At 54.2% G+C, this 114,446-nt stretch carries 109 protein-coding genes, 1 other RNA gene and 1 pseudogene (1 of these 111 cut by a window edge); 53 read left to right on the top strand and 58 right to left on the bottom strand.

What is annotated here, in order from left to right:
- Nucleotides 1-381 carry the final stretch of a primosomal protein N' gene (locus tag H142_RS0107930; RefSeq protein ID WP_017931585.1) on the top strand. 1,791 nt of this gene lie to the left of the window's left edge, so the window shows 381 of its 2,172 coding nt (coding positions 1,792-2,172); its start codon lies beyond the left edge, outside the window; it ends in the stop codon at nt 379-381.
- Here H142_RS0107930 and H142_RS0107935 read toward each other — a convergent pair.
- From H142_RS0107935 to sdhC, 6 genes are all read right to left on the bottom strand, one after another.
- Nucleotides 374-1,702, bottom strand: a complete 1,329-nt coding sequence (locus H142_RS0107935; RefSeq protein WP_017931586.1) for a type II toxin-antitoxin system HipA family toxin — start codon at nt 1,700-1,702, stop codon at nt 374-376. The two genes, H142_RS0107930 and H142_RS0107935, sit on opposite strands and share 8 nt — an antisense overlap.
- Nucleotides 1,695-1,952, bottom strand: a complete 258-nt coding sequence (locus H142_RS0107940; RefSeq protein WP_026147890.1) for a helix-turn-helix transcriptional regulator — start codon at nt 1,950-1,952, stop codon at nt 1,695-1,697. Before H142_RS0107940 ends, H142_RS0107935 begins: the two co-directional genes overlap by 8 nt.
- Before the next feature lie 134 nt (nt 1,953-2,086).
- On the bottom strand, nt 2,087-2,608 hold the full coding sequence (locus H142_RS0107945; protein ID WP_017931588.1) for a hypothetical protein: 522 nt from the start codon (nt 2,606-2,608) through the stop codon (nt 2,087-2,089).
- 202 nt (nt 2,609-2,810) lie between these two features.
- Nucleotides 2,811-4,610 (bottom strand): succinate dehydrogenase flavoprotein subunit, encoded by a 1,800-nt coding sequence (gene sdhA / locus H142_RS0107955; protein ID WP_017931590.1) that lies wholly within the window; start codon nt 4,608-4,610, stop codon nt 2,811-2,813.
- Nucleotide 4,611: 1 nt separating this feature from the next.
- Nucleotides 4,612-4,995: a succinate dehydrogenase, hydrophobic membrane anchor protein gene (gene sdhD / locus H142_RS0107960; RefSeq protein ID WP_017931591.1), complete on the bottom strand. Its 384-nt coding sequence runs from the start codon at nt 4,993-4,995 to the stop codon at nt 4,612-4,614.
- Entirely contained in the window at nt 4,995-5,399 is a 405-nt protein-coding gene (gene sdhC / locus H142_RS0107965; protein ID WP_017931592.1) for a succinate dehydrogenase, cytochrome b556 subunit, read from the bottom strand. Before sdhC ends, sdhD begins: the two co-directional genes overlap by 1 nt.
- Nucleotides 5,400-5,619: 220 nt before the next feature.
- On the opposite strand from sdhC, the gene H142_RS0107970 reads away from it, so the two are divergent.
- Entirely contained in the window at nt 5,620-6,987 is a 1,368-nt protein-coding gene (locus H142_RS0107970) for a glutamate--cysteine ligase (RefSeq protein WP_017931593.1), read from the top strand.
- Between the two features lie 9 nt (nt 6,988-6,996).
- Here H142_RS0107970 and H142_RS0107975 read toward each other — a convergent pair whose 3' ends face one another.
- Nucleotides 6,997-9,087, bottom strand: coding sequence for a TonB-dependent receptor (locus H142_RS0107975; RefSeq protein WP_017931594.1), 2,091 nt, complete (start codon nt 9,085-9,087; stop codon nt 6,997-6,999).
- A 269-nt stretch (nt 9,088-9,356) separates the two neighbouring features.
- Here H142_RS0107975 and H142_RS0107980 point away from each other — a divergent pair, with 269 nt between their 5' ends.
- Nucleotides 9,357-10,994 (top strand): peptide MFS transporter, encoded by a 1,638-nt coding sequence (locus H142_RS0107980; protein ID WP_017931595.1) that lies wholly within the window; start codon nt 9,357-9,359, stop codon nt 10,992-10,994.
- A gap of 78 nt (nt 10,995-11,072) precedes the next feature.
- Here H142_RS0107980 and H142_RS0107985 read toward each other — a convergent pair whose 3' ends face one another.
- The 3 genes from H142_RS0107985 to tldD all read right to left on the bottom strand — a co-directional run bounded on the left by H142_RS0107985 (nt 11,073) and on the right by tldD (nt 14,191).
- Complete coding sequence (locus H142_RS0107985; protein WP_017931596.1) at nt 11,073-11,753, bottom strand: DUF937 domain-containing protein; 681 nt, start codon at nt 11,751-11,753, stop codon at nt 11,073-11,075.
- A gap of 54 nt (nt 11,754-11,807) precedes the next feature.
- On the bottom strand, nt 11,808-12,668 hold the full coding sequence (locus tag H142_RS0107990) for a DUF805 domain-containing protein (RefSeq protein WP_026147891.1): 861 nt from the start codon (nt 12,666-12,668) through the stop codon (nt 11,808-11,810).
- Between the two features lie 104 nt (nt 12,669-12,772).
- Entirely contained in the window at nt 12,773-14,191 is a 1,419-nt protein-coding gene (tldD, locus tag H142_RS0107995) for a metalloprotease TldD (RefSeq protein WP_017931598.1), read from the bottom strand.
- A gap of 132 nt (nt 14,192-14,323) precedes the next feature.
- Here tldD and H142_RS14925 point away from each other — a divergent pair, with 132 nt between their 5' ends.
- Genes H142_RS14925 through H142_RS0108010 form a run of 3 tightly spaced genes read left to right on the top strand, consistent with a single transcriptional unit; the run spans nt 14,324 to nt 16,821 of the window.
- A complete protein-coding gene (locus tag H142_RS14925) occupies nt 14,324-14,620 on the top strand; it encodes a DUF6958 family protein (protein ID WP_017931599.1) in 297 nt (98 codons plus the stop codon).
- Nucleotides 14,617-15,840 (top strand): formate-dependent phosphoribosylglycinamide formyltransferase, encoded by a 1,224-nt coding sequence (purT, locus tag H142_RS0108005; protein WP_017931600.1) that lies wholly within the window; start codon nt 14,617-14,619, stop codon nt 15,838-15,840. Before H142_RS14925 ends, purT begins: the two co-directional genes overlap by 4 nt.
- Before the next feature lie 39 nt (nt 15,841-15,879).
- A complete protein-coding gene (locus tag H142_RS0108010) occupies nt 15,880-16,821 on the top strand; it encodes a carbon-nitrogen hydrolase family protein (RefSeq protein ID WP_017931601.1) in 942 nt (313 codons plus the stop codon).
- Here H142_RS0108010 and H142_RS0108015 read toward each other — a convergent pair.
- Nucleotides 16,775-18,532, bottom strand: a complete 1,758-nt coding sequence (locus tag H142_RS0108015) for a carboxylesterase/lipase family protein (RefSeq protein ID WP_169331827.1) — start codon at nt 18,530-18,532, stop codon at nt 16,775-16,777. The genes H142_RS0108010 and H142_RS0108015 overlap by 47 nt on opposite strands.
- A gap of 95 nt (nt 18,533-18,627) precedes the next feature.
- Here H142_RS0108015 and H142_RS0108020 point away from each other — a divergent pair, with 95 nt between their 5' ends.
- Nucleotides 18,628-19,728 (top strand): NAD(P)/FAD-dependent oxidoreductase, encoded by a 1,101-nt coding sequence (locus H142_RS0108020; protein WP_017931603.1) that lies wholly within the window; start codon nt 18,628-18,630, stop codon nt 19,726-19,728.
- Here the strand turns inward: H142_RS0108020 and H142_RS0108025 are convergent.
- A complete protein-coding gene (locus H142_RS0108025; protein WP_233341644.1) occupies nt 19,725-19,868 on the bottom strand; it encodes a hypothetical protein in 144 nt (47 codons plus the stop codon). The genes H142_RS0108020 and H142_RS0108025 overlap by 4 nt on opposite strands.
- A 278-nt stretch (nt 19,869-20,146) precedes the next feature.
- On the opposite strand from H142_RS0108025, the gene H142_RS0108030 reads away from it, so the two are divergent.
- Genes H142_RS0108030 through pstB form a run of 5 tightly spaced genes read left to right on the top strand, consistent with a single transcriptional unit; the run spans nt 20,147 to nt 25,845 of the window.
- Nucleotides 20,147-21,328 carry an OprO/OprP family phosphate-selective porin gene (locus H142_RS0108030; protein WP_017931605.1) on the top strand — a complete coding sequence of 394 codons (1,182 nt, stop codon included), beginning with the start codon at nt 20,147-20,149 and terminating at the stop codon, nt 21,326-21,328.
- Between the two features lie 36 nt (nt 21,329-21,364).
- The gene (locus H142_RS0108035; protein WP_017931606.1) at nt 21,365-22,456 is read left to right on the top strand and encodes a substrate-binding domain-containing protein; all 1,092 of its coding nucleotides are present in this window, start codon (nt 21,365-21,367) and stop codon (nt 22,454-22,456) included.
- A 28-nt stretch (nt 22,457-22,484) separates the two neighbouring features.
- On the top strand, nt 22,485-23,744 hold the full coding sequence (gene pstC / locus H142_RS14930) for a phosphate ABC transporter permease subunit PstC (RefSeq protein WP_017931607.1): 1,260 nt from the start codon (nt 22,485-22,487) through the stop codon (nt 23,742-23,744).
- Nucleotides 23,744-25,057 (top strand): phosphate ABC transporter permease PstA, encoded by a 1,314-nt coding sequence (gene pstA, locus H142_RS0108045; protein ID WP_017931608.1) that lies wholly within the window; start codon nt 23,744-23,746, stop codon nt 25,055-25,057. Before pstC ends, pstA begins: the two co-directional genes overlap by 1 nt.
- 11 nt (nt 25,058-25,068) lie before the next feature.
- Nucleotides 25,069-25,845 carry a phosphate ABC transporter ATP-binding protein PstB gene (pstB, locus tag H142_RS0108050; RefSeq protein ID WP_017931609.1) on the top strand — a complete coding sequence of 259 codons (777 nt, stop codon included), beginning with the start codon at nt 25,069-25,071 and terminating at the stop codon, nt 25,843-25,845.
- A 145-nt stretch (nt 25,846-25,990) separates the two neighbouring features.
- Here the strand turns inward: pstB and H142_RS14935 are convergent, their stop codons facing one another.
- From H142_RS14935 to xseA, 3 genes are read right to left on the bottom strand one after another with little or no spacing between them, the layout of a single operon-like run.
- Entirely contained in the window at nt 25,991-26,989 is a 999-nt protein-coding gene (locus H142_RS14935) for a M23 family metallopeptidase (RefSeq protein ID WP_017931610.1), read from the bottom strand.
- The gene (locus tag H142_RS0108060; protein WP_017931611.1) at nt 26,986-27,207 is read right to left on the bottom strand and encodes a DUF2093 domain-containing protein; all 222 of its coding nucleotides are present in this window, start codon (nt 27,205-27,207) and stop codon (nt 26,986-26,988) included. The genes H142_RS14935 and H142_RS0108060 overlap by 4 nt, the downstream gene beginning before the upstream one ends.
- 29 nt (nt 27,208-27,236) lie before the next feature.
- On the bottom strand, nt 27,237-28,778 hold the full coding sequence (gene xseA / locus H142_RS0108065; RefSeq protein ID WP_017931612.1) for an exodeoxyribonuclease VII large subunit: 1,542 nt from the start codon (nt 28,776-28,778) through the stop codon (nt 27,237-27,239).
- A gap of 580 nt (nt 28,779-29,358) precedes the next feature.
- Between xseA and purD the strand changes: the two genes are divergently transcribed.
- The 3 genes from purD to H142_RS0108080 all read left to right on the top strand — a co-directional run bounded on the left by purD (nt 29,359) and on the right by H142_RS0108080 (nt 32,958).
- On the top strand, nt 29,359-30,630 hold the full coding sequence (purD, locus tag H142_RS0108070) for a phosphoribosylamine--glycine ligase (RefSeq protein WP_017931613.1): 1,272 nt from the start codon (nt 29,359-29,361) through the stop codon (nt 30,628-30,630).
- Between the two features lie 40 nt (nt 30,631-30,670).
- A complete protein-coding gene (locus H142_RS0108075; protein WP_017931614.1) occupies nt 30,671-31,996 on the top strand; it encodes a metal-dependent hydrolase family protein in 1,326 nt (441 codons plus the stop codon).
- A gap of 62 nt (nt 31,997-32,058) precedes the next feature.
- On the top strand, nt 32,059-32,958 hold the full coding sequence (locus tag H142_RS0108080; RefSeq protein ID WP_017931615.1) for an META domain-containing protein: 900 nt from the start codon (nt 32,059-32,061) through the stop codon (nt 32,956-32,958).
- Here H142_RS0108080 and H142_RS0108085 read toward each other — a convergent pair whose 3' ends face one another.
- Nucleotides 32,959-33,921, bottom strand: a complete 963-nt coding sequence (locus H142_RS0108085; RefSeq protein ID WP_017931616.1) for a pseudouridine synthase — start codon at nt 33,919-33,921, stop codon at nt 32,959-32,961.
- 35 nt (nt 33,922-33,956) lie between these two features.
- Between H142_RS0108085 and tadA the strand changes: the two genes are divergently transcribed.
- Together tadA and H142_RS14940 are read left to right on the top strand one after the other, a co-directional pair.
- A complete protein-coding gene (tadA, locus tag H142_RS0108090; RefSeq protein ID WP_017931617.1) occupies nt 33,957-34,448 on the top strand; it encodes a tRNA adenosine(34) deaminase TadA in 492 nt (163 codons plus the stop codon).
- Nucleotides 34,429-35,469, top strand: coding sequence for a DMT family transporter (locus H142_RS14940; RefSeq protein WP_017931618.1), 1,041 nt, complete (start codon nt 34,429-34,431; stop codon nt 35,467-35,469). The genes tadA and H142_RS14940 overlap by 20 nt, the downstream gene beginning before the upstream one ends.
- Here the strand turns inward: H142_RS14940 and H142_RS0108100 are convergent.
- The gene (locus H142_RS0108100) at nt 35,461-36,216 is read right to left on the bottom strand and encodes a TSUP family transporter (RefSeq protein WP_017931619.1); all 756 of its coding nucleotides are present in this window, start codon (nt 36,214-36,216) and stop codon (nt 35,461-35,463) included. The genes H142_RS14940 and H142_RS0108100 overlap by 9 nt on opposite strands.
- 143 nt (nt 36,217-36,359) lie before the next feature.
- Here H142_RS0108100 and H142_RS0108105 point away from each other — a divergent pair, with 143 nt between their 5' ends.
- From H142_RS0108105 to mmsB, 4 genes are read left to right on the top strand one after another with little or no spacing between them, the layout of a single operon-like run.
- Nucleotides 36,360-37,853 (top strand): CoA-acylating methylmalonate-semialdehyde dehydrogenase, encoded by a 1,494-nt coding sequence (locus tag H142_RS0108105; RefSeq protein WP_017931620.1) that lies wholly within the window; start codon nt 36,360-36,362, stop codon nt 37,851-37,853.
- A gap of 33 nt (nt 37,854-37,886) precedes the next feature.
- A complete protein-coding gene (locus H142_RS0108110; RefSeq protein ID WP_017931621.1) occupies nt 37,887-38,381 on the top strand; it encodes a DUF2937 family protein in 495 nt (164 codons plus the stop codon).
- A gap of 17 nt (nt 38,382-38,398) precedes the next feature.
- Nucleotides 38,399-39,538 carry an acyl-CoA dehydrogenase family protein gene (locus tag H142_RS0108115; protein WP_017931622.1) on the top strand — a complete coding sequence of 380 codons (1,140 nt, stop codon included), beginning with the start codon at nt 38,399-38,401 and terminating at the stop codon, nt 39,536-39,538.
- 9 nt (nt 39,539-39,547) lie between these two features.
- On the top strand, nt 39,548-40,441 hold the full coding sequence (gene mmsB / locus H142_RS0108120) for a 3-hydroxyisobutyrate dehydrogenase (protein ID WP_017931623.1): 894 nt from the start codon (nt 39,548-39,550) through the stop codon (nt 40,439-40,441).
- On the opposite strand, the gene H142_RS14945 is transcribed toward mmsB, so the two are convergent.
- Nucleotides 40,335-41,771 (bottom strand): glycosyltransferase family 2 protein, encoded by a 1,437-nt coding sequence (locus tag H142_RS14945; RefSeq protein WP_169331828.1) that lies wholly within the window; start codon nt 41,769-41,771, stop codon nt 40,335-40,337. The two genes, mmsB and H142_RS14945, sit on opposite strands and share 107 nt — an antisense overlap.
- Nucleotides 41,772-42,149: 378 nt before the next feature.
- Here H142_RS14945 and H142_RS0108130 point away from each other — a divergent pair, with 378 nt between their 5' ends.
- A complete protein-coding gene (locus tag H142_RS0108130; protein WP_017931625.1) occupies nt 42,150-42,329 on the top strand; it encodes a hypothetical protein in 180 nt (59 codons plus the stop codon).
- 207 nt (nt 42,330-42,536) lie between these two features.
- Complete coding sequence (locus H142_RS0108135; protein WP_017931626.1) at nt 42,537-44,147, top strand: lysine--tRNA ligase; 1,611 nt, start codon at nt 42,537-42,539, stop codon at nt 44,145-44,147.
- On the opposite strand, the gene H142_RS0108140 is transcribed toward H142_RS0108135, so the two are convergent.
- Nucleotides 44,148-44,780 carry a S24 family peptidase gene (locus H142_RS0108140; protein ID WP_017931627.1) on the bottom strand — a complete coding sequence of 211 codons (633 nt, stop codon included), beginning with the start codon at nt 44,778-44,780 and terminating at the stop codon, nt 44,148-44,150.
- Nucleotides 44,781-44,929: 149 nt separating this feature from the next.
- Between H142_RS0108140 and H142_RS16285 the strand changes: the two genes are divergently transcribed.
- Nucleotides 44,930-47,041, top strand: a complete 2,112-nt coding sequence (locus H142_RS16285) for an autotransporter outer membrane beta-barrel domain-containing protein (protein ID WP_017931628.1) — start codon at nt 44,930-44,932, stop codon at nt 47,039-47,041.
- Between the two features lie 90 nt (nt 47,042-47,131).
- Here H142_RS16285 and amt read toward each other — a convergent pair whose 3' ends face one another.
- Entirely contained in the window at nt 47,132-48,478 is a 1,347-nt protein-coding gene (gene amt, locus H142_RS0108150; protein ID WP_017931629.1) for an ammonium transporter, read from the bottom strand.
- Between the two features lie 155 nt (nt 48,479-48,633).
- On the opposite strand from amt, the gene H142_RS14955 reads away from it, so the two are divergent.
- A complete protein-coding gene (locus H142_RS14955; protein WP_233341648.1) occupies nt 48,634-49,035 on the top strand; it encodes a DUF952 domain-containing protein in 402 nt (133 codons plus the stop codon).
- An 8-nt stretch (nt 49,036-49,043) separates the two neighbouring features.
- Nucleotides 49,044-50,102 carry a quinone-dependent dihydroorotate dehydrogenase gene (locus tag H142_RS0108160; protein ID WP_017931631.1) on the top strand — a complete coding sequence of 353 codons (1,059 nt, stop codon included), beginning with the start codon at nt 49,044-49,046 and terminating at the stop codon, nt 50,100-50,102.
- Here the strand turns inward: H142_RS0108160 and H142_RS0108165 are convergent.
- The 10 genes from H142_RS0108165 to H142_RS16290 all read right to left on the bottom strand — a co-directional run bounded on the left by H142_RS0108165 (nt 50,068) and on the right by H142_RS16290 (nt 59,665).
- On the bottom strand, nt 50,068-51,429 hold the full coding sequence (locus H142_RS0108165) for an MATE family efflux transporter (RefSeq protein WP_017931632.1): 1,362 nt from the start codon (nt 51,427-51,429) through the stop codon (nt 50,068-50,070). The two genes, H142_RS0108160 and H142_RS0108165, sit on opposite strands and share 35 nt — an antisense overlap.
- Before the next feature lie 8 nt (nt 51,430-51,437).
- On the bottom strand, nt 51,438-51,866 hold the full coding sequence (locus H142_RS0108170) for a PaaI family thioesterase (RefSeq protein WP_017931633.1): 429 nt from the start codon (nt 51,864-51,866) through the stop codon (nt 51,438-51,440).
- Nucleotides 51,867-51,868: 2 nt separating this feature from the next.
- Nucleotides 51,869-52,402: a PaaI family thioesterase gene (locus H142_RS0108175; RefSeq protein ID WP_017931634.1), complete on the bottom strand. Its 534-nt coding sequence runs from the start codon at nt 52,400-52,402 to the stop codon at nt 51,869-51,871.
- 38 nt (nt 52,403-52,440) lie between these two features.
- On the bottom strand, nt 52,441-54,228 hold the full coding sequence (locus tag H142_RS0108180; protein ID WP_017931635.1) for an ABC transporter ATP-binding protein: 1,788 nt from the start codon (nt 54,226-54,228) through the stop codon (nt 52,441-52,443).
- Between the two features lie 24 nt (nt 54,229-54,252).
- Complete coding sequence (locus H142_RS0108185; RefSeq protein ID WP_017931636.1) at nt 54,253-54,501, bottom strand: DUF4170 domain-containing protein; 249 nt, start codon at nt 54,499-54,501, stop codon at nt 54,253-54,255.
- 90 nt (nt 54,502-54,591) lie between these two features.
- Nucleotides 54,592-55,398: a 3'(2'),5'-bisphosphate nucleotidase CysQ gene (locus tag H142_RS0108190; RefSeq protein ID WP_017931637.1), complete on the bottom strand. Its 807-nt coding sequence runs from the start codon at nt 55,396-55,398 to the stop codon at nt 54,592-54,594.
- Nucleotides 55,399-55,400: 2 nt separating this feature from the next.
- Entirely contained in the window at nt 55,401-56,768 is a 1,368-nt protein-coding gene (locus H142_RS0108195; protein ID WP_017931638.1) for a TldD/PmbA family protein, read from the bottom strand.
- A 24-nt stretch (nt 56,769-56,792) separates the two neighbouring features.
- On the bottom strand, nt 56,793-57,206 hold the full coding sequence (locus H142_RS0108200) for an MAPEG family protein (protein WP_017931639.1): 414 nt from the start codon (nt 57,204-57,206) through the stop codon (nt 56,793-56,795).
- A 24-nt stretch (nt 57,207-57,230) separates the two neighbouring features.
- A complete protein-coding gene (locus H142_RS0108205; protein WP_017931640.1) occupies nt 57,231-57,923 on the bottom strand; it encodes a DsbA family oxidoreductase in 693 nt (230 codons plus the stop codon).
- On the bottom strand, nt 57,923-59,665 hold the full coding sequence (locus H142_RS16290; RefSeq protein ID WP_017931641.1) for an alanine/glycine:cation symporter family protein: 1,743 nt from the start codon (nt 59,663-59,665) through the stop codon (nt 57,923-57,925). The genes H142_RS0108205 and H142_RS16290 overlap by 1 nt, the downstream gene beginning before the upstream one ends.
- A 186-nt stretch (nt 59,666-59,851) precedes the next feature.
- Here H142_RS16290 and H142_RS0108220 point away from each other — a divergent pair, with 186 nt between their 5' ends.
- Nucleotides 59,852-61,033 (top strand): amino acid aminotransferase, encoded by a 1,182-nt coding sequence (locus H142_RS0108220; protein WP_017931643.1) that lies wholly within the window; start codon nt 59,852-59,854, stop codon nt 61,031-61,033.
- A 15-nt stretch (nt 61,034-61,048) separates the two neighbouring features.
- Here H142_RS0108220 and mtgA read toward each other — a convergent pair whose 3' ends face one another.
- On the bottom strand, nt 61,049-62,089 hold the full coding sequence (mtgA, locus tag H142_RS14965; RefSeq protein ID WP_017931644.1) for a monofunctional biosynthetic peptidoglycan transglycosylase: 1,041 nt from the start codon (nt 62,087-62,089) through the stop codon (nt 61,049-61,051).
- A gap of 4 nt (nt 62,090-62,093) precedes the next feature.
- The gene (locus tag H142_RS0108230) at nt 62,094-62,903 is read right to left on the bottom strand and encodes a PPK2 family polyphosphate kinase (protein ID WP_017931645.1); all 810 of its coding nucleotides are present in this window, start codon (nt 62,901-62,903) and stop codon (nt 62,094-62,096) included.
- A 91-nt stretch (nt 62,904-62,994) separates the two neighbouring features.
- On the opposite strand from H142_RS0108230, the gene H142_RS0108235 reads away from it, so the two are divergent.
- Genes H142_RS0108235 through H142_RS0108245 form a run of 3 tightly spaced genes read left to right on the top strand, consistent with a single transcriptional unit; the run spans nt 62,995 to nt 64,898 of the window.
- Nucleotides 62,995-63,693, top strand: coding sequence for a YceI family protein (locus H142_RS0108235; RefSeq protein WP_017931646.1), 699 nt, complete (start codon nt 62,995-62,997; stop codon nt 63,691-63,693).
- Nucleotides 63,693-64,271: a cytochrome b gene (locus H142_RS0108240; protein ID WP_017931647.1), complete on the top strand. Its 579-nt coding sequence runs from the start codon at nt 63,693-63,695 to the stop codon at nt 64,269-64,271. Before H142_RS0108235 ends, H142_RS0108240 begins: the two co-directional genes overlap by 1 nt.
- A 3-nt stretch (nt 64,272-64,274) precedes the next feature.
- Complete coding sequence (locus tag H142_RS0108245) at nt 64,275-64,898, top strand: YceI family protein (protein ID WP_017931648.1); 624 nt, start codon at nt 64,275-64,277, stop codon at nt 64,896-64,898.
- 26 nt (nt 64,899-64,924) lie between these two features.
- Here H142_RS0108245 and H142_RS0108250 read toward each other — a convergent pair whose 3' ends face one another.
- The 4 genes from H142_RS0108250 to H142_RS0108265 form a co-directional block, all read right to left on the bottom strand.
- Nucleotides 64,925-65,311 (bottom strand): hypothetical protein, encoded by a 387-nt coding sequence (locus H142_RS0108250; RefSeq protein ID WP_017931649.1) that lies wholly within the window; start codon nt 65,309-65,311, stop codon nt 64,925-64,927.
- Between the two features lies 1 nt (nt 65,312).
- Nucleotides 65,313-65,816, bottom strand: coding sequence for an RNA polymerase sigma factor (locus H142_RS0108255; protein ID WP_017931650.1), 504 nt, complete (start codon nt 65,814-65,816; stop codon nt 65,313-65,315).
- A gap of 48 nt (nt 65,817-65,864) precedes the next feature.
- Nucleotides 65,865-66,233: a DUF6249 domain-containing protein gene (locus H142_RS0108260; RefSeq protein ID WP_017931651.1), complete on the bottom strand. Its 369-nt coding sequence runs from the start codon at nt 66,231-66,233 to the stop codon at nt 65,865-65,867.
- A gap of 93 nt (nt 66,234-66,326) precedes the next feature.
- On the bottom strand, nt 66,327-68,144 hold the full coding sequence (locus H142_RS0108265; protein ID WP_017931652.1) for an ABC-F family ATP-binding cassette domain-containing protein: 1,818 nt from the start codon (nt 68,142-68,144) through the stop codon (nt 66,327-66,329).
- Nucleotides 68,145-68,750: 606 nt separating this feature from the next.
- On the opposite strand from H142_RS0108265, the gene H142_RS0108270 reads away from it, so the two are divergent.
- A complete protein-coding gene (locus tag H142_RS0108270; RefSeq protein WP_017931653.1) occupies nt 68,751-69,332 on the top strand; it encodes a hypothetical protein in 582 nt (193 codons plus the stop codon).
- A gap of 195 nt (nt 69,333-69,527) precedes the next feature.
- Here the strand turns inward: H142_RS0108270 and H142_RS0108275 are convergent, their stop codons facing one another.
- Nucleotides 69,528-69,932, bottom strand: coding sequence for a hypothetical protein (locus H142_RS0108275; protein WP_017931654.1), 405 nt, complete (start codon nt 69,930-69,932; stop codon nt 69,528-69,530).
- Nucleotides 69,933-70,075: 143 nt separating this feature from the next.
- On the opposite strand from H142_RS0108275, the gene H142_RS0108280 reads away from it, so the two are divergent.
- Genes H142_RS0108280 through H142_RS0108320 form a run of 9 tightly spaced genes read left to right on the top strand, consistent with a single transcriptional unit; the run spans nt 70,076 to nt 77,661 of the window.
- The gene (locus tag H142_RS0108280) at nt 70,076-70,705 is read left to right on the top strand and encodes a F0F1 ATP synthase subunit delta (RefSeq protein WP_156811960.1); all 630 of its coding nucleotides are present in this window, start codon (nt 70,076-70,078) and stop codon (nt 70,703-70,705) included.
- Between the two features lie 3 nt (nt 70,706-70,708).
- Nucleotides 70,709-72,244: a F0F1 ATP synthase subunit alpha gene (atpA, locus tag H142_RS0108285; protein WP_017931656.1), complete on the top strand. Its 1,536-nt coding sequence runs from the start codon at nt 70,709-70,711 to the stop codon at nt 72,242-72,244.
- 21 nt (nt 72,245-72,265) lie between these two features.
- Nucleotides 72,266-73,165 (top strand): F0F1 ATP synthase subunit gamma, encoded by a 900-nt coding sequence (locus H142_RS0108290; protein WP_017931657.1) that lies wholly within the window; start codon nt 72,266-72,268, stop codon nt 73,163-73,165.
- A 25-nt stretch (nt 73,166-73,190) separates the two neighbouring features.
- On the top strand, nt 73,191-74,723 hold the full coding sequence (gene atpD / locus H142_RS0108295) for a F0F1 ATP synthase subunit beta (protein WP_017931658.1): 1,533 nt from the start codon (nt 73,191-73,193) through the stop codon (nt 74,721-74,723).
- A gap of 29 nt (nt 74,724-74,752) precedes the next feature.
- A complete protein-coding gene (locus H142_RS0108300) occupies nt 74,753-74,923 on the top strand; it encodes a glutathione S-transferase (protein WP_233341649.1) in 171 nt (56 codons plus the stop codon).
- Nucleotides 74,916-75,308, top strand: coding sequence for an ATP synthase F1 subunit epsilon (locus H142_RS0108305; protein WP_017931660.1), 393 nt, complete (start codon nt 74,916-74,918; stop codon nt 75,306-75,308). The genes H142_RS0108300 and H142_RS0108305 overlap by 8 nt, the downstream gene beginning before the upstream one ends.
- 1 nt (nt 75,309) lies before the next feature.
- Nucleotides 75,310-75,852 (top strand): MOSC domain-containing protein, encoded by a 543-nt coding sequence (locus H142_RS0108310; RefSeq protein ID WP_017931661.1) that lies wholly within the window; start codon nt 75,310-75,312, stop codon nt 75,850-75,852.
- Between the two features lie 48 nt (nt 75,853-75,900).
- Entirely contained in the window at nt 75,901-76,731 is an 831-nt protein-coding gene (locus tag H142_RS0108315; RefSeq protein WP_169331829.1) for a metallophosphoesterase, read from the top strand.
- Between the two features lie 57 nt (nt 76,732-76,788).
- Nucleotides 76,789-77,661 (top strand): hypothetical protein, encoded by an 873-nt coding sequence (locus tag H142_RS0108320; RefSeq protein ID WP_017931663.1) that lies wholly within the window; start codon nt 76,789-76,791, stop codon nt 77,659-77,661.
- A 24-nt stretch (nt 77,662-77,685) separates the two neighbouring features.
- Here H142_RS0108320 and H142_RS0108325 read toward each other — a convergent pair whose 3' ends face one another.
- The 8 genes from H142_RS0108325 to rsfS all read right to left on the bottom strand — a co-directional run bounded on the left by H142_RS0108325 (nt 77,686) and on the right by rsfS (nt 84,463).
- A complete protein-coding gene (locus H142_RS0108325) occupies nt 77,686-79,017 on the bottom strand; it encodes a TCR/Tet family MFS transporter (protein ID WP_017931664.1) in 1,332 nt (443 codons plus the stop codon).
- 3 nt (nt 79,018-79,020) lie between these two features.
- Entirely contained in the window at nt 79,021-79,509 is a 489-nt protein-coding gene (locus H142_RS0108330; RefSeq protein ID WP_017931665.1) for an RNA pyrophosphohydrolase, read from the bottom strand.
- Entirely contained in the window at nt 79,506-80,336 is an 831-nt protein-coding gene (locus H142_RS14970; RefSeq protein WP_169331830.1) for a divergent polysaccharide deacetylase family protein, read from the bottom strand. The genes H142_RS0108330 and H142_RS14970 overlap by 4 nt, the downstream gene beginning before the upstream one ends.
- Nucleotides 80,281-80,760 (bottom strand): hypothetical protein, encoded by a 480-nt coding sequence (locus H142_RS16950; RefSeq protein ID WP_017931667.1) that lies wholly within the window; start codon nt 80,758-80,760, stop codon nt 80,281-80,283. The genes H142_RS14970 and H142_RS16950 overlap by 56 nt, the downstream gene beginning before the upstream one ends.
- 63 nt (nt 80,761-80,823) lie before the next feature.
- On the bottom strand, nt 80,824-82,149 hold the full coding sequence (locus tag H142_RS0108345) for a S41 family peptidase (RefSeq protein ID WP_017931668.1): 1,326 nt from the start codon (nt 82,147-82,149) through the stop codon (nt 80,824-80,826).
- A gap of 139 nt (nt 82,150-82,288) precedes the next feature.
- Entirely contained in the window at nt 82,289-83,515 is a 1,227-nt protein-coding gene (locus tag H142_RS0108350; RefSeq protein ID WP_017931669.1) for a murein hydrolase activator EnvC family protein, read from the bottom strand.
- A gap of 11 nt (nt 83,516-83,526) precedes the next feature.
- Nucleotides 83,527-83,997: a 23S rRNA (pseudouridine(1915)-N(3))-methyltransferase RlmH gene (locus H142_RS0108355; RefSeq protein WP_017931670.1), complete on the bottom strand. Its 471-nt coding sequence runs from the start codon at nt 83,995-83,997 to the stop codon at nt 83,527-83,529.
- Nucleotides 83,998-84,001: 4 nt separating this feature from the next.
- Complete coding sequence (rsfS, locus tag H142_RS14975) at nt 84,002-84,463, bottom strand: ribosome silencing factor (protein ID WP_083898986.1); 462 nt, start codon at nt 84,461-84,463, stop codon at nt 84,002-84,004.
- A gap of 110 nt (nt 84,464-84,573) precedes the next feature.
- On the opposite strand from rsfS, the gene H142_RS16850 reads away from it, so the two are divergent.
- On the top strand, nt 84,574-84,876 hold the full coding sequence (locus H142_RS16850; RefSeq protein ID WP_156811961.1) for a hypothetical protein: 303 nt from the start codon (nt 84,574-84,576) through the stop codon (nt 84,874-84,876).
- 55 nt (nt 84,877-84,931) lie between these two features.
- Entirely contained in the window at nt 84,932-86,935 is a 2,004-nt protein-coding gene (locus tag H142_RS14980; protein WP_017931673.1) for a TonB-dependent receptor, read from the top strand.
- On the opposite strand, the gene H142_RS0108375 is transcribed toward H142_RS14980, so the two are convergent.
- The 9 genes from H142_RS0108375 to H142_RS0108410 form a co-directional block, all read right to left on the bottom strand.
- On the bottom strand, nt 86,932-87,498 hold the full coding sequence (locus H142_RS0108375) for a nicotinate-nucleotide adenylyltransferase (protein WP_017931674.1): 567 nt from the start codon (nt 87,496-87,498) through the stop codon (nt 86,932-86,934). The two genes, H142_RS14980 and H142_RS0108375, sit on opposite strands and share 4 nt — an antisense overlap.
- A 2-nt stretch (nt 87,499-87,500) precedes the next feature.
- Nucleotides 87,501-88,784 carry a glutamate-5-semialdehyde dehydrogenase gene (locus tag H142_RS0108380; RefSeq protein WP_017931675.1) on the bottom strand — a complete coding sequence of 428 codons (1,284 nt, stop codon included), beginning with the start codon at nt 88,782-88,784 and terminating at the stop codon, nt 87,501-87,503.
- A complete protein-coding gene (proB, locus tag H142_RS0108385) occupies nt 88,781-89,908 on the bottom strand; it encodes a glutamate 5-kinase (RefSeq protein ID WP_017931676.1) in 1,128 nt (375 codons plus the stop codon). Before proB ends, H142_RS0108380 begins: the two co-directional genes overlap by 4 nt.
- Nucleotides 89,908-90,951 (bottom strand): GTPase ObgE, encoded by a 1,044-nt coding sequence (obgE, locus tag H142_RS0108390; RefSeq protein WP_017931677.1) that lies wholly within the window; start codon nt 90,949-90,951, stop codon nt 89,908-89,910. Before obgE ends, proB begins: the two co-directional genes overlap by 1 nt.
- Nucleotides 90,948-91,766 carry a TIGR00282 family metallophosphoesterase gene (locus H142_RS0108395; protein ID WP_017931678.1) on the bottom strand — a complete coding sequence of 273 codons (819 nt, stop codon included), beginning with the start codon at nt 91,764-91,766 and terminating at the stop codon, nt 90,948-90,950. The genes obgE and H142_RS0108395 overlap by 4 nt, the downstream gene beginning before the upstream one ends.
- Before the next feature lies 1 nt (nt 91,767).
- On the bottom strand, nt 91,768-92,334 hold the full coding sequence (locus tag H142_RS0108400) for a 5-formyltetrahydrofolate cyclo-ligase (protein WP_017931679.1): 567 nt from the start codon (nt 92,332-92,334) through the stop codon (nt 91,768-91,770).
- A gap of 79 nt (nt 92,335-92,413) precedes the next feature.
- Nucleotides 92,414-92,572: non-coding RNA, 6S RNA (gene ssrS / locus H142_RS17310), on the bottom strand.
- Between the two features lie 69 nt (nt 92,573-92,641).
- Nucleotides 92,642-93,010, bottom strand: a complete 369-nt coding sequence (locus H142_RS0108405; RefSeq protein WP_017931680.1) for a cell division protein ZapA — start codon at nt 93,008-93,010, stop codon at nt 92,642-92,644.
- Nucleotides 93,011-93,016: 6 nt separating this feature from the next.
- Nucleotides 93,017-93,379, bottom strand: coding sequence for a hypothetical protein (locus H142_RS0108410; RefSeq protein ID WP_017931681.1), 363 nt, complete (start codon nt 93,377-93,379; stop codon nt 93,017-93,019).
- 217 nt (nt 93,380-93,596) lie between these two features.
- Between H142_RS0108410 and gap the strand changes: the two genes are divergently transcribed.
- The 4 genes from gap (at nt 93,597) to H142_RS14985 (ending at nt 97,582) form a co-directional block, all read left to right on the top strand.
- Nucleotides 93,597-94,601 (top strand): type I glyceraldehyde-3-phosphate dehydrogenase, encoded by a 1,005-nt coding sequence (gene gap / locus H142_RS0108415; protein ID WP_026147900.1) that lies wholly within the window; start codon nt 93,597-93,599, stop codon nt 94,599-94,601.
- A gap of 36 nt (nt 94,602-94,637) precedes the next feature.
- The gene (locus H142_RS0108420) at nt 94,638-95,831 is read left to right on the top strand and encodes a phosphoglycerate kinase (RefSeq protein ID WP_017931683.1); all 1,194 of its coding nucleotides are present in this window, start codon (nt 94,638-94,640) and stop codon (nt 95,829-95,831) included.
- Between the two features lie 11 nt (nt 95,832-95,842).
- Entirely contained in the window at nt 95,843-96,886 is a 1,044-nt protein-coding gene (locus H142_RS0108425) for a class I fructose-bisphosphate aldolase (protein ID WP_017931684.1), read from the top strand.
- A 69-nt stretch (nt 96,887-96,955) separates the two neighbouring features.
- The gene (locus H142_RS14985; RefSeq protein ID WP_017931685.1) at nt 96,956-97,582 is read left to right on the top strand and encodes an FKBP-type peptidyl-prolyl cis-trans isomerase; all 627 of its coding nucleotides are present in this window, start codon (nt 96,956-96,958) and stop codon (nt 97,580-97,582) included.
- Between the two features lie 47 nt (nt 97,583-97,629).
- Here the strand turns inward: H142_RS14985 and H142_RS0108435 are convergent, their stop codons facing one another.
- Both H142_RS0108435 and H142_RS0108440 read right to left on the bottom strand, forming a co-directional pair.
- The gene (locus H142_RS0108435; protein ID WP_017931686.1) at nt 97,630-100,476 is read right to left on the bottom strand and encodes a M16 family metallopeptidase; all 2,847 of its coding nucleotides are present in this window, start codon (nt 100,474-100,476) and stop codon (nt 97,630-97,632) included.
- A gap of 27 nt (nt 100,477-100,503) precedes the next feature.
- The gene (locus H142_RS0108440; protein ID WP_017931687.1) at nt 100,504-101,001 is read right to left on the bottom strand and encodes a methyltransferase family protein; all 498 of its coding nucleotides are present in this window, start codon (nt 100,999-101,001) and stop codon (nt 100,504-100,506) included.
- A 224-nt stretch (nt 101,002-101,225) separates the two neighbouring features.
- Between H142_RS0108440 and H142_RS14990 the strand changes: the two genes are divergently transcribed.
- The 7 genes and pseudogenes from H142_RS14990 (at nt 101,226) to H142_RS0108475 (ending at nt 113,222) form a co-directional block, all read left to right on the top strand.
- Nucleotides 101,226-101,855, top strand: a complete 630-nt coding sequence (locus H142_RS14990) for an HAD family hydrolase (protein WP_017931688.1) — start codon at nt 101,226-101,228, stop codon at nt 101,853-101,855.
- Between the two features lie 151 nt (nt 101,856-102,006).
- Nucleotides 102,007-110,478 carry a peptidoglycan-binding protein gene (locus H142_RS0108450; protein ID WP_026147902.1) on the top strand — a complete coding sequence of 2,824 codons (8,472 nt, stop codon included), beginning with the start codon at nt 102,007-102,009 and terminating at the stop codon, nt 110,476-110,478.
- A 263-nt stretch (nt 110,479-110,741) separates the two neighbouring features.
- Nucleotides 110,742-111,044: pseudogene (gene rplU / locus H142_RS0108455) on the top strand (50S ribosomal protein L21); the annotation flags it as partial.
- Between the two features lie 53 nt (nt 111,045-111,097).
- Complete coding sequence (rpmA, locus tag H142_RS0108460; RefSeq protein ID WP_017931691.1) at nt 111,098-111,364, top strand: 50S ribosomal protein L27; 267 nt, start codon at nt 111,098-111,100, stop codon at nt 111,362-111,364.
- Nucleotides 111,365-111,460: 96 nt separating this feature from the next.
- Nucleotides 111,461-112,033, top strand: a complete 573-nt coding sequence (locus H142_RS14995; protein WP_017931692.1) for a GNAT family N-acetyltransferase — start codon at nt 111,461-111,463, stop codon at nt 112,031-112,033.
- Between the two features lie 105 nt (nt 112,034-112,138).
- Complete coding sequence (locus H142_RS0108470; RefSeq protein WP_017931693.1) at nt 112,139-112,918, top strand: YebC/PmpR family DNA-binding transcriptional regulator; 780 nt, start codon at nt 112,139-112,141, stop codon at nt 112,916-112,918.
- Nucleotides 112,919-112,982: 64 nt separating this feature from the next.
- Nucleotides 112,983-113,222 (top strand): hypothetical protein, encoded by a 240-nt coding sequence (locus tag H142_RS0108475; RefSeq protein ID WP_017931694.1) that lies wholly within the window; start codon nt 112,983-112,985, stop codon nt 113,220-113,222.
- A gap of 218 nt (nt 113,223-113,440) precedes the next feature.
- Here the strand turns inward: H142_RS0108475 and H142_RS0108480 are convergent, their stop codons facing one another.
- Both H142_RS0108480 and H142_RS0108490 read right to left on the bottom strand, forming a co-directional pair.
- On the bottom strand, nt 113,441-113,824 hold the full coding sequence (locus H142_RS0108480) for a hypothetical protein (protein WP_017931695.1): 384 nt from the start codon (nt 113,822-113,824) through the stop codon (nt 113,441-113,443).
- Nucleotides 113,825-114,241: 417 nt separating this feature from the next.
- The gene (locus H142_RS0108490; protein WP_017931697.1) at nt 114,242-114,436 is read right to left on the bottom strand and encodes a Flp family type IVb pilin; all 195 of its coding nucleotides are present in this window, start codon (nt 114,434-114,436) and stop codon (nt 114,242-114,244) included.
- Between the last annotated feature and the right edge of the window lie 10 nt (nt 114,437-114,446).

Genomic DNA, 114,446 nt, shown 5'->3' on the forward strand with positions numbered 1-114,446 from the left:
CCCGAACATGAAGCGCTCGCCGCGCTGGCCGCCGGAGACCGCGAGCGCTTTATTTCTGCGGAGTTAGAGATACGCGAGGCGCTCGAGCTTCCGCCTTACGGTAAGCTCGCCGCCGTGATTATCAGCGGCGCGACGCCGCAGCTGGCCGACAAAGCCTGTAGGGATTTTCTCGCTAAAGCGCCGCGCGCGGACGGCGTCGATATCCTCGGCCCGTCCGAGGCTCCCATCGCGATGCTGCGCGGCCGTCACCGCCGCCGCTTTCTCGTGCAAGGCGCGATGAGCTTAAACCTGTCCGCCTATATGGCCGCGTGGCAATCCGCCTACCGGGTCCCGAGTAAGGTGAAACTCCAGATCGATATCGACCCGCAGGGCTTTATGTAGGGGTATACGGCTCAGATAATATGCCTAAGCGTGTCTGTGCAGCATTTTTGATCGATGCATGCATCTCCATAGGAAAGTTTTGAGGCAGTATTCCTTCAATATGGTCAAATGCTGTGTGGAAGGCTTCCACTATTTCTGTAATGCAATCATCAACAAAATCTTCGTTCAAATCTGCCGCGTTGGCCGTCTCATAATAATATCTACGGCAAATATTGAGTATTTTATAATGGGGCTTCCGCCCGACAGACATAGCTAATCTAAACTCTTTATGCTGAATTTGGGCTTTGTCGAACATAGGTTGTGCGGATAAAACGTCATAAAGTGGTGTTAGAGATATCTGTCCGTGCGGACGCAGAAATATACTAAAGTTTTTTGCGTGACCGTCTGTCGCTCCAATTAACCAAAATAAAATTTGAGATTTAAAAAGTGTTTTTTGATCTTTGGCGGGGTTATCACTTTTTCTAACGAGACGTAAGATATCAATTAAAGTTGGCCCGCCTTTATTCTGATATTTTTTGGTTGGAGGAACACCTAAAACTTGACACATATCTTCTTGTGGTAATCGGATGATCTTTCTATCAGGGGTATGGATGCGATCAAAACGTTCAACAATTAGAACAGTTTTGTCTTCAAAATGGGCTATTTTAATATTAGGTGTTTCAAGTCCAAATGCCCTTAGCAATTCCAAACAATAAAATTCATTTTCAACACTATTGGATAGATCAACCATCCCAGTGCTAAATTCTATTTTTCCAATTTGAGTTTTGAAAATATGAGTAGTCGGTGTTGTCCCTATCGGTCGGCACCATGTTTTATCGACTTTAAGAAAAGCTGCTTTTTCCTGAGCGCCTGCAATCGAAATTCGAAAGCCGCCCTCTTGTTCTATTCCTAATGGGGCATGTTTAAGGTCGACGAGAATATTTCTGACTTGTTTCTCGGTTAAGGGCTCAAAAGCTCCGCTTTCATTTGCGTCATAAACGTAATCTTTTGGAATAAACTGTAATGCCCCGACACAATCTCGGCCGATTTGTGATAATAAATCGAAGGCATCCGTACTTTCTGAACCGATACGTTCGGCTATGCCTTTTAATATAGCTTGTGAATCCGGTAATAAATTATTGAAATATGCACTTACTCTTGCTCCACGGTGTGGAGTGTTTTGTAGGGGCAGGGATAGCGATATCGGCATTGCACGTTCCCAATTTAGCCAGGTCTTCGTGTATGTGAAACTAATATTGCCGCTACTTTGCCTCTCATAAACACCAACAAGACGTCCGTTCAAAAGGACGTTCAGCAGAATGTTTTTACGGCGTCTACTCATCAAACATGTCTATAATATCTTGAGCAGAACTCTTGCGGCGTGGCCGAAATTCAATTTCAAGATCCAGCATGGCTAAGATTCTAAAAACCAGATCAAGCACGCGGTTGGTGTCACCGCTTTCGAGGCGGGAAATGGACGTTTGGTGTAGATTTAAGCGTTTAGCCAGCTCAGCCTGACTAAGACCTTGCGCCAAACGGTACTGGGTTAAAATATGACCGACATCTTTCGTGGATCGTGCAAAGCGTTGCATCTTTACCTCCATTATGCGTTAATCGCATAACTTGTATATATGCATTAAATGCATAAGAGTCAATATGCGTTATACGCATAATATATAAATATGCATTTAATGCATAATTTGTATAAGGTTACTCATTCCTAACCCTAGCCCTCCAAAACCTTATTTAAGCGCCGTTTCACCAGTGCTGTGACCTTCAAAAGGCCGTAATGGTCGAGGACGGCGCGGTAGATATCGTCGCGCTGGATTTTCTTATTGGCGGCTTTGATCTGTCCGATGACAACTTCAAGCTCGCTCATCGGGATGTCGGCAAAGCCGCGCGTGCCGAGGTCGCGGACAATGACGCGCTGTTGCGTCGGCAGGCGCGTGACCCAACATACGCTGTCCTCAAGGCCGTTTGTTTCCGGGTCGTCTTCGCGCTCGATAATGACCTCCCCGTTTTTTTCTCCGGCTAATAATGCGCGTTCAAATAATTTGCGCGGCGTTGAGGCGATTTTGAGCAGTCCGGCCGCTTTGGCGTAAGCCTGAAACAGCGGCAGCGCCTGCAACGGGCCTTCGGAAGCCAGAATTTCACACATGCCGTGCATGAATTGCGCCTGTGTCGCGCGGCGTGGGTCTGCCGTTGAGCGCTCCGGCCACGGTGTAAATTCGGTATATTTGATGGTCATGGTTGTCCCCTTAATTATGACTGTAGCGCAAGCGTCCCAAAACGAAAAGCCCCGCACCATTCGGGGCTATACAGCGTATAAATTTTTAACTTAAATATTTGAGCCGTTTCGGCTCATTAATTTTCCAGCCGAGAGATGCGTCCAAACCTACACGCTCGCGCGCTAAACGCTCGCGCATTCGCGTTTCCGCGCGGTTTGGACGTTAATACACCCGTTTTTTCGGCTTTATGTAATCTATGCCGTCCGTCATGGTGTAGTCATGGACGGGGCGGTAGTCGATTTTAACTTTGCCCGTATCGGTATCGAAATAGCCGAGCGTATGCTTCATCCATTTTGCGTCATTACGGTCCGGATAATCCTCATGCGCGTGAGCGCCGCGGCTCTCTTTTCGGTTGGCGGCGCTGGTCATAGTGACGACGGCCTGACTGACAAGATTGTCCAGTTCTAACGCCTCCATCAAATCTGTGTTCCAGATCATGGTGCGGTCGGAGACGGAGATGTCTTTCATTTCAGTATAGACCTGCTGCACTTTTTCGACGCCTTCATTAAGGCTGTCTTCGGTGCGGAAGACCGCGCAATGGGCCTGCATAGTCTTTTGCAAGCGCAGGCGAATTTCGGCTGTGGGCTTGCTGCCTGTTGCAGTGCGAAAGCGCTCCAGTCGGGTCAGGCTTTGCGCTCCAGCCGTGTCCGGCAGAGGCTTTTGATCCGCGCCGGCGACAACTGTTTCGGCGCAGCGCAGGCCGGCCGCACGGCCAAAGACGACCAGGTCAATCAAGCTGTTTGAGCCCAGACGGTTGGCGCCGTGAACGGAGACGCAGGCCGCTTCGCCGACAGCCATAAGGCCGGGGACGACGTGATCCGGGTTCTTGCCCTTTTTGGTGACGACTTCGCCGTGATAATTGGTTTGGATGCCGCCCATATTGTAATGGCAGGTCGGAAGAACCGGGATCGGTTCTTTGGTGACGTCAACGCCGGCAAAAATGCGCGCGGTCTCTGATATGCCCGGAAGGCGCTCAGCCAGAACGGCCGGGTCAAGGTGATCCAGATGCAGAAAGATATGGTCTTTCTCCGGCCCGACGCCGCGGCCTTCGCGAATTTCCAAAGTCATGGCGCGGCTGACAACATCGCGGCTGGCCAGGTCTTTGGCGGACGGGGCGTAACGCTCCATAAAGCGCTCGCCTTCGGAATTGGTGAGATAGCCGCCTTCGCCGCGCGAGCCTTCGGTAATCAGGCAGCCCGCGCCGTAAATGCCGGTCGGGTGGAACTGGATGAACTCCATATCTTGCACAGGCAGACCTGCGCGCAAAACCATAGCATTGCCGTCGCCCGTGCAAGTATGAGCAGAAGTCGCGCTAAAGAAGACGCGGCCATAGCCGCCCGTGGCGAGAATGACTTTTTGCGCGCGGAAACGGTGCAGTGTTCCGTCGTCGAGTTTCCACGCCGTAATGCCGCGGCACTCGCCGTCTTCTATGATCAGATCGAGCGCGAAATATTCGATAAAGAATTCGGCGTCATAGCGCAGGGACTGGCCGTAAAGCGTATGCAGCATGGCGTGACCGGTTCGGTCCGCGGCGGCGCATGTGCGCTGCGCTTCCGGGCCTTGACCCATATTTTGCATCATGCCCCCGAATGGACGCTGATAAATTTTGCCCTCTTCGGTACGCGAAAAGGGCATGCCCCAATGCTCAAGTTCGTAAACGGCTTTGGGCGCTTCGCGGCAGAGATATTCGATTGAGTCCTGGTCGCCGAGCCAATCAGAGCCTTTAACCGTGTCATACATATGCCACTGCCACTCATCGGGGCCCATATTGCCGAGGCTGGCGGCGATGCCGCCCTGCGCGGCCACGGTGTGGGACCGGGTTGGAAAGACTTTAGTGACGCAGGCGGTCTTAAGGCCCGCTTGGGCAGCGCCCAGTGTTGCGCGCAGGCCGGAGCCGCCCGCGCCAACAACGACGACGTCAAATGTATGGTCGGTCCATTTTTGTTGCGAATTTTCGCTCATCTTAGGCTCCCAGCCAAATACGGAATATGGATAATACGGCCAATAGCCAGAATCCGATGGATATAAGTGTCACGGCGAGCAGCAATCCCATACGCGTGCCCCCTGACGTGTAATCAAGAATGACTTCGGTCAGGCCGCTGCGGCCGTGGAAAAATGCCGCTGTTACAAACAGCAGCAATGTCAGGGCGCCAAATGTAGTCTCGATATAATCTAAAAATCCGTCAAATCCGTCCGGCGCACTGGAGAGAATGCCCCAGACGAGAAACGGTACGGTGATGGCGAGGATAATTGCGGAGACGCGGTGGGCAATAAAATGATGCGTGCCGTTATGCGCGCTGCCATGGCCTTTAACGCGGCTCATATCTGTTCTGAAATCCTGGGACATTATACGCCTCCTACAGATGAGACGAGTATAAAGGTCAAGATGACCGCGATCACGGCGGCCGCCGCGATGATCGCTATGGACATGGCATTGGCAACAGGCGGGCTGAGCAGATGCCCACTATCCCAGATCAAATGACGTATGCCGTTGAGCATATGAAAGCTGAGAATGCCGATGACGATGAAAAATCCAATCGCGCCGAGCGGGGAATAGAATATGGCGGAATAATTCATAAACACTTCGGGCCCTGCGGCCAATACGGCGAGAAATACCGATAAGAGAATGATCGCAAGATATAGCGCAACACCTGTGGCGCGGTGCAATATGGAGGACAGCATGGTCGGATGCCAGCGCCAGACCTGCAAATGAGGCGACAAAGGCCGCGTATCATTCCATTTCGATCCCATAATTTTCTCTCCGTAAATCTTTGCGCGCAAAGTAAAGAGGCACGCTCTATAGTCAACGTGTAATGCTGGGTTTTGGACGTGCGACATATGGCGGGCCATCGCGTATTGGCGTTTAAATATTCACGATAGCGTGTCATGCAGCTTTGGCTTTGGCCTTGCCCGTGCGCTACGGGACGGGTAAAGCCAATCGCCTAATACGCAATGAGAACAACAGGTCGATATGAGCGCTGTGCCGTCAGAGACAAAGTCTCCCGAAATTACTGATAAATCGCAAATGATTGAGCATCTCGCTGCGGGAAATAAGCCGCGCGAGAACTGGCGCATTGGCACTGAGCACGAGAAGATCGGATTTAATACCAAAACGCTTAAGCCGCTGCCCTATGAAGGCTCGACATCGATACGAAAAATGCTCGAAGGGCTACAGCGTTTTGACTGGGAGCCGATTTTAGAAAAAGGCTATCTCATTGCTCTGAAACGCAATGGAGCCTCCGTCAGCCTCGAGCCAGGCGGTCAATTTGAGCTGTCGGGTGCGCCGCTGAAAACCGTGCATGAGACGTGCCGCGAAGTTTCCCGCCATTTACGCGAAGTGCGCGATGTCGCCGGTGAAATCGGCGCGGGATTCCTATCGCTTGGATTCCGCCCCGATACAAAACTCGAAGACGTACCGATGATGCCCAAGGGGCGCTATAATATTATGAAATCCTATATGCCCAAAGTCGGCACACATGGTCTGGAGATGATGTTTCGGACATGTACGGTTCAAACCAATCTGGATTTTGGCTCCGAAGCAGACATGGTCAAAAAAATGCGCGTCAGTCTGGCGCTGCAGCCGGTCGCGACGGCGCTGTTTGCTAATTCCCCGTTCACGGATGGGAAATTGAATGGTTATAAATCCTACCGCTCCCGCATCTGGCTCGACACGGATGCAGACCGCACCGGCATGCTGCCCTTTGCTTTCGATGAAGGGTTCGGTTTTGAACACTATGTCGATTACGCGCTGAATGTGCCGATGTATTTTGTTTATCGCGGCGGCACATATCTGGATGCCTCCGGTAAGTCATTCAAAGATTTCCTGAACGGAAACCTTGATATTGTGCCGGGGCAGCGCGCGACTATGCGCGACTTTGAGGATCACCTGTCGACAATATTTCCTGAAGTACGCTTGAAGCAATTTTTAGAAATGCGCGGTGCGGATACCGGGCCGTGGAACGAGCTGTGCGCGCTGCCTGCATTCTGGGTAGGCTTGCTCTACGACGAAACTGCGCTCGATGCAGCGTGGGATTTGGTCAAAGACTGGACGCAGGAAGAGCGTGAACAACTGCGCCGCGACGTGCCTAAAATGGGCCTGCAAACGCCCCATCGCGGCGGCACTCTGCAAGATGTGGCCAAGGCTGCGCTGGATATCTCACGACACGGTCTAAACGCGCGGGCCCATCTGAACGGACATGGCGAAAGCGAAACCGTATTTTTGCAGGAGCTCGACGAATTTGCGCGCAGTGGCAAATCCAATGCCGACCGTTTGATTGCCGATTATAAAGGCAAATGGGACGGCGATATTACGCGCGCCTACCAGGACTGCATTTATTAAGCTTTGGGTTTAAAACGTCCCTGAAATAGAAACTTCAAAATCATTGCGAAAATAACGCTCGCGCTCTTCTATATAGTCCAGATTGCCGACATTGCGCTGGCCATCGAATACATCGCGGCGCAAACGTTCGGTGAACCCGCCCAGATTTCGAAATGTACCCCTGATCTTCAAACCGGCCACATCCTTGTGCTCGATAAAAACGGCTGAAAACGGATCGTCATAACTATTATTGACGATCTGAAAGATACCACGGCGCGGAACGCTGCGCTGGTAATTTAAACCGAAACCATAGGCGATATTCGTGTCAGGAATGTCATGACGGAAATTGACTTCGGCCTTGCGGCTATCGCGTCCGTTAATGCGGCGTTTCGAGGTGAGAAGCGGATCCAGTAGCTCGCTGGATTGCGCGACAAGCGTGAAATTCAGCTCCGTACCGTCAAAGTTCCAGCGCTCGCCTTTAAGCGTGCCGCGCAGGATCGCTCCATATGCCGAGGCGGTGTCGATATTGCCAACGCCTTCGCCGTCTGTACCAATCGGGATGTTGTCGACAATATCTTCGATGTCTTCATAAAAGAGCCGAAGGTTTAAATTGGTGCCTTGGCCGAAATCTTTTTCAAATTCCAGCGCATGGTTCCAAAATTGAACCGGGACAAGTCTTGCATTTCCGGCTTGATCAATATCAGTCTCCAGACTGACCGATGAAATAAAGTCGAAAAAGTTTAGCTGCCCCACCCGCCGGCCAAGCTCATATCGAATATCCAGAGTGTCGCTCGCTGCATAAGCTGTATTGATAAAGCCTTTGGGCCGGACAAAACTGCGCGAGACATTATTTGCGCCGGATTGCGTGATTTCGGAATACTCTACGCCGATGGAGGCCTGGACTGTCAGTTTTTTACCGAATGTACGGTTATGCGTCAGCGTGATTTCACCGCGGTTTTCCTCAACCTTAGCGAGGGGGTCATCGAGCACCTCTTCAGTGAATAAAGCGCTGCGGTCTGCGGTGAAATAATCTGATTCAATATCGAGAAAATTATAGGCGCCTTCTGCGCTGATTTGCCAGTCCTGCCCCGCCTGCGTTCCCGCCCAGCTATATTCGGCGCGGCCTATGCTTTCTCCCTCATCTGCAACCTGATTGAACCGTTCACCCAGAGCAAAGCCCTGATCATCAAAATAGACAATCTCATTTCCCACGGGGGAATGCTCCAGGCGCTGCACGCCGATGAGTTTCAAATCTCCAATACCGAGCGGAAAGGCATAATCTGCTGAAATTTCCGCGTTCCATTCGTCCTCGCCGCGGCGAAAAATAGACGTATATGTGCTGCCGCGAGGCGTTAGTGCAGTTCGGTCGGATGTTTCTACAAAGTGAAAATTCACTTGCTGGTATTCTGCTGAGAGGTTTGCACTGTGTCCTTCGCGCGGCGCAAAGACCAGCGCGGCTGAGATTTTCGGAGCCTGAACTTCGCGGCCACCTTTTTCCTCGGCAGTCTCGTAAATAACGCCATCGGCATCGCGGACACGCTCGGGACCAAATCCGGTGGAATTATCAGAATTGTCTTCAACGGTGAGCGTATAATCGATATCGCGCCATTTTCCCGACACAGTTGCATTGCCGCGCAGCCAGCGCGGCTGCGCGTCTTGGCGAAAGCGCGGACGCCAGCGCCAATTGCCCGACAACCCGGTCGTATTGACCCGTATATCGGCCACGTCCCCGGTCAAACCCGGAATGCCTAAATCCGCGCCTTCGCGAATGGTAATTGAGACAACAGAGTCAGCCGGAATACGTCGCAATGCGGTGTGCGGTCCAACGGATTTTCCTGAGAGTCGCTTGCCGTTAATAAGAACATTTGCGCCGCCTTGTCCCAGACCGCGGCCATTATTATTGCCGCCGCTAATCTCAAAGCCCGGGACGCGCGCCACCATATCAAGCGCATTTAGGGGCACGTAGGCGTTAAAATAAGCTGGAGTATAGACGCGAGCGGACGCGTCAGTAGACGCTGGTAAGTCCGGCGGAATTTGCGCCTGCCCGTAAGCCTTAGGCAAAGTTAAAGCCAAGCCGCTCAACACCACAAGCGACGCGGCCAATCTTATTGTTGCACGCATTGATTAATTCCAACCCCATGGCGCTCTGCCTATGTGACAGCTACGAAAGACCTGCTTATCGACATCCTGATTCGATTGCTCTGCACAGCCTAATCGGTAAAAGCAATTATTTCTTTAACATAGCTTATATATGGGGCTATTTTGCCAAGTTTAGGCACGCCATTAGGAACGCAATTTAAAAACAACTTGAACCGCGCTTAAAGCACAGGCACAACGGGCCAAATTAATTATCGGCGCGTAACGCGCTCGGGGTAACTTAGGGGGTTTTAATGGGAACGTTTTTTTGGTTCTTGAATGGAATATGTCTGGCGGGCTTGCTCGTCGTTATGTTCCAAATGCGAAATCATGAAAAAGGACTTTACGTTCTTTTCTTTGCGGAAATGTGGGAGAGATTTTCATATTACGGGATGCGCGCGCTTCTTGTTCTATATTTGACTAAGCATTTCCTGTTCTCGGACACGGTCGCATACGGACTTTACGGTGCATATGTGACTATTGTTTATATGACCCCCGTAATTGGCGGGATGCTTGCTGACAAATATCTCGGCGCGCGAAGAGCCGTTATTATTGGCGGTGTTTTACTTGTTTTGGGCCATTTAGGCATGGCTGTAGAAGGCGACCCTGTTTTACCAGGAGAAACGCCTGACGGTAGCGTATTGAATATATTCTATTTCTCGCTAGCACTAATCGTCGCTGGTGTCGGATTTTTGAAAGCCAATATTTCAACAATTGTAGGGGCACTATACAGACGAACCGATGCCCGTCGTGATTCGGCTTTCACACTTTTCTACGTCGGCATCAATCTGGGCGCCGCACTGGGGGCGCTATGGGCAGGTTATTTGGGCGAAAATTATGGTTGGAAATATGGCTTTGGTCTCGCTGGCATAGGTATGCTTGCCGGACTGGTTGTATTTGTTCTCTTCAAACCAGCTCTAAAAGGAGCCGGCGCGCCGCCAAGTATGGCGCGTTTGAAAGAGAAAGTCTTTATGGGGATATCGCGCGAGTGGATGATTTATATCTCCACAGTGCTTTCAGTTTTCGTGATTTGGGGCCTTGTTCGCAGTCAAGTCGTCGTCAACTGGTTACTACTCTTCTCTATGATCGGCGTTTATGGGTACATCGTTTATCGTTCAGTGCGTCATTTGGAGCCGCATGCCCGTGACCGCATCTTTGTTGCTCTGTTTCTCATCTCTGTGAATGTTCTGTTCTGGGGTCTTTTTGAGCAAGCTGGCTCGTCCCTTAACCTCTATACAGACCGCGCCGTTGATCGGAACATTTGGGGCTCTGAAGTTGACGCATCAATTTTTCAGTCGATAAATGCGATTTATATTATCCTATTAGGGCCGGTTTTGGCCGCGCTCTGGGTGTTCCTGGGAAAACGCGGTCTTGATCCGTCCGCACCTTTGAAATTTGGCTTTGCTGTTATTCAGCTTGGCTTAGGTTTCTTAGTATTGGTATGGGGTGCAAATACTGCGGGTGCGAACTTAACACCGGTCATCTTTATCTTTCTGATCTATCTCCTTCATACAACCGGCGAGCTGTGTATGTCGCCAGTGGGACTGTCGGCGATGACTCGCTTGGCGCCTGTTCAGATGGTCGGCTTGATGATGGGAGCATGGTTCCTAGCCTCTGGCGCAGGCAACTCTGTTGCAGCACTGATCGCGCAAGCCACAGCGTCTGCCGGCGCTGATGGGGAGAGCCAAGTTCTTTCAGTCTATTCTAAAGTTGGTTGGATCGCGATCGGCGTTGGGCTGCTTATGGCGGTCGCTTCGCCTGTCATCACGAAGTTCATGCATTTGGATACATTGCAGGACGATACTGTTGATGATGATCTGGCCGGTCAGTCTCAAATTGGTGAGCCCATGGCCGCCGGTATTCACACTGAAGATGAGATGAAGTCTGACTAAACCTCATCACATCACACATAAAAAAGCCCGCTCAATTGAGCGGGCTTTTTCTTTGGATCATATAAATAGAGGTGAGGGTTAGCGGCCCATAAAGCCTTTCATCGCTATAGCCAGCACATCGTCCATTGAACTGCCGTCGCCATCGGCGTCCAGCAAATTACCGAGGATGCCCATGCCTTGCTGATGGGTTTGCGCGGCGCGGCGCTGGCGCCGCTGGGGCGCGCCCGTCATAGCGCCGAGCAGGCTGCCCAAGCCGGTTCCGCCTTGCGGCGCTGTGCCCGCGCCCATGAGCTGCTGCATGGCCAGACCGGCCAAAGCGCTTTTCATCGTGCCGCCGCGCGTCTGTTTGGACAGGCTGCCCATCGCCATTGCGGCCACAAGGGGTAGCATTTTCTTGAGGATGTCCACGCCAAGTCCGGTCTTCTGCGCGGCATTGGCGGCAACGGCGCGGCTGACGTCTTTGGAGCCGAATAAATGGCCAAGAATAGCATTGCCGTCATTTTCAGTCTCAGCGCTGGTCAGAACCTGCGGGTTTTCAATATATTTTTCGTGATCGCCACTGCCCAGCGCGCCCAACAGACCGCTCAATCCGTCCGGCGTGCGGGCATTATTTTTAAGACCTGAGCTGATAGCGGGAAGCAGCGCCATGAGGGCGCTTTGCGCCTGCTGCGGGTTTAGCCCGACTTTGGCGCCCGCCTGCTCAACCGCGCCGCCATTTTGCGCGCTCATAATCATATCTAATAAATTCATTCCGGCCATTTTGGCATCTCCATTTTGGTTTAATGTGTTTGTAGGCGGCCATTCTGTGCGCGGCTAGGGAGGATCCGAATTAAGGTGTAAACGAACCCAGTCGCATGTCCCTATGGACTGCGCGGTCTTATGCGCGTTTTCAATACAGCGCTGCTTTTCATCAAAGCGGATGAGTTCTTCCGGCGTCATGGGGCGATAATGTTGGGAGGATTGAAGCCGTGAATAGCCCAGACGTTCCGTCCATATCCATGTCCATAACATGGATTTTGCGCCGGGGTATTGATCCCGTTGCAGCGCTATATCGTGCGGAGCGCGGTCTGTCGCGATAACTTGAAATTCGGCTTGAGTAATAGGGCCAGTCGCGGTGGTAACGATCTTTTCAGTGCGCCAGACACATTGCGAAGCCCCGTTATAATATTCGATATCATTTTGTGTCACATCGCCTCTAAGCTTCCAGACATAAGTCGCAGCAGGATGGCGGGCCGCTTCCATATTCTCATAGCGGGTAATCTGGCCTGAAATATCGTCAGATATTGCGGCATAATCTGCCACATTTAGCGATCCATCGGGCGCAGCTCCGCCGCCGGGTGACAATAATTTCATCGCGCTGATAAAACAAAATATAGCAAAAAAGCCAATCATATGCGCGCTCATGCGCCAGAAAAATTTGCCGGTTTTAAGGATGTCGACATAAATAATGCCAATTCCGGCCCACAACATAAATAGACTTATCGCAAAGCTATATCCCCAATCCTGCAGGCTGATGCCATTGAAATCTGTTAGCAGACCGGCGGCCATTTCTGAACAGGCGGATTGAGTGTGAAGATAGATATTGAGTATGCGCCCGAAAATCAGATCAAAGCCAAACAGTAATATTATAAATATAACCGCCCAAAGCCAATATTCGCTTTGACGACGACGCACAGCTTTGCGCTCTGCGCGCCTCGCACGTCGCTGTGATCCCCGGCTTAGCTTTTCACCCATAAGTTTAATATGGAGAATGAATAGGCTATTGGCAATATTAGGGACTAAACCGCGCTGCCGCCCACCGTCAGGGCTTCAATATAAAGTGTCGGCTGCCCGACGCCGACGGGCAGGCCTTGGCCAGCCTTGCCGCAGACGCCAATCCCAGGATCAAGCTGGCTGTCATTACCGATCCGTTTGACTTGTGTCAGCACAGTTGGGCCGTCGCCGATGAGGGTCGCGCCTTTGACGGGATGCAGGATTTTACCGTTCTTGACGCGGTAAGCTTCAGTACACTGAAAGACGAATTTACCATTGGTAATATCGACTTGTCCGCCCCCAAAATTGGTCGCGTAAATACCGTCTTTAAGCCCGTCGAGGATCTCGCCTGGGTCATCATGACCGGACAGCATTTGCGTGTTGGTCATACGCGGCAGCGGCGCATGGGCAAAGCTTTCGCGCCGTCCATTGCCAGTGCTTTTCCCGCCCATTAGACGGCCATTCATGCGGTCTTGCATATATCCCACCAGAATACCGTCTTCGATCAGGACGGTGCGCGATGTCGGAGTGCCTTCATCATCAATAGATAGCGATCCGCGCGCATTGGGCACAGTGCCGTCATCGACAATTGTGACGCCCGGGGCGGCGACGCGCTCGCCCATTTTTCCGGCAAAAGCCGACAGGCCTTTACGGTTAAAATCACCTTCAAGGCCATGCCCGATGGCTTCGTGCAGTAAGACGCCCGGCCAGCCGGGGCCAAGCACGACATCGAATTGTCCGGCAGGCGCAGGCTGCGCCGTCAGATTGACTTTGGCTTGACGAATGGCCTCATTGGCCAGGGTTTTCCATTGTGCCGGCGCAATAAATTGCCCGTATTCAGCGCGGCCGCCATGTCCGGCATAGCCATTTTCGCGGCGGCCTTTATCCTCGCAGGTGACAGAGATATTCAGGCGTACGAGCGGGCGGATATCATCATAGCGCTCCCCGCCAGCGCGCAAAATGGCGATGGCGCGGCGCGAGCCTGACATCGTAGCGGAAACCTGCACAACGCTGGGGTCTGCGGCCCGGCAATAGGCATCAATCTCCTGGAGGAGCGCGACTTTGGCCGCGAAATCCGGATCGGCAATCGGGTCTATATCCGGATAAAGCGCGCGGTTCGTGCGCGCAGGGGAGGCGTCAGCTTGTGCGGCTGCATGGCCGCCTTTGGCCAGACTGGCCGCCGCGCTGGCGCGGGTCAGGGCCCCGGCGCTCATTTCGCTACTTTGGGCAAATCCGGTGGTCTCGCCCGCCACGCAGCGCAGGCCAAAGCCGCGCGAGCTGTCAAAACTGGCATTTTTCAACCGGCCATCATCAAAGGTCAGAGATTCAGACGCGCCGCGTTCAATGAACAGCTCGCCATCGTCTGCGCCGCGCAATGTTGCGTCTAAAGTGGATTGGGCCTGGGCCGCGGAAAGGTCACAGCCTTCAAATATAAAATCTGTCATGAGGGTGATGTGGGACGCGGCAGAGACAAAGTAAAGATGCCGCGCGCAGCATAATCGTGACCCATAGCCACAGCGTGATTTGCAAATTACGGCTTGCCCGCTACAAACCCATAATAACAGAGAGGCCGAATTATGAGTATTTATAAAACAGCCTGCCGGACCCCCAATGCTGACGGGGTCACCAATATTCCGACTTGGAAATTTGAAGCTGTGCGGGAGGCCTTGCTTTGCGCAATAGATGATGCGGGCGATGGCGGTCTGACATTTAAGGCTATGACGCGGTCCGTGACATCAAGATTGAGCGAAGACGTGTTGTCTAAGCTCGGCTCAGTGGGGTGGCGTACAATGGCCGTCAAGTTGGAGTTGGAAGTGGTTGGGGAAATCAGAAAAGTCGATCAGAAATCTCCGCAACGTCTGGTGCGGGCATGAGCGGCGGTGTCCGTTTAGGAACCGCGCTAAGGCGGGGCGCGACTAAAGTGCTGTTTTGCGGCGCGGGGGAGCTCGGCAAAGAGGTCGTCATTGCGCTGCAGCGTCTTGGCGTTGAAACGATAGCGCTTGACCGGTATCCCGACGCGCCCGCTATGCAGGTCGCTCACCGATCCCATGTCGTGGATATGCGTGACGGGAAAGCCCTTCGCGCTATTATCGAGCTTGAACAGCCTGACCTGATCGTACCGGAGATAGAAGCCATCGCAACCGCCACACTGGCCGAACTGGAGCGCGAAGGGTATACCGTCATTCCAACAGCTAAAGCTGCGCAACTGACTATGGACCGCGAAGGTATTCGCCGTCTTGCGGCCGAAGACCTGGGCCTAAGAACGTCGCCCTACCGCTTTGCAGATACTGAAGATGAAGTGCGCGAAGCTATGGCGCAAATCGGCCTGCCGTGTGTGGTTAAGCCCGTTATGAGCAGTTCCGGCAAAGGGCAGAGCACAGCCTTCACAGAGGCTGATATTTCCCGTGTCTGGGCGTATTCGCAAACGGGCGGGCGCACAGGCGCGTCGCGCGTCATTGTCGAAGGTTTCGTTGATTTTGATTATGAAATTACGCTGCTAACCGTGCGTCATGCGGGCGGCACGTCATTTTGCGCACCGATCGGACACCGTCAGGACGGCGGCGACTATCAGGAAAGCTGGCAGCCCCATCCGATGAGCCCTGCAGCGCTACAAAACGCGCAGGATATGGCGGGAAAGATCACAGCGGCGCTGGGCGGTTACGGGGTGTTTGGTGTTGAGCTGTTTATCAAGGGTGATGTGGTGATCTTCTCCGAAGTTTCGCCGCGCCCGCATGACACAGGGTTGGTGACATTAGTCTCGCAAAATCTGTCAGAGTTTGAGCTCCATGCCCGCGCTATTTTGGGTCTGCCGATCCCGCAGATTATCCAAACCGGCCCCGCTGCATCCGCCGTGATATTAGGGGAAGGGCATAGTAGCGACATCGCCTTTGACGGCGTTGCAGACGCTTTGTCCGAGGCCGGAGTGGATATCCGCCTGTTTGGTAAACCGGAGATATCCGGCGTGCGGCGCCTCGGCGTCGCGCTGGCCACTGATGAGACGATTGATATAGCGCGGGAGAAAGCCCTGCGCGCGGCGGGCAAGGTGAAAGTGCGTTTTTTGGATGCGTGTGGAGCGGGTAAGTCCCTAGATTAGGCCTTGGGCAAGGCTCCAATATTGAAAGAAAGTCCGGCTATGTTAAAACTTGCTCTGCCCCAAATCGCGCCGGTCTGGCTAGACCGGGCGGCGACAATTACGCGCGTTATAGACACGATAAATGAGGCGGCGGGCGAAGGCGCGCAGCTTGTTGTCTTCGGTGAAGGCCTTGTGCCCGGTTACCCATTCTGGGTCGATCTCACAGGCGGGGCGCAGTTTAACTCGCCAAAACAAAAAGAGCTTTTCGCCTATTACTCTGACCAAGCCGTGAGCATTGAAGCCGGGCATTTAGACGGCGTCTGCGCTGCGCTCAAGGCGGCTGGCATGGCCTGTTATCTGGGCGTAATAGAGCGCGCCGCTGACCGCTCCGGGCACAGCCTGTATTGCAGCTATGTCTATATCAATGCAGGCGGACAGATAAAAAGCGTGCATCGTAAATTGCAGCCGACTTATGAAGAGCGGCTGGTCTGGTCACCGGGCGACGGGGCGGGATTGGTCACGCATAAACTCGGCGGTTTTACCGTCGGGGGACTGAACTGCTGGGAGAACTGGATGCCGCTGACGCGCGCCGCGCTTTATGCGCAAGGCGAAGATTTGCACGTCATGTGCTGGCCCGGCTCAATCCGAAATACCGAAGATATTACGCCCGTTCTGGCTAAAGAAGGCCGGTCTTATTGTGTTTCAGTCAGCACGATCATGCGCCGCGAAGACGTCGGCGATACTGTGCCCTATGCGACAGAGATCCGCGCCGCCATGCCCGATGTCGCTGCCGATGGCGGATCCTGCATCGCCGCGCCGGATGGCAGCTGGGTGCTGCCGCCTGTCGTCCATCAAACGGGTATTCAATATGCAGAACTTGACCCGGCCTTTGTACGCCGCGAGCGGCAAAACTTTGACGCGGCCGGCCATTACAGCCGACCGGACGTGACACGTCTTATTGTGGACCGACGGCGGCAGAGCCTGGCGCGCTTTGAGGACTAATGAGATCAAGATGATAGAGTAGGCCGGTCTCCAGCGCGTCGATTTTCACCTTGCGATATCCGGTCTGCGACTCGGCCAGCGGCGCGCCCGTATTGCCGCCAAAGATCATCCAGTTTTCGCCGTCATGCTCGGGCCATTCGATCAAACCCTCACCATTGGGGTTTCCTGTTCGCGCAAAATTTACCCAGTAAGTCTGCATCATATCTTTGAGCGCTAAATCCTCTTTGGTCGGATCAAATGCAGCGGTCAGCGTGCCGAGGATAAAGGGAATTTCTGCGCCGTGATAGGCGCCCAATGTCTGCGTTTTGCTGGGCGGGACGCGGGTAAAAGCATAGAGATAAGACGGCGATCCGGCCTTGGCGTTTTGGCGCGTCACATACCGCACATTAACACCAAAAATTTCATCGCCCATGAGCTGCGTCCCTGCAGCCATAAAAGCCGCCGGATCAGACAAGCCATATTGCGATAAAATCGTATCTGTCGCAGCCGCGCCAAAAATAGGGGTCAGCGCCGCCGCTTGAGCGGCTATGCCATCGCGCGGAAAATCATCCAGCCAGACGGTCGGCTGGGGATCATCAGGGAAAAACAGAGTCCCCTCATCGGCATTATATCCAAATAGAGTGGGTACCGAGTGGAAGTCTGCATCACGGAAAGCAATGCCGACATTTTTCGGCAAGACCTCGCCGTCGCGTACCGGATGAAGGCCTTCGCCAATCATTGCGTCCATAGACAGTAAATCCATGAAATCGCTCGCAGGCAGCGCCCGTAATTGCGCGGCGGTTACGTCATCAGCAAGGCCAAGGCCATGCGCGATTTTAAGGCCGCCCTCATGTCCGCTGGGCCAAGTGCTGGCATTTCCGGTGAGATCGCCCAAATGATAGGTCGACGCGCCGCTCTGGCCGATGGCGCGGTGAAACAGCCCCTTGGCAGCCGGCGCGCTCATCAGCTCTGTGACAGACCAGCCGCCAGCGGACTCGCCAAAAATAGTGACGTTCTCTGCGTCACCTCCATAGGCCGCGATATTATCTTTCACCCAATTTAGCGCTGCAATTTGGTCCATCAGGCCGTAATTACCCGAAACGCCGCGCGCATCATCAGCGGACAGGGCGGGATGGGTCATATAGCCAAAAGCGCCAAGGCGGTAATTAATCGTGACCAGAACAACGCCTTTTTGCGGCAGTTCGTCACTTTGGTAAAACCCTGTATCGCCGGAGCCAAAACTGTGACCGCCGCCATGTATCCAGACCATAACGGGCAATGGCGCGTCGCCGACATTGCCGTCCTGCGAAACATTCGGCGTGCGCACATTTAGATAGAGACAGTCTTCAGAATAATCGCCCGACGGCATCGCGGCTATTGCGCTTTTGATAATAAATTCTTTAGCGGTGGAAAAGCCCTGGCCTTCGACAATGCTGTCAATAAATCCGCCTTCGCTGCCCCTTGGCTGCATGCATCGATTACCAAATTCCGTGGCGTTAAATGTTTGCGCAAAGTCCGGAGCGGGGCTTGGCGTTGTCCAGCGTAAATCGCCGACTGGCGGCTGCGCAAAGGGGAGACCCATGAAATTGGCGACATTCGTCTTGGCATTCCACTTCCCGATAACGGCGCCTTGGGGCGTCTGCACGGCCGATGTGGGCGGCAGGGATTTATCACCGCAGGCCGCAAGAAAAAGTCCCGCGCTCAGCACAGCCAGAGTTGATAATTTACGCATAATCCCTCCCATTTTCTTTGAGTTTAGGCGGGCCGGCCGCGCAACGCCAAGACAAAACCCTGTTATTTTTGTATAGTGAGTATTAAGAGCCGCACATGGCACGGCAGGCATATCAATACGCGATTATCGGCGGCGGAATTATCGGACTATCCACGGCCTATGCTCTGCAGTTACGACATCCGAAATCCACGATATGTGTGATTGAAGCCGGCCCCGAATGCGGGTTTGGCGCCAGCTGGGCCAATGGCTCTATGATACATCCCTCTCAGGCCACGCCGTGGCGAGACTCTCACGCGCCAGCGACGGATCCAGCACTTGTGCGCGATATTTATCAACTCGCTGTGCGCTCTTCGGCGATTTTGCGCGCGCGGTTCAATGAATTCGACATTGCGCCGCGCCATCGCCGTGAGGGCTGCGCCAAAATTTACACTGACGTTTCGACATTACAGACCGATCAGGCTAAATTACAGGTTCTTATGGCGCTGGGTCTGCCTACAGAATTTATCGACTCATCCCAAATTGAAAAGCGCTTAAACATTAGCGCCGACGGGGCTGTTGGCGCCTATATATTCCCTAATGACCATAGCGGGCCGGCGCGCCTATATTGCCGTCACCTCGCGGCGCGCTTGGCGGCGGGCGGTGCCAAGCTGATGACGGCAAATGGTGCGGCCAATATTGAGGGCCAAGATATAATGCTGCAAAGCGGAGCAATAGTTGCCGCGCAGAACATTATCGTTGCGGCGGGATCAGGCTCTGCCGCGCTGGTCAATATTGCGGGGCAGCATGCCGTGCGCGGATATTCGCGGACATTCGAATTGCCCGGCCATGAGCCTGATTTCCCGGTCATGCCGGTTATGGATGACGCAGCCCATATGGCGATTGCGCCGATGGGAACACATTTGCGCGTCAGCGGCGGGGCCGACCCTGAGCCTATGAATAGCCCCCACCATTTGGATAGACATGTTATCTATGACGCATTGGAGGCTTATCTGCGACAGCGCTGCCCCGGTCTGCCGCTGGATAATGCGCCAAAGAGTGACTGGACGGCGCTGCGTCCAATGAGCGATCAAGGCCCTGTCATCGCCTGTTTGCGTGACGGCTTATTCGTTAATACAGGTCATGGTCATATGGGCTGGACCTTATCTGCGGGCGCGGCTGACCGGATAGTAGATATTATAAACGGCGCGGCGGCCTAGCGGCGCCCGAAACCGCCATTGCCTGTTTGAAATCCCATTAAATTGACGACGTGGATTAGGAGCACAAATGCGGTTGCGACAAATCCAAAGGCGATAAACATCCACGGCACCATGCGCGGCTCCAATTTATCGCGTGTCATACTTCCGCGCCAGAAGGACAAGGCTGCGCCAAGCATACAAAAGATTAAAATCCCGATGGAAATCGCTATGTCAGGGCCGCCGTGCATGAGCGGCAAATGGGTAAGTCGAGCGCCGCCGTCAAGTCAAAATAAGACATTGTAATGTCCAACTATCCACAGATCGCGCTGTGAATACGGCAGGGCTGTCACAAAAGGTTCACAGAACCTATCCATATGGCTCGTGAATGCGAGCTTATGCCCGCATTATCACACAGGTCATGAAGTTTAGGGGTTAGGGTATGACAAGATTATATTTGAAGGGCGTGACGCTATTATCTGCTGCATTGCCAATGGCTTTTGCACAGTCTGCATATGCTCAAGAGATCACTCATAAAGTTAGCGGGCGGGTCATGATCGATTATTCGATTGTCGACGCGGACAATGCTAATATGGACTGGAGCGCGAGCGAACTGCGTCGCGCCCGTCTTGGCGTGTCGGGAAATATCGGTGACACCGTCAAATATAAGGTCGAGTTTAATACAAATTCATCTCAAGACATCAATGTCGAAGACGCTTATTTACAATGGGCTCCGACAGGCGGAAAATGGAATATCAAAGCGGGCCAATTTAAAACGGCCAACTCGCTCGACGAACAAACCAGTTCGCGCTTCATCTCGGCGCTCGAGCGTAGCGCCTTTACCGACGCCTTTGAATTTAACCGCCGCGTCGGTGTGTCCGTCAATGGCAGTGGCGAGACATACACATTTTCTGCCGGGGTCTTCGGTGACAATTTAACGGTTGGGGCAACAGATGAAGGCAAAGCTGCGGCAGCACGCTTTACCTATACCCCTTATGTTTCAGGCAATGACGTCGTCCATCTGGGCGCGTCCTGGCGTTACCGCGAGGCCGGTGATGACCAGAGCGATTTACGCTATCGCCAGCGCACAAGCTCGCACATTCCGGGCCGGATTATCAGCACAGGCCGCGTTGCCGACCGTGACAATTTTCTGGGCGCTGAGGCGGCCGGGATAATGGGCAATGGGTGGGCCGCCGGTGAATATGGCGTACTGACGGCGCAGTGCACAAGCTGCACCGATGATCCGTCATTTGGCGGCGGTTATATCGAAGCCGGTTATATCTTCGGCGGACGCCGGACCTATAAAGGCGGTAAATTTAACCGCCCGAAAGTCGACACCCCTGTCACCGATGGGGGCATGGGCGCGATTGCCATTATGGCCCGCTACGACACGCTCGATCTGTCTGATAATAGCGTTAACGGCGGCGATATAGAGGCCGTCATCCTCGGCGCGGATTGGTATGCGACCAAATATACGCGTCTAGGCATCAACTATTTCACCAATAGTGCCACTTTGGGCACAAGCACATCCGGCCTTGACCCGGCCTTCGCAGCGCTCGTGGCCAATAATGTCACCGGCGAAGATGTGAGCGGCGTGAACATGCGCCTTCAATTTGATTTTTAAAGGCAGAGCAATCTGCGATCCACGATGGAGAGACCTATGAAACATTCCCTTATGATAGCCCTGCTCAGCAGCACAGTGATGCTAACAGCATGCGGCGGCGATAAGCCTGCCGAAACAAGAGCCGAAACATCTGCCGTCAAGGCAACGGCGCCGTCTGAACAAACCGAAATCCGGATTGTTGGCTCGTCCACAGTCTATCCCTTTTCGACCAAAGTTGCGCAGGAATATAAAAACAAAACCGGCCAAAATGTTGTGGTTGAATCCACCGGATCGGGCGGCGGTCATAAATTATTCTGTGATGGCAATGATATGAGCACGCCGGATATTACCAACTCCTCGCGTCGCCAGAAAAGCAGCGAACTTAAAAAATGCAAAGCCAATGGAGTTGGCGGCGTTGTTGAAGTTAAAATCGGATATGACGGGATCGTCATTGCTAATTCGCGCTCTACTGAGGCTATGCCGCTGACGCTAAAACAAATCTACATGGCCTTCGCCAAAGACGTTCCGGTAAGTGATACGGACTGCACGATGCAGGCTAACCCCTATACATTGTGGTCAGATATTGATCCGACAATGCCGAAAACAAAGATCGAAGCTTTCGGCCCCCCGCCTACATCCGGCACACGTGACGCCTTTGTCGAAGTCGCAATGGAAGGCGGCGCAAAGCAAGTTGCCTGTCTGGCCGAAATGAAAAACAGTGACGGCAAGATGTTTAAAAATATAGCCCATACGCTTCGCGAAGACGGCTATTGGATCGACTCCGGTGAAAATGATAATGCGATCGTCCAGACATTGGTCAATACACCCACGGCTATTGGCATATTTGGCTATTCTTTCCTGGATCAAAATGGCGATAAAATCCGCGGTGCATTTGTGGATGGCGCAGAGCCGACATTTGAAAATATTGCCTCCGGGGCCTACCCAATTTCCCGCTCTTTATTTTTCTATATTAAAAAATCCCATGTTGCGCAGAAGTCAGTCATTAAAGATTTCGCCCTCGAATTTACCGACGAAGGCACATGGGGTCCGGGCGGCTATCTTGAAGAAATCGGACTTGTCCCGCTGCCCGATGCGCAGCGCGTCAAATACCGCGCGGCTGTTGAAAATATGACTCCTTATTCTCAATAGATTTGCCTTTCCAAAGGGGCGGTGATGAATGCCGCCCCGTTCACTTCTGACCGGCCGTACTTTCATGGAATTTTCTATCCCTGCTTATTGCGCGCTCATCGCGGCTATGGGCGTTTTGGCCTATATGTCGGCCAAGCGCCGTGCAATGCACGTGGCCGCAGGCACTGTTACTAATGAAATAAGCCGTTCATTCCATTCAAGACCGAATTTCCACGGCGTCTTCGCTGCGGGCTTGGTTACCTTGCTGGCGTTCGGCGTGATGATTGGCGGCGTTATTGCCGGATTGCCGGGATGGCTCGTAATCGCGTTAATTGTCGTGCTGGCCGGACTGGCCTTTGCCTATACGCGCACAACAATCCGGGCCAATTTCAAAGCCCGCAATGTTGTCGAATTCGCGATAAAATCAGGTCTCGTAATTTGCTCCACTATTGCGGTTCTGACGACCATCGGGATTGTCCTGTCTCTCTTATTTGAAAGCCTGCGCTTTTTCAAAGACGTGCCTGTTCTGGATTTTCTCACGGGCCTGCAATGGTCGCCGCAAACCGCTTTGCGCGAAGATCAGGCCGGGCAATCAGGCGCCTTTGGCGCGGTTCCGGTCTTCGCCGGGACATTCCTCGTTATGCTGGTCGCGATCAGTATTGCTGCGCCGACCGGCCTGATGATTGCCATGTATCTGTCTGAATATGCGTCTAAACGTACGCGCTCTATCGTTAAGCCCGCTATTGAAATTCTGGCCGGCGTTCCCACTGTTGTTTATGGCTATTTCGCGCTGCTGACGGTCGGCCCGACCATTCGCAGCTTCGCTGAGTCTCTCGGCGCGTCCGTCCCGACACAAAGCGCCATTGCCGCCGGCTCAGTCATGGGCGTGATGATTATTCCATTTATTTCCTCTCTGTCAGACGACGTCATTAATGCCGTGCCGCAATCTTTGCGTGACGGTTCATATGCGCTTGGCGCAACGCGGTCTGAGACGATGATCAAAGTCGTTTTTGGCGGCGCGCTGCCCGGAATTATCGGCGCGCTCCTGCTGGCCGTTAGCCGCGCCATTGGCGAGACGATGATCGTGGTCATGGCGGCGGGCCGCGCGGCTAATCTGACCGCCAATCCGTTCGAAGCTGTAACCACTGTCACCGTCCAGATCGTTGCACTGCTCACCGGCGACACAGAATTTGATACAGCCAAGACGTTATCGGCATTTGCGCTTGGGCTGGTGCTGTTTGTCATCACGTTAATCCTAAATGTTATCGCGCTTATTATTGTGCGCCGTTACCGCGAGAGATATGATTGATGGCCAATCAACCGTCCATACATGCCGGCGTGCGCGCCCTTGCCCGTCTGAAAAAACGCCGCCGTAGCGAAGCTATATTCCGCGCCTTCGGTATTGCCGCCATCGTCTTTGCGATGTGCGCGCTAGCCTGGCTGCTCGGCTCAATTATTGGCACAGGCTATAAAGCCTTTTATCAGCATAGCCTGACGCTTGAGGTCGAGCTGACCGAAAGTATTCTCGCGCCAAATGGGTCGCGAGATCCGGACACGCTGCGCAGGGCCAATTACCGCCGCATTATGCAAGAGGCGATGTTTACACGCTTCCCGGATATTGAAGGCCTGTCCTCGGCTGATCAGCGCGCCGCCAAGCGGCAGAACTTCGATATTATGTCGACCTCCGGCGGGCCGAACTATATACGCCAAATGGTGTTTAAAGATCCGGCGATGGTCGGGCAGACCATAACCGTGCGCATCCCGACATCCGATATTGTGGACCAGTATCTCAAAGGCAATCTGAACGTTGATGTGCCTGAAGTGCAGCGCAAGATTTCCGACCGTCAGATTGCTTGGGTAAAAACCCTGCGACAGAGCGGCGAGATAAAAGCCGGATTTAACAAACGCCTTCTATTTAGTACGGATAGTCGTGACCCTGAATTGGCGGGCATTGCCAGCTCCTTTGTCGGCTCGCTGATGACCATGTTTGTGACTTTTCTACTGGCATTTCCTGTCGGCGTCGGCGCTGCGATCTGGCTGGACGAATTTGCGCCTAAAAACAAAGCCGTCGATTTTATCGAGATCAACATCAATAACCTTGCCGCTGTTCCTTCAATTGTCTTTGGCCTTCTAGGTCTGGCTGTGCTTCTCAACTGGGCGGGCATGCCGCGAAGCGCGCCGATTGTTGGCGGCATTGTTCTGGCTCTGCGCACATTTCCTACCATTATTATTGCGACCCGTTCGGCTCTTCGCGCTGTGCCGCCGTCCATCCGAGACGGCGCATTATCGGTCGGCGCGTCCCATGTTCAGGCCGTCTTTCATCACAAGCTGCCTATGGCTGCGCCGGGGATTTTGACCGGTTCTATAATTGGTATGGCGCAGGCTTTGGGCGAAACCGCGCCGCTATTGATGATCGGCATGGTCGCCTTTCTTACCGAAATTCCGTCCAGCCTGACCGAACCTGCCACGGCACTGCCTGTCCAAATTTACCTCTGGTCAGATAGCGCAGAGCAGGCCTGGTCAGAGCGCACATCCGCAGCGATTATTATTCTCCTTATGGTGCTGGTCACGATGAACGGTATTGCCATCTGGCTTCGTAGCCGCCTCGAAAAGCGCTGGTAACAGGACATTTCATGACAGAAAATACGTCGAAAAATATCAAATTTACCTGCCGCGATGTGCGGGTGTCTTATAGCGGTAAAGAGGCCGTTAAGGGCATTGATATTGAAATTGCCGACCGCAGCGTGACGGCCTTTATCGGCCCGTCGGGCTGCGGAAAATCTTCCTTCCTGCGCGTCTTTAACCGCATGAATGATACTATTCCCGGATGCGCGGTCACGGGCGATATCCGTATGGACGGCGAGGATATTTACGCGCCCGGACTGGATCCTGTGCTGCTGCGCGCGCGCGTCGGCATGGTCTTTCAAAAGCCAAATCCCTTTCCAAAATCGATTTATGACAATGTCGCTTACGGCCCGCGCATTCACGGTCTGGCGGAGTCCAAAGCCGACCTTGATGAAATAGTCCATAACAGCCTGAAACGCGCCGGTCTGTGGGACGAGGTCAAAGACCGCCTGAAAGATAGCGGCACCGGCCTGTCCGGCGGCCAGCAGCAGCGCCTCGTCATTGCGCGCGCCATTGCCGTCAGCCCCGAAGTCATTTTGATGGACGAACCCGCCAGCGCGCTTGACCCTATCGCCACAGCAAAGCTCGAAGTCCTGATCGAAGAGCTGAAAGAAAAATTCTGTATCGTCATTGTTACCCATTCTATGGCGCAGGCCGCGCGGATCTCGCAAAAGACTGCGTTTTTCCATATGGGCGATTTGGTTGAATATGACGAAACAGACCAAATATTTACCAATCCGGCAGAGTTGAGGACTCAAGACTATATCATGGGCCGCACCGGCTAAGCTGCGGCCTAAATTGCCCGGATTGTCGTCGGAGTCTGACAACGGGCAACCCGTCCGTTTTTACAGACGTCTCTTAAATCTGAACAATTTTGACTCGCAGCTTAAAGCCGCAGGGCAGTTATAAACTGGTCTGGGCAGGCGTGGATTAATCTTGGGACAGCTGCACCTGATCCGGCCATTTCGTGAGTAGCTCGGGGTCAAGATTTTGTCCGCGCCATTTCAGGCGCCAGCACAGATGCGGCCCTGTCGAGCGGCCGCGCGTCCCGATTTTGCCAATCACATCACCGGTTTTTATAATCTGCCCCGGCTCCACCAAGACGTCCTGCATATGCATATAATAGCTGATTAGGCCCTGACCGTGATCAATCATGATTAGGCTGCCTTCAAAATACATATCCATATCAGCGAGGCTGACGACGCCGTCTGCGGGCGCGGTGATCGGCGTGCCGGCAGGCGCGGCCATATCAACCCCGTAATGCGGGCGTTTTTTAATACCGTTCAAAATACGTTGCGCGCCGAAATTAGTGGTCTTGATATAATCTTTAACGGGGCTCTCAAATCCATCAGAGGTGAGGCGCACAACAGGCTCTTGACTGGCAAAGCCGATCTTTTTACGCGCGGTTGCCGCGCGAATGCGCTTTAGCTCCTCGGCGGTATATTCACTGACCTGATTTTTCGGCAAACCGTCAATGCGCGAGATATCCCACTCGCGGGCCTTAACGTCAAAGGTTTGTGAATAGCTGTGTCCACCCGGATCAACCAGCTTAGCCGTCACTGTAGATGGGGCGTCACGGTCAAACCCTAATATAACCTGTCCGCTGCCGTCTGACTGGACTTTTGTGCCGCCAAGGGTCACATAAGTGCTGCCATAGGTGCGGCAAAGTAATGCGCCGCCTTGAACGGCCTGACCGACACAGGTGAGAGGCTTGCTCCAATCCATTTTTTTCGGCGCAGCGTCTGGATTTGGGGACGATGATTGCGCATCGTGCAAAGGTTCACTGTGAGGTTCAGCAACTTGCGCAGCTTTGGCAGCAATCGGTTTGATCTGCGGCGCGGGAACATCCTGCGTCTTAGCGCTATCTTGCGCTTCGCTACTACAGGCGGCGAGGGCGATAATGCCCGCAAAAACCATGGTGCGGATCATGCGCTATCTTTCAAATTTGTCTCTTTCCAGCGTGACCAACTGGCCTCTCCCGTGCAGTAGGCTTCCTGCAAATCCTCTGACCAATATTTCAATTGGTCAACGGGAATGCGCTCGCCTGTAACGGCGCACAGCACATAGGCGCCCGGTTCCATGATCATGTAATCGGGGGTGGCGTAGTGAATTTTCGCTTCGCCGGAAAAATTAGGTCCTGAGTTCATAATTATACCTTACAGCCGCGCGGGCAAAACTAAAAGAGTCCCATCTGTGATTGGTCGGTTTTCTTTTTCTGTGTTTTTTTCGGTGTTTTTCTGGGTTTAGGTTTTGGCTTTATAGGCGTGCTGTCCGTGATCACGGCGCCGCGTGTGACGCCGCGCGCAAAGGTCAGGCTAACAGCGTCATTGACGGATAATGCCGCGCCGTCGCGCACAACCGCGCCGCTCTCATCGCTGACCAGAGCGTAGCCGCGGGCCAGCGTCGCCTGATAGCTAAAGGCGTCCAGCAGGGCGGCTTCGCGGGAGAGCTGCTTTGACTTGCGATCCAGATCCTGCCGGGCGGCGCGGGCCATACGGTCGGTCATGCGCGATAGGCGTTCGCCTGCCTGCGCGGTTTGGCGGGTCAGGCCCGAAGCCGATAAACGCAAAGATGATAGCGCGCTGCGGTGACGCGACAGCCCCATACGCAGGGCTGGGGTCAGCCGCGCCGACAGGTCGGATAGCTGGCGTTGCGCGCCTTGAGTGATCTGCGTCAGCTGCGGCAGACGCGCGGAAATTTCGCTAAGACGCTCACGATAGTTCATGAATAGATTTTGCGCGGTCGGAAACTTCGCGCTTGCCAAATCAAGGCGCTGTATTGAGCGCTCCAGCAATGTCTCGGCGCGGGGCAGACGCTCGGCTTTTAACCGATTGGCTTTATCGGCCACTAACCGCGTCAGGCCCCGGCGAAGCCGCGTCTCATAGTCTGATAATGTTTCCAGATAATCGGCGCGAACGGGCACGGCGACTTCGGCGGCCCCTGTCGGCGTCGGCGCGCGGTAATCGGCGACATAATCAATCAGCGTCCAGTCGGTCTCGTGCCCTACCGCGCTGATCAGCGGAATGTCAGAATCGGCCGCCGCGCGGACGACGCTTTCTTCGTTAAAGCACCACAAATCTTCGAGCGATCCGCCCCCGCGCGCGACGATAATCACGTCAGGGCGCGGGACTCCATATCCTGGGTCAATAGCGTTAAAGCCGTTAATCGCCGCTGTGATTTGCTCTGCGGCGCGGTCGCCCTGCACAAGGACGGGCCAGACTAAAATATGAACCGGAAAACGGTCTTCGATGCGGTGCAAAATATCGCGGATAACGCTACCGGTCGGAGATGTTACAACGCCAATAACTTTGGGCAGAAATGGAAGCTCGCGTTTGCGCTCGGCGGCAAATAAGCCTTCTGCGGCCAGCATTTTTTTGCGCTTTTCAAATAGCGCCATTAGCGCGCCCTGTCCGGCGGGCTCGAGATTATCGATAATCAGCTGGTAATTAGAGCGTCCCGGATAGGTCGATAATTTGCCTTCGCAAATCACTTCCATGCCCTCTTCGGGCGCCACAGGCAGGCGCGACATCACGCCTTTCCAGATGATCGAGTTAATCACGGCCTTGTCGTCTTTGATGTCCAGATAGCAATGACCTGATTTGGCCACGGTGACACGGCCGAGCTCGCCGCGTACCCGTACGCGGCCATAGGTTTCCTCGACTGTGCGTTTCAGCGCAAAAGCAAGTTCGGAAACGGAATATTCGGGCGTGTTTGACATGACAGCTCAATTTACGAGTCGCTTGATTAACCCGTTCGGCGCAGGCGGTCTATGGATTTGCTGTAGTCATTATGTCCTTTGTTTCGTTATTTAAAGAGGGCTGTCTGTGCGGGACTTTGTTAAACAGGAGTACCTGAGCTAAAAATGTAATTTCGTTTATCAAAGTCCCTGCCGTCCCTCCGGATGTGACCCCGCAGTTTCGACATGCGCCCTTTTTCACAAAGACGCAGCACAGCAATGTCTTTGCCAGCGGCTATGAGCCGGGGTTTGCCGTTCTAGCTCTCACTGGCGGGAGTCCGCGCGGCACGTTAAGCCACAGATCATCCCAACACCGCCTCATCTCCAGCCAGCCAACGTACGCTTGCCTGCCCAATGAGATAAGAACAGCTTAAAGATAGGGGCAAAGCGAGAGGCGGGGATTGTTATTTTTCAAAATGCGGTTTTATGGGACATATATGATGCTGTGAAAATGGATTGGGCCTTTTTACGCGCTACACTTGCTCTTAATCCCATTACATTTTTCTTTCTCTCTCGCCATTAGCGCGAGAGAGGCTTAAAGACAGTGCGAAGCGGGGATGATATGAAAACACTTTTATTGGGTGGCGGCGGACGCGAACATGCGCTGGCGTGGAAATTATCGCAGAGCGATCTGGTAAGCACGCTATACTGCGCGCCGGGTAATCCGGGCATTGCCGATGTCGCGACATGTATCGATATGGCGGTGGATGATATCCCTGCCATACTCGCCTTTTGTAAAGACATAGACATTGAATTTGTTATCGTCGGGCCGGAGCAGCCCCTGTCCATCGGTATTACAGATGCTCTGACCGCGCGCGGCATTGCCGTCTTCGGCCCGACGCAGGACGCCGCGCAGCTTGAGAGCTCCAAAGCCTTTATGAAAGATTTCTGCGCGCGTCATAATATTCCGACGGCGCGCTATGGCGTATTTACCGACCCTGATAAAGCCAAAGCATTTCTCAGCACAATGGAGCCGCCTTACGTCTTGAAAACGGACGGCCTTGCGGCAGGGAAAGGCGTCACGATTGCGGAAACATTGGAACACGCCCATGCAGAACTGGACGCTTATCTTAGCGGTAAATTCGGCGCGGCCGGACAGCGGGTAATTATCGAAGAGTTTATGTCCGGCGAAGAAGCGAGCTTTTTCGCGGTCTGTGACGGGGTGCGCGCCGTGCCGCTTATTGCAGCGCAGGATCACAAACGCGTCGGCGACGGCGACAGCGGTCCCAATACGGGCGGCATGGGCGCCTACGCTCCTGCGCCGGTTTTTACCGCAGATATTGAAAATCAGGTGATGGACAAAATCATCGCCCCGACTATGGCGGGGATGGCTACGGACGGATATCCGTTTACAGGCGTCTTGTTTGCAGGGCTGATGATCACTGCGGGCGGGCCGAAACTGATTGAATATAATATCCGCTTCGGTGACCCCGAATGCCAGGTCATCATGCGTATGATGCAGTCCGATTTAGGGCAGCTTCTCTACGCCGCCGCCACGGGTAAGCTGAACGCCGCGCCTGCGCCGCACTTCACGAACGCCCCGACGGTGAATGTCGTCATGTGCGCCAAAGGCTATCCGGGGCGCTATGATAAAGGCAGCATGATTAAAGGTCTGGACGCGGCCAACAGGCGAGAGGGCGTTATGGTGTTTCACGCCGGAACCCGCGCGGGCGAGGGCGGCTCGCTAGAGGCGTCCGGCGGCCGCGTGCTTAGCGTCACCGCTCAGGCCGAGACATTGGCCGAGGCAGTGCGCCGCGCTTACGCCGCGATTGACGAAGATATTGACTGGCCGGAAGGCTTTTGCCGTCGCGATATTGCCTGGCGGGCGCTCTAGGCCAAATCACGAATAAAGATAACAAATCAAGGGGATTACTATGACTTCAAAATCAAAACTCGTGGGCTGTGCTGCGGGGCTGGCTGTGCTGGCGATGACATTGTTACCGACGGCATTGGCTCATAATGATACAAAGCCGGACGCTGGTCAGGAGACTCTGATCCATGCCGGAACAGTTATGGCCGTGCCCGGACAGCGCACGCTGACAGGCGTTACGATTGTTGTCAAAGACGGCAAGATTGCCGAGATCATTGACGGATATATCCTCCGTGACGGGGCTACTATTATCGATTTGAAAGACGATTACGTGCTGCCCGGATTGATCGATAGTCATGTGCATTTATCCAGTGAATGGAACCCGAATGCGCGTCTTGACGGCGTCACCAAAGAGAGCGGCGATACTGCTTTTGATAGCGCGATCAATGCGCGCAAAACTCTCATGGCAGGCTTTACCGCCGTGCAGGATGTCGGCGGCCCGCCGGAAATATTTGCGCTGCGCCGCGCGGTTAATTCCGGCAAAATGGTCGGGCCGCATATTCGCGCATCAGGCTCCGCCGTATCAATCACCGGCGGGCATGGCGACGCGCATGGTTATCTTGTCAGCATCACCGATATGATGCGCCCCGAGACGGTATGCGACGGCCCCGATGATTGCCGCCGCGCGGCGCGTTTGGCTGTCAAACGCGGCGCAGACGTCATTAAAATCACGGCCACAGGCGGGGTGCTGTCTAACACAAATGCCGGAACAGAGCAGCAGTTCTTCAATGATGAACTGGACGCGATCGTCGAAGCGGCCGAAAAAATGGGCCGCAAAGTCACGGCCCACGCGCATGGTAAGACGGGCATTGAAAGCGCGCTGAAAGCGGGCGTCAAATCGATCGAGCACGGCACATATCTGGACGATGAGACTGTGCGTCTGTTCAAGCAATATAACGCCGTATTAGTGCCGACGGTTCTCGCCGGGATGACGGTTGTCGACTGGGCGGAAAATACGGACTGGCTGCCGCCGAACTCACGCCAAAAAGCGCTCGAAGTCGGGCCGCAAATGCAGGATATGCTGCGCACCGCTTATGAGGGCGGGGTGAAAATTGCCTTTGGCACGGATACGGGCGTCTCCGCGCATGGCGATAATGCCCAGGAATTCGTCTATATGGTCGCCGCCGGTATGAGCGGGGAAGAGGCGATTCGCGCCGCGACTGTGACCGCGTCGAGGCACATTGAAATGGGCGATAAGATCGGCACTTTAGAGCCGGGAAAACACGCTGATATTATCGCTGTAAATGGCGATCCGCGCGTCGATATTTCCGAGCTGCAAGATGTTGATTTCGTGATGAAGGGCGGTGAGGTCTATAAGCACGAAGAGTAGGGTGAGTCCCTATAACTGCTTTTTTTGCTGTACGGAGTGGCGTAATATCATAACATTAAGCTATGAAACATAGCTTTTTAGTCCCAGCAATTGCGTTAGGTCTTGCTCTGTCCGCGTGTTCGCCTTCACAGTCTGGCGAAAATAAGTCTGATGAGAACACTGCGCAGCAAGAGCGTGACATCGTCGGTAAAAGATCTGTGGATGGCGATATAGCTGTGACAGATGCCCCGGCGCAGCCGGAGTTTCTAAGCTATGACTACCAGCCTGGCCAGGTTGAAGTTCAGGCTCTCGTCACAGGCACTTTGACGGTTGAGAATGGCTGTTTCGTACTCAATATGGGCGATCATAAATTGATGCCCCGCATGCCGGCTGGCGTGACGCGATGGGATGCCGAAACGGGCAGCGCAATTTTTGCGGGACGGGTCTATCCGCCCGGCGTGCCGATCATAACAAATGGCGGATATGGTACGTTTTCGCCGGAACGGATGAACCCGGACGACTTAGGAATAGCTGAAAAATGCATTCTACCGGATACCGTTTTTATGGGGACGCAACTGGACGATAGCTATTATGCGCGCGACCTTGCGCGCAGCGACCCCGGGTTGCTCGAACAGATAGAGGGCGATTGGGTTATCGAAAAAATTGACGGAAAAAACCCGAAATTTAAATCTATAATTTCCTATCATATCAAGTTTGATAAAGACGGAGTGATTAGCGGGTATGACGGATGCAACCGGTTTTCGACGACATATAATCTGTTGTCCGGGATTGCGCATTTCGGTAGTTTTATGAGTTCGACCGCGGGATGTCACGGCGACCCGGCCGTTATATCTAATGCTGTTATGGCGCTGATCAGAAACGGTAACCGCTATGCGCGCCTTGGTGACACAGTTCACGTCACATCCGGTGAAACGCAGTATGTACTAAGCAAAAACCCTGCGCCGACCGTTCAAGCGCAATAATCAACGCGGACCCTTAGGCTTATAGCTTGAGCTTTTGCTGCCGCCCGGTTTTGAGCGGTTGGATTTGGCGGGGCGCGATGATTTTTTCATCCCGGATTTATTCCCTAATTCAGGGCCTTGATGTTTGTCGGCATTGGGCTTTCCGGCGCGCGCTTTAGAGCTGGCATTGGTGCCGCGTCTTGGCGGGCGGGCCGGGCGCTTTGTCGGTTGAGGGCGGCCTTTGGGAATCTCGACTAAATTTCCGACCTGATCGCGCAAAATGCTGCGTTTGACTTCTTCGACGCCGCCGCGCGCGAGTTGCCCCAATTGGAACGGGCCATAGCTGATGCGGATAAGGCGGTTGACGGTCAGGCCGAGGCTCTCAAAGGCGCGGCGCACTTCGCGGTTTTTACCTTCGCGGATAGACACGGCGATCCAGGCGTTATCGCCTTTTTGGCTCTCTAATGTGGCTTCAATCGGCCCGGTGGGAACGCCGTCAATGATAATGCCATCCATCAACGTGTCCAGCTCAGATTGCTCGACCTGGCCATAGGCACGGGCGCGGTAGCGGCGACTCCACCCTGTTGCGGGCAGCTCCAGGGCGCGGGCCAGTTCGCCATCATTAGTCAGCAGAAGCAGGCCTTCAGACGGCATATCCAAACGCCCAACTGAGATGACGCGCGGCAGGTCTTCGGGGAGTTTTTCATAGATCGTCGCGCGGCCTTTGGGATCATTATTGGTCGTCAAAAGACCCGGCGGCTTATGATAACGCCATAGGCGCGGCGGCTCTTTTTCGCCGATTGGAACGCCGTCAACTTCGACCGTATCGGCCTCTGTGACCGTAATGGCAGGCGTTGTTAGCAATTTGCCGTTCAGGCGCACGCGGCCCTCTTCGATCATGCGTTCGGCGGCGCGGCGCGAGGCCAGACCGGCGCGGGCAATGACTTTAGCGATGCGCTGCGCGTTTTCTTTAGGGGCGTCCACTTGCAATCCTATGCGTTTTGAGTGACAGGGCCGCTATGCGTGAGCCCTTATCTGATGATGCATATATGAAACTGGCGCTGAGCCAAGCCCAAAGCGCCGCTCGCGCGGGGGAAGTCCCTGTCGGCGCGCTCATTGTTGACCCTGAGAGCGGCGACATTATCGCCTCCGCCCATAACCACCCGATCAGCGGCCATGACCCCACGGGTCATGCCGAAATTGCGGCTATCCGCGCCGCGGCCAAAGCCATAGAGAATTACCGTCTCACCGGACTGACGCTTTATGTGACGCTGGAGCCGTGCACCATGTGCGCCGGGGCCATAAGTCACGCGCGTCTGGGACGCGTTGTCTTCGGCGCTGCGGACGTCAAAGGCGGGGCGGTCATTAATGGCCCGCGCTTTTTTGACAGTCCGTCTTGTCACCATCGCCCTGATGTTACAGGCGGGGTTATGGCCGGGGATGCGGCGCACATGCTGAAAGCTTTTTTCCAAGCCCGCCGAAAAAGAAAAAATGATAATACGTCAATTTAATCTTCGCTCTATGCTGACTGCGCCGCAATGGGGCTCAGGTGATAATGAGGGGGGCGAGGATGTTGAGCGCACAGGTTTTGGTCTGGGCATAATATTTGCGGGTGTTGGCGCAGCTTTGTTTTCGCTGAAAGCGATACTGATCAAGCTGGCTTATATGAGCGATCAGGCCGGTAGTTTAGACGTTGACGCTATAACCTTAATGGCTCTGCGGATGGCCTTTGCGCTCCCGGTTTATCTATTTATTTTTGGCGCACTTCTTCGCAAACGCAAGCGGCAGGCGACTCCTAAGACATTGCCGCCCCGCGCCGTCATTAGCGCGCTTATGCTGGGCTGTCTGGGCTATTACATCTGCCCCTATCTGGATTTTAACGGACTGAAATTCATCACGGCGCAACTGGAAAGACTGTTGCTGTTTACCTATCCGGCCTTTGTATTAATCCTCGGAGCGTTGTTTTTCGGCGCCGCCTTGTCGCTTCGCAGCGCTTCACTCGCCATGCTGGCTTATGTCGGGATCGGGATCATATATCTGGGCGGAGATATTGCCACGGGCGATAATGTGGCACTCGGTTCCGCGTTGATTTTGGGCTGCGCAGTTTTATTTGCGCTGTTCCAGCTTTTGGCCAAGCCGCTCATTGCTGCGCTGGGGGCGGGGCTGTTTACCTGTCTGTCCATGATGGCGGCGAGCGCGGCTGTTCTGACGCATTTCACCGTGCAAAACGCTGTTGCCGGAACTTTGGGGCAGGCTCTGGATTTGCCGCCCCGCATCTGGCTGATCGGCGCTGCGATTGCAATTATGTCGACAATTATTCCGTCTTTTCTCGTCAATCTGGCGATTGGGCGGATCGGGCCGCAAACCGTATCTATGATCGGGATGATCAGCCCGATTGTGACTATTGGTTTTGCGGTTTACCTGCTGGGCGAGCCCTTTGGCGGGGTGGACGCGCTGGGCACGGGGCTGACGATATTCGGCATTGGCGCCTATAGTTGGTATTCAGGCCGGGAAAGACGCGCGCTAAATTAACCCGTATAAAACCGCCGCGCGCCAAAGGTAAATGACGCCGATAACGGTCACAATATATTTAGTGTAGCTTTTAAAATGTAAGTCGGACAGGCGCTGTAAAACCCGCGTGCCCAAATATGTGCCCAGCAACGTCAGCGGCACGGCCAACGCAAACATCCACCACGGGGGAAGCCCGCCCAGACCTGACGCTTTGACAAGCGGAATACCGAAATAAAATATTTTGACGATGTGAGATCCGAACATGGTCACGGCTTTGGTGGCCACAATCTGGTTTCGGTTCATTGTTGTTTTAATAAAAAAGAAATCCAGCGCAGGCCCGGCTACGCCGGCGGTCAGATTGAGCATCATCACTAAAAACCCGCAAGCCATGGCATGAACGGGTTTGGCAGCGTCAAAGGCCAGCCTGTCTTTGGGAAGCCATAATAAAAATGGCAGCAGGCCGAGCATCAAATAGAGCAGCGCTTTGCCCGGAATAAAGGCAATCATCGCCATGATCGCGATAGCTGGCAATGCGCCCAGCGCGATAAACATCATGATGTCCCACCGTATGTGGCGCTTCAGCATCGCTGCGCGCGACACATTGGACAAGCTCTGGACAAGGCCGTGCACGACCATGGCTTCCGCGACGCCCAGATATACGGCAATAATGCCCATGAAGATCATGCCGCCCGCCATGCCGAACACGCCGCTAACAAAGGCGGTGAACAGGGCGGATATAGCAATTATCAGGGCAATCTGGGCGCTCATGCCGTCCTCCTACCGTCTTGTGTGGTTTATGCAATGCAGCGCGGTAAAGCCTATAAAATATTGCGCGCACAGCCATGACTAGGGGTGTTTTTGCCGTGACTTATGAGTTATAAGCAAGAAAACACATCATAGGGTTTAATTTCATGCAAAATATCGGTCACTACATTAACGGCGCACATGTCAACGCAAAGGGTGCGCGGCTTCACGATATCTATGACCCCAATACAGGCGCGGTGCAGCGCCGCGTCGAACTGGCCGGTGCTGATACGCTAGATAAAGCGGTTAAGAGCGCCACTAAAGCGCAAAGAATTTGGGCGCAAACCAATCCGCAACGCCGTGCGCGCGTTATGTTTGATTATAAAGTGTTGGTCGAAAAGCATACGGAAGAGCTGGCCGAGCTGCTGTCTTCCGAACACGGCAAGGTCGTCGCGGATAGCCGCGGCGATGTTATGCGCGGCATTGATGTGATCGAATTTGCCTGCGGTATTCCCCAAGGCCAGAAGGGCGAGCATACGTACGGCGCAGGGCCGGAAATTGACGTTTACTCGATGCGCAAACCTTTGGGCGTTGTCGCCGGTATTACGCCGTTTAACTTCCCCGCCATGATCCCGATGTGGATGTTTGGCATGGCGATTGCGACAGGCAATGCCTGCATTATTAAACCGTCTGAGAAAGACCCCTCCGTGCCGATGCGCCTTGCGGAACTCTTCGTTGAAGCGGGCGGGCCGGAAGGTCTGCTGAACGTCGTAAACGGCGACAAAGAAATGGTGGATGCTATATTGGCCCATCCCGTTATCAAAGCGGTCAGTTTTGTCGGCAGTTCCGATATTGCGCAATATGTTTACGGCGGCGCAACGGCGACAGGCAAGCGCGCGCAATGCATGGGCGGGGCGAAAAATCACGGCATCATTATGCCTGACGCCAATATGGAGCAGGCCGCCAAAGATATTCTCGGCGCGGCTTATGGTTCGGCGGGCGAGCGCTGCATGGCGCTGCCGGTGGTTGTCCCGGTCGGCGAAGGCACGGCGGAGAAATTCCTCGAGGCCTTTATGCCCAAGCTGAAAGCCATGCGCGTCGGCGTCTCTTCGGACGCGGAGGCTGATTACGGCCCGGTCGTGACGGCAGCGCACAAGAAACGCGTTGAGTCGATGATCGATCAGGCGGTGGCCGAAGGCGCGACCGTGCTGGCTGACGGACGCGGCTTTACGCTTCAAGGCTATGAAGACGGGTTTTTCATCGGCCCGACTTTGCTTGATAATGTCACGCCGGATATGGAAACTTATAAAGAAGAAATCTTCGGCCCGGTGCTGCAGATTGTCCGCGCCAAAACATTCGAAGAGGCTGTCGCCCTGCCGTCCGAGCATCAATACGGAAACGGCGTTGCTATATTTACCCAAAACGGCCGCGCGGCGCGCGAATTTGCCGACCGCGTCGAAGTCGGCATGGTCGGTATTAATGTGCCCATCCCCGTGCCCGTCGCCTATCACAGTTTTGGCGGCTGGAAACGCAGCGCCTTTGGCGATGCCAACCAATATGGCAATGAAGGCCTGCGCTTTTACACCAAAGTTAAAACCGTCACCCAGCGCTGGCCCGAAGGCGAGACCGAAGACAGCGCCTTTATTATCCCGCGGTTTTAGATTGGATTTTTTGCGAGCACAGCGAGCGTAACAATGAAAAATTTCTTCACACTCATTGTGGCTTTAATTTGCGGTGTCTTCGCCTCGCAATTTCCGGAATATGCGCAGCAATACCGGCAGCGCCTGGCTGGCGCTGTTGGTGAGCTGGAGCGCGTTGTCGCGCAGTTTGACGCCGATGCCAATGAAGGCGGGCTGTCTCGTAATGACGCGCTGGCGCGCTATCAAAAATCCGGCGATGATTTTTTGGAAGATCGCGGCGACAGTATGGGGCAGACGATCTCGCGCTATATCCGCCTTAACGCACATTTGACCGCGATGAATAAGGCCAATCCGGCAGAGCGCTTATGGGTGTTTGCCACACAGCGCGATATGCAGCTCGCCGAAGAAACGCTGGAAATTTATGAGCCTGCTGTGCCGGTTACGACAGTCGGCGCAGCCCATGCAGCGGGCGGGTTTGCGCTGGGATGGCTGCTGCTCTCGCTCCTCATGGCCCCCTTTAAAAAGCGGCGCGCCGCACATAGAGCTTAGAAAAATTAGAGGTACATATGGATTTCTCCTTAACTGAAGAACAGACAATGATACAGGATATGGCGCGCCAGTTTAGTGACGCCGAGCTCGCGCCTCATGCGGAAAAATGGGATCGCGAGAAATTCCTGGATCGTGACGTGTTTGCCAAAGCCGCGCAGCTCGGCTTTCTCGGAATTTATACCGGCGAGGATCATGGCGGCACGGCACTGTCGCGTCTTGATAGCGCGCTGGTGTTTGAACAGCTCGCGCGCGGTGATGTCTCTCACACGGCGATGATGACCATTCACAATATGGCGACATGGATGATCGACCGTTTTGCATCTGATGAGCTGCGCGCGAAATATGTCCCGCGCCTGACGGCAGGTGAGCTTATCGCAAGCTACTGCCTGACTGAACCGGGCAGCGGCAGTGACGCGGCTTCGCTCTCCACCAAAGCCGTCAAAGACGGAAATGATTATCTTATCACCGGAACCAAGACCTTTATATCCGGCGCAGGATGGAGCGATATTTATGTCGTCATGGCGCGCACATCTAATGACGGCGCGGGCGGTATTTCCTGCTTCGTTGTCGAGAAAGATTTTGACGGGCTTTCCTTCGGGGCCAATGAACGCAAAATGGGCTGGAATGCCCAGCCCACCGCGCAGGTGATCATGGATGAATGCCGCGTCCCGGGGCAAAACCTGGTGGGCAAAGAGGGCGACGGCTTTAAATTTGCGATGTCCGGTCTGGACGGCGGGCGGGTCAATATCGGGGCGTGTAGTCTTGGCGGGGCGCAAGCCGCGCTCGACGCCGCGCTGTCTTATAGCAAAGATCGCAAGCAATTTGGTAAAGCGATATCGCAGTTTCAAAACAGCCAGTTTAAGCTGGCCGATATGGCGACTGAGCTGGAAGCCTCGCGTCTGATGATCTACCGCGCCGCGGATATGGTTGATAAAAAATCGCCAAGTGCGGGCGCGGCTTGCGCCATGGCGAAACGCTTCGCCACAGATATGGGCAGCAAAATTGCTAATGACGCTCTGCAGCTTCATGGCGGCTATGGGTATCTGGCCGATTATCAAGTCGAGCGGATCGTGCGCGATCTGCGCGTGCATCAAATTCTTGAAGGCACAAATGAAATTATGCGCGTCATTATTTCGCGCTCTATGCTGCGGCAATAGGAGACAGTCATGACCACAATCGCATTTATCGGCCTGGGAAATATGGGCATGGGCATGGCGGTCAACCTGGCCAAAGCCGGACATGAGGTGCGCGCCTTTGACATTAATGACGCGGCACGCGCCAGCGCAGCGCAGCAGGGCTGCGTAGACGCCGGCACGTTAAAATCCGCTGTGGCTGACGCCGATATTGTTGTCACCATGCTGCCTGCGGGGCGGCATGTGTCTATGGTGTATGGCGATGAGGGCGGGATATTTTCCCATGCCAAAGCCGGCGCCTTATTTATCGACAGCTCGACAATCGACGTCACGACCGCGCGCAAAGTCATCAATGAAGCCACCCATTTAGGGTACCGTATGATCGACGCGCCGGTTTCGGGCGGCGTTGCGGGCGCGGCGGCGGGGACGCTGACCTTTATGTGCGGCGGAACGGATGAGGCCTATGCAGCTGCCAAAGCTTATCTCGATATTATGGGCAAAAATGTTTTCCATGCCGGCGCGGCAGGTAATGGACAAGTGGCAAAAATTGCCAATAATATGCTGCTGGGCATTCATATGATCGGCACATGCGAGGCCTTTAATCTGGCTGAAAAACTGGGTTTGGACGCGCAGACATTTTACGATATTTCCAGCACGGCCAGCGGTCAAAACTGGTCCATGACCAGTTATTGCCCGGCGCCCGGGCCGGTTCCGAGCGCGCCCTCAAACAAAGACTATAAGCCCGGTTTTGCGGCCGCGATGATGCTGAAAGATCTGCGGCTGGCCAAAGACGCTGCCGAGAGTGCTAACGCATCAACGCCTATGGGTCTTCGCGCGGCAGAGCTGTATGAGCTGATGGAAAAAGGCGGTCATGATGGCCTTGATTTTTCCGGCATAATGAAGCTGATAAAGGGTGAGCTTGGCTAGTCACCGGCACATAAAGTTTGGCGTCGCCATGGCGGGTTTTATTCCAGTGAAACGGCGCCGTGATCAGTTCTTTGGCCGCCTGAATAGCGGCTCTGAACATTAAAAACCAATAGAGCGGCATCGTTAAAAGCGATGGCAGCAGATGCCCTTGTCCCGCCCTCACAGCCCCAACTGCGCTACAGGCAAATGCGCCGCTATATCCAAATATCAACGTGCCCCAGATAGAGGCATCAAACGCAGTTGGCTGCCCAAAAATTAGAGACCAACCCGCATATACCAGCAAGCCGAATACAGCGGGAAAATGTAGAAACGCGGCGGTTAATGTCAGGCCGAGGGTGATTTGGAGTGTAAACAGGCGCCGCCATCCGCCTTTAAGGGGTCTACGCATATGCACGCCATAACTTTGCATAAATCCCTTTAGCCAGCGCGCCCGTTGGTTGCGCCAGTTTTTAAAATTGCTGACGGCTTCTTCCTGCGTGCCGTATCCGATCATACCGATATCCCACCCAAAGGCCGCCAGACGAAACGAAAGATCGGCGTCTTCGGTGACATTATGCGGATCCCATAAACCGCTATCCTCCAGGGCGTCACGCCGCATGTGATTACTCGTCCCGCCCAGCGGAAACGGCAGGCCACACCGCGCGTAAAATGGGTTCATGGCCTGAAATAGAGCGGCATATTCAATCGAGAATTGCCGGGTCAGCCAGTTCTGACGGCTATTGTAATAGATTAGCGGGGCTTGCACGGCCGCTAAGTTTGAATTTTGGGCAAGAGCCAGAGCGGCCTGCCGTAATTGCTGCGGATGGGGACGGTCTTCTGCGTCATAGATTGTGATAATTTCGCCGGTGGCGCGGCTCATCGCGACATTCATGGCCTTGGGTTTGGTGCGCGGCAAGCTTGGCAAGACGCTGACAATGTCAAATAACGTCGTCAGATGAGACTCTACAGCGGCTATTGTGCTGTGGTCATCCGCCTCGCAAATCATTAGGATTTGTAATTTATCGCGCGGATAATCCAGCGCGCTAAGACCGCACATTAAGCCTTGAACAACTTCTTTTTCGTGATGCAATGGAACGAGAACTGTATAATTTGGCCAGTGAAATCCGTCCGGTGCGACATGCATTCTGGGCAACGGCGCGAGGCACGCCATCCACCGTAAAATGGCGGCGATCACGATAATGCCGGATGCAATTTGACAGGCTAATGTAATGACGGTGCGCGGCGAAAAAATAAACCCAAGGCAAATCAGCAGGCCGATGAGGGTTAAGGTAGCGCGTATTTTTAGCCCTAAACTGAATTGCGCGCACGACCAATCATGGCGCGCGCTCATGGCGCCATAAATTTGACTGCTATCCCCCCGGACCCACATGACAAACTTAAAGCGGAAAAATACCGCCTTTGCAATTTAAAACGCGTCACGCATTAAACTTCTGGGCGCGTTTAAAACACACGGAGGCTTGCGCCCGCTTATTGACCTGCGCAGTCGGCGCGCCTAATCACCGCTTAAATTCAGCGTAGCCTGAGAAAAGGCGCGGCGTGCAGCTAAGTCCTTAGGAGTGCTGCGTGAAATGGGCATTGTGATTGCAAAGCCAATGCATGTTTAAATATCCAATAGATTAGTAGACCAGAAACGGTTAATCAGGCGGTCTGACGGGGCGCTACTAACATCCCGCCAGACCTAACCAGCTAAACCTACTAGGAGGTCAAGATGGCATCAATAGAGCCAATTTGGGACGCAGAAGCGGCCCTCTACAAATTCGAATGTGCATTAGGCATACTCGAAAAAATATCAGACGGGCTGCCCGAAGATAAAACAACAACACACGCGCTTAATGGCTTACATAGCCTTATGAGCAATATTTATGCCGAATTTACGGCAGAGATGTAATTAATAAGAAAGGCCGCAGCATGTAATTTATGAGGCGGCCTTATTTTATTTATATGAAGCATATCCGGGTCTATCATTTCAAATTACTTGCAAATTAAATATGGCGTCGCCATAGGTGCAATCCCAAGGGGTGAGACGACTAATACGTCTTATTGACCTGCGAAGCCCGCGCGCCTAATCACCGCTTAAATCCAGCGGAGCCTGATAATGCCTTTTTCCTACGAGACCATGATGCGCAGTAAAGCCTGGCCATTTGAACAGGCGCGCGAAATTTTAAAGCGTCTGGATATTGAGAAAAAGCGCGGCATTGACCGCGGCGGCCGTCCGGTGATTTTCGAGACAGGATACGGCCCGTCCGGGCTCCCACATATTGGGACATTCGGTGAAGTGGCGCGCACGACGATGGTGCGCAAAGCCTTCATCGCGCTTTCAGAGGGCAAGATTGAAACGCGGATGATCTGCTTCTCTGATGATATGGACGGCTTTCGCAAAGTGCCGGATAATATGCCCAATGCGGATATGCTAGCGGAGCATTTAGGCAAGCCGCTGACAGATGTACCTGACCCGTTTGGTTGCCATGATAGTTATGCCGGACATAATAATAACATGCTGCGGCAGTTTCTTGACGGCTTTGGATTTGAATATGAATTTAAATCCGCCACAGAAGAATACCGCTCCGGCGTTTTTGACGAAGTTTTGTTAAAGGCCGCGCGCAATTACCAGAAAATTATGGACGTCATGCTGCCTTCATTAGGGCCGGAGCGTCAGGCGACTTATTCACCCTTTCTGCCCATATCGCCGAGTACTGGGCGCGTGCTCTATGTGCCAATGAAAACTGTCAACGCGCAAACCGGCGAGATTACATTTGACGACGAGGACGGCTCTGAGATCACTATGTCTGTCACCGGCGGCAATGTAAAAATGCAGTGGAAGCCGGATTTCGGCATGCGCTGGGCGGCGCTGGGCGTTGATTTTGAAATGTTCGGTAAAGATCATCAGGCTAATGCCGGATTATATTCTAAAATTTGTAAAATTCTCGGCGCGCAGCCCCCCGTACAATATGTTTACGAGCTGTTTCTCGACGATAAAGGCGAAAAAATATCCAAGTCAAAGGGTAATGGAATCGCCGTTGAAGACTGGCTTAAATACGCTATGCCGGAGTCCCTTGCGCTGTATATGTTTAGCAAGCCGCGCACGGCCAAGCGCCTATTTTTTGATGTGATTCCCAAAGCTACGGATGAGTATTTTCAGCACCTCTCCGCCTATCCGGGACAGGATGAAAAGCAAAAGGCGGGTAATCCCGTCTGGTTTATTCACAATGAAAAACCGCCGCAGGACATCCCGCCGATCAGCTTTTCATTGCTGCTGAATTTGGTCAGCGCGGCAAATGCGTCCTCCAAAGATATTCTCTGGGGGTTTATCGAGCAATATGTGCCGGGCGCGTCGCCTGAAAGCTCGCCTGCTTTGGATGATCTATGTGAATATGCGGTGCGTTATTACGCTGATTTTGTGAAACCCGCGAAGAATTACCGCGCGCCAAGCGATATGGAACGTGCGGCTATGCTCGATTTAAAAGCCAGATTGCTGTCCCTCGGTGAGAATGAGCGCGACGCGGAAACACTTCAAACCGAAGTGTTTAGCGCAGGCAAGGCGGCGGACTATGATAATCTTCGCGACTGGTTTAAAGCGCTGTACGAAGTGCTGTTTGGCGAAGAGCAGGGTCCGCGGTTCGGCTCATTCGTAGCCATTTACGGTGTCAAAGCGACTGCGGATCTGATCGACCGCGCTCTGGCCGGCGAGCTGGTCAGCAATATTTGATTACTGGCTGACCCATACAATACGGGCAATCCACAAGACCTCAATGCGGTCCAGCGTGCGGTCTTCATATTCCGGATTAAGCGAAATAAGTTCAATACGTTTTTCGGTCATGCGCCGCAACTCCTTGGCCATGACTTCTCCGCTAATCGTCTTGACAACAACGCGGTCGCCGCGCCGGACATCCTCATTGGGCGCGATTAAAACGCGGTCGCCTTCGCGCAGGACGGGAGACATGCTGTTGCCGGAAATCTCCAGCGCGTAAGTATTTTCGTCGCGTACGCCGGGCATACGCACTTCGTCCCACCCGCCGCCAACGGGAAAGCCTGCATCGTCAAAGAAACCATCATTACCCGCTTGCGCCAGACCGATGAGCGGAACAGGCATGCCGCCAACGCGGCCTTTGCCGAGCGCGACCAGTGTTGCAAAATCTTCGAAATCCACATCCATAGCCTCAAGCACTTTGGACAGGGATTCTGTGCTGGGCCAGCGCGGCTTGCCGTCACCGGAATTACGTTTGGATTTATTAAAGGTCGTTGAGTCAAGTCCCGCGCGGCGCGCCATGGCGCTGGTGGAGATAGAAAACCGGTGCGCGAGAAGGTCTAAACCTCTCCAGATATCGCGGTGCTCAAACATAATGGCGCGGCCTATTTTGACATTAACCCCCTAATAGGAATAAATTCTTATTTCGTCAATTCTTTTTTGGCGTGATGGTTGTCACGCAAAAATTGTGTATGGTCGGATAATAAAATGTAGATTTAATTTGATATTAAATGGGGGAAATAATGACACAGCGCTCACACAATAAACTCTTGGTATCCACAGCATTATGCCTTGGCTCTTTATCAATAAGCTTTGCCGCAACAGCCGTTACTGTCGACAATAGTGTTTACACAGGCACTCAAGCCTATCCCGTCGGGCGCTCCGGCTTTTGCGAAGTCGGCACGTTAGGCGAAGTCGTTCTCTTCCAATCCGCAGATACACGTTCGCAAACAGATAGATATTATGCGGGCATCACTGATGCGACGGGAACTATAGCGCGCGGCACTGATAATCGCGGCAATCCAACACTCGCTTTTCTGCGTGGCGGCTCGCTATATGCTGGTCAAGATGAGGCTATTTCCGGCATCGTGACTCAAAGTGATGTGTCCGGGCCAAATGGTCCAACGCCGGCAAATCCGTGGTATTGGACAGTCTGGGAAGCCACGGCAGACGATCCTACCGTGTTTGATTACCAGGCAACATTTTCGCGTGGTGCCATTGTCGGCCAGTTTATGATTGCCGATACAACATGGGATAATCCTCCGGGTGCTGCCGGCAATACGCCATGCCGGGCGGCCAATGCTGCGCCTGTAGCAGCGGCAGGACCCGACCAACTGACATTAGCTGTTGGCGCGACAGCGACGTTAGATGGCTCGGGGTCAACCGATCCTGATAATGACGCGCTGACCTATCAATGGACACAAGTTTCAGGCCCGACGGTAACATTATCAGATGCGACAGCTCTATCGCCGACATTTACTGTACCGAGCGGGGCTGTTGCTACGCCTATTGTATTTTCATTGGTGGTCAATGACGGCACGGTTAGCTCCCCAGCGGATCAAGTGACACTTCAGGCCGTAAATAATGCCCCTGTGGCAAATGCCGGGGTGGATCAAGACAGTATCATTCCCGGTATGACAGTTACGCTCGACGGTAGCGGATCATCAGATCCCGATGACGACACCTTGACCTATATCTGGACTCAAACGTCGGGTACGTCCGTAACGCTCGAAAATGTCACTACGGCTTCGCCAAGTTTCACTGCGCCTGCGGGCGGTGGAGACGTCATATTTGAGTTGACGGTGAGTGACGGGATAGATACCTCGGCGCCGGACAGCGTGATCATTTCCGTTCAAGACAATGTTGCAATCACGAGTCAGGCTATCGGCGATTACATGACCGTGCGCAATGCGATGATCCTATCCCATCAACCGGATATGCAGCGCAGAATTGATCGCCTTCAGAACCGCACAGGCGGCAGCTCCGGCATGAGTCTAAATGGGTTTGCTCTGCCCGGATCGCGCAAGCTTCCTGTCTCGCTTAGCGTCACGGGTTCAGACATGCGCGCCTCAAGCAGCCTATCGGCAATAGGAAAGGACGGTTTGGCGGGCGGTAAAATTGATATTTGGGGCGAAGCGTACCGCTCTAATTTCACGATACAAAACCGCGACGGCGATTTTTCAATCTATTATCTCGGCGCGGACATCAAAGTTAGTGATGATATGCTGATCGGAGTATTGGGCCAAGTTGATGATATAGACTTTGATGGCAATATTGGCGGCCTGGGCGGTGATGGATGGATGGTCGGCCCATATGTGACGGCGCGGGTTAGCCCCAATCTTTTTCTTGATGCGCGCGTAGCTTGGGGTAAATCCGATAACGAGATTTCTCCATTTGGCACTTATACGGACACATTTGAGACGAACCGGACTTTGGTTGCGGCGACGGCAACAGGAGAATTGCCTTTATCTGAATCGGTTGTCCTGCGCCCTGAATTAGGTGTTCAATATCTGACTGAAGAAAGTGACAGCTATACAGATAGTCTGGGTAGCCAAATTCCCGGGCAAAACGCCGATCAGGGACAGCTTAGCTTTGCGCCGCGTATTCACCGTGATTTAAATTTATCCAGCGGATGGGTCTTGCGCCCTTATGGCGAGATCGAAGGTATTTATAGCTTTGGCGATAATGTCGAAGAGGTGCTGGGCAGTGAAACGCGGCTGCGGATTGAAGGGGGCATAGATGCCTTCTCAATGTCCGGATGGCGCTTAACAGCCTCTGCATTTTCAGACGGTATCGGCAATGATGATTTTAAAGCCAATGGATTCCGTGTGTCCCTCAGCAAGGGTTTTAATTAACAAAAAAGCCCCGCATCAGACGGGACTTTTTAAATATTATGAGTAAATTTGGCGGGCCTGTTTCGGTGAGGCCCGCCAAGGGCTTAGAGGTTACCCCACAAATTCAGGATAAGCCGGGATGCCGACTTCGGCTTGATCCAGTCCGACATATTCGGCGTCTTCGCTGACGCGAATACCGAATGTAAATTTCATCGCAGCCCATATGGCAAAGCTGAGAATGAAGATGAACGCGCCGATCGCGGCAATGCCCATCGCTTGGACGCCTAGCTGCTGCATCACAGTGCGTGATACGCCTTCGGAAATCTCGGTCTGCGTATTGAGTGCAACGACCAATGTGCCGAAGATGCCGGCAAATAGATGAACCGGAATAGCGCCGACAACATCGTCGATTTTCAGCTTATCCAGAAGCGGAACTGTGAAGACTACGATCAGGCCGCCAACACCGCCGATAATGATCGAAGACAGTGCCGAAGGCGCAAGCGGTTCGGCGGTGATGGCCACCAGACCTGCCAGCGCGCCGTTGAGTGCCATGGTCACGTCGATCTTTTTGTAAATCAGCTGTGTCAGGATCACCGCAACAACAACGCCTCCTGCGGCTGCGAGATTGGTATTGGCGAAAATCTTAGACACATCTGCCGCGTCGCTGATTGTGCCCATAGCGAGCTGTGAGCCGCCGTTAAAGCCAAACCAACCCAGCCATAGAATGAATGTGCCCAATGTCGCCAGCGGAACAGAGCTGCCCAGCATAGGAACGGTCTTGCCATCGACATATTTGCCATGGCGCGCCCCCAGCAGGATTGCGCCTGCGAGAGCCGCCCAGCCGCCAACCGAGTGAACTAGCGTAGAACCGGCGAAGTCGGAGAACCCGGCTTCGGAGAGCCAGCCTGCGCCCCACTGCCAAGAGCCTGTGATCGGGTATAAAATACCGGTCAACAGCACGACAAAGACGATGAAGGGCCAAAATTTAATGCGCTCGGCCAATGTACCGGAGACGATAGACGCGGTCGTGGCGCAGAAGACCATCTGGAAAAACCAGTCTGAAGCCACAGAATAATCTCCGCCTTCAGAGCCGCCTGCAGCCGGCCAGTCATAGCCAAAGCCAAAGCTGCCCATAAAGCCGCCATCCACGCCGGTATACATCAGGTTATAGCCAACCGCCCAAAACATGATCCCGGCCACGGAATAAAGCATAATATTTTTAAGGCACTGCATGGACACATTTTTGGAGCGGACAAGACCCGCCTCTAACATGGCAAAGCCCGCCGCCATCCACATGACGAGGAAGCCGCCAATCAGGAAAAGGAGTGTGTTGAATACAAAGCTTGTATTGGCGGCATTAGCCGCAACCTGATCGGCGAGCGAGGCGTCCTGCGCCGCCGCTACGCCGGATAATCCGGCGATTAAGCCGCCTGTAATGAGTAATTTCATGCCGCGCATAAGTCTCTCCCTGTTGGGCAATGATATGAACGGCTATGTAGACGCGGCGGGGCGGCGCACTCTATGACAGGGCGATACAAATGCCGCGCCGTCGGGGCCGCGCCTCATTTCTGTGCCGCAATCGGCTCATATGGCGGTCTTATGTGCACGCAGATATGGGAATCACTAATTGCGGTCTGTGGCGCATAAGATTAGGGACTGTGATGATGAAAAACCGCCCTCAATTTATTTACAAATTGCTCTGGCCCTCCCAGTGGTCGCGAATGCAAAAAGACGGCGGGTTTGACGGTGCGCCGATTGATCTGGCGGATGGATATATCCATCTCTCCGGACCGGATCAGGTGGAAGAGACCGCCGCGAAGCATTTTTCGGGCGATGAAGACGCCGTGCTTTTACGGTTTAAAACATCGGCTTTGGCCGATCATCTGAAATGGGAAGTCTCGCGCGGATGGCAAGATTTTCCGCATTATTACGGGGCATTAGATATGAAACATGTTGAGCAGGTTTACGACTTGGAACGGGCGGGCGGGTCTCTTATCTTTCCCCCAAGCTATTAGGACAATATATGAGCCTCTTTTACGATGCGGGCATGCGTTTTGCCCGGTCTCTTCCGGCAGAAGCTGCGCATAAATTCGGTCTCGCTGCCGCAGCGCGAGGGCTGGCGCCGGCATCTGACCCCGCGCGTCATGCTATTCTGGCGACGAATTTATGCGGGCTTTCTCTGCCGAACCCTGTCGGGCTTGCGGCGGGTTTTGACAAAGACGCGCTGGTTCCCGACGCTATGTTGCGCACTGGATTTGGGTTTGTTGAATGCGGCACGGTTACGCCGCGCCCGCAGGAGGGCAATTCCAAGCCGCGCCTGTTCCGCCTGACCGAAGACAAGGCGGTGATAAACCGCATGGGCTTTAATAATGATGGACTGGAAAATTTCGCGGATAAGTTTGCCGCGCGTCATGGCCGAGGCGGCATTGTCGGTGCCAATCTCGGTGCGAATAAAGACAGCGTGGACCGCGCGCAGGATTATATTGACGGGCTAACGCGGCTTTGGGGCCTCGCCGATTATTTCACCATCAATATTTCTTCGCCTAACACGCCCGGCCTTCGGGACTTACAGGGCGAAACCGCAATGGAAGATCTGCTGGGCCGTTTTCAAGAAGCCCGGCAAAATCTAGCCGGAGATCATAAATCTGCCCCTGTCTTTTTAAAGGTTTCACCCGATCTGGATAACAGCGCCGCCGAGCGCATTGTGCAGCAAGCACGGCTTTACGGCATATCGGCAATTATTGTGTCCAATACGACTATTTCGCGCCCTGACGGACTTAAAAGCGAACACCGCAGCGAGGGCGGGGGTCTGTCCGGCGCGCCGCTCAAAAAACGCGCCGACTTTATGCTCAAAGAATTCGCCGCGGCCAGCGCGGGGCGTATTCCGCTCATTGGCGTCGGCGGCATTTCCAGCGGGGCCGATGCATATGCTAAAATCCGCGCGGGCGCGAGCGCTGTGCAGCTTTACTCAGCATTGGTATTTGAAGGTCCGGGTCTTGTGTCGCAAATCTGCGACGACCTTGCCGCGCGCCTTAAGGCGGACGGCTTTAAGAGCGTGACCGAAGCTGTGGGGACGACATAGCGGTTTTCACCCCCGGATAATAGGCCATCAGCGTGACGGCGCGGGCGATGTAATAACCCAGAAAAGCCAGCCATATGGCGTGTCCTGAAAGGGTCTGCCCTAGACCATATTGAAGCAGATAATGCAGGCCGACATAGATGATAACGGCGGCAATGCCCGCATTACGCATTTGCTTTGTGGCCGTTGCACCGATGAAAATACCGTCCAGTTGATAGGCGGCAAAGCCGACAATAGGCGCGAGCGCGCAATAGGGCAGGAAGGTCATGGCGCTGTTGATAACCGCCGGATCGCGCGACAGCGCCGCGATTAAAAACGGTCCGCCAATGATAACAATTGCGCCGCCCAAAACTGCAAATCCGGCGGAAAAATAACTGGTTAATTTGACGGCGCGATCAAAGGCCTCGCGCCGCCCCGAGCCAAAGGCTTTGCCGACGGCGGCTTCTGCGGTATGCGCGAAGCCGTCCAGCACGAGCGCAGACAGGGTGATGAATTGCAGCAGGATATGATTGCCCGCGAGGAAGACTTCACCTTCGCTGGCGGCGGCATTGCCAAAGAAATTGAACCCGAAAGTCAGCGCGAGTGTGCGGATAAATATATTGCCGTTGGAGACGCCAAGGCGGCGCAGGTCATACGGGTTAAGCAGTACGGATTTTGTCAGCGCGCCCGCGCGAAATCCCCCGCGTGATTTGATCTCCCGCGCTGCGAAATACAGCCCTGCGAATAAACCACACCATTCAGCAATCGCCGAGCCGAGCCCGACGCCCCACAGCCCCCATCCCAACCCGACAACGAATATAGGCGACAGGATGATATTGACAATATTGAGAACGATAGAGAGCTGTAGCGCCCGCTGACTGCGGCTAATACCGACAAACCAGCCCATCAGCGCGATAGTGCCGAGCGTGGCCGGAAGCCCCCAAAGACGCGCGCTGATATAGGTGCCTGCACTTTGTTCGATACCGCTCTGGGCTGTGTAAATCTTGAACGCACCGGCCAGTAGCGGAACGTGGAATATGAGGACTAACGTGCCGATCAGCAAACCTATAGGCACGGCGCGAATGGCGTGGGCCTGAACGGCGCGCTCATCACCTTGTCCGTCAGATTGCGCGGCGAGGCCCGCCGTGCTCATGCGCAAAAACCCAAAGCCCCAATAAACAATGCCGTAAATAACCGCGCCCAGCCCGATACCCGCCAGCGCGGCCGTTCCGGCGTAGCGGCCGATGATGAGCGTATCGACAAAACCGACCACAGGTCCGGCCGCATTGGCCAGCATAATCGGCCAGCTTTGCATGAAGACCGCGCGCGGCGTCAGGCGTGCGGAAACCACAGCCCTGCCTAGCCGTCTTTGCGCGGGGCCATGAAGTGACCGTGCAGCAGCGAAATCGGCTCGTTAAAGCTCTCCTGCCACGCGCGCACGCGCACATTGGCGACGCGCTTGCCTTCGCGGGCGACCAATGCACGCGCATAAGTATCCATCGGTTTGCCGCGCCGTAAATAATCAATATTAACCCCTACCGGCTTGGGCAGTTTGGAATAGCCGCATTGCAAGGTGAGCTGCAAAATCGCGGCAAGTTCCATAAAGGCTGATACAGCACCGCCGTGCAATGCAGGCAGGACCGGATTTCCGATCACAGTCTGGGAATAGGGCATGACCAGCGTCAGTTCATGCCCCATGAGGAGCGGTTTGACCCCGATCAATTTGGCGTAAGGTATGCGGGATAATACGGATTTAACTTGGGCTTCAGTGAAATCATGCGTGGTCATACTTATTCCCTCGCCATTCCGCCGCCTGCAGCGGCAATGTTTTCGGACGCCTTTATGCGGTCGGCTTCGTAATCATTGGAGCCGGATTTAATCTGCATAAATATGGCTTGCGCGCTGGCAACGGGGTCTTCGCTGTCCCCGTCATGGGCAATAGCGCGGACAAAGGCGATATCGCGTGTGGCCTTATAGCAATGCGCCTCGGCAATAATGGTTTCGCCGGGAGTGGCCGCGCGCATATAATCAATACGCAAATCCAGCGTCGCCAAGGCGTCGAGCTTGTCCAGTGCAGAGAGGGCGGCAAGACCGCAAGCCTGATCAAGCAGAGCCGTGACGGCGCCGCCAAACATGACGCGGGTTTCCGCGTCACCAATTAATTTGGCATTATACGGAAGGCTAATCGTGGCGCGGCCAATATCCACGGCCACGAATTTCAGGCCAAGCGCTACGCCGTGCGGCGTGCCTTCGGTAAACATGGGCGCAATGGTCCAGAGCTTTTTGCGACGCTCTTCAATATCGAATTTTGGTGAGTCGGTCATGGGGGAGGTCTAATGCCCCGCGCGGTATTTGCAAAGCTTTACGATAATTGTAGCGCCGCTAATTGCGCGTAAATTCCGCCGCCATCCATCAAGCTGTCATGTGTGCCGCGTTCTAGGATTGTGCCGCCATCCAGAACGATGATCTGATCAGCATTGCGCACCGTCGACAGACGATGGGCGATAACAAAGCTGGTACGTCCGGCTGACAGCCTGTCCAGCGCCTCTTGGATTTGCGCCTCGCTCTGTGCGTCCAGTGCGCTGGTCGCCTCGTCCAGTAAGAGGATCGGCGCGTCCCGGACAATGGCGCGGGCAATGGCAATACGCTGGCGCTGTCCGCCGGATAGGCGCGCGCCGCCCGGTCCGACTTTGGTATCATAGCCATCGGGAAGCGCGGTAATAAAGTCGTGAGCCGCCGCCTGTTTGGCTGCGGCGGTAATATCTTCGCGGCTGGCGCCAGTGCGGCCAAAGCCAATATTGGCGGCAACGGTGTCATCAAATAAGGTCACATCCTGAGAGACCAGCGCGATGTTGCTGCGCAGCGTCTCCAGCGTCACGCCGCGAATATCCTGACCGTCAATTGTGATCGTGCCGGACGCGGCGTCAAACAGGCGCGGCAGCAGATTGAGCAAAGTCGTCTTGCCACCCCCGGACGGCCCGACAAAGGCGACCGTCTGCCCGCCTTTTGCCGATAACGTTATGCCCGATAAGGCCGGACCTTCGCCGTTTTCATAGGCAAAGCCAACAGTCTTAAAGTCGACATTTCCCTTTGTGACGGTCAGCGGTTTTGCATTCGGCGCGTCGATGATCATAGGCTTTTGGTCAATTAATTCAAAGATGCGTGCCAGCGAGGCAAGGCCTTCTTGAACGACATTATTAAGCGTCCCTAAGGCGCGGAGTTTTGGCGCAAGTAGGGCGAGACTGGCGAGGATTGCTGCAACATCCCACCCTGTTACCGCGCCGGACGTAACACGCCAAACGCCCGCAATGATCAATCCGACAATAGCAATGCCACCGATGATTTCCATCATCGGGTCAACGCGCGCTTGGTTTGTGACCAATTTCAAATAGAGGCGAAACCGCTCAGTAAAACTTTTCTCAAGCCGCTTATCTTGCGCGCCCTCCAGCCCGTAAGTTTTAACAAGACGTGCGCCGGCGAAGCTTTCGGATAATTGTTCTGTAATCAATCCGACCTGACTCTGTGCGTCCGTGGAATTGCCACGAAGCGTGCGGCTTAGGTTAACAAGTGGGATAATGATCAAAGGGTAAATGATTAAAACTAATATGGTTAAAAGCCAGTCTGTAAATAGCATTGCACAAATTACGGCAATTACCGTGAGCAAGTCCCGGCCCAGATTATTCATTGTGCGCAGTAATGCGCCCGTCAAAATTGTTATGTCATTTACAAAGCGGGAGACTAATCCGCCGCTGCCTTCGCGTGTAAACAGCGCATAGTCTGCGCGCTGCGCCGAACTGAACATATCGACTTGCAGGTCTCGTATCGTTGATAAAGCAATTTTGTTGGTCAAGATGTTCTGAATATACATTGACGCTGCAGCGACGACGGTAATACCGATGACCAACGGACCGATCATTAAGGCCGCAGTGTAGGCTTTTTGCTCAGCACTGGCAGGCTTATCCAAACCTTCTAAAAATTGACCTGCCTGCGAAATGAGGAAGACATAGCCCGCCTGCGTCGCCGCCAAAATTGCCATAAACAAAAATGCGAGCAGTAATGTGCTGATATGCTTGCTGACATACCCGCGCCAAAGCCGCGCAATCATAGCGCGGTCAGATGTTGTTTCAAATGGTGTGGTGGATATGCTCATCAGAGCTGTATGGCGTGAACAGCTCTAGCCGATCACGCCGTCCATATCCGGATCAATGAGGGCATGGGCGTGCAGTACAAAAAAGCGCATATGGGCATTATCGACTGTGCGCTGCGCGGCGGAACGCCATGCATCTTTGGCGCTTCTATAATCTGGAAAAGCGCCGACAAATTCAACTTGTTTCAGATCACGGAATTCGGTCTTCATGGGATCGATCAGTTCGCCGCCAATGACGAGATGTAAAAGCTGGGTCGGTTTGAATTTTTCAGTCATTTAGGCCTCTGGTCTACTTTGTTCGCGCGGTCATTTTATGCGCTAGTCGCGCGGTCGTTTTATGCGCTAGTCGCGCGGTCGTTTTATGCGCTAGTCGCGCGGACTGGGAGGAGCAATATTGCCCATGCCCGTTTTCACCTGTTGTAATAGCTTAGGATACAGCCGCGGGCCAGCGCAAATGACGCCTGAATTTTCTGTGGTGTCATGGTTATATTGCAGCGGCATTCCGTCAATATCAGTGATAACGGCGCCCGCTTCCCGCGCGATGACCTCAGCTGCGGCCAAATCCCAGTCCGATTTGGGCGTAAAGGCGACTGTGGCATCAGCTTTCCCTGCCGCAACCAAGCCAATACGGTAGGCCATGGAATTGCGGGCCTCACAAATCATAGACGGCCATTTTTTCGCTGTGAATTTGAAATCATAGCCGATCATTTTGCACCCTGATATGCCTTCGCAGTCCGACACAGAGATCGGCGCGCCATTATATTTTGCGCCGCCGCCTTCATACGCCTCGAACAGCTCTTCGGTGAGCGGGTTATATAGCGCGCCTGCGACAGGGCCGTCTTTGGTTATGACCGCGAGCGAGACGACAAAATCCGGACGGCGTTTTATAAAGGCTCGCGTGCCGTCGATCGGGTCGACAACGAAGACGCGTTTTGCCGTGCGCCGCGACCCGTCATCTTTGGTTTCTTCTGACAGCCAACCATAATCGGGACGCGCGGCCATCAACGCCGTAAGCAAAAACGAATTCACTGCAATATCGGCGTCAGTGACAGGCGAATTATTGCTCTTATTCCAAATCGCCGAGGCGTTCAGATCGTAATGCGCTTTGGCAATTTTGCCGGCGTCTTTGGCCATTTTAACCAATAGCGCACAATCGTCTTTATTGATGCTCAAAGCTAGCCGCCCGCAACAGTCATATCGCCGAGCAGCAGGCTGGGCGCGGTGGTCGAGCTCTCAATAATCAGATCATCAGCAGGCTCCAGTACGCGGAATATCTCCAGAAGATTTCCGGCGACGGTGATTTCGCGTACGGCCGCCCCGCGCGCGCCGTTTTCAATTTTATACCCGGAGACGCCAACACTGTAATCGCCCGTATTGCTGTTCAGCGACGGGCCGAACATTTCAGTAATCAGCACGCCTGCGCCGATATCGGCCATGATGGCGTCGACGTTGCGCCTCCCTGCGGCCATAACAAAATTGGTGCTGCCCACGCCCGGCGCGCCGCCAATAGAGCGAAAGGCATGTCCGGTGGACGGCAGGCCAAGCTGCAGTCCCGAGGATGTATTGAGCATCCACGTTGTTAAGACGCCGCCGTCAATAATTTTATGTTTCTGTCCCGGGAGGCCTTCGCCGTCAAATGGACGGGAGCCCAGACCGCGCGGCATAAAAGGGTCATCGGTGATGTGTATGCTGTCACCAAAAAGGGTCTCGCCCCGTTTGTCGCGTAAAAATGATGTGCCGCGCGTGATGGCGGGGCCGCTAATCGCGCCGGCCAGCGCGGATAAAAGCGAGCCGGAAATGCGGCGGTCAAAGATAACCGGCATTTTCCCCGATGGTACCTGCGTCCCGCCAAGACGGGCGCTCGCGCGCATGCCGGCTTTGCGGCCGACTTCCGCAGCGCTGCGTAAATCTTCGCTATGGCGGGCGCTGCTCATATCATAATCGCGCTCCATGCCGTCTGCGTCACTGGCAATCGCGGCGACCGAACGGCCATGCCGCGTGCTGCGATAGCCGCGGGCAAACCCATCGGAGCTGGCATAAAACAGGGCTGCAGCGCTGGTTGAGGCGGACGCGCCTTCGGCCTGCTGCACTTTGGCAACGGCGCAGGCCGCGGCCTCGACTTCGCGGGCAGTGTCCTGCAGGGCCTTAATATCCGGCGCGGTGTGGTCAAAAATATCCAGATCTATGACGCGCTGTGCCAAGAGATCAGGGTCAGGCAGGGCGCAATAGGGATCTTCCGGAGCGAGCTTGGCCATGGCCACGGCGCGCTGCGCCAACCGCTCGAGCGAGGCGGGCGAGCTATCTGATGAGGAAACGCAGGCCATGCGCTTGCCGATCATGACGCGCAGGCCGATATCGCGGCCTTCACTGCTGTCGACATCCTCGATCGCGCCGCCTTTGACGGAAACGGATAGAGACTGCCCATGCGTGGCGATGGCGTCAGCGCTGCTCGCGCCAAAGCGTTTGGCATGCGACAGCAGGGCGTTTAGATCGGCGCTTAGGCCCTCGGGGGACGGCGCGTCGGAATGTTCAGATTGACTCATGGCCGCGGGCTTAGACCGCTAAGCTTATGCGGGCAAGTTACCGCCTGATGTTACAGCCAAAAATAGCAGGTAAAGCGCGATCCCTAAAATGGCGAACAGGCTCATGAGCATGCCGATTGGGCGGGCTTTTCCGGCATTATGTTTGCCGCCCATACCGATCAGATGAAAGATGCGGCCAAGGAGCAAGAGCGCGCCAAAGCCGTGCAGGGCGTAATCATGAGCGCTTAATAAGACCAGCAAGACAAGTCCGATAAGCGGCAGGGGCACGATTTCAATGAAATTGCCGTGGGCGCGAATACGGGCCAAAAGATCCGGATTGCCGCCATCGCCAAGAGAGATTTTATTTTTTACGCGGACGCTGCCGACACGCAAGGTCATGAAAATATGCATGAGCAAAATAAGCGAAGCCCAAAAGCCAACAATTGAAAGTCCGGTCATAATATCTCCCCGATCATTATTATATTATTCATCGTCTTGTGCGGGCATTTCGGCGGCTTGCGCGATAGCTTGTATATGTGCGGCGACAGGCTGCGCGCCTTGAACAGCAAATTGCCCATTATAGATAAATGTCGGCACGCCGCTTATGCCCAGTCCTCTGAAAAATGCCATTTCTTCGGCCACATCTTTAACGTCACGACCCTCAATCAGAAGCTCGCGCACCAGAGCGGCGTCCATATCATTGGCTTTCGCAATGTCGCATAAAACGTCAATATCGCCGATATCGCGCAACTCGTCAAAATAGGCTTTGAACAAAGCCTCTTTAACATGCCCGCCCTTATTCGGACTCTGCCCTTGCGCCCAGCGGATCAAGCAATGGGCGCGCATCGTATTGGGACGAACAGTCAGCTCGGAAAACCGAAAATGAATTCCGGCGTCGGGCGCGGATTTTTCCAATTGCTCGCGCATGGCGCTAAACCTGTTATCCGGCTTATCGCCGAATTTAGATTTCATATAGTCGCGATACGGCAGGCCGTCTTTGGGCACGGTCGGATCGAGCATGTAAGGGCGATAGGTGACATTCACCTTCGCGCCGTTTTTCTGAACGGCTTGGTCGAAATAGCGTTTGCCAAGCCAGCACCACGGACAGACAATATCGCTGACCATATCGACCTGAATACTGTCCGGCCCGCTACGCTTGGCTCTGGATTTCACCATTAATCGTTCAACCCGCCATGCTCAACATCATGTTCACCGCGCGCATGAGCGCTTTCGTCATGAGGCTCGGGCTTGCGCTTATATTTTCCGCCGCGCGAGATCGATATGACAATGCCTGAGAGCAGAAGAACTGCGATCAGGTTCGGCGTTGCCATAATCCCGTTCCCAATGCCGCCAATTGTCCACACAGCCTGAACCGGAAGAACCGCGCCTGCAAAGACGATTAAGCACCAGATAATGCGGAACGGCAGAACCGACTTCTCGCCCGCCAGATAGGCGATAGAGCGTTCGCCATAATAGCTCCAGCCCAAAATCGTCGTGAAGGCAAAAACAAGCAACGAGATGGCAATGAAGTACTTTCCGTAAGGAATGCCGGCTTCGAATGCGGCGGCGGTAATGGACGAGCTTTCGCTATCTGATTTCCACGCATAATCCGTGTCGAGTTTGGTAAAATCGGACATGGCCGCATAGGCTCTGTCGTCAAATACAAACCCTTCAGGAGCAGCGGCTTCGCATTGCTGCAACTTCTCGGTTATCGTTTGACGTTGCACGATTTGCTCGGCCTGCGCCGCGGCGCTCAGCGCTTCGAAATCGACAATTTTGAATTTTGCGACCGCTATCTCGTCATTTGAGAAGCTGGTAATATTGGCTGTCTCGCAGAACTTCATTTGCGTTGCTGCCGCGCTATATTTGTAATTTCCCGTAACAGATAGAATAATCAAAGCTGTCATCGTACAAATTACGATCGTGTCGATAAATGTCCCGAGCATGGCAATCGTGGCCTGCTGGACGGGGTCTTTGGTCTGGGCCGCCGCGTGAGCGATAGGCGCAGAGCCTTGGCCCGCCTCATTAGAGAACAGACCGCGATTAACACCGAAGGAGATCGCCTGCGCAATAGTTGCGCCGATAAATCCGCCTGCGGCGGCGCGGCCGCTAAAGGCGTTGTCGAAAATAGCTCCGAACGCGGCCGGAACGCCGTCAATATTCATAGCCAGAATTACAATTGCGATAAGCACGTAACCGACGCCCATAAAGGGAACCAGTTTGGACGCAACGCGGCCAATCGATTTAATGCCGCCAATAATAATAGCAAAAGCTGCACTGGCCAGAATTAGGCCGGTTACAAGATTGGGTATTCCAAATGATGTGCGCATAACTTCGGCAATAGAATTGCCCTGCGCCATATTACCGGCGCCTGCCGCAGAGGCCAGCGCGCCCACGCAGAACAGGATGGCCAGCCATTTCCATTTTGGGCCAAGACCGTTTTTGATGTAATACATCGGGCCGCCTTTATAGGTACCATCCGTGTCGACTTCGCGGTACCGTACAGCCAGCAGGCTTTCGGAATATTTCGTCGCCATACCGACTAAAGCGGTCATCCACATCCAAAAAATTGCGCCCGGTCCGCCGATAGCGATGGCGGTGGCGACGCCGGCAATATTGCCGGTACCGACAGTTGAGGAGAGCGCTGTGGCCAGAGCCGCAAAAGGCGTGACTTCACCTTCTTCGGTTTCGGCTTTACGGCCCTTCCAGAGCATGGCAAAGCCTTTGGGGATGCCCCAGATCGGCATAAAGCGCAGCCTTACGGTCAAATACAGGCCCGTGCCCAACAGAAGCATAACGATAAACGGGAATTGCAATATTACGGGAGCCTGCGCCGCATTTTCCCAAAAAAGATTAGCTATCGACGTTTCCCATATGAGACTCTCGATCGACGCAAGAATATTTTCAAACGATTCCATTTATACTTCCCCTAGGATTAGCTACGCGGCATCAGTTTATATTTGGGCGTGCTATCAAAATTTGGCTTGTTTTAGGGGTCTGTTCGTCGATTGCAAAGGCTAATTGCGCGCTATGCACAATCACGGCTTTTATCCCGCGCGCAAAACGCATAAGAGCGGGCAGTACTTTTAGCTAAGGTTTTTACTATGTTTGATGTCTTAACTGCGATGCCCGATGATCCGATTCTGTCGATCAGCACCGCCGCTGCCGCCGATAAGCGCGCCGACAAAATTGATCTGGGTGTGGGTATATATAAAGATGAGGCCGGACATACCCCCGTGATGCGGGCCGTCAAAGCTGCTGAATTTGCTTATGCCGGGCTTGAAACAACCAAAAAATATGTCAGCACGACCGGATTGGAAGCGTTTAATACGGCGCTTTTGACTCTTGTTTTGGGCGATATTGATACATCGCATTTCGCGACATGTCAGGGCGCGGGCGGCTCCGGAGCCCTGCGGATCGGCGCAGAACTTATTAAGCGCGCCAGCGACAGCGCGGTTGTTTATGTGCCGACTCCGACTTGGGGCAACCATACGCCGCTGATCGGCTCTGCCGGCATCGAAATGAAAAGCTATCCCTATTATGACAGGGCAGAACTGGACGTTAATTTTGCCGCGATGAGCGAATTCTTGTCGACCGTCCCAAAAGCCGGTGACGTCATTATCCTTCATGGCTGCTGTCATAATCCGACAGGGGCGGACCTTTCACCTGACCAATGGGACAGTCTGGCTGATATTTTAACCGCTAACGGCCTGATCGCTTATGTCGATATCGCTTATCTGGGCCTTGGTGACGGTTTGGATGAGGATTGTTATGGGGTGCGCAAGCTGGCCGAAACACAAGACGAAATGTTGATCGCCGCCTCATGTTCAAAAAACTTCGGTCTGTACCGTGACCGCGTCGGTTTGATTGCGGTAAAAACCAAAAGTAAAGCGCAGGCCGATATTGCCAAATCCCATATGGGGCGCGTGATGCGCCGCATGATCTCCATGCCGCCTAATCACGGCGCGGCCGTCGTCGCCCATATTTTGGGTGACGATGAGCTGCGCGCTGAATGGCTTAAAGAGCTTAATGAAATGCGCGAGCGGATGAACGGTCTGCGCCGCTCATTGGCCTATGCACTGGATGTTCAAGGTCACGAAGATATGGGCGCGGCGCTGGCGCGGCAAAAGGGCATGTTCTCTATGCTTCCCGTCACGCCGGAGCAGGCTGCGCGCCTACGCAAAGACCATAGCGTCTATCTGCTGGACAGCGGCAGGATTAATATTGCGGGCGCCGCGCAAGACGACATTGAACGTCTGGCCAGTGCGATACTCGATATTTTCTAGCGTTTTTATCGGTATTTATTGCGGGTCAACAGGCTGAGGGTCAGGCTTGATATCCGGCTCGGGCTCCGATTGTGTCTGCGTGGGTAGCGGCGATTGCAAAAGGACGGGCCCGCTTTCGTCATTATTATTGGCAGGGTCCAATATTACGTCCGGCGTCTCGGCCGCCGGCGGCGTCTCATCTGATTGCACGTCAATATTAAGGCTATCTTGCGTCTCCTGCGGCTCAATCGGCGTAGCGGGTTTCAGCGCAGGCGTTTGCGCAGGCGGGGCCTGAACGGCGCTAACACGGGGCGAGGATTTCGCGTCCAGACCTATACATTTCGCGAGACCTTCATTGCGCACAACCGCGGCGCGCTGTTGCAAGCTACCCGCCCGGCGACTGACATAAGGGCCGGGCGGATCCACGCGCCATTTATTCGGGCTGGGCAGAACGGCGGCTAAAAGCGCGGCCTCGCGGCTGGAGAGCTGCGCGGCGGATTTGCCGAACCGCGCCTGACTGGCGGCTTCAATGCCGTAATATCCATCGCCCCATTCGGCGACGTTTAAATAGACTTCCATGACTCGGCGTTTGCCCCAGACAATATCAATGGCATAGGCAAAATAGGCTTCAGCCGCTTTGCGCGCATAACCACCGCCATTCCAGAGAAAGACGTTTTTGGCTGTTTGCTGCGTCAGGCCTGACGCGCCGCGACGCTTTTCGCCCTGTTGATTGCCCTCCATCGCGTCTTTGGTCGCGTCCCAGTCAATACCGTTATGGCTGCAAAACCGCGAGTCTTCTGCCCCGATAACGGCGTAGACAATTTGCGGCGAAATGCGCTCCAAGGGCATCCAGTTCTTGGTGACGCCCTCATCACGGATCATATTGATGGTATAGGGCACGGGGACAAACCGCAGAGCGAGCAGATAGAGATGAACAGCGAGTGCGATCCAGAGCAGAAGCCAAAATAGGTTTCGAAAAAGCCGGGCAAACTGATTAGACTTGCGCCTATCGGCCAGCGCATAATCGCGTGCGGCTATGCGCTTAGCCGCGCGCCATTGGCGGCGTCGGGTAAGCATAGGCTTAATCAATGTCGAAATCGCCTGGGCGGTAGCCCGGATCCGGATAGGCGGGATTCATATCCTCTAATGTTTTTCGGACAATATTGGCGACAATGGCTTTGCGGGTGCTGCGGCTGTCGGACGGGATGACATACCACGGCGCATGGGCTGTGCTGGTGCGATTGAGCATAGTCTCGTAAGCAGTCATAAATTTCGGCCAGAGTTTGCGATCTTCAAGATCGTCTGGATTAAACTTCCACCGCTTGTCAGGCTCTTCCAGCCGCTCAGCCAAGCGCTTACCTTGCGTTTTATGAGACATGTGCAGCATACACTTTATTACGGTGCTACCGGTTTCGGTCAGCAGACGTTCGAAATCATTGATCTGATCGTAACGCTTCTCGATATCTTCGGCACTTGCAAATTTGCGCACTTTAACCACCAAAACATCTTCGTAATGAGACCGGTTAAAAACCGCGATTTGGCCATTGGCCGGACATACATTATGTACGCGCCATAAATAATCATGCGCTAGCTCGGTTTTGCTCGGCGCCTTGAAACTGGCGACATAGACATTAAGCGGCGGGGTGCGCGCGAATACGGCAGAGGTTGTTCCGTCTTTTCCTGAAGTGTCCATGCCTTGCAGGACAAGGATAAGACTGCGCTGCGACTCGCCGTAGAGCTTGTGCGCGAGATCCTCAATGGTTTTGGCATCGTCTAAGGCGGAATCCTTGGCCGCGTCTTTATCGCTAAAAAGTGAAACCCGCGTCGGGCAGTCTTTGATTGACACTGTAGTGCCGGGGCTTACGATGAATTTTGAGCGGTAATCTGTCATATGTGTTATCCGAAATAAGGCTGCGCGGGTTTTTATCAAAGCACATTATATCAAAGCGCGTCACCCCTGAAGATTTAAAATGGAGACTACAATGCATTATAAAGTTCTACTCGGCACATTTTTTTCGGCAGCCCTTCTGAGCGGCTGTCAGGGTGACAGCGCAGTCCAAGACGCAGACACAGTAGAAAAAACCGACATACAAGTTGTTGACGCGCAGGTTGTTGACGCGAAGGTTGCTGACGTGCAAATCGCTGACGCTCCGGATATATCCATGCTGACGGCAGGCGATTATGTTATGGATAAAACCCATGGCTATGTTGTATTTACTTACCTGCATATGGGCTACTCTAAACCGCTTTTGCGCTTTAACGATGTTGACGCGACTATCACGCTGGATCCGGAAAACATGACCGGTAGTTCTGTCACAGTCGACATTGACCCGGCCTCGATTGACTCGGGCGTTGCTAAATTCGACGATCATTTAAAAAGCGCCGATATGTTTGATGTCGCCGCATATCCCAATATTACCTTTCGCAGCACATCGTTGACACAGCTCACGCCGGTCACAGGCACGCTGACCGGCGACCTGACCATGAAAGACGTTACTAAGCCCGTCACGCTCGACGTAACCTTTAATAAGGCCGGGGAAAACCGCGACGGGGAACCGACCATCGGCTTTTCGGCTACGGGTAAATTGACGCGGTCCGATTGGAATTTGGGCTACGCTGTCCCGGTTGTCGGGGATGATGTCGAACTGATGATCGAAGCTGAATTCTCGAACAAGACTTAATGAGCGTTACTCCTACCGCGCCGCGCTATACCCGCGTGGCGGTGATCCTGCATTGGGTCATCGCCCTGCTGATTCTCGGGCAATTGGCGGGGGGACTGTTTTTCACAAATCTGTCCTTTGCCACTCATGCAGAGCTTCGTATCTCGCTGACCCAATTTCATAAGGCCGTCGGACTGACGGTTCTGGTTTTGTCGATTGCCCGGCTGATATGGCGGTTGACGCACCGTCCGCCGGCTTTACCCGTCGGAATGAGTCGCATGGAGCATATGGCGGCCAAAGCGACGCATATTTTATTTTATGTCCTGATCATCGGTATCCCGCTGGCGGGCTGGTTGATGGTCAGCGCCTATAAAAATCCCATCAGCTATTTTGGAGTGTTCAACTGGCCCAAAATTCCCGGCTTTGAAGGCCAGAATGATTTCGGTGAAATCATGCACGAGGTGCATGAATATATGGCCTTTGCCGCCATTGCCTTGATCGCACTTCATATCGGGGCGGCGCTGAAACATCACTTCATCAATAAAGATAATGTCCTCGCGCGTATGCTGCCGCTCGTGAAAGCCCGTAATAAGGATTAAGTGATGAAATACTGGATGATAATGTGTGCGGCTTTATATCTGCCGCTTGCAGCGTGTTCAAACCCTGCCGATAGCGGCGCGGCCCCGCAGGTGGAAACGCCTGCAAGCGAGATGCCTGCCGGCAACTGGACGGTGAATAAATCCGCCAGCACGCTCGGGTTTTCCGGCGTGCAAAAAGGCAATGTTTTTACCGGAGAATTTACCGACTACGACGCCAGCATATATTTTGATCCTGAGAACCTGCAGGCCTCAAATGTCGTGGTCATGATCAAAACCGGCAGCGCTAAAACGGGTGACGGTGAGCGTGATGAGACGATGCCCGGGCCGGATTGGTTCGCCATTGGCCTGCACCCGACCGCGCAGTTTGAGACCTCGGATATTACCAAAATCGCCGATGAGGCTGATGGCGCGCGCTATCTCGCCAAAGGCACGCTGACGATCAAAGATATTTCGCTTCCGGTAGAGCTTCCGTTTTCTCTGTCCATTGACGGCAATACCGCAAAAATGGCGGGCAACTTGACCTTAGACCGCACGGCTTACCGCGTCGGAACAGGAACATGGCAGAGTGATGAGTGGGTCAGCAAAACCGTCAAAGTCAGTGTCGAAGTCACGGCCACAAAGTCTTAGAATCCAGTGACCTAGAGCAAATCTTTTTACAATGAATCCATTGCCGTATCGCCAAGCCACCAGAGCAGGCAAATGCCTGTTGCGGCAATCATCAGCATGGGCGTGCCCGCACTTTGCGCTAATCCATCCACGATATGACTAAATGACAGGCTCGGCAGATCTGGCAGAGCCGCATTCGCTAACGGCCCGCGCTTTGACGCGCCTACCGCTAAATCAATCAGCTTCGGGATTTGCATCCCCGCGATAATACCGCCCGACAGCGAGGCTCCGGCTAATAATGCGCGGCGAAGTTTAGTCCGTCGTCCGATCCGGTCTTTTACCAGTGCCGCAAATCCGTCATCGGGAATAGGCGCGGCGTAATCGGACAATAGCGCTTTGAGGCTCTCATTTAAGGGGTCGTTATCCATCATCATATTATGCCTGCTGGTAAGCGTGAAGGAAAGCGCGGAGTTTTTCGGTCCCGCGCTTAATGTGGGATTTGACGGTGCCAAGCGGCAGGCCGCTGGCTTTGGAGGCTTCGCTATGGCTCATGCCGTAGGACAGGCACATCAGGACGCAGGCCCGTACATCGGCCGGCAATTGATCCATGGCCATCGCAATATCGCGGGCCATTCCTGCCGGGGCTGGCTGCGCGGCATCATCTAAATCCGCGCCGTTTTGCGCCTCAAAAAGTTCGCGCCGCCGCGCATGTTTGCGCGCATGGCCTGCATAGACATTATAGGCGATTTGAAACAACCAGCTTTTGGCTGCGCCGGTGTCGCGTAAATCCCCCAGCCTTTGGTGGGCGATTAAAAACGCGTCTTGCGCCAGATCATCTGCTAAGGCGTCGTTTCTGCAGAGCCGCCGCAGAAATGCCCGGATCATACCCTGATGGGCACGCAGTAAATCATCAAAACTGACGGAGGCGACAGGCCGCATGATTATGCTCTCTCATTCATAATCACGCGGCCTATCAGTCGGGCAGCTTCAGGCATCTTCGGTTTTGCGGCCGACAAAATACCAGAACAGAAGCAGCGCTATGCCGATCAATATCGGAAAGGAGGCAAAGCCGGCAAAAATGACTGTGGCTTCTTCATCGGGGATGACTGAGCCCATAATAAAGAAGGCCAGACCAATGGCGATGGCGAGCATGCCGCGGCGCAAGTCTGTATGGGGCTGACGGCGCGGCAGACCGATCGCTTTGATCAGGTCTTGCGGGGGCTCTTTATCCGATACAGCATATTGTTGCAGCACATCGGCCATGCGGTTACGCGTTTTGTAGCGGTAATGGCTCACCGCCCAGACTGTGACGGGAATGATGGCAAATAATGTAATCGGGACTAGAATTTCTTCCATAACGCTCTCCTATGTTATGCCCTTAAGACGTCATAATAGGCCGCTTTGGATGCGCGTGGATGAAATTATTTTATAATCCTTTCAAAATTGGGTCTAACCTTCGCGCATCATTTCAATCTCCAGCCATTCATCTTCGGCATCGAGCAGGCCTTTTTTCGCTTTTTCCAGCGCTTTGATCGCGCCGTTAAAGGCTTCGGGATCGCGGGCAAACAGCCCGCCATCATCTAATTTGGCTTGCGCGGATTTGATATTGGCCTGCAGCTTTTTCATTTCTTTAGGCAGCTCTTTGGCGCGGTGCTCATATTTATAAGATAGTTTTTTCGGCGTCAGTTTTTGAACTTTTTTAGGCTCAGTCTTTATAGCTGGAGCAGCGCTTTTCGACGAGGCCGTTTTCTCTTCACGGCGCGATGACACATTTTGTCCGCCCTGGGCCAGCATATCGGAATAGCCGCCTGCATATTCTGTCCAGCGGCCTTGGCCGCCGGGGTCACTGGCGAGAACAGAGGTCACTGTGCGGTCAAGAAAATCCCGGTCATGGGAGACGATAATCACGGTGCCGTCATAATCCGCGACCATTTCCTGCAATAGATCCAGCGTTTCCAAATCCAGATCATTGGTCGGCTCATCGAGCACGAGCAGATTGGACGGCAATCGTAACCCGCGCGCCAGAATGAGCCGCGCGCGCTCCCCGCCGGACAGGCGGGTGACGGAGGTGCGGGCCTGTTCCGGCGCAAACAAAAAGTCTTTCATATAGCCGACAACATGGCGGCTCTCGCCGTCAACGATGACGTGATTGCCGCCGCCATCTGTGAGCGCTTCAGATAATGACCACTCATCTTTGAGCGTCTCGCGGCGCTGATCAATGACCAGCGGTTCCAGATTGACGCCGCGCGTAATTTTGCCGCTATCGGGCTCCAGCCCGCCCATAATAAGCTTAAGCAATGTTGTTTTGCCCGAACCGTTGGGCCCGATAATGCCGAGGCGGTCACCGCGCGCAATTTTCAGATCAAGGCTGTCAACAATCATCCGATCGCCAAAGCTTTTGCTGACGCGCTCCATCCGCACGACGGATTTACCGCTGCGCTGTCCGGTGGATACCGTGATATTAGACGCGCCTTGGACGCTGCGGTGATCTGTGCGCGATTGGCGCAGATCGGCCAGTTCTTTGACGCGGCGCACATTGCGTTTACGGCGACCGGAGACGCCGTGGACGATCCAGTGTTGTTCGCGCGCAATCTGGCGGTCCAGCTTGTGCTGGTCCAGCTCTTCCTGCTCAATGAAATTATCGCGCCAGTCTTCGAACTCGCCAAAGCCTTTATCCAGCAGCCGCGTTTGGCCGCGATCCACCCATAGGGTTTTGCGCGACAGGGCGCTGGCAAAACGCCGGTCATGGGAAATCAGAACAAGCGCGCTGCGCGTCGCGCCCAGCTCGCCCTCAAGCCATTCAATGGCAGGCAGGTCTAAATGGTTTGTCGGCTCGTCCAGCATCAAAATGTCCGGCTCGGGCGCCAAAGCCCGTGCAAGAGCCGCGCGTCGGGTTTCACCGCCCGATAGATGCGACGTGCCATTGGCGCCGTCCAGTCCCAAAGCGTCCAGCAGATACGGAATGCGGTAATAATCATCCGCGCCTTCAAGACCGCCTGAGACGTAATCGGCAATGGTCGCATAAGCGGACAAATCCGGCTCTTGCGGCAAGTAGCGCAGCGTCGTTCCGGGCTGGAAGAACCGCTCGCCTTTGTCCGGCTCAATTTGTCCTGCCGCAATTTTAAGAAATGTCGATTTGCCCGATCCGTTACGCCCGACGACGCAAATGCGCTCGCCCGCATGGACGGCCATTTCCGCGCCTTCGAGCAGTGGTGTGGTGCCGAATGTAAGATGCGTATCTTTAAGATGTAACAGAGGTGGAGCCATGGCCGCGCTTTAGGGCAGGGGGCAGGGAAAAGAAAGCCGCCGCGTTCAGTTTCAACAGCGCAGCCGTCATCGTGCAATGACGCATCGGGCCGTCACAAAATTTAATAAAGCAAAGCGGATGTCCGCGAAGCCGTCTCCTTGCCGGAGACCGTAAGTGTAAGTGTTTCGCAAAGAGATGACTTCGCGGCGATATCTCACGGCCGATACGCGGCTCTCGCTAAGGTCACAGTCCGCAGCGCAGTCTGCTCCCAAACCCGTTTGATGTAGGCCGTAACCCCACCTCGCCCGAATCCAATACCGTCTTCTGGCGTGCAAGAGACGTCTTACCTGTCCGGTCCAAAAGAACAGTTTAAAAATAGGGCAGATTGGAGAGGCGGGGATGAGTTTGGTTAAAAGCCATCTAAGGCGTTGGTTTTCTTTGGGTCGTATTTCGGCGTTATGAGGATGTATTTTTAAAGTTGGTGCAAATTATATATTCAGGCTGCTGTCTGCTTTGGAGGCAACTGGCGAAAGGCATTAATAAAAACCTGATCGTGACCGCTATCACGGCGAAAGTGATGTATATATGGCAAGCATATTCTTCTGAAGACAAAATAGGAGAAAACTATGCCACAGGAAAAAAAAGACGACTTATCTGAAATTAGATCATTTTTTGATCAATTCGCCGCCTTCGTAGCTGAAGGTGCGCGGGAACTCATAAAAATTTCTGATGATGAGGATGAAAAGGCCGTCATTCAGTCTCTGTTCCCAACATTAAATGCTCAGATTAAGGAAACGGGTGCATATATTATGAGCCGAGGCGAAGTTGCCAATCGTCAACAACGTGCTGAGGCCGTTCAAGCATTTAAAATGTCAGCAGGGCCTCAATTGTTATCAAATGCAAAAGGTATATTTGGGAGCCTTAAGTCATTTATTGGGAAACTTGGATTTGCCAAAATTGCTCAAGAGGTAAAAAAGATATTTCGTATACTTATGGATGCTTTTGGCTGGGCCATTCCAAAATGGATTGAAACCATTCTCATACTCATTGACCAAATTATCAATTTTCTTACAGGTGGGAAGTCCATGAAAATGCAGACAGCATTGTCCATTCAAGAACAAAACTACCTCGCTGAAATGACACACCTCACTCGTTTGCAACGTGCAATGGGTAATGACGGTTCAGATGATGATGATGAAGACTATTAATGGTCTCATGAAAATGATGTTTTAGATTTTGCTCACCTTTGATATATTCAAGGGTGGGCATTTTGTTTGCAGATTGTTTGTTGTTGTTTTGCTATGCCCACAGTCCAACTATTCACCAACTCCTCTATTAATGATTTCTCTTCAAAGTTTCACACTGGCCGCAAGAGAATATACTCTAACTTCTACTCATGGCGATTAAACGAAATCCTGAGTGTTTGACGCCGCTTCCGCTTTCCGCCGCCTCGCCGCCAGTTTCGTCTCTATCCGATCTTTCGTCGCGACAGCCATGTGTCCGGCGATAACCTCGCTTTTCTGCCGCAATCGGCGGATGGCGCGCAGGGCAAAATAAAGCGCCGTGCCCGCAAGGACGGCCAAGATAAGGAAGATATAGAATATGCCGTGAAGCTGGCTGCCCAGCCAAAGGCCCAATGCGCCGAACAGGACAATTAGTGCAAAGGCTGCCCATGCCATAAACACGGCGCGGGCGAGCAGGAAGCGCGCGGGCAGCAGCGCCGCATCCACAGCGATCTCGCCCGCCAGACCGCGCGCTTTTTCCCGATCTCTCCCGGCCCGTAATAAACTGAAAGATTTAAGCAGCATTCCGCAATTATGCCGCGACACAGGGATAATGCAAGACGCGTCGCGCCGGGGCGTAAACCGAACTGTTTGCCGTGGTGCAGTTAGGGTTGGAATCTAAAAAATGCCGTGCTAAGGGGGCGCGAATTTCCACAAATGGTAGCGATTTGACCCGCCGTTTGAAACTTGTTTCCTCTCAGCCTGCGCGGTGCGGTCTGACAAACTTAATGGACGGCTCAATGTCACAAGACGGCGTGATTGCAAGCGAAGCCGCAGGGCGTTATGCCATTGCGCTTCTTGACCTGGCGACAACCGCCAGCGCCTTGAAAACATTAGAAAAAGACGCCAAAACGGTAAAGGCTCTCTTTGCCGATCATGCCGATATCCGGCGTCTGGCGCATAGCCCTATCTTTGCCGCAGAAGACAAAGCGTCCGCCTTTGTTGCTATCCTGAAAAAGGCCAAAGTCGGCACATTGATGCAGCAATTTGTCGGAACCGTCGCGCAGAATCGCCGCGTTGATGAAATTACCGATATGCTCAATGTGTTCGAAGAAAAGCTGGCGCTAAAGCGCGGCGAGACAACGGCTGTTGTTACATCCGCTAAAAAACTCTCGCCAGCCGAGCTGAAAAGCATGAAGGCCGAGCTTAAGACATCCCTCGGCCGCACGGTCGATATTGAAACCAAAGTCGACCCGGACCTTCTGGGTGGCTTCTCCGTAAAAATCGGCTCACGCCTATTTGATAATTCACTCAAGACCCAATTGGGTGGTCTTAAACTCGCGATGAAAGAGGCCTAAACCATGGATATCCGCGCTGCTGAAATTTCCTCAATCCTTAAGAAGCAAATCAAAGGCTTCGGGACTGAGGCCAAAGTCTCTGATGTTGGACAGGTTCTGTCCGTCGGTGACGGTATTGCCCGTATTTACGGTCTGGAAAATGTCCGCGCCGGTGAAATGGTCGAGTTCCCGGGCGGCGTCAAAGGTATGGCGCTAAACCTTGAGACTGACAATGTCGGCGTGGTTATCTTCGGTGACGACCGCGGCATTAAAGAAGGCGACACTGTTAAGCGCCTCGGCGAAATCGTTGACGTTCCTGTCGGCATGGGTCTTTTGGGCCGCGTTGTCGATCCGCTGGGCAATCCGATTGACGGCAAAGGTCCGCTCAAAGATGTGGCCGAGCGCCGCCGCGTTGACGTTAAAGCGCCGGGCATTATGCCGCGTAAAGGTGTTCACGAGCCTGTGCAGACCGGTATTAAAGCGATTGACGCGCTCATCCCAATTGGCCGTGGCCAGCGCGAGCTGATCATTGGCGACCGCCAGACCGGTAAAACCGCTGTTGCGATTGACGCAATCTTAAACCAAAAAGCCGCCTTTGATGATAACCGCGAAAGCGACAAGCTGTATTGCATCTATGTCGTGATCGGCCAGAAGCGCTCAACTGTGGCGCAGCTTGTTAAAGTTCTCGAAGAAAACGGCGCGATGGATTATTCCATTATCGTCGCCGCGACGGCCTCCGAGCCGGCTCCGCTTCAGTTCCTCGCGCCTTTTGCCGGGTGCGCCATGGGCGAATATTTCCGCGATAACGGCATGCACGGCCTGATCATTTATGATGATCTGTCCAAACAGGCTGTCGCCTATCGCCAAATGTCACTTTTGCTACGCCGTCCTCCGGGCCGTGAAGCCTATCCGGGTGATGTGTTCTATCTTCACTCCCGTTTGCTTGAGCGCGCCGCGAAACTCAACGAAGATCATGGCGGCGGGTCATTAACGGCGCTGCCGATTATTGAAACGCAGGGCAATGACGTGTCGGCCTTTATTCCGACCAATGTGATCTCGATTACGGACGGACAGATTTTCCTTGAGACAGATTTGTTCTTCCAGGGCATCCGCCCCGCGCTCAATGTCGGCCTGTCCGTGTCCCGTGTGGGGTCTGCGGCGCAGATCAAAGCTATGAAACAGGTGGCGGGCCCGATTAAAGGCGAGCTTGCCCAATACCGCGAAATGGCGGCCTTTGCGCAGTTCGGTTCAGATCTTGACGCATCAACACAGCGCCTTCTGGCCCGTGGTGAGCGCCTGACAGAGCTGCTGAAACAGCCGCAATTCTCTCCGCTTCAAGTTCAGGAGCAGGTCTGCGTGATTTACGCGGGAACGCGCGGTTATTTGGATAAGATTGCAGTTGGTGATATTCAGAAATACGAAGCCGAGCTTTTAGCCCATCTTCACGCCGAGCACGACGCGATCCTCTCTGATATTGCCACACAGAAAAAGCTGACTGACGATATTGAAAACCGTCTGAAGACCGTTCTGGACAGCTTTACAGCGAATTTCGCGGCGTAATCCGGATAAAGAGACAGGGCTATGGCCAGTTTAAAAGAATTAAAAAACCGGATCGCGTCGGTTAAATCGACGCAAAAGATCACCAAGGCCATGCAAATGGTGGCGGCGGCGAAATTGCGTAAAGCACAAGACGCAGCTGAACGCTCGCGGCCTTATAGTGACCGCATGGCCGCTGTAATTGCCAATCTGGCCGGCTCTATGACAGGCTCCGGCGACGCGCCGCAGCTCCTCGTCGGGAACGGCCAGGAGGAGACGCATCTTCTGATCGTGGCGACGGCTGACCGTGGTCTGTGCGGCGGCTTTAACGGTAATATCGTGCGCGCCGCGCGAGAAGAAATTGTGCGCCTTACCCGCGCGGGCAAGACCGTAAAAATCTACAGCATCGGTAAAAAAGGTTATGACGCCCTGTCGCGCCTTTACGGTGACAAGATCGTCAAACGTATCTCTTTAAAAGAAGAGAAAGTCATTACCGCCGGCATCGCCCAGCGTATCGGCGCCGAAGTGACCGAGATGTTTGAAAACGGCGAATTTGATGTTGCTAAGCTCATCTATTCCCAATTTGAAAATGTCATGACGCAAGTGCCGCAGGTCAAAACCTTGATCCCGGCCATGGCCGCTATTCCCGATGGCGAAGACGAAGCGCCAATGGGGCCGGATCTGAACGGCGCGATTTATACTTATGAGCCCGACGAGGCCGGCATTTTAAAAGTGCTGCTGCCGCGTAATTTAAACACACAAATTTTCGCCGCATTGCTTGAAAATGTGGCCGGCGAAATGGGCTCTAAAATGACGGCTATGGATAATGCCACCCGAAATGCCGGTGACATGATCGACAAGCTATCCCTACAATTTAACCGAACACGTCAGGCGCAGATTACATCTGAACTGATCGAAATTATTTCCGGCGCAGAAGCGCTTTAAAGTTACCAGCCAAGAGGAACATATCATGGCAAAAGCAGCGACAAAGACGGCCAAAAAGCCGGCAGCGAAAAAAGTAGCGGCGAAAAAACCCGCCGTCAAAAAAGCTCCGGCCAAAAGCGCCGCAGCGAAAAAACCCGCCGCCAAAAAAGCGACAGGCCGCATCAGTCAGGTCATCGGCGCGGTTATCGACGTTGAATTTACCGGCGACCTGCCGTCCATTTTGAACGCGCTAGAGACTGATAACCAAGGCAACCGCCTGGTTCTCGAAGTGGCGCAGCATTTGGGCCAGAACACCGTGCGCACCATCGCGATGGATTCGACCGAAGGTCTGGTTCGCGGACAAGCCGTAACCGATTTGGGTTCGCCCATTACGGTTCCTGTTGGCCCTGAAACCCTTGGCCGTATCATGAATGTTATCGGCGAGCCGATTGACGAGCGCGGCCCGATCAAGACGAAAGTCATGGCGTCGATCCATAAAGAAGCGCCGGCCTTTGTTGACCAAGCGACAGATACCGAAGTCCTTGCGACCGGTATTAAAGTTATCGACCTGCTTTGCCCTTATTCCAAAGGTGGTAAAATCGGTCTGTTCGGCGGCGCGGGCGTTGGTAAAACCGTTCTGATTATGGAACTGATTAACAATATCGCGAAGCTATTTGGTGGTTATTCTGTCTTTGCCGGTGTTGGCGAGCGGACCCGTGAAGGCAATGACCTTTACCACGAAATGATCGAATCCGGCGTTATCAATCTTGAGGGCGAGAGCCGCGCCACATTGGTCTATGGACAAATGAACGAGCCTCCCGGCGCGCGCGCGCGCGTGGCGTTGACAGGTTTGTCACAGGCTGAATATTTCCGCGACGAAGAAGGCAAAGACGTTTTGTTCTTCGTTGATAATATCTTCCGCTTTACCCAGGCCGGCTCCGAAGTGTCCGCGCTGCTGGGCCGTATCCCGTCTGCTGTGGGTTATCAGCCCACACTGGCCACCGAAATGGGCCAGATGCAAGAGCGCATTACCTCGACTAATAAAGGCTCGATCACATCTGTTCAGGCCGTTTACGTCCCTGCCGATGACTTGACTGATCCGGCGCCTGCGACATCCTTTGCCCATTTGGACGCGACAACGGTTCTCAACCGCGCGATTTCTGAAAAAGGCATCTATCCCGCTGTTGACCCACTTGATTCGACGTCACGTATTCTCGAGCCGCGCACTGTGGGTGAAGAGCATTACCAGACAGCCCGCCGCGTTCAGGAAATCCTGCAGCGTTATAAATCCCTGCAAGACATCATCGCGATTTTGGGTATGGATGAGTTGTCCGAAGAAGACAAATTAGTCGTATCGCGCGCCCGTAAAGTTGAAAAATTCCTGTCACAGCCTTTCGATGTGGCCGAGATTTTCACCGGTTCCCCGGGCATCCAGGTTCCCCTAGAAGAGACTGTGAAGTCTTTTAAAGGTCTGGTCGAAGGCAAATATGACCACCTGCCCGAGCAAGCCTTCTATATGGTGGGCGGCATTGATGATGTTATCGCTAAGGCCGAGAAAATGGCGGCTGACGCAGCGTAGTGTCAGCTTCGCTCGATATTAAGGACTGTGTGAATACACATTGTCCTTGGTCGGGCGACACAATTTCTGCCGACAGCCTGACTCTTTATAAGGGACAGGTCGTCGGCTTTTGCAATCCCGCCAATTTCTTTTCCGGCGGAGATAAATTTGATAAGGCAACCCGCCTGTTTGATGACGCTTTAGGAGCCACTCATGGCTGAAAAACTTCACTTTTCACTCGTATCGCCTGCGCGCGAGCTTTATTCCGGCGCAGTGGATCAGGTTGATGTTCCGGGCACTGAGGGCGATTTTGGCGTGCTGCCGGACCACGCGCCGTTAATGGCCGCGATCCGCACGGGCCTGCTGGGCGTCTATCATGAAGGCGTTGAGAGCTTTTATTTCGTCCAAGGCGGCTTTGCCGATGTGACGCCTGCGGGCCTGACGGTATTAGCGGAAAAAGCCATGCCGCTCGGTGATGTCGATCTCCCCGGGATTGAAGCTGAGATTGAGCGTATTGAGAAAAAAATGCATGAGCTTGAGGGCGACGCTGCGCTGAGCGCAGCGCAGGACGTCGAGGGTCTGAAAACCGTCGCGGCCATACTGTAGATTGAGCCGCGCCTGCGTTATTGCGGTTGCGCAAAGCGCCTCGCATTCATTTACCAAACACACACAGCTCGCGGTTTCACTGATCGCGGGCTTTGGCGTTCAAGGGGACGCCCATTACGGTCAAACTGTCCAGCATATTTACGATAAACGCCGCGACCCATTGCGGCCCAATCTGCGCCAAGTCCACCTCATTCATAGCGAATTGTTCGATGAGATGAGCCGCTATGGCTATGACCTTGGTGCGGGCCAGCTTGGCGAGAATATCACCACGCGCGGCATTGATTTGATTAATCTGCCAACAGGGACGCAACTGACGATTGGCGAAGCGCAGATCGAGGTGACGGGCCTGCGCAAGCCCTGCTCGAAAATCAATGCGCTGGGCGAAGGTTTAATGGCCCGTATGATCGAAAAAGCGCCGTCCGGGGATTTAATTTTAAAATGTGGCGTGATGGGCATTATTACCCAAAGCGGGGAAGTCATGCGCGGCGATAATATTGATATTAAATTGCCTGACCTGCCGCACCGCCCCCTGGGCGCTGTATAGCCTTAATCACGCCATATAAAGTCTGTATTCCCCGTTATGAAACGCATTGTGAAATATATATTCGGGCCGTTGGCGCTTATAATATTGGCGTGTTTACTTTACGGTTTTCTGATCGAGCCCCTCCTGCTGGTCCGGCGCGACGTGACCATTGCTTCACCGCATTATAAGGGTCCACCCCTAAAAATATTGCTGCTGTCTGACTTTCACATTGGCGGCCCGAATATAAACGCAAAACGCATTCAAGATATTGTTATAAAGACAAATCAACACGGCCCGTATGACGCCGTCTTGATTGCCGGAGATTTTATAAACGGGCATGTTCCGCGCGTCCAAAGAGATGCAGCGGATCGTGCAGATATTGAGCAGGGCATAGACTATTTGGGCGCGCTTAATGGCGGCTTAAAAATTTATGCGTCTCTGGGAAACCATGATACATGGTATAGCAAATCTGTTGTCACGCGAACGCTCAACACTGCCGGTATAGCGGTGTTAGATAATGACAGCGTCATGATGGGGCGATTTTGTATCGTCGGAATTGCTGATTTTGATACGGACAGGCCGGATATATATGCGGCGCAAAACTGCACGTCTGATGCCATAAAAATCGTCATCACCCATTCCCCGGACGCACTCGCTTTCGCGCCGAAAAATAGCGCGCTAATTGTATCGGGGCATACACATGGCGGGCAAATTAATCTGCCCTTTATTGGGCGGCGGGTGACGTCGACGCGCGCGGGGCAAGCCTATGCCTACGGTTTAAAATCCTATCGCGGGTCGCCCGTCTTCATTACAGCGGGTATCGGCACATCAATACTGCCCGCGCGGTTTCGCGCGCCGCCGGAATATGTTGTGATTACACTGAGGCCGGCTCAGGATTGACTGGCTTGACGAATGACATCTCCGGTGCACAATCGTGGCATAAAATGGGGGAGATATATGGCGTTCAATAAATTTATGGTCGCTGTCGCGTTAGCGTCGTTATTGGCGAGTGTTGGTTGTGAGAAAAAAGTCTCCAAACCCGATATTTCAACGCTCAGCACGGCGCAGCTTGAAGCCGCTATAGCGAAAGGCGGAGATCGCACCGCAGAAAAACTACGCTTGTCTAAAATGTATACCCGCTATGGTAACGGCGCACAGAAACAAACAGCGTATGACATGCTTCTGGACATGGCCGAGGCCGGCAATGGGGACGCCGCAGTCGGATTATGCGGCTTTACTGATGACATAACGGCGCTCGGGTTCTGCCAAAAAGCTGCAGATGAAGGGGATCAAGACGCCTCGGCGCAAATCTGTGTCATGACGCCGTCAGCGCAAAATGCCTATTGCGAAAGCCCCGCTGCAGCCGGGATCACGCGGACATATTTATTTTATGCGCAAAACCTCGCCGCCGAAAATAAATGGGATGAGGCAGCCATATGGTTTGAAAAAGCCATTAAAGACGGCCCTGTCGAACACCGCGATCCTGCCGTCACAGCGATGACGCAGACGGTCAAGAATAAAGCTGATAATCCATATTATAAAGCCTTGCAGGCGTCCGGCGGAAAGCTGGTCAAGTTTGAAGTGCTCGACGCCATAACGCCGACGACACCTGCCGGTCTGCGCCGTGACGCTCAATGCTATGTGACATGGACGGTCACGCCGACCGGCGTAGCCTCAAATGTAAAAATTAATTGTGCCGATGACGTGCTGATTGATCCTGTCTCGCGCGCGGTTCATGCATGGCGGTTTAAACCCAGTAGGAAAAATAGCGTAGCTGTATTTGACTCCTCCCGGGCCTCAACCACAATCTATTTCAAAGCCCCGCAATAAAATCAGTATTAATAAGATTAGAGTCTAGGTCGCGGGGTCGATATCCGATGTTGGAGGCTGAGGCATAGCCGCGGGGTCGACGCCCGGCTCGGCTTTCGGGGCCTTAGCCCGCCTGTCCGCTTGGGTCGTGACCAGTATTAGCGCAATGAACGCCATTATCACAAGCAGGACGGCGACTGAGAAGGGCGCGCCAGGATGATAATGACCGCTGCCGCGCTGTGCGAAATAGAAGAAACTGACACCCATCAGGATCGGGCCGACCATCATGGCGAGGCCCTGCGCCGCGCCGATGGCGCCTTGCAGCTCGCCCTGTTCAGATTTGGATAGGCGCGAGCTGATCATATTATTGATGGCAGGGCCGTATAATCCGGCCATCGCCGCAAACGGCCCTGCCGCGTAGACCACCCATCCGGCCCACGCCCCGCCCATCATGGCATAGCCGATGGCGGCGGTTATGATGCCGATAATTGCGGCCCAAAACAATCCTGTCTTGGGAATGATCCAGCGAATGAGGAGGCCTTGAACGATAATCTGCGCAATTCCGAAGGCAAATAAAGACCAGCCGACATCCCCCGATGTCCAGTCCAATTTGGTCTGCATTGAGATGGTATAGGTTGTCGGATAGACCGTATGCGCCGTCGCCAGAAGGAAGAGCACGAAGATAAGCCCTTGCGCGCCTCTGATCTTTTTCAGGGACTTCAGCGCGCCCAGCGCATTGGCGCGCGCCCAGCTAAAGTCGCGGCGGTCTTTTTGCGCCAATGTTTCGGGCAAAACGATATAGCCGAAAATGACATTAATAATGGACAGCACGCCTGCGGCAAAAAACGGCACGCGCGGTCCGGCTAGATCACCCAGAATGCCTGTCGGATCGCCTAATATACCGCCAATTGCGGGGCCTAGGACAAAGCCCGCGCCGAAGGCTGCACCGACAAGGCCGAAATTTTGCGCCCGGCGTTCCGGCGGCGTAACGTCAGCGATATAGGCATTGGCGGTGGAAAAAGTTGCGCCGAATGCGCCCGATACGGCCCGCCCGACATATAGGATGGCAATGGCGGGCGCGAAGGCCATGAGGAAATAGTCTATACCCAGACCGAAGAGCGAGAGCAGCATGATCGGTCGGCGTCCATATTTATCGGATAGCGCGCCGATGATGGGCATGAATATGAACTGCAACAGCGCCCAAATAAATGTCAGCCCTGCCATATGCAGGCCGATCAGATTTTCCTTTGCGCCTGTTAACTCTCCGACCAAATCGGGCAGAACCGGAATGATAATTCCAAAGCCGATGGCATTGATCAACACCGTAATCAGGACAAAGGCGAGGGCGTTCTTCCCGGCTGTGCGCGGCGCGGCCATGATCTAGACGTTTTCCAGATGCGCAAAATCTTGCGCCAGACGGGCATAAAGGTCGCGTTTAAACGGCACAATCAGATCGCAGGCTTCACTGAGACTGGCCCAGCGCCACTGCGTAAACTCCGCGGGCATGTGGTATTTCAAATTAAAATCATCTTCGCCGCCATGATAGCGAAACGCAAACCAGCGTTGTTTTTGTCCATGCCAGAGACGTTCTTTGCGGCGATGCCCGCCGGGTATATCGTAATAGAGCCAGTCCTGAACCTGCGCGAGCGGGGAGAGTAAATTGACATGCGCGCCGGTTTCTTCGTGGACTTCGCGTATAGCGGCGTAGAGCGGGTCTTCGCCCGCATCAATACCGCCTTGTGGAAATTGCCAGCAATAAGGGGCAGGCGTATTGGCCCGCCGTCCGAGCCAGACTTTGCCGTCACCATTGAACAAGCAGACCCCTGCTGCAGGGCGGTAAGCGTCATCCTCGCCGGTCGGTAATGTCATGGATTATTTTTGATCTTATAACTGACAGGCACGATGATTGTGCCCGTGTCTTCCAGCGTTGCCGCCCAGACATTTATACCGTCCAATGTAGCAGGCAGCGCCCCGCCCACCGCCAGAGGAATTGCGCCGCCGGGATTGGTGCTGGCCTCAAGCGCGTCCAGCGTGGAGTGCACACGCGCCGCGCCTTCGCCCAGATCGATATAGGCGCGCCCCTGTGTCCACGGTATGCCGCTGGCGAGTGCGCTTATGCGGCCATTTTGATCGGATTCGGAATATATAAAGCCGAGGCCCGTATTGCGTAGCTGTCCAAAGACCGGCGCCGCTTTAATCGGACTGTCGAGAAACAGCTCGCCGTAAAAATTCGTGACCGCGAAATAGCCCTGAGCGCGGCTGAGGATGCGGTCGAGCATACGGGCATTATCAGCAGGAGTAACATCGACGCGAAGCAAAAAAGGCGGGATATCTTCCGGGTTAGCCTGCGCCAGATTATACGGCTCCATGGGAACTTCTAAAACAACTTCATGACCTTTGGCGCGGGCCTTATCGATCCAGCCCTGCAAGCCCGAGGCATGAGGAGCAAAGGAAAGGGTAACTTCCGGCGGCAGCTCATCAATGGCGCGCCGGGTTAAAGCCGCGTTGAGGCCCAGGCCGCGCACGATAATGGCTAGTTTTGTGCTGTCCTTGCGCGCGGCAAAGGGTTTGGCATAGACCTCGAAAGGTGTCTGTCCGGCGGCGTTTGGCGCGGGAACAGCGCCAAATGGGCCTTGTTTGCTATATCCTGCAATCGGCGCGCGGCGCAAAGGGATTGCTGACTGATTGAGGGACATATTGCCCGGGCGCAGGCTGCCGTCCGATATAGGCGGTTTCGCCGGCGCTAACGGGCTCACCGTTAATCGTAATGACAGAGGGCGGCTTAGACGTCGCGCGGCGCGGCGCATCTGTCTCTGTGCCGGCCATAATACCATCCACGCCGGCAATCATGGGCATGATCTGCGCGGTTTGTGCGTTATCCGCGGGGTCAAGGATATCGACGGGACCGAGCAGCTGACCGTCCAGCTGGTTAGGGCGCGCGGATTGGGGCATTATATCGAGAACGGCGTAGCCCTGCGGCGTTGCGTCTTCGGCATGACCTGAGACATAGCCATATGCGCCGATCATAGCGGGCAAAAGCAGCACCACTAAAAGCGCCATCACCAGATGACGCTTTAGCGACGGGCCTTTGCGGCTATATCGATAAATCGCGCGTGACATGCGCCATCAATAGCGCTCAGAGATGAGTCGCGCCAGCACCATTGCTGAATTTAAATCAGACGCTTAGCGCGCGCCCGATCCAATTAAGGAATTAAAATCGTCACGCTTGACGATCTCGATTGCGCGTTTGAGCTGATAATCGTCATCGATCTCAAAGTCTTCCGGCGGGTAATCGATAATGATTTCTTTTTCGACAAGCTCGCCTTCATCATTCATGCGCTCGACTTCCAAAGTGTTGGGCAAATCGCTCTCGCTAATATTTAGCCGTTTTTTGCCATCATCTTTAACATATGAGACCGCGATGTCGGGATCCACGCCAAGGCCCTGAATAGAGCGGCCTGACGGCGTATAATAGCGCGCTGTCGTCAGGCGCAGAGCGCCGTCGCGACCACCGGCCAGCGGAATAACGGATTGCACGGAGCCTTTACCGAAGGTTGTCATGCCGACAACAACCGCGCGTTCGCGGTCTTGCAGAGCGCCTGCAACAATCTCTGCAGCGGAGGCTGAAGCGCCGTTAATCAGAACAACGACAGGGACATTTTTAAGCATGTCGCCGCGTTTGGCATTATAGCGCGCTGTGTCACGCGGATCACGGCTGCGGGTGGAGACGACTTCGCCGCCATCCAAAAAGACGCCGGAAACACGGACGGATTGGTCCAGCAAGCCACCCGGATTACTGCGCAGATCGACAACAAGACCGGGAAGTTTCCCGCCTATTTCTTTTTTCAGTTCTTTAACGGCATTTTCCAGTTCTTCACCGGTATTTTCGTTAAAAGAAGAAATGCGCACATAGCCGACGCCGTCTTTGACTTCATAACGGACAACTTTACGCTTGATCACTTCGCGCACCATCGACACTTCAATCGGCTCGTCGGCACCTTCGCGTATAACAGTGATAACAATCGGCTCGCCTGCCGCGCCGCGCATTTTCTCCACGGCTTCAGTGAGAGACAGACCCAATATGCTCTCGCCGTCAATCTCGACAATGCTGTCACCCGCTTGAATGCCGGCACGTTCCGCAGGTGTGTCGTCCATGGGCGTGATCACTGTGACGACGCCGTCTTCGATCGTAACCTCCATGCCCAGGCCGCCATATTCGCCGCGCGTCGTGCTGGTCATATCCCGAAAATCGTCGGGATTCATATATGAGCTGTGCGGATCCAGAGAGTGCAACATACCGTTCAAGGCTTCGTCTATCAGCTCGCTGTCATCAACTTCGACAACATAATCCTTTCGGATACGCGCCAGAACGTCAGCAAACAAACCCAGCTGTTGAAAGGTTTGCGCATTGGACGGTTTTTCCACAGCAAAGGCTGAGTAATTCGCGGTGGAGAATGTAAACAGCGCCGTTGCCGCTGCAGCGCCCAATAATGGCAGACCATATTTCATAATATTACCTCTTCTTAGGGCTAACCTAGTCTTCAAAATAGCCTGTGCAAAGTGTTTTGCGCTGAAAACTGAATTAACATTACCTCACAATGACGCGATTGACAGGTTTACCTGCAATGGATGTGCCTAGGCGGTATATTTATCCAAAATTAGATCCCAGCCATGGCAAAGGATCAACCGGCGTTCCGCTTTTGCGAAATTCGATGTAAAGCTGACCTGCACTATTACCCATAAGACCCAACGGTTCACCGACCAGTACCATTTGGCCTTTTTTGCCAAAGCTTTCGCTCATTCCTGTCAGAACAATAAAGTAACCGTCTCCGACATTGAGAATCACGACGCGTGAATAATTCTTGAAAGCCCCGTCAAATTCTATCCGTCCTGAGAACGGAGCAAGGACTTGCGCGCCGCTGCGCGTGCTGACGGTGACGCCTTTTGCGCGTTCGCCATCCGGCAAAGTTTGGTTGAATTTATAGACCAGACGGCCGCGGGCGGGCGGGCGAAGCTTGCCCCTCGCGTCAGCGAAACGCAGTGTATCGGGAAGAATAAGCGGCTCTGGCGAGCTGTCGCGCGGCGGTTTGAGCTGCGGCACAGGGATGCCGCGTATCGTAATCTGTCCGCTGGGCTCGTCGCTGCGGCCGGGTTTGACGCGCGGGGTCACATCGGCATCGGCTTCGAGATTGGCAATCAATTCGCGCAGGGAATTTGCTTCGCGCGCATATTGATCCGCGCGCTTTTGGGCGGCGTCGCTTTGTTCACCGAGCTTGGCTTCCTGCGTTTTTTTGTCTTTGATCAGCGCCGTGATTTGCCCGCGTTTATCGCGGAGTTTAATCTCGGTTGTTGCGAGCTTGGCCTTTTGCGTTTCTATTTCGGCGCGTACGGTTTGAAGGGCGTCAAGCTGCTGCGTGAGACGTTGCGCCTTTTCAGATACGCGCTGCGTCATCGTGCTGATCAGCAGGGCGGCCTGCGCGGCGGCGCGGGCATTATCGGGATGGGTCGCCAGAGCAGGCGGCGGATTACGGTCAATGCGTTGCAGGGCGGCGAGCAGAATATAGAGATCTTTACGGTTTTTGAAAATTTGCGCATTAAGTGCGGTCTCGTCTTTGACTAATGTTTCAAGCCGGGCGTCGGCGGCGCGCGCCGCTTTTTCATAGCGCTCTACTTCAGCGCCGAGCTTAACCAGTTCACTCTGGAGCCGGGCGATATCAAGGCGCGCCGCTTCGCGGTCAGTCTCAAGCCCGGCGCGCTGCGCTTCTGCCGCTTTTTGCTGGCGCTCCAGCGCCTCTATCTGCTGGGTGTCCGGCTGCTGCGCCAGGGCCGATAAAGGCCAAAGAGCGACGAGAAGGATAAGGCTTAAATATCGCACGGCGCTATATCCTAATCTCTGTGATAGGGCGTTCCGGCCAATATGGAAAAGGCGCGGTAGATTTGTTCGCATAACATAATGCGTAGAAGTTTGTGAGGCCAAACCGGCTTTCCCAGCTGCCACATAACCACGCCACTCGGCACGTAATCGCGGTCAAACCCGTCCGGCGGGCCGATCAGGAAAACCAGTTCGGAGACGCCGTCATCACGCCAGCGCGTTATGTGTGTTGCAATTTGCCGAGATGTCAGCGCTTTGCCGCGCTCGTCCATATAGACGGTAATTGAGCCGGCAGGGGGCTCGCCAATAACGGCAAGGCTTTGCTCGCGGCGGGTCTTTTTAGAGCGCAGGTCAATCTGCTCTTCGGTCACATGCGGCACACCGAGATTACGGGACAGGGCGCGAGCACGATTAAGGTAATCGTCAATAAGATCGCGTTCAGGGCCGGATTTAATGACGCCGCCTGCACGGACCGTGATCTTCACGCGGCTACGTGACCGGTTTCGCGGCCACCTTATCGGCCAAATGACCTTCGCCGGCCGGAGAGGTCCAGATTTTTTCGATATTGTAAAATTCGCGGACTTCAGGGCGGAAAATATGGATGATTAAATCACCGGCATCAATCAGGACCCAATCATTACTTTCAGTGCCTTCAATGCCCATTTTCGTCAGGCCGTATTCTTTTAGGGCAGTCTGAACATAGTCCGCCAACGCATTCACATGACGGTTGGAGCGGCCCGAGGCCACGATCATGAAATCGGCAAGCGAGCTTTTTCCGTCCAGATCGATACGGAGCATATCTTGCGCGCTATGTTCGTCCAAAACGCCTTCGATAAGTTTAGTCAGTTTAAGGACGTCTTCAACATTGCCCTCGATGGCGATCGGATCTGCTGCAGATCCTTCGCCTTTGTTATACCGGGTAGTCAGCGCAAAGGCTCCTGTGATTAAAATACAATATGTCGCCTAACATGATTATCCATACGGGAAAACAGTCAATGCCACAGCTCATTACAGTAGATAAGGGGTTTCGTTTCATCACATAATGTTATAATGGTGCATTCATGAACGCGCTTCATCGATTATTTTTGCGGCTTACGCTTTTAACCTTGCTCCTTTGGGGTATGGGCGCGGCGGCGGCGCATGGTCATGTCCCACATAACGACGCGCATAACATGCCCTGCGATATTTGCCTCATTATGAAGTCCGGCGGCGAGCAGAACGCTGCCATCGCCCTGCCCGTCGCTGAATTTTCGCTGTTCATGTCCCGCCCTGCACCGATGACATATGTGTCTTTCCACAGCAAAAGCATTGCCATTACGCCCGTTCGCGGTCCGCCTAAGCGAGGTCCGCCCGCCATCTTTTAAATCCTCTTTGCCCCGCGCCGCGCGCGGATGATTAATTGTATTTGAAAGACTCACCATGATAAATTCTCGTGCTTTACTGCTGGGCGCAGCCTGCTCAGCCATTCTCATTCCTGTACATGTGCAGGCCCAAACCTCACCCGGCTTTGAAGACGAAATTATCGTCACGGGTAGCCCTCTTAACCAAACGCCTGACGAGGCCATTACCGGCCTCTCCATAATCTCGGGCGATAATTTGGCCCGCCGGATTGCCCCCACGCTGGGCGAGACGCTAAAGTCTGAACCCGGCGTGTCCTCGACATTTTTCGGCCCGGGCGCGTCACGCCCGATTATTCGCGGGCAGGGTGCAGGCCGCGTGCGCATTTTGACGAATGGCATCGGCTCTATCGACGCCTCTGCGGCGTCCCCCGATCACGCGGTCGCGGCAGAGCCGGCCCAGGCCGAACGCATTGAAGTGGTGCGGGGCGCGGCGCTGCTGCGCTTCGGCAGCTCGGGCAGCGGCGGCGTTGTCAACGTCATTGACGGGCGTATGCCGACCACTTTGACGGATGACGGCCGCGACGGCGCGATCCGGTTGGGCGTGTCCTCCGTGGATGGCGGCCGCGAAGGCGCAGCAGCGCTTAACCAACAATTGGGCGACAATGTCGTTTTGCATCTAGGCGTCACGGCGCGCGGCGCTGGCGATTACCGCGCAAATGGGGAGAGCATTGAAAACTCGCAATCACAATCAAATTCCGTCACGTTAGGCGGCTCTTATATTGGCAACGCGCTGACGCTCAGCGGAGCCTATCATGAATTTGAAACCGATTACGGCATACCCGGCGGTCACGGTCATGAGGAAGAAGAAGGTCATGACGAAGACGAGGATCATGATGAAGAGGCCGAAGAAGAGGAGGAAGAAAACGTTACAATCAGCCTGAAACAAAAGCGGTTTGATTTTAACGCAGGCCTCGAAATGGACGGCTATTTTGATCGTATCAATGTCTTTGCAGGCATAGCCGATTATCAACATATTGAATTTGAAGGGCCGGGCGAAGTCGGCACAATTTTCAATAATGAAGGCTATGAGATGCGTGCGGAAGCTGTGCGAAACAGGCCCGACGGGCGCGGGCAAGCTTACGGGCTGCAACTCACCCACCGTGATTTTGAAGCCATTGGCGATGAAGCCTTTGTGCCGCCGACGTCAACAGACAGTGTAGGTATCTACACTTTCCAAGAAAAAGAAATCGGCGAATTCCACCTCGAAGGAGCAGCACGGTATGAGCGCACAGAGATCGAAGATAATAGCACTCGAAATACACGCAGCTTTGACGGGTTTAGCGTCTCCCTTGGCGCAGACCGCCATATTGGCGATGCAGTGCGTATTGGCGGCACGGTCTTTCGCACAGAGCGCGCGCCGTCCAGCGAAGAGCTGTTCTCAAACGGCCCGCATCTGGCGACATCGCAATTTGAACGCGGTGACGATGCACTCGGCATAGAAACCGCGACAGGCGTGGAGGCGGCCTTGCGCCACCGTGAAGACGGCCATTTTGTCACCCTGAACCTGTTTTACACCGATTATTCGGACTATATTTTTGAACGCGAAACGGGCGCTATGGAGGACGGCTTACCCGTCTTTCAATATGGGGCGGAGGACGCAAGTTTTAGCGGATTTGAACTGCAAGGCGGGCGGGATTTATTCTCTATCGGCGGTTTGGATATAAGCGGCGACGCGCTGCTGGAATATGTGCGCGCGGAAACCGATAGCGGTAACCTGCCGCGCATTCCGCCGCTCTCAATTCTTGCCGGATTGGACTTTGACCACGGCGCGCGAAGTTACCGTGTAGAGGCGGAATATGTCGCAGAAGCCGAAAATCTGGCTGCGCTGGAGACCCCAACGAAAGCCTATACTCTGGTCAATACATTTGCAGATTGGCACTTTGACGCCGCGCAAAATGTGACGATTTCGGCCTCTGTCATGAATATTTTTGACGAAGATGCGCGGCAACATACCTCGTTTTTGAAAGACGATGTGCCGCTCCCGGGCCGCAATCTGCGGCTGTCTATCCGCGCCGCGTTTTAAGAACCGGCTGGAGTTTGCTGCCTAATCTTTGTTGAACTTTGATAATTGAGCGGCGGGGTCAGATAGACCCATGCCGGCGCAGTCATGTCGGCAATATTATGTGAGTCTGTCTCGTCAATACGCGCCTGCGCGTATTGACGGGCGACCTGTCCCAGACGCGGCTTCAGACCCCCGCCGGGCCGCGCAATAACAGCGATGGGCAGAGCGTGCATGATGACCTGCCAGTCTTTCCAGTGCGGCATTTGCAGTAAATTATCCGCGCCCATCATCCAGACAAATTGCGTATCCGTGTGTCGGGCGAGCAGACGCGCCAGCATATCGACGGTGTAACGCGTACCATAATCGCGCTCGATATGGCTGATCTTCATCTGGCGCGGCAGGTCTAACGCTTCGATACTGGCGACCCTCGCCTCATAATTATCCGTTGAGGCTTTAAGCGGATTGCCCGGACTGACCAGCCACCAGACCTCGTCCAGACCCAGATCGCGTAGCCCGCACTGCGCGACCATTTTATGGCCCTCATGGGCGGGATTAAAGCTTCCTCCGAACAGTCCGACTTTCATCACTATAAAGGTCTGATCTGGCCATTGCCGCGCACGGCGTATTTATAAGTGGTCAGTTGCGCCGCGCCGACCGGGCCGCGCGCATGCAGCCGCCCTGTGGCAATACCGATCTCCGCGCCAAAGCCAAATTCTCCTCCATCGGCAAATTGGGTCGAGGCATTATGAACGGCAATGGCGCTGTCGACTCCGGCAATAAATTTTGCCGCGGCGGCCTCATTTTCGGTTATGATAGCGTCCGTGTGTCCGCTGCCAAAAGCGTCAATATGGGCGAGCGCACCGTCAATATTGTCAACGACTTTTACGGCGAGAATAGCATCCAGATATTCTGTAATCCAATCCTCGTCTGTCGCCGCATTCATCTGCGGGACGAGTTTTCGCGAGCGCGCGCATCCGCGCAATTCGCATCCGGCCTCGCGTAAATCCTGGGCGATTAAAGGCAAAACTTTCGGTGCAATGGACGCGTCGATTAGCAGTGTCTCGGTCGCTCCGCAAATGCCTGTGCGCCGCATTTTTGCGTTCAAAACAATCGCGCGGGCTTTGTCGATATCGGCATCCCCATGGACATAGCTGTGGCAAATGCCTTCCAGATGAGCGAGCACGGGAATGCGCGCCTCTTTTTGTACGCGCGCCACCAGCGATTTGCCGCCGCGCGGGATCACCAGATCAACTTTGCCGCCCAGCCCCGTCAGAAGATGCCCGACGGCATCCCGGTCTGTCGTCGCGACAAGCTGCACACATGTTTCCGGCAAATCCACTTTTTTTAGGCCCGCAGTCATGGCCTTATGAAGGGCCATAGCGCTGCGCAGGCTTTCCGACCCCGCGCGCAATATCGCCGCATTACCGGATTTGACGCACAAAGCCCCTGCGTCTGCGGTCACATTGGGACGGCTTTCATAGATAATGCCGATCACGCCGATCGGAACGCGCACGCGGGCGATCTTTAAACCATTAGGCGGAGCGTAATGTGCGTCTTCCAGTCCGACAGGGTCCGGCAGGGCGGCGATATCGTCGAGACTATTCACAATATTATCAATACGCTGCGGCGTGAGCGCCAGACGGTCCAGCATAGCGGGGGACAGACCTTTGGTTTTGCCATCTTTCATATCCAGCGCATTGGCGTCGAGAATGGCGCTGGATTGCGCGCGGATAGACCGGGCCATTGACGCAATCGCTTCCGCTCGGGATTTCCCCGATGAGAGGCGAAGCGCCTTAGCCGCTCTGGCGGCATTCCGGCCCATTTTAGCCATATAATCCGGCAGGTCAGTGATGGTATTCTTAAGAGTCATAGCAAAACAAGATTGTCTCTGTGGATCAGGGCTGCGCCCAAACTATAGCCCAGCGCGCCTGTAATGTCGCCGGATTTGAGGCCTAATATTTGCTGCGTCTCCGCTGCGTCATATCCCGCAAGCCCTTTGGCGATGGCTTTAGCGTTATGCACCACAGTGACGGCGTCTCCGGCGCTAAAACTTCCTGCCGATTTCGTAACGCCAGCGGGGAGCAGACTCTTGCCGCTGCGCAGGGCATGGGCTGCGCCGTCGTCAATATGGAGCTGCCCATGAGAGCGAAGCTGACCTGAAATCCACTGCTTGCGCGCGCTGGCCGGATCGGCATGGGCGACAAACCAGCTGGCCCGCGCACCGCTTTGCAGTGCCGATAAAGGCCGCTCGACTTCTCCCGATGTAATGATCATATGACACCCCGCTTTGACCGCAATTTGCGCGGCAAGCAGTTTCGTGGCCATGCCGCCGCTGCCCATGGCGGCCTTGGAATTGGGATCGCCGCCCATAGCCAGAATACCGGGCGTGATCTGTGCAATCACAGGCATGTGCTGCGCGCGGGCATGACGGCGCGGATCTGCAGTATAGAGGCCATCAATATCTGACAGCAGGACCAGCATATCCGCGCCCACCATTTGCGCCGTGCGCGCCGCGAGGCGGTCATTATCGCCATAACGAATCTCATCGGTCGCAACTGTATCGTTCTCATTAATCACCGGGACAGCTCCCAATTTTAACAGCGCGCGCAATGTGCGGCTGGCATTGATCCAGCGCGTGCGGTCTTCGGTATCGGGCAAGGTGAGCAAAGCCTGCGCCGTCGCAAAGCCGTGCTGTGCCAGCGCGTCCTCATAAGCCCGGGTCAGTACGGCCTGACCGACTGCGGCGCAGGCCTGTTTTTCTGACAGGCTAAGTTGACGACCGCGAAGATTAAGCCGCGTACGGCCCAGCGCAATCGCGCCCGAGGAGACAATAATAACGTCTGTTCCCCGCGCGCGTATATCGGCGATGTCGGTTGCGATGCCGGATAGCCAAGCCTGGCGCAGCTGCCCGGTTTCAGCATCGACCAAGAGGGCCGATCCTATTTTAACGATAAGAGTTTTAGACTCAGATAGAGCGGTTATGTACTTGCCCATTACGGGCTCCAGCTTTCCGCTTCCGGCTCGCCTTCTTTTTTCTCGGCGGCGCGGCGCGCATCGACTAATTTAAACACTTCACCCAGAACGTCTCTGACGCCTTCGCCGGATACACCTGACACATGAAGGGGGGTCTTCCCCGACGCCTTTTTAATCGCCTTGGATACCTTTTTTAGCGTGTCGGCATCCACGGCGTCAATTTTATTAAGGGCCAGGATTTCCGGCTTCTCGGAAAGGCCGTTTTCATAGGCTGCAAGCTCGCCGCGAATGATTTTATACGCTTCAACAGGGTCTTTACCGGTGACATCGACCAGATGGACAAGTGCTGCGCAGCGTTCAATATGGCCGAGAAAACGCGTGCCGATGCCCGCGCCTTCGCTCGCGCCTTCGATCAGGCCCGGAATATCAGCCAGAACGAAACGCGCGGTTTCAGCGTAATCGACCACGCCCAGATGGGGGCGCAAAGTCGTAAAGGGATAGGCGGCGGTTTTCGGCTTGGCCGCGCTGACTGCGGACAAAAATGTTGATTTTCCGGCATTAGGCAGACCGACCAGCCCGGCGTCTGCAATGAGTTTTAGCCGCAGCCAGACCCAGCGCTCTTCGCCGTCTTCACCGGGATTGGCGCGGCGCGGCGCTTGGTTGGTCGCCGTTTTAAACCGGGCATTACCCCAGCCGCCATTGCCGCCGCGCGCAAGAAGAACGCGCTGACCGTCTTCGGAAATATCGATCAGCATATCCTCGCTATCCGCGTCAATGATCTGTGTGCCGATGGGGACGCGGATAATCATATCTTCGCCCGCCGCACCGGTCATATCGCTGCCCATGCCGGGCGTTCCGGTTTTAGCTTTGAAATGCTGTTTATAGCGAAAATCAATCAGCGTGTTCAAATCAGCCGTGCCTTCGATATAGACATGGCCGCCGCGTCCGCCATCCCCGCCATTGGGACCGCCAAAGGCGACGAATTTTTCACGGCGAAAGGCGATACATCCGCCGCCGCCATGGCCGGAGCTAATATAGATTTTGGCTTGGTCTAGGAATTTCATGGCTGTGCTTTAGGACGGCTCTGCGCGAGTTGTCCACCTATTCGAATGGGCTCTACGCGAACCGCGAGGCCTTTTGAGTTCGTTTCGACATATATGCCGCATAATGTGCCCTCGCCGCTGGCAGGTGAAAAGCGGCCCTGTCGCATACGGGTTTTAAAACGGTGGACAGGTTCTTCTTTGTCCATACCAATGACGCTGTCATAATCACCGCACATACCGGCATCGGTCTGGTAAGCCGTGCCGCCCGGGAGAATGCGGGTATCCGCAGTGGGGATATGTTGATGAGTGCCGACCACAAGGCTGGCGCGGCCATCGCAAATCACGCCCATAGCGTTTTTCTCTGATGTCGCTTCGGCGTGCATATCGACAATAACGGCGTCGGCGACATCGCCCAGCGGAGCATTCGCTAATTCGCGCTCGACGGCGACAAATGGATCGTCGAGCGCGTCCATAAACACGCGGCCCAGTACATTGATCACGAGAATTTGGTAGCCGCCTATATCGTAAAGCCCTGCGCCCCGTCCCGGAACTTGGCCTGCGGGGTAATTACACGGACGCAATATGCGCTGATCATCATCTATGACAGTAATGCCTTGCGGATTGTCAAAACTGTGATTGCCCAGCGTCAGGACATCGACGCCGCAATCAAACAGCTCTGCGGCCGTCGCGCGGGTCAGGCCGAAGCCGCCGGCGGCGTTTTCCGCGTTCACAATGACGGCGTCCAGTGACAGGTCTTCACGCAGGCGCGGCACATGACGCGTCACAGCCAGACGGCCTGAACGGCCCACCACATCTCCAAAAAACGCAAATCTCATGTTAAAAACGCCTGAATTCTATCTCTGTTAAAATGCCGTTCAGACGCATATCATGCGGCTCTGTCGGCAGAATTTGGGCTTCTTGCGCAGCATAGGCCACCCCGCAAGCGAAAACGTCATGCGACTCGCGCAACTTAGCCAATGTTCGGTCATAATATCCGCCGCCATAGCCCAGCCGTTCACCCAAATGGGTAAAGGCCAGAAGCGGCATCAGGATAAGATTTGGGCGTAAAGTCTCTGAGGATTTAGGCGGCTGCCGCGTGCCATGCGGACCGCGCTCTAACGCATCTCCGATGTGATAGCGGCGAAACTCCAGCGGGTGATTTTTGCGGGTCACAGCGGGTAGGGCGATTGTGTGCCCCATCTCTAATAGCGCGCTCATAAGGGGAAGAATGTCGATCTCGTCACCCATTGGCCAGAACCCGCCAATAATTGCGTTTTGAAAAGTGCCTGCGGGGAAATGGTTGATCAGCTCTATGGACGCACCTGCGTGATTAGACGTAACTGCACCGCGAATAGCTTTGGCCTGAAGGCGCGCGCGGGTTTTTTCTAGGGCGATGAGGGACATAGGAAGAGGTGTAAATGATGAGCAGGCGTAGAGATAGCATTTCCGCGTCGATGTAAGTGTGCCCGCGCAAAGCGCGAGGGGCGGCACCACAGAATCCGTGTGCGCGAGTAAACCCCCGTGAACCTAGTTTTTAGGTGGGCGCCGGAATTAACTAGACCACGGCCTAGACAGAGCCAGCTCCCGTTCGGGTGTTTAAGGTCCCTGGGGTAAATGCCCATCACGAGACCCGCAGTAACCGCCTTAAGCGCTATGTGGGCGCGGGGACGGATAAGCGCAAGCGCAAAGACCCTTATAAGGTGAGAAAGATTTAAGCGTCGTCGCGGCGCAGGCCTGCGGCGAGTTTTTCAATTTTTTCAGCCGCGCTGGCCAGCGCATTTATGGCATCATTTTCCTGACGGACAGCCTTATGTGTGGCGCGGTCGGCATCTTTGCGCAGAGTTTCAGTCATGGCAGCGGCCTGACCTTCCAGATCGGTGCGCATTTCGGAAATTTCATCGGACATGGTAATTCCGGCCATGACTAAGAGGCGAACATCGCCGATTTGCCCGAATTGATCGGCCAGCGCTCTAACGCGGGTGTCCAGATCATTGCCCAGACGCAAGAGGCGGTCTTCTTCGCCTTCATCACAGCCCAGAGCGTATTTACGTCCGTTAATTTCCAGATTGACCTTGGCCATAGCGCTTTATTCCTTGCCCAGAGCCAGCTTGACTTGAGAGATGACCATGTCCATTTCCTGCATGGTTTCCTCAGCCAGCTTTGAGAACTCGGCCTCACGCTCAAGCAGTTGCTCGGCGCGGGCTTTTGCATCCGCTTCACCTTTTTTGGCCAGATTTGCGTCTGCCATAGCGCTATCAAGCTCGCCGGATAATTTGCGGCGATCTTCTTCAAGACGTGACTGCCCTGCATGTTGCGTTTCAAGGGCGTCTATACGTGATTTTATCGGCGTCAGCGCGGCGGATAGCGACGCGACAGCCCGCTGCAATCGGTCCGCTGCCCCTTTAACGCTGATGGCGTCGTTATTCTGAATGGTCGAATCTTCGCTCATAATGTCCTGATATGGCGCAATTTGCCTGCATATCCAAGTCTTTGTTGGCCTGTGCGCATTATACGCATATGATAAAACTTTAAGTGACAGCGCTGTCACGCGTCAATTTGACATATGGGGTGGCTAGAACCCATGGCCGCGTCGCTGTAAGTGGACGCGAGATGCGGCACAGCGTATGCAACGCCGTTCGCTTAACGCCCACAAGAAGGCAATTATCATGACAATTCGTATTGGTATCAATGGATTCGGACGTATTGGCCGTCTGGTCGTCCGCGCTATTGCAGAGCGCAACATCAAAGATGTTGAGGTGGTTGCAATTAATAGTCCCGGCGCAATTGAAACCCAAGCGCATTTGCTGCGCTATGACAGTGTCCACGGCGTCTTTTCAAAAACAGTAACATTTGACGCTCATAAAATAATCGTTGACGGCAAAGCCATACGCGTCACCCATGAGCGAAATCCGGCTGCGATAGACTGGGCAGATCTAGGTGTGGACGTCGTTATGGAATGCACGGGTATTTTCCGGGACAAAGAAGGCGCGTCAAAACATATTCTCGGCGGCGCAAAGAAAGTTCTTATCTCCGCGCCCGGCGACAAGATTGACCGCACGATCGTTTACGGCGTGAACCACGAGACCTTGCGCGCAAGCGACACGGTTGTCTCCTGCGCTTCCTGCACGACAAATTGCCTTGCGCCCGTGGCCAAAGTTTTAATGGACACCTGCGGAATTGCGCGTGGATTTATGACCACCGTGCATAGCTACACCCAGGATCAACGCATACTCGATAACAGCCATAAGGATTTATACCGCGCGCGGGCGGCAGGCCTGAATATGATTCCGACATCCACCGGCGCGGCCAAAGCGGTTGGCATTGTGCTTCCGGGCCTAGCGGGCAAGCTCTCCGGCTCGGCCGTGCGCGTGCCCACGGCGAATGTATCTATGGTCGATTTGGCGATACAGCCTGACCGCTCGACCGACGCCGCCGAGATAAATGCGGCCATGAGAGCCGCCGCAGACGGCCCAATGAAAGGCGTGTTGCGCTATACCGAACAGGCTCTGGTTAGCTCTGATCTGAACCATGATCCGCATAGCGCCATTTTTGCAGCCCCGCTGACAAAGGTCTTGCACGGAGATCTGGCGAAAATTGTGGCGTGGTATGATAATGAGTGGGGATTTTCCAATCGGATGATTGATGTGGCGCGCGCGATGATGCAGGCTTAAAGACTGCTAAACCGGGCTTAGATCTTTGGAGACCCTATGAAATTCCGCCGCCTTGAAAATGCCAGTCTCGATAATAAAACGGCGCTTGTCCGCGTGGATTTTAACGTGCCGGTGACAGAGGGCGGCGGCATTGCCGATGATACGCGGCTTCGCGCTGCTGTGCCGACGATACAGGCGCTTCAAGAGGCAGGCGCTAAAATTGTCCTGCTCTCGCATTTCGGCCGCCCCAAAGGCCGGATTGATCCGTCTCTTTCACTTGGATTTCTGACGGATCCGCTGGCGGCTTTGCTGGGCAGTCCCGTCACATTTTGTGAAGATTTGACAGGGCAGGCCGCGCGCGACGCTGTGAAAGCTTTAAACTCAGGCGACGTCCTGTTAATGGAAAATACCCGCTTTCTGCCCGGCGAAACTGCCAATGATCCCAAATTGTCAGCGCAAGTGGCGACATTGGGCGATGTATTTATTCAGGACGCGTTCAGTGCCGCGCACCGCGCTCATATGAGTTCGGCCGGTCTGGCCGATTATTTGCCCGCTTACGCCGGACTGGCGATGGAGCGCGAGCTTGATCATCTGTCCCAAGCGCTCGATCATCCTAAGCCGCCTGTCATGGCTGTTGTCGGCGGGGCCAAGGTTTCGACGAAAATCGATCTGTTGCAAAACCTTGTGTCCAAATTGGATATTCTTGTCATTGGCGGCGGTATGGCCAATACATTTCTGGCGGCCAAGGGCGTCAATGTCGGCGCATCATTATGCGAGCATGACCTTGCCGATACGGCGCGGCAAATCATGGCTGCGGCGAGTAATGCGTCTTGCGAGATCATGCTGCCCGTCGATGTTGTCGTGGCAAAAGAGTTTAAAGCTTATGCGGCCAGCCGTGTTTGCGCGCCGCAAGACGTCGCCTCCGACGAGATGATATTGGACGCGGGACCGGAGACGGTTAACGCCATTGCTGACGCCATGGATAGGGCGAAAACGCTCATCTGGAATGGGCCTCTGGGGGCGTTTGAACTGGAGCCTTTTGATACGGCGACCGTGGAAGCCGCGCAATATGCGGCCAAACGTACGCGCGACGGGAAGTTGATTAGCGTGGCAGGCGGTGGGGACACGGTCTCCGCGCTCAACCATGCGGGGGTGGCAGATGATTTTACGTTTATTTCAACAGCAGGCGGCGCCTTTTTAGAGTGGATGGAGGGCAAAGCCCTTCCCGGCGTCACAGCGATTTCGAATTAGTGGAGAGAGTTATGGATATTGAAGCGCTACACAAAGTGGCCGTGAAAATGGTCACCCCCGGTAAGGGTATTTTAGCGGCGGACGAGTCGACGGGCACAATCGGTAAACGGTTTGATTCCATCAACACAGAGAGCACATTCGACTCGCGTCGTGACTGGCGCGAAATGCTGTTTTGCACGGAAGCGGCTATGAAGGAGCATATTTCAGGGGTCATTTTGTATGACGAGACTTTGCGCCAAGACGCGGCGGACGGCACGAAGATAGTCGATCTGATTAAGAGTCATGATGTCATCCCCGGTATTAAGGTGGATATGGGCACGACGCCTCTGGCGGGCCGTCCGGGCGAGACGATTACCCAGGGACTGGATGGTCTACGCGAGCGTCTGGCGGAGTATTACAAACTCGGCGCGCGCTTTGCCAAATGGCGCGCTGTTATCGAAATTTCGCATCCCGACCAATATGTCGGATCGACGCCAACACGCGGCGGTATCAAAGCCAATACACACGCGCTGGGCCGCTATGCCGCGTTATGCCAGGAAGCTAATATCGTCCCGATTGTCGAACCTGAAGTGCTGATGGGCGGATATCACTCGATAGAACGCTGCCATGAGGTGACAGAAAAAACGCTGAACTCTTTGTTCACAGAGCTCTATGAGCAAGGCGTTAAACTGGAAGGCATAATTTTGAAGCCCAATATGGTTGTCTCAGGCAAAAAATGTGCGCAGCAGCCGTGTCGCGAAGAAATTGCCGAGCGCACGATTAAAGTGCTCAAGGACACGGTTCCGGCCGCTGTTCCGGGCATAGCATTTCTCTCCGGCGGGCAGGAAAATGAAGAAGCCACGCGCAATCTGGATATGATGAATAAAATCGGCGGTTTTCCGTGGAAGCTGACCTATTCATATGGCCGGGCCTTGCAGCAAAGCGCGCTTAATGCGTGGCAGGGTAAAGCGGAAAATTACGACGCTGCACAGGCCGCATTTGATCACCGCGCTAAAATGAACGGGCTGGCCAGCATGGGCGAATGGAGCGAAAAAGCCGAGCGTGAAGACGCTTAATATCACGCCAAATGGGAACCAATTGCCGCGTTAACGATTATGACAGGCTGTAAGTCGAAAGGACTGAACATGAAAAATTTGTTTATCACAACCGCACTAGGCGCCGCTCTGGCTCTCACAGCTTGCGGCAAAAACGATGACACGAAAATGGATGACGGACGGACGGCCAATGTCGAAGTCACTGATATTGATAGCGGCGCTGTTGACGCCGAAACGCCCACCGCGGAAATTACGGTTGACGAAACACCATCCACGCCGGATGTCGCCGTAACTGGACAAACAGACCTGCAAGAGGCGCAGAAATGGATGCGCGCGAATGGTCAACGCGAGGGCGTGATCACAACGCCGTCCGGTTTGCAATATACGATAAGAGAATCAGGTGATGCGAGCGGACCGCTTCCAGCTATGAAACAAAAGGTTAAAGTTCATTACGAAGGTAAACTTCGCAATGGCGACGTCTTTGACAGCTCAATTGCGCGTAACGAACCGGTCGTATTTCCTGTCGGCGGCCTAATTCCGGGATGGAATGAGGCGCTTCAAATGATGCGGCCCGGGGATATCTGGACGCTCTATATTCCGCCAGCTTTGGCTTATGGCGCGCAGGGCGTTCCTAACCGCGGTGCGCCGGGATATCTCATCCCGCCTCATTCGCCCTTGATTTTCCGTTTGGAAATGATTGAGGTTGGTCCCAAATAACAAAAAGCCCCGCAGATATGCGGGGCTTTTTTGTGGCTTCCCAGCCGCTACTCGTTAGGTTTCGGCAATATTTGAACGCGGTACGCACTCGGCTCGACGAATATCTCTTTTGCGAGCGGTTTTAAATCCTCCAGCGTCATGTCCTGATAAACCTGTTTGCGGGTGCGCGCATTGTCCAAATCCTGTTCGTCCGTTTGAGCCTGCGCAATGACGCCCCCCCAATATGCATTTGATTCCTCGGATTCCTCTATCTGCTCGCGGATCGGTTTAACCGCGCGGTCAAATTCATCGTCTGAGATATTGCCGGCCGCAAAATCGGCTGCAATTTCATCAATGCGGGCAAACATCGGCGCGATATCCTCGGGGCGAAGATCCAGCGACACGCCCACATATCCATAGCCCGGATAGGTTTGGGGCGAATAGCGAAACGCGCTGGGTGAATATGTTGTACTGTCTTCTTCGCGTATCACCTCAACCAGACGGTTCGAAAAAATCTGCTCTAAAACGCCAATGCGGCGCGAGCGCAAAATATCCGTACCGTCCGGTGCCGGCCAATAAACCTGTAGGGCAGACCGGTTCGCCTCACCTTCGTGTATAAGGGTGACGGGTGTGGACGTTCCAGCCGGGAAATTCAGAACCCGCGCCTGCGGATAATCAGCTACAATATCATTGCGCATATCCAGAGCCCCGAAAGTAGCCCCGACTTGCGTAATAGCGTCTTCAATATCAACATCGCCAATGATCGAAATTTCAATCGCGCCTTTGGCCATTTGCGGATCAAGCCACGCGCGCACCTGATCATTATCAATAGCCAGCATTTCGGCTTCATTGGGGATACCGAAACGGGTATCGCCGCTGCGGATCAAGCGCGGAACGTCGCGTTGTGAGACGCCGCCGGGCGTACTGTCCAGTGTCGGATACCAGCTGCGGATGCGTTTGTCATAGCTCGCCTTAGCCTCGGGACGATAGCCTGGCGCCGTGAGATTAGCCGCCATTAAATTGAGCTGATCGCGCAAATTATCGGGCGTGGTTCCACCCGATAAGTAAAAAGTTTCAGCCGCAGTGCCAAAGCGGACGCTGACGGATTTACCTGCCATAATGCGGCGTAAGTCATCGGCGCTGTGTGCGGCGAGGCCTCCGGCGGACATAACATAGTCAGAGAACTCCTGAACATTCACATTATTTTCGGGCAGAGATAAAAAGCCGTCACCAAAGCGCACCATGACCCGCAAAGAGCCTTCTTGAAAATCGGTCTTTTTGATGTTTAGGCGGACATTATTGTCGAATTTGACGCGGTGAATATCCAAATCCTCAACATGGTCGCGGAAGATGATCTCGCCAGGCTCACCCCAAACGGTGTAGGCGAAGTCCGTATTTTCGGTCACCATGGGAGCCGTTACGTCTTTAGCAGCGCTGTCCTTATATGCGGCCAGAATTACGGATTCGGGATCGGCGACAGGTTTTGATGTTTGTAAGTAGAGCAGCGGTGCGTCGAGAACGCCGGTCCAGCGCGCTGTCCAGGCTTTAAACACGGCGTCTGGCGTGATGCTGTCCGCGTAACCTTCAAACCGCTCCAGAGAGCTTTGAGGGGTGGTGAAAACAGATTCATTGCTAAATGAGCCCACAAGCTGGCTGGCCAGTCCGGGCGTACGGCGCGTACCGGAAGTCTGAACGGACACCTGCAGGCCTTTGCGGTAATTTGCAATCTGCTCATCCATCTCAGTTTGTGTGAAGCCGAAATTAAGCGCGCGGCGTAGTTCCTGCTCGGCAATATCGAGTCCGTCAGTCCAATTATCCGCCTCGGTTGAGATGGTCAACGTGCTGATATCTCCGGCGCCGTAAAGCTCCGTCGATTGCGCGCCGCCGCCGATGAATTTTGCATCGGGCTTTTGGGCCAAGGTCGCAATGCGGCGGTTTAGAATAGTATTGCCGAAACTGACCAGTAACTCCTGTTTGCGGTGATCCGCTGTATCCGGACGGTCGGTCACGGGGCCCATTTTGGAAATGGTCATACTGGTCTGGACTTCGGGGTCAGAGAAATACCCCACACGCTGCGTGTTTTTTGAAATCGATCCGGCGTCCAATTTGGCTGCGGCATCGCCCGTAGCCTGCCAGTCGCCGAAATTATCATTAATTTTTGTCTCAATCTCGGCGGGATCAAAATCTCCAACTACGACAAGGAAGGCATTTTCAGGTCGATAATAGCCTTCATAATAACCGCGGAACTGCGCACTTTTTATGGCGTCTAAATCCTCGGTTTCGCCAATCGGCAAGCGCGAGGGAATGCGGCTCTCGCCAAGATAAAAATCAAAACTTGCGAGCTGTGCGCGATAGGCTGCGCTGTCCCGGCGGCGTTTTTCTGATTTAACAACGCCCCGCTCGCGGTCAATCGCATCTTCGGCTAGCGATAGGCGGTCCGCAGTCTCGCGCATAATGTTGAAGGTGATATCGAACATCTCATCTGTCGTGGACGGAAGCTCCAGCATATACACCGTCTCGTCAAAACTGGTATAGGCATTGGTATCCGCGCCAAAGGCGAGACCGTAACGCTCCAGCGTCTTGGTCATTTCTCCTTCGGGCATATTCTGCGAACCGTTAAAGGCCATATGTTCGAGGAAGTGGGCGAGGCCTTGCGTATCATCTGTTTCATTGAGAGAGCCGGTGTCAAAGCGCAGGCGCATGGAGGCACTATTGGTCGGGGTGGCATTAGCCATGATGGCGTAACGCATGCCATTCTCCAGCTTGCCGTAAAAAACGTTTTCGTCCGGGCTTAAATCGCTGATCTCATGGACAAAATCATAAGTCTGGGTTTCTGGGGCCTTGCTACAGCCCGTAATCGCAATCAGTGAGGCTCCGGCAAGTAAAATTGCGGCGTGTTTAAAGGTGTTTTTCACACATATCTCCAGGATGGTTATGGTCGCCTAAATCCAGCGGCGCGTTGTCATTTTATAGTCTAAATAGTCTTGTCCAAAGCGCCGGGTCAAATAGGCTTCTTCTTTTTTCACGACGGTGAAATACAATATGGCGAGTGTTAGCGGTGCGGCAAGAAGGGCCAGCGGAGCGTTAAGCCCCAGCGCGATACCCAATTGCGCCAAAACAAAAGCCACGTAAATTGGATTGCGTGAATATCGGAATATCCCGCCGGTCATAAGGTGCGTATTGTGTTTGTGTGGCAAGATAGTCGTCTTGTGGTGCCTGAAGGTCAGAAATGCCCACAGCAAAATGCCCAGTGCGACGGTTATGAGTGCAATGGCGATGATATCGGAGAGTCTCGGCAGACCGGGCATTGTCAGCCCCAGCTTTTCGTTAAGATATAGTCCGGCCAACAGCCAGAATGCGGCCGTAAAGGGCGGGGGTATCGTCACGCCAGGATGGTCGTCAGGCGGCGGAATTTCAAAATTGGTCTCTTCGGATTTCACGCTGTCACCTTATAGAGACTATGGCGCGCGTCAAAGCGCATTTGTTCAGCAATTCGTTTGTCTTTCATATAAACGCCCTAATTCAGATTTGACCAGACCGTATGAGTAATCTGAACGTTTTGTTCAGCTTCTGTTAATGTTATGATTGGTTTACCTTAACTCAAGTTAATGATGGCGCAGAATCGTCGTTGCGTTAAGACATGTCGAACTGCTGCGGAATATCTATGCCCCGAAAATATAATGGTTGGAACAGCGATCCCGTTGAGTTGATCGCATTTGACTTTGACGGGACAATTACGACCAAAGATACCTTCGCACTTTTTCTACGCTATTATGCAGGAACGGCTCAATGGCTTCTGAACTTGATATTACTTCTGCCGGGCTTCATCGCTTATGGACTTCGCCTTATTGACCGCAATGCAGTTAAGAGGCAGGTCGTGAGGCGCTTTTTCGGTGGAGAGTCGCAAACTGAGGTCAAAGCCCGCGCGGAGCAATTTGCCCGTGAGGTCATACCGGGATTGGTGCGCCCCGCCGCACTGGCTGAAGTGAACGCCAAACTGGCGCGCGGGGAGGCGGTGGCCTTGGTGTCGGCGTCGATTAATGATTATCTGGATGTCTGGGCCAAGAGCGCGGGTATACTGAAAGTCATCGCGACCCGCCTCGCTGTCGATGGCGATGTCTTAACAGGCGCGCTTGATGGCCCGAATTGCTGGGGCGAGGGAAAACTCGCGTCAATTGCGGCAGAAATGGGGTCAAAAAATTATATAATTGCAGAAGCTTACGGGGATTCAGAAGGTGACAAGCCGATGTTAATCGCGGCAAAGGTGACTTTCTGGCAACCTTTTCGCGTCTGATACCTTAGTATGTTGATAATGACAGGAATCCATTTATCAATTGCAATAAGCACTGGCCTAACCCTTACCGATTGGTTAGGTTGAAGGTCACTATATGCGTGGACGGTCTACGCATATTTATTTGAAACGAGAGAATTTGGGGGTTTTTATAATGAAACGCACTCTCCTACTTGCCGCATCCGTTGTCGCAATCGCCGCACCATCACTGGCTCAAGAGCTTCCGCCGGCGACCGCCCTACCGGGTGAGTGCTACGCTCGGGTTATTGTTCCCGCACAATACGACTCTTCACAAACGCGCATCGTTAAGCAGCCCGAGTCTGTTTCATACCGTAAGATCCCCGCCCAATATAAGACCGTGACCGAGCGCGTCGTTGTGCAGGAAGAAAGTTTTGAGCTTTCGACTGTTCCGGCCACTTATAAAAGTGTCACCGAGACTGTAATTGTTCAAGAGGCCTCTCAAGAAGTTGTCGTAACTCCCCCAGTTTACGGCACCGTTACAGAGACCGTAACAGTCCAGCCTGCGACCGTTGAGTATCAAACCGTCCCGGCTGTTTACGAAGATTATTCCGAGACTGTCGTTGTTCAGGAAGCGTCGACGTCACTCGTCGCCGTTCCGCCTGTATATGAGACAGTCACAGAGACCGTCATTGCCGAAGAAGGCCGTACAGAACTTGTGACAATCCCCGCGACATTCGAAACTGTTGCTGAAACTGTCATCGTCACGCCCGCGACAAAAGAATATGTATCCGTCCCGGCTGTTTATGAAGATTACACCGAAAATGTCGTTGTCCAAGAGGCGGCGACGCAGCTTCGGACTATCCCGGCTGTATTTGAGACCGTAAGTGAAAATGTTGTTGTCCAAGAGGCGGCAACTGAGCTGGTCACGATTCCGGCCGTATTTGAAACTGTGACTGAAACCGTTATCACGCAGCCTGCCGTTAAAGAGCTTGTCACTATTCCGGCAACTTTCGAAACTGTTTCGGAAACCGTTGTTGTAACGCCTGCATCCGCTGAGTATGTATCTGTCCCGGCTGTATATGAGACCGTAAGCGAAAACGTTGTTGTCCAAGAAGCTTCTTCAGAGCTTGTTACTGCTCCGGCTGTCTTTGAAACCGTAACCGAAACTGTCGTTGTGCAAGAAGCGTCCACAGAACTTGTGACTATTCCTGCTGTCTTCGGCGAAGTCACTGAAACCGTTATTGCTCAGGCCGCCTCCAGCGAAATGGTCACAATTCCGGCGACGTTTAAAACCGTGTCCGAAACGATCGTTGTCCAGCCTGCGACTGTTGAATATGTATCCGTTCCGGCCGTCTATGAAGACTACGCCGAAAATGTGGTTGTGCAGCAAGCGTCGACCGAACTGGTCTCGCTCCCGCCTGTCTTCGAGACCGTATCCGAAACTGTTGTTGTCCAGCCTGCCGGCGTTGATTATGCAACCGTTCCTGCCGTGTTCGAAGATTACGCCGAAATTGTTGTCGTCCAGCCTGCGACGACAGAGCTTGTCTCCGTCCCCGCGACGTTTGAGACTGTTTCGGAAACTGTTGTTGTTCAGCCTGCAAGCGCCGACTATGTAACTGTTCCTGCGGTATATGAAACACGCACAGACGCGATCGTCGTGCAAGAAGCGTCAACCGAACTGGTTGCTGTTCCTGCCGTATTTGAAACTGTATCTGAAACGATCGTGGTTCAGCCCGCTTCCGTAGACTATGTCACGCTTCCGGCTGTCTTTGAGACTGTTGAAGAGGCTGTCATCGTTCAGGCGGCGTCAACCGAGCTTATCACCATCCCCGCAACATTCGAAACAGTGTCTGAGACAATTGTTGTTCAGCCTGCGACTGTGGAATATGCAACTGTGCCGGCTGTTTTTGAGACGGTTACCGAGAATATCGTTGTTCAGGCCGCGTCTACCGAGCTTATCACTATTCCGGCGACATTCGAAACTGCATCTGAAACCGTTGTGGTTCAGCCCGCCTCTGTACAATATGTTTCTGTGCCGGCTGTCTATGAGACAGTTGAAGAGGCTGTTGTTGTTCAAGAAGCGTCTACAGAACTTCTCGCCATTCCGCCGGTTTATGAAACCGTTACAGAAACCGTTATCGTAACGCCGGCCACTGTCGAATATATCGCCGTCCCGGCCGTATATGAGACTATTCAAGAGCCTGTGATTGTTCAGGAAGCCTCATCAGAGCTGGTCACAATTCCCGCGACATTTGAGACGGTGACTGAAACTGTCGTCGTTACGCCTGCGACCCGCGAATATGTATCCGTACCTGCAGTCTATGAAGACTACAATGAGACTGTGCTTGTGCAGCAAGCGTCAACTGAGCTTGTTTCCGTTCCGGCCACGTTCAAAAACGTCACTGAGACGATCGTGGTTCAGCCCGCGACGACTGAGTATGACACTGTTCCCGCTGTGTTTGAAACCGTCGAGCAACCTATCGTGGTTCAAGCCGCGTCTTCCGAGCTTATCAGCATCCCCGCAACATTTGAGACGGTGACTGAAACTATTGTTGTTCAGCCTGCGACAACCGAATATGTATCTGTTCCTGCCGTCTATGAAGCGGTTGAGCAGCCTATCATTGTTCAAGCCGCATCCAGCGAGCTTGTCACCATTCCGGCCGTATTTGAAACGGTAACCGAAACTATTGTTGTGACGCCTGCGACTGTTGAATATGTCGCTGTCCCGGCTGTTTATGAAGACTACGCCGAAACTGTTGTTGTTCAGCAGGCCTCAACCAATATGGTTGTTATCCCGCCTGTCTTTGAAACCGTGACCGAAACTGTTGTCGTTCAGCCTGCCACGGCTGAGTATGTTGCTGTTCCGGCCGTCTATGAAGATTACGCACAAACGGTTGTTGTTCAGCCTGTGACCACCGAAGTGGTCGCGATTCCGGCCACATTTGAAACTGTATCCGAAACTGTTGTTGTCCAGCCTGCCGGCGTTGAATATGTCACCGTTCCGGCCGTATTTGAAACCGTATCTCAGCCTATTATTGTTCAGGAAGCGTCCAGCGAACTGATTAGTATTCCCGCGACATATAAGACTGTGTCTGAGACGGTCGTGGTTCAAGAAGCGTCCGCTGAGCTGATCTCAACACCGCCGGTCTATGAGACCGTTAGGGAGACAATGATTGTTCAGCCTGCGACGACTGAGTTGGTTGCCGTACCTGCGACGTTCAAAAATGTTACTGAGACCATTATTGTGACGCCCGCGACTGCGGAATACGTATCTGTTCCTGCTGTATATGAAGATTACCAGGAGACCATAGTGGTCCAAGAGGCATCGACTGAGCTTGTTTCAGTCCCTGCTGTTTTTGAAACCGTTACTGAAGCTGTAATTGTGCAGGAAGCCTCGACAGAGCTGGTATCTGTCCCGGCCACTTATGAGACTGTAGCGCAGACTGTTATTGATCGTCCGGCGTCAACAGAGCTTGTCGCCATTCCCGCAACATTCAAAGATGTCACAGAGACCATCGTCGTGCAGCCTGCCGGCGTTGAATATGTGTCTGTTCCCGCTGTTTACGAAGATTATTCCGAAACTATGGTTGTGCAGGAGGCTTCGACTGAATTGGTTGCTGTTCCTGCGACATACCGCACCGTGACCGAAACTGTCGTCATGCAGGAGGCCTCCACAGAGCTGGTCACTGTTCCGGCTGTATTTGATACTGTCACAGAAACGGTCATCGTTCAGCCTGCGACCACAGAATATGTAACTGTACCCGCCAAGTTCCGTACAGAGCAGCAGAATTATGTTACCGCTGAAGCGACTGACCCGATGGTTATTATTCCGGCCACATACCGCAATGTGACGCAGACGATTGTTACAGAAGAAGAGTCGACGCAGCTTCGCGCCATTGCAGCAACATACCGCAATGTGACTGAAACTGTGGTCGTGAAAGCGGCCTCTACGGATGTCGAAATCATTCCGGCTGTCTACGAGACCCGCACCGATCAGGTTCTTGTCGAGCCGGCCCGCATTGTATGGAAGCCTGCGACGCAAGCTATGCAGAGCGCCGGTGTCAGTGCGAATAACCAAGGCGATGACGGTTTGGTCAATTACGATCTTCAGCCCCAGAAATTTACAGTCTTTAACGGCGTAAACGAAATTGTTGTCGAATCAGACGCAACCGTCGTGGATAATACCGGCGAAATTCTCTGCCGCGTTGAAATTCCGGCCCAGTTCAAAACCATTACGAAGCGCGTTATTAAAACGCCTGCCCGTGTCGTTGAGCGCACAATTCCGGCTGTCACGCAGCAAGTGACTCGACGGGTTGTTGACCGCGCCGCGTCTACGCAGGAAATCAAAATACCTGCTAAAACCGAAACAATCACGCGCCGCGTTGTTGATCGCCAAGTCCGGACAATGAAATTGTCTGAAGCCCGTCGTCTGAACCTTCTGCCAAGTGCGCGGTGGCCCGGTGGGGACGCTGTTGTTGACGCAAGCGGAAATGTCCGCTTCCCGAGCGGTATTGTCGGTAACCAAACCATGGGAACTGTTGCGACCCGCGTTGTTGATGAACCGGCCCGTGTCGTTGAGCGCCAAATCCCTGCCGTGACCAAACAGGTTACGCGCCGCGTCGTGAAAACGCCGGCCCGTGTTGTTGAGCGCGCTATTCCTGCGCAGACGCAGGCCGTTACGCGCCGCGTTGTGGCAACGCCTGCAACGACGCAAGAGCGCAGCATTCCGGCTGTTACGAAAGTTGAAGCCCGCCGCCGCATCAAAACGCCGTCCCGCACTGTAGAACGCCCAATTCCGGCCGTGACCAAACAGGTTACCCGCCGCGTTGTGGACCGTCCTGCCAGCACAGCTGAACGTGCTGTCCCGGCTGTGTCCAAGCAAGTCACCCGGCGCGTCGTGAAAACGCCGGCGCGGACTGTTGAGCGGGCTATCCCTGCGAAAACAGCGACTGTGACACGCCGCGTTGTGAAAACACCGGCCCGCACGGTTGAGCGCGCGATCCCGGCTGTAACTAAAGTCGAAGCGCGCCGCCGCATCGCAACGCCGGCCCGCACGGCTGAGCGCACAATTCCGGCTGTGACCGCTCAGGTCACCCGCCGCGTCGTTGATGTTCCGGCCCGCACAGTTGAACGCGCCATTCCGGCTGTGACGAAAGTCCAGACCCGCCGCGTTGTCAAAACACCTGCCCGCGTTTCCGAACGGTCCATTCCGGCTGTGACCAAAGTTGTCACCCGCCGCGTTGTTGATCGCCCTGCATCTACGCAAGAGCGTTCAATCCCGGCCGTGACCAAAGTGGAAACACGCCGCGTTGTTAAAACGCCGGCACGCACGGTTGAACGCGCTATACCGGCTGTGACGAAAGTCGTTACCCGCCGCGTCGTCAAAACGCCGGCTCGGACGGCTGAGCGCACAATTGCCGCAGTCACGCGTCAGGAAACTCTGCGCCGCGTCAAAACGCCGGCCCGCACAGTTGAACGCGCGGTCCCGGCTGTGACCAAGCAAATTACCCGCCGCGTTGTTAAAACGCCGGGTTCAAGCCGTACGCAGGCTGTTCCGGCTGTTACCAAAGTGGAATCGCGCCGCCGTATCGCCACGCCGGCCCGCACGGCTGAACGGACGATCCCGGCTGTCACAAAACAGATCACCCGCCGCGTCGTGAAGACGCCGGCCCGTGTGACTGAGCGCGCTATCCCGGCTGTCAGTAAGATGGAAACCCGCCGCGTTGTGAAGACGCCGGCGCGCACCGTTGAACGCACTGTTCCGGCGGTAACTGCGACTGTGACCCGCCGCGTTGTCAAAACACCGGCGAGAGTGACTGAGCGTGCTATCCCGGCTATCAGCAAAATGGAAACGCGCCGCGTTGTCAAAACGCCGGCCCGCACGGCTGAACGCACTGTTCCGGCTGTGACCAAAGTGGTCACCCGCCGCGTTGTCGATGTTCCGGCCCGCACTGTAGAGCGCGCAGTCCCCGCGATTACGAAAGTGGAAGCGCGCCGCCGTATTGCTACGCCGGCCCGCACAGCTGAGCGTACAATCCCGGCGGTAACCGCCCAAGTGACCCGCCGCGTTGTCAAAACGCCGGCCCGCGTCACTGAACGCGCCATTCCGGCCGTGACAAAAATGCAGACCCGCCGCGTGATCAAAACGCCGGCGAGTACGCGTGAGCGCATGATACCGGCTATAACCGCTCAAGTGAGCCGCCGTATCGTTAAGACACCGGCCAGCACTCGTGAACGCGCTATTCCGGCTGTGATGAAAATGCAGACCCGCCGCGTGATCAAAACGCCGGCCCGTTCGGTTGAGCGCTCTGTTCCAGCTGTGACTAAAGTGGTCTCGCGCCGTATTGTGAAAACACCGGCCCGCGTCACTGAGCGCGCCATTCCGGCGGTTCTTCGTCCTGAAACACGCCGCGTTGTTAAAACGCCGGCCCGTACAGTTGAGCGCGCCGTTCCGGCAGTGACTAAAGTTGTCACCCGCCGCGTTGTGAAAACACCGGCCCGTACAACGGAGCGCGCTATTCCAGTCGTTACGAAGATGCAGGCCCGCCGCGTTGTTAAAACACCGGCCCGCGTTTCTGAACGTGCTGTTCCGGCTGTGACTAAGGTTGTGTCGCGCCGCGTTGTTAAAACGCCGGCCCGCACAGTTGAGCGCGCTATTCCTGCTGTCATGGGTCAGGAAACGCGCCGCGTTATCAAGACTCCGGCCCGCACGGTTGAGCGTGCTGTCCCGGCTGTGACTAAGGTTGTGTCCCGCCAAGTCGTCAAAACGCCCGCCCGCACGGTCGAGCGTAGCGTACCGGCTGTAACCCGTACTGAAACACGCCGCCGCGTTGCCACTCCGGCCCGCACGGTCGAACGGGCTATTCCGGCTGTGACGAAAGTTGTGACCCGCCGCGTTGTGAAAACACCGGGACGCGTCACTGAGCGTGCCGTTCCGGCTGTTGTGAAACAGGAAACCCGCCGCCGTATCGCCACTCCGGCCCGCACGGTTGAACGCGCTGTACCTGCCGTTACGAAAGTTGTGACCCGCCGCGTTGTCGATACGCCGGCCCGCGTCACAGAACGTGCCATTCCAGCTGTTATGAAACAGGAAACACGCCGCGTCGTTAAGACACCGGCCCGCACGGTTGAACGTGCCATTCCGGCGCAAACTGCGACTGTGACCCGCCGCGTCGTCAAAACACCGGCCCGTGTCTCCGAGCGAACTATTCCGGCAGTGGTGAAGGCGCAAACACGCCGCGTCATAAAGACGCCGGCCCGCACAGTTGAACGCGCAGTACCGGCCGTTACGAAAGTTGTGACCCGCCGTGTTGTTAAAACGCCGGCTCGCACAAGTGAACGGACGATCCCGGCGGTGACGAATCAAGTGACCCGCCGCGTTGTTAAAACGCCGGCCCGCGTCACTGAGCGCGCTATTCCGGCTGTTGTTCAGCAAGTGTCGCGTCAGGTTGTTAAAACACCGTCCCGTACAGTGGAGACAGCCGTGCCTGCTGTCATTCGCGCGGAAACACGCCGCCGCGTGGCCACACCGGCCCGTACTGTCGAACGTACGGTTCCTGCCGTCACGGCAACAGTGACCCGCCGCGTTGTCAAAACACCGGCACGCGTTTCGGAACGGACTATTCCTGCGAAAACAGCGACTGTAACCCGCCGCGTTGTGAAAACGCCGGCGTCGAGCCGCACGCAGACTGTTCCGGCTGTAACCAAAGTCGAGACGCGCCGCCGCATCAAAACGCCGTCGCGCACAGTTGAACGCGCTATTCCGGCTGTCACGAAACAGGTAACCCGCCGCGTCGTGAAAACGCCATCGCAGGAAAGCATCCGGACAATCCCGGCTGTAAGCCGTCAAGTGACCCGCCGCGTGGTTGACACTCCGGCCCGTCAACAGCGTGTGGTTATTCCCGCCCGCTATGACACAGTCACCGTTCAGCAGCTCGTTTCTGCTGCGCGCACTGAGGAAGTTGTCACTCCGCCCGTTTTCGAAACAATCGAGAAGCGTACAGAAACAGCACCTGAGCGCGCTGAATGGCGTCAGGTTCTGTGTGAAGCGAACGCCAATACCCGCGTTATCTCTGCCATCCAGCAGTCTCTGAGATCACAAGGCTTCTATACAGGCGCCGTTGATGGACAGCTTGGGCGAGATACTTACGCCGCTGTTAAACAGTTCCAGACGTCCCGTGGTCTATCCACCGGCGGCCTGACACTGCGCACGGTTGATGCTCTGGGTGTTGATTGGCGCTCTATGGTAAGTGGCGGCATTAGTGCCCGCAATGCCACAAGTTCCTTCGGAGGCGGAGCTTCGGCTGCCGGAACACAAACCGTAACGGTTAGCGGAATCACATATGTGATAGTGACCAGCACACGCGAAGTTCGCACCGCGAACGGCGTAATTGTTGGCCGCCTGACTGAGAGTGGTGATATCGTGACGACTGACGGCCAGGTTCTGGCCCGCGGTATTCGCATTGCAGGTGTTCCAGCTTCTACGACAACAAACCGTCTTAACTGGACATTGAATGATAACACACTGGCCGCTGGGGGTCTGACCTTCCCGACAAATGGCACAGTTGTTAATGGTAACGGCGTTGTCATTGGCCGCGTCGCAGCGAACGGCAATATTATTGACGGTAATGGCCGGGTTATAGGACGCGTTACGCGCTCTAACTAGAAGCGCCATGTAAATAAGATTTTGAAGCTCCGCCTTGTGCGGGGCTTTTATTTGGCTTCATTATAAGCTATAGATATGCCCCTTATTTTGGGTGATAAGAACTGCGAAATAGCGTCATTGCAGCGTTGACTCTGTCGACGTGCTGACTATATTCCGCGCTTCTTGAAGCAGGCCTGCGCGAGCGGGCTGGCTTTGGTCACCTTATTCACACGCATTGCGCTGCATCGCCAAACGGTTTGCGCGCACAAACGAAAGAGACAGCCATGTTCGCGGTAATCCAGACAGGCGGAAAACAGTATAAAGTCAGCAAAGACGATCTGATCATTGTTGAAAAATTGGACGGCGATGCCGGCTCCAAAGTTTCATTCGGTGAAGTGCTCGTCTGCGGCGCTGATGACAAAATTAATTTTGGCGCACCTATGGTTGATGGCGCGTCTGTTGCCGGCGAAATTGTCGAGCAGCGTAAAGGCGATAAAGTTCTGGTCTTCAAAAAGAAGCGCCGCCAAAACTACCGCCGTAAACGCGGCCATCGCCAGTTCGAAACAGTTGTTCGCATTTTGGACGTCAAAACTAAAAAATAATTTTTACCGCTACGCGCGGATAGATAACGGAGCCAATCATGGCACATAAAAAAGCAGGTGGTTCATCCAATAATGGTCGCGACAGTGCCGGCCGTCGCCTTGGTCTTAAAAAATCAGGCGGTCAGGCTGTAATCCCGGGTAATATCATTATCCGCCAGCGCGGCACAAAATACTTCCCCGGCGAAAATGTCGGCATGGGTAAAGACCACACAATCTTCGCGCTAACCGAAGGCCGCGTGTCTTTCATTACCAAACGTGACAAGCGCACATATGTCTCTGTCGACATGGCGCAGGCGGCTGAATAAAATACGGTGCAGATATTCTGCGCATATAATTTTTAGTTAAAAACGCCCTACCGGGGCGTTTTTTGCGTTTTGGGGTAGGGAATTATTGGAGGCGGCATGACCAATCAATCATACATAAATGTTGATCACATTTATTGCGATGTGCCTGATCTCATAACGACAGCGCGTCTTAGCTTGCGCAAACCCGAAATGCGTTATGCCCCCGCTTTTGCTCGCGGCATTAGCGATATAGCGGTGGTGCGTAACACGGCCAGCTTTCCGCCCTATGTCCCGGCCTTGAGCGCAGAGTTTTGGATATACCGCGCGAGAGCCAATTTTGAACGCGGGATCGCATTTCCCTATTTGATAACCCATACACAAAGTGGAGAACTGTGCGGTGTCATGGATATATTCACAAATGGCTCCGGCGGACATGAAATAGGCTATTGGATTGCAAGGGGGTCTTGGGGTCTGGGCTATGCCACCGAAGCGGGGCGGGCTGTTATTGATACCATAGTGCCGTTATTGGACCTGCGCCAAATTGAAGGCGGCGTCTATTATGACAATCCTGGCTCCTTTCGCGTTTTAGAAAAGCTGGGATTTAAGCATATCGACGACACACAGCCGCTTTTTAGCCTCGCGCGCGGCCGCGCTGATTCCGGACGGCTGTATATTTGGACGGCGCCATAAAAGTAGGGCGCTCTATCGTGAAGTGGCGGGTTGTCGCGACCTGCTTGCTCGGTTAAAACCCGCCCAAATTAGAGACATTGACGGCTACGGTTTAAGGACGAGATTATGGCAGGACATTCCAAATGGGCAAATATTCAGCATCGTAAAGGACGGCAGGATAAGCTGCGTTCCAAGCTCTTTTCCAAATTAGCTAAAGACATTGCAATAGCCTCGAAATTGGGCGGGCCGGATCCGGATATGAACCCGCGTTTGCGCCTCGCGATAAGTAATGCCAAAGGGCAATCTATGCCCAAAGACAATATTCAGCGCGCCGTCGATAAAGGCGCGGGGGGCGATGGCGCGGATTATTCAGAACTGCGTTATGAAGGCTTTGGCCCGTCAGGCATTGGCTTGATTGTTGAAGTGTCGACAGACAATACCAACCGCAGCGCTATGGAAGTGCGCACGGCCTTTTCTAAAATGGGCGGCAATATGGGCGAGACCGGATCGGTCGCCTTTATGTTCGATCAAGTTGGCAAGATTGAATACGGCTTAGAGACCGCGAGTGAAGACGCCGTTATGGAAGCGGCCATTGAAGCCGGCGCGGATGACGTCGAGCATGATGAGCCCAATGATGATCAATGGGCCGAATATGAGCCTGTCCATACAATATGGACTGCGCGCGACGATCTGGGCGCTGTGAGTTCCGCATTAGAAGCCGTATTTGGTGAGGCTAAATCTGTCAATTTGGTGTGGAAGCCGCAAAATGAGCTGGATGTGCCGGACAAAGCGGCCACTATCATGCGCCTAGTCGATGCGCTGGAAGATCTGGATGACGTGAATAATGTCTATCACAATATGGAAATGTCCGAAGCGGCCATGGCCGAGTTGGATAGCGAAGAGTAATTTATTGCAGGCGCGGAACATGCGTTCTGCATCGGAATTATAAAAACAGTTCACGGAGATTCAAATGGCAAAGACAAGTTTTGAACATAAAAATCAAACGTATACTCTGACGGGTAAATGGGACGGCGATGTCTTTACGGCCGTCGCAAAGCAAGACCGCAAACCGGCTTCTGACCCGTTTAAAATCGAACGCCCTAAAGGTGACGATGCCGCTAGCGATGATGTTTTGGAAAATGCGGCTTTCAGTGCGCTCAAAGCCGCTATCGAAGACGGATCCGCTCTGTCCAGCATAGACGGCGCATAACATTACTAATACTGCGCAAAATCCACTTATGACTCTAAGTGGACTTGATATTTTCAATGCGATGATGGCCGGCCACGCGCCTGCTGATCCCGCTATACTCGAGACGATGGGCAGGTCATGAGCAGTGTCGCGTATGGCCAACGCGCTTGCGACATGTTCGGTGTTTTCGCATAAAGCCTGAGAGAACGCGGCGGCAGTGCAGCCTAAATCCGATAAGATTAAGACGTAAAGTCGGCATTTCCACTGTTTAACTCACCCAATATCATTTGGATTTTATCGGTTAGAGTTGATGTGTCCTGCGCCTGGGCCGCGCCGTAAATTCGGCCCGAATATGTTCCCACCACAATCGCGGCTAGCATGCCGCTATGGCGCGGCGCGGCGATGTCACCGTTCAGGCCCTGCTCCGTGGCCGATATGCCGCCTAAACCCTGATCGTCGGATTGTCCGTAAATAATAACGTGGCTCATGCCCTGACTGGCTGCGGCGAGCCGGATCTGGTCCACTTTGTTTGCGCTATCAAAACTGTTCGGGGCTATTCGGGCGAGGGCGACCGGACTCACCGGAGCGAAGCTGACCACCGCTGGATTATGACGCAGTGACATCTGCGCCCAATCATAGAGCGCGTCAAATGACGCCGCGTTTAGGCGTCCGTTAACGACGCGCGCTATTCCGATTTTGGCGCTGGCGGGCAGGGTCGAGTCATCATAAGCGACGGGCTTAACGCGCGGTGTGGGAATATTGGCATCCGTCGCCCGCGCGCCGGGCGCAAAGGCAATAATGGCCGCGGCGATCGCCAGCGCGGCCTGTGAGAAAGAGATGGATGTAGTGATATGTTTGGTCGTAAGGCCTCCTGTGTTGAAGGACTTTATGACCGTTAAAAAGGTCGGAGTTGGGTTTGCTGTGTGACCATTTCGCGGTCATATTCATGAGTTCGCGGCAAATTTATGTTCTACATTAAAAAATAAGGCGGATATGCGCCTTTATGAGCGCACGGCGGCCTTATTTGAATGCCTGGGCATCTAGTCAAAGCTCTTGTCTGCTACGGTCTGGATCGCATTGGTCGGTTTATCTAAGGTATTAGAAATACCGTTTCCTATCAGTGACGCGCCCGCAATCACCGAGAGGGAAATCATTGCAGCTATCAAAGCATATTCAATCGCTGTCGCCCCGGACTCGTTACGGAAAAAGCGTTTCAGGTGTTTCACATATTTCATAATCTTACAG

Source organism: Robiginitomaculum antarcticum DSM 21748, from assembly GCF_000365025.1.
GTDB classification, from domain to species: domain Bacteria; phylum Pseudomonadota; class Alphaproteobacteria; order Caulobacterales; family Maricaulaceae; genus Robiginitomaculum; species Robiginitomaculum antarcticum.

Coding starts and splice junctions, on each gene's coding strand:
- H142_RS0107935 (WP_017931586.1), bottom strand. CDS start 1,702: ATGAGTAGACGCCGTAAAAACATTCTGCTGAACGTCCTTTTGAACGGA.
- H142_RS0107940 (WP_026147890.1), bottom strand. CDS start 1,952: ATGCAACGCTTTGCACGATCCACGAAAGATGTCGGTCATATTTTAACC.
- H142_RS0107945 (WP_017931588.1), bottom strand. CDS start 2,608: ATGACCATCAAATATACCGAATTTACACCGTGGCCGGAGCGCTCAACG.
- sdhA (WP_017931590.1), bottom strand. CDS start 4,610: ATGAGCGAAAATTCGCAACAAAAATGGACCGACCATACATTTGACGTC.
- sdhD (WP_017931591.1), bottom strand. CDS start 4,995: ATGTCCCAGGATTTCAGAACAGATATGAGCCGCGTTAAAGGCCATGGC.
- sdhC (WP_017931592.1), bottom strand. CDS start 5,399: ATGGGATCGAAATGGAATGATACGCGGCCTTTGTCGCCTCATTTGCAG.
- H142_RS0107970 (WP_017931593.1), top strand. CDS start 5,620: ATGAGCGCTGTGCCGTCAGAGACAAAGTCTCCCGAAATTACTGATAAA.
- H142_RS0107975 (WP_017931594.1), bottom strand. CDS start 9,087: ATGCGTGCAACAATAAGATTGGCCGCGTCGCTTGTGGTGTTGAGCGGC.
- H142_RS0107980 (WP_017931595.1), top strand. CDS start 9,357: ATGGGAACGTTTTTTTGGTTCTTGAATGGAATATGTCTGGCGGGCTTG.
- H142_RS0107985 (WP_017931596.1), bottom strand. CDS start 11,753: ATGGCCGGAATGAATTTATTAGATATGATTATGAGCGCGCAAAATGGC.
- tldD (WP_017931598.1), bottom strand. CDS start 14,191: ATGACAGATTTTATATTTGAAGGCTGTGACCTTTCCGCGGCCCAGGCC.
- H142_RS14925 (WP_017931599.1), top strand. CDS start 14,324: ATGAGTATTTATAAAACAGCCTGCCGGACCCCCAATGCTGACGGGGTC.
- purT (WP_017931600.1), top strand. CDS start 14,617: ATGAGCGGCGGTGTCCGTTTAGGAACCGCGCTAAGGCGGGGCGCGACT.
- H142_RS0108010 (WP_017931601.1), top strand. CDS start 15,880: ATGTTAAAACTTGCTCTGCCCCAAATCGCGCCGGTCTGGCTAGACCGG.
- H142_RS0108015 (WP_169331827.1), bottom strand. CDS start 18,532: ATGCGTAAATTATCAACTCTGGCTGTGCTGAGCGCGGGACTTTTTCTT.
- H142_RS0108020 (WP_017931603.1), top strand. CDS start 18,628: ATGGCACGGCAGGCATATCAATACGCGATTATCGGCGGCGGAATTATC.
- H142_RS0108025 (WP_233341644.1), bottom strand. CDS start 19,868: ATGACACGCGATAAATTGGAGCCGCGCATGGTGCCGTGGATGTTTATC.
- H142_RS0108030 (WP_017931605.1), top strand. CDS start 20,147: ATGACAAGATTATATTTGAAGGGCGTGACGCTATTATCTGCTGCATTG.
- H142_RS0108035 (WP_017931606.1), top strand. CDS start 21,365: ATGAAACATTCCCTTATGATAGCCCTGCTCAGCAGCACAGTGATGCTA.
- pstC (WP_017931607.1), top strand. CDS start 22,485: ATGCCGCCCCGTTCACTTCTGACCGGCCGTACTTTCATGGAATTTTCT.
- pstA (WP_017931608.1), top strand. CDS start 23,744: ATGGCCAATCAACCGTCCATACATGCCGGCGTGCGCGCCCTTGCCCGT.
- pstB (WP_017931609.1), top strand. CDS start 25,069: ATGACAGAAAATACGTCGAAAAATATCAAATTTACCTGCCGCGATGTG.
- H142_RS14935 (WP_017931610.1), bottom strand. CDS start 26,989: ATGATCCGCACCATGGTTTTTGCGGGCATTATCGCCCTCGCCGCCTGT.
- H142_RS0108060 (WP_017931611.1), bottom strand. CDS start 27,207: ATGAACTCAGGACCTAATTTTTCCGGCGAAGCGAAAATTCACTACGCC.
- xseA (WP_017931612.1), bottom strand. CDS start 28,778: ATGTCAAACACGCCCGAATATTCCGTTTCCGAACTTGCTTTTGCGCTG.
- purD (WP_017931613.1), top strand. CDS start 29,359: ATGAAAACACTTTTATTGGGTGGCGGCGGACGCGAACATGCGCTGGCG.
- H142_RS0108075 (WP_017931614.1), top strand. CDS start 30,671: ATGACTTCAAAATCAAAACTCGTGGGCTGTGCTGCGGGGCTGGCTGTG.
- H142_RS0108080 (WP_017931615.1), top strand. CDS start 32,059: ATGAAACATAGCTTTTTAGTCCCAGCAATTGCGTTAGGTCTTGCTCTG.
- tadA (WP_017931617.1), top strand. CDS start 33,957: ATGCGTGAGCCCTTATCTGATGATGCATATATGAAACTGGCGCTGAGC.
- H142_RS14940 (WP_017931618.1), top strand. CDS start 34,429: ATGATAATACGTCAATTTAATCTTCGCTCTATGCTGACTGCGCCGCAA.
- H142_RS0108100 (WP_017931619.1), bottom strand. CDS start 36,216: ATGAGCGCCCAGATTGCCCTGATAATTGCTATATCCGCCCTGTTCACC.
- H142_RS0108105 (WP_017931620.1), top strand. CDS start 36,360: ATGCAAAATATCGGTCACTACATTAACGGCGCACATGTCAACGCAAAG.
- H142_RS0108110 (WP_017931621.1), top strand. CDS start 37,887: ATGAAAAATTTCTTCACACTCATTGTGGCTTTAATTTGCGGTGTCTTC.
- H142_RS0108115 (WP_017931622.1), top strand. CDS start 38,399: ATGGATTTCTCCTTAACTGAAGAACAGACAATGATACAGGATATGGCG.
- mmsB (WP_017931623.1), top strand. CDS start 39,548: ATGACCACAATCGCATTTATCGGCCTGGGAAATATGGGCATGGGCATG.
- H142_RS14945 (WP_169331828.1), bottom strand. CDS start 41,771: ATGAGCGCGCGCCATGATTGGTCGTGCGCGCAATTCAGTTTAGGGCTA.
- H142_RS0108130 (WP_017931625.1), top strand. CDS start 42,150: ATGGCATCAATAGAGCCAATTTGGGACGCAGAAGCGGCCCTCTACAAA.
- H142_RS0108135 (WP_017931626.1), top strand. CDS start 42,537: ATGCCTTTTTCCTACGAGACCATGATGCGCAGTAAAGCCTGGCCATTT.
- H142_RS0108140 (WP_017931627.1), bottom strand. CDS start 44,780: ATGTTTGAGCACCGCGATATCTGGAGAGGTTTAGACCTTCTCGCGCAC.
- H142_RS16285 (WP_017931628.1), top strand. CDS start 44,930: ATGACACAGCGCTCACACAATAAACTCTTGGTATCCACAGCATTATGC.
- amt (WP_017931629.1), bottom strand. CDS start 48,478: ATGCGCGGCATGAAATTACTCATTACAGGCGGCTTAATCGCCGGATTA.
- H142_RS14955 (WP_233341648.1), top strand. CDS start 48,634: ATGGGAATCACTAATTGCGGTCTGTGGCGCATAAGATTAGGGACTGTG.
- H142_RS0108160 (WP_017931631.1), top strand. CDS start 49,044: ATGAGCCTCTTTTACGATGCGGGCATGCGTTTTGCCCGGTCTCTTCCG.
- H142_RS0108170 (WP_017931633.1), bottom strand. CDS start 51,866: ATGACCACGCATGATTTCACTGAAGCCCAAGTTAAATCCGTATTATCC.
- H142_RS0108175 (WP_017931634.1), bottom strand. CDS start 52,402: ATGACCGACTCACCAAAATTCGATATTGAAGAGCGTCGCAAAAAGCTC.
- H142_RS0108180 (WP_017931635.1), bottom strand. CDS start 54,228: ATGAGCATATCCACCACACCATTTGAAACAACATCTGACCGCGCTATG.
- H142_RS0108185 (WP_017931636.1), bottom strand. CDS start 54,501: ATGACTGAAAAATTCAAACCGACCCAGCTTTTACATCTCGTCATTGGC.
- H142_RS0108195 (WP_017931638.1), bottom strand. CDS start 56,768: ATGAGTCAATCTGAACATTCCGACGCGCCGTCCCCCGAGGGCCTAAGC.
- H142_RS0108200 (WP_017931639.1), bottom strand. CDS start 57,206: ATGACCGGACTTTCAATTGTTGGCTTTTGGGCTTCGCTTATTTTGCTC.
- H142_RS0108205 (WP_017931640.1), bottom strand. CDS start 57,923: ATGGTGAAATCCAGAGCCAAGCGTAGCGGGCCGGACAGTATTCAGGTC.
- H142_RS16290 (WP_017931641.1), bottom strand. CDS start 59,665: ATGGAATCGTTTGAAAATATTCTTGCGTCGATCGAGAGTCTCATATGG.
- H142_RS0108220 (WP_017931643.1), top strand. CDS start 59,852: ATGTTTGATGTCTTAACTGCGATGCCCGATGATCCGATTCTGTCGATC.
- mtgA (WP_017931644.1), bottom strand. CDS start 62,089: ATGCTTACCCGACGCCGCCAATGGCGCGCGGCTAAGCGCATAGCCGCA.
- H142_RS0108230 (WP_017931645.1), bottom strand. CDS start 62,903: ATGACAGATTACCGCTCAAAATTCATCGTAAGCCCCGGCACTACAGTG.
- H142_RS0108235 (WP_017931646.1), top strand. CDS start 62,995: ATGCATTATAAAGTTCTACTCGGCACATTTTTTTCGGCAGCCCTTCTG.
- H142_RS0108240 (WP_017931647.1), top strand. CDS start 63,693: ATGAGCGTTACTCCTACCGCGCCGCGCTATACCCGCGTGGCGGTGATC.
- H142_RS0108245 (WP_017931648.1), top strand. CDS start 64,275: ATGAAATACTGGATGATAATGTGTGCGGCTTTATATCTGCCGCTTGCA.
- H142_RS0108250 (WP_017931649.1), bottom strand. CDS start 65,311: ATGATGATGGATAACGACCCCTTAAATGAGAGCCTCAAAGCGCTATTG.
- H142_RS0108255 (WP_017931650.1), bottom strand. CDS start 65,816: ATGCGGCCTGTCGCCTCCGTCAGTTTTGATGATTTACTGCGTGCCCAT.
- H142_RS0108260 (WP_017931651.1), bottom strand. CDS start 66,233: ATGGAAGAAATTCTAGTCCCGATTACATTATTTGCCATCATTCCCGTC.
- H142_RS0108265 (WP_017931652.1), bottom strand. CDS start 68,144: ATGGCTCCACCTCTGTTACATCTTAAAGATACGCATCTTACATTCGGC.
- H142_RS0108270 (WP_017931653.1), top strand. CDS start 68,751: ATGCCACAGGAAAAAAAAGACGACTTATCTGAAATTAGATCATTTTTT.
- H142_RS0108275 (WP_017931654.1), bottom strand. CDS start 69,932: ATGCTGCTTAAATCTTTCAGTTTATTACGGGCCGGGAGAGATCGGGAA.
- atpA (WP_017931656.1), top strand. CDS start 70,709: ATGGATATCCGCGCTGCTGAAATTTCCTCAATCCTTAAGAAGCAAATC.
- H142_RS0108290 (WP_017931657.1), top strand. CDS start 72,266: ATGGCCAGTTTAAAAGAATTAAAAAACCGGATCGCGTCGGTTAAATCG.
- atpD (WP_017931658.1), top strand. CDS start 73,191: ATGGCAAAAGCAGCGACAAAGACGGCCAAAAAGCCGGCAGCGAAAAAA.
- H142_RS0108305 (WP_017931660.1), top strand. CDS start 74,916: ATGGCTGAAAAACTTCACTTTTCACTCGTATCGCCTGCGCGCGAGCTT.
- H142_RS0108320 (WP_017931663.1), top strand. CDS start 76,789: ATGGCGTTCAATAAATTTATGGTCGCTGTCGCGTTAGCGTCGTTATTG.
- H142_RS0108325 (WP_017931664.1), bottom strand. CDS start 79,017: ATGGCCGCGCCGCGCACAGCCGGGAAGAACGCCCTCGCCTTTGTCCTG.
- H142_RS0108330 (WP_017931665.1), bottom strand. CDS start 79,509: ATGACATTACCGACCGGCGAGGATGACGCTTACCGCCCTGCAGCAGGG.
- H142_RS14970 (WP_169331830.1), bottom strand. CDS start 80,336: ATGTCCCTCAATCAGTCAGCAATCCCTTTGCGCCGCGCGCCGATTGCA.
- H142_RS16950 (WP_017931667.1), bottom strand. CDS start 80,760: ATGTCACGCGCGATTTATCGATATAGCCGCAAAGGCCCGTCGCTAAAG.
- H142_RS0108345 (WP_017931668.1), bottom strand. CDS start 82,149: ATGAAATATGGTCTGCCATTATTGGGCGCTGCAGCGGCAACGGCGCTG.
- H142_RS16850 (WP_156811961.1), top strand. CDS start 84,574: ATGAACGCGCTTCATCGATTATTTTTGCGGCTTACGCTTTTAACCTTG.
- H142_RS14980 (WP_017931673.1), top strand. CDS start 84,932: ATGATAAATTCTCGTGCTTTACTGCTGGGCGCAGCCTGCTCAGCCATT.
- H142_RS0108375 (WP_017931674.1), bottom strand. CDS start 87,498: ATGAAAGTCGGACTGTTCGGAGGAAGCTTTAATCCCGCCCATGAGGGC.
- H142_RS0108380 (WP_017931675.1), bottom strand. CDS start 88,784: ATGACTCTTAAGAATACCATCACTGACCTGCCGGATTATATGGCTAAA.
- proB (WP_017931676.1), bottom strand. CDS start 89,908: ATGGGCAAGTACATAACCGCTCTATCTGAGTCTAAAACTCTTATCGTT.
- obgE (WP_017931677.1), bottom strand. CDS start 90,951: ATGAAATTCCTAGACCAAGCCAAAATCTATATTAGCTCCGGCCATGGC.
- H142_RS0108395 (WP_017931678.1), bottom strand. CDS start 91,766: ATGAGATTTGCGTTTTTTGGAGATGTGGTGGGCCGTTCAGGCCGTCTG.
- H142_RS0108400 (WP_017931679.1), bottom strand. CDS start 92,334: ATGTCCCTCATCGCCCTAGAAAAAACCCGCGCGCGCCTTCAGGCCAAA.
- H142_RS0108405 (WP_017931680.1), bottom strand. CDS start 93,010: ATGGCCAAGGTCAATCTGGAAATTAACGGACGTAAATACGCTCTGGGC.
- H142_RS0108410 (WP_017931681.1), bottom strand. CDS start 93,379: ATGAGCGAAGATTCGACCATTCAGAATAACGACGCCATCAGCGTTAAA.
- gap (WP_026147900.1), top strand. CDS start 93,597: ATGACAATTCGTATTGGTATCAATGGATTCGGACGTATTGGCCGTCTG.
- H142_RS0108420 (WP_017931683.1), top strand. CDS start 94,638: ATGAAATTCCGCCGCCTTGAAAATGCCAGTCTCGATAATAAAACGGCG.
- H142_RS0108425 (WP_017931684.1), top strand. CDS start 95,843: ATGGATATTGAAGCGCTACACAAAGTGGCCGTGAAAATGGTCACCCCC.
- H142_RS14985 (WP_017931685.1), top strand. CDS start 96,956: ATGAAAAATTTGTTTATCACAACCGCACTAGGCGCCGCTCTGGCTCTC.
- H142_RS14990 (WP_017931688.1), top strand. CDS start 101,226: ATGCCCCGAAAATATAATGGTTGGAACAGCGATCCCGTTGAGTTGATC.
- H142_RS0108450 (WP_026147902.1), top strand. CDS start 102,007: ATGAAACGCACTCTCCTACTTGCCGCATCCGTTGTCGCAATCGCCGCA.
- rpmA (WP_017931691.1), top strand. CDS start 111,098: ATGGCACATAAAAAAGCAGGTGGTTCATCCAATAATGGTCGCGACAGT.
- H142_RS14995 (WP_017931692.1), top strand. CDS start 111,461: ATGACCAATCAATCATACATAAATGTTGATCACATTTATTGCGATGTG.
- H142_RS0108470 (WP_017931693.1), top strand. CDS start 112,139: ATGGCAGGACATTCCAAATGGGCAAATATTCAGCATCGTAAAGGACGG.
- H142_RS0108475 (WP_017931694.1), top strand. CDS start 112,983: ATGGCAAAGACAAGTTTTGAACATAAAAATCAAACGTATACTCTGACG.
- H142_RS0108480 (WP_017931695.1), bottom strand. CDS start 113,824: ATGTCACTGCGTCATAATCCAGCGGTGGTCAGCTTCGCTCCGGTGAGT.
- H142_RS0108490 (WP_017931697.1), bottom strand. CDS start 114,436: ATGAAATATGTGAAACACCTGAAACGCTTTTTCCGTAACGAGTCCGGG.